Annotated in this window: 86 protein-coding genes, 1 tRNA gene and 20 pseudogenes (2 of these 107 cut by a window edge); 48 read left to right on the forward strand and 59 right to left on the reverse strand. The window is 59.9% G+C overall.

All coding sequences use genetic code 11. The features are described 5' to 3' along the window. The 3 genes and pseudogenes from LJU32_12965 to LJU32_12975 form a co-directional block, all read right to left on the reverse strand. Positions 1–790: the 5' portion of an ABC transporter permease subunit gene (locus LJU32_12965; protein ID WKV91091.1), read on the reverse strand. The gene continues 47 nt to the left of window position 1, outside the view; 790 of the gene's 837 nt are visible here — the first part of the coding sequence; its start codon is at positions 788–790; its stop codon lies beyond the left edge, outside the window. Positions 791–795: 5 nt separating this feature from the next. Then, positions 796–1,602, reverse strand: a complete 807-nt coding sequence (locus tag LJU32_12970; GenBank protein ID WKV90914.1) for an alkaline phosphatase family protein — start codon at positions 1,600–1,602, stop codon at positions 796–798. Between the two features lie 176 nt (positions 1,603–1,778). After that, positions 1,779–2,845 (reverse strand): annotated as a pseudogene (locus tag LJU32_12975) (ABC transporter substrate-binding protein). 351 nt (positions 2,846–3,196) lie between these two features. Here LJU32_12975 and phnR point away from each other — a divergent pair. Then, entirely contained in the window at positions 3,197–3,910 is a 714-nt protein-coding gene (phnR, locus tag LJU32_12980) for a phosphonate utilization transcriptional regulator PhnR (GenBank protein ID WKV90915.1), read from the forward strand. 178 nt (positions 3,911–4,088) lie between these two features. Here the strand turns inward: phnR and LJU32_12985 are convergent, their stop codons facing one another. The 8 genes and pseudogenes from LJU32_12985 to minC form a co-directional block, all read right to left on the reverse strand. Further along, complete coding sequence (locus LJU32_12985; protein ID WKV90916.1) at positions 4,089–5,423, reverse strand: amidohydrolase; 1,335 nt, start codon at positions 5,421–5,423, stop codon at positions 4,089–4,091. A gap of 63 nt (positions 5,424–5,486) precedes the next feature. Then, positions 5,487–7,638 (reverse strand): annotated as a pseudogene (locus LJU32_12990) (mechanosensitive ion channel family protein). Between the two features lie 74 nt (positions 7,639–7,712). Beyond that, positions 7,713–7,889, reverse strand: coding sequence for a hypothetical protein (locus LJU32_12995; GenBank protein ID WKV90917.1), 177 nt, complete (start codon positions 7,887–7,889; stop codon positions 7,713–7,715). A 233-nt stretch (positions 7,890–8,122) separates the two neighbouring features. Continuing rightward, on the reverse strand, positions 8,123–9,412 hold the full coding sequence (locus LJU32_13000) for a M18 family aminopeptidase (protein WKV90918.1): 1,290 nt from the start codon (positions 9,410–9,412) through the stop codon (positions 8,123–8,125). A gap of 177 nt (positions 9,413–9,589) precedes the next feature. Then, a complete protein-coding gene (locus LJU32_13005) occupies positions 9,590–10,225 on the reverse strand; it encodes an RluA family pseudouridine synthase (protein ID WKV90919.1) in 636 nt (211 codons plus the stop codon). Between the two features lie 90 nt (positions 10,226–10,315). Continuing rightward, positions 10,316–10,582, reverse strand: coding sequence for a cell division topological specificity factor MinE (minE, locus tag LJU32_13010; protein ID WKV90920.1), 267 nt, complete (start codon positions 10,580–10,582; stop codon positions 10,316–10,318). Continuing rightward, on the reverse strand, positions 10,569–11,381 hold the full coding sequence (minD, locus tag LJU32_13015; GenBank protein ID WKV90921.1) for a septum site-determining protein MinD: 813 nt from the start codon (positions 11,379–11,381) through the stop codon (positions 10,569–10,571). The genes minE and minD overlap by 14 nt, the downstream gene beginning before the upstream one ends. Positions 11,382–11,550: 169 nt before the next feature. Further along, positions 11,551–12,287, reverse strand: a pseudogene (minC, locus tag LJU32_13020) (septum site-determining protein MinC). A gap of 117 nt (positions 12,288–12,404) precedes the next feature. On the opposite strand from minC, the gene LJU32_13025 reads away from it, so the two are divergent. Beyond that, entirely contained in the window at positions 12,405–13,337 is a 933-nt protein-coding gene (locus tag LJU32_13025) for a lipid A biosynthesis lauroyl acyltransferase (protein ID WKV90922.1), read from the forward strand. Positions 13,338–13,371: 34 nt separating this feature from the next. Next, positions 13,372–14,541 (forward strand): patatin-like phospholipase family protein, encoded by a 1,170-nt coding sequence (locus tag LJU32_13030; GenBank protein WKV90923.1) that lies wholly within the window; start codon positions 13,372–13,374, stop codon positions 14,539–14,541. Positions 14,542–14,671: 130 nt separating this feature from the next. On the opposite strand, the gene LJU32_13035 is transcribed toward LJU32_13030, so the two are convergent. The 9 genes and pseudogenes from LJU32_13035 to puuE form a co-directional block, all read right to left on the reverse strand. After that, positions 14,672–15,457: a hypothetical protein gene (locus LJU32_13035; protein ID WKV90924.1), complete on the reverse strand. Its 786-nt coding sequence runs from the start codon at positions 15,455–15,457 to the stop codon at positions 14,672–14,674. A gap of 29 nt (positions 15,458–15,486) precedes the next feature. Next, entirely contained in the window at positions 15,487–15,759 is a 273-nt protein-coding gene (locus tag LJU32_13040) for a hypothetical protein (protein WKV90925.1), read from the reverse strand. A gap of 66 nt (positions 15,760–15,825) precedes the next feature. Next, positions 15,826–16,611, reverse strand: coding sequence for a hypothetical protein (locus LJU32_13045; GenBank protein ID WKV90926.1), 786 nt, complete (start codon positions 16,609–16,611; stop codon positions 15,826–15,828). A 157-nt stretch (positions 16,612–16,768) separates the two neighbouring features. Continuing rightward, positions 16,769–18,120: pseudogene (locus LJU32_13050) on the reverse strand (purine permease). Positions 18,121–18,288: 168 nt separating this feature from the next. After that, positions 18,289–19,602 (reverse strand): urate hydroxylase PuuD, encoded by a 1,314-nt coding sequence (locus LJU32_13055; protein WKV90927.1) that lies wholly within the window; start codon positions 19,600–19,602, stop codon positions 18,289–18,291. Between the two features lie 5 nt (positions 19,603–19,607). Beyond that, entirely contained in the window at positions 19,608–20,156 is a 549-nt protein-coding gene (locus tag LJU32_13060) for an ureidoglycolate lyase (GenBank protein WKV90928.1), read from the reverse strand. A gap of 120 nt (positions 20,157–20,276) precedes the next feature. Further along, complete coding sequence (gene alc, locus LJU32_13065) at positions 20,277–21,278, reverse strand: allantoicase (protein WKV90929.1); 1,002 nt, start codon at positions 21,276–21,278, stop codon at positions 20,277–20,279. 87 nt (positions 21,279–21,365) lie between these two features. After that, the gene (gene uraD, locus LJU32_13070; protein ID WKV90930.1) at positions 21,366–21,881 is read right to left on the reverse strand and encodes a 2-oxo-4-hydroxy-4-carboxy-5-ureidoimidazoline decarboxylase; all 516 of its coding nucleotides are present in this window, start codon (positions 21,879–21,881) and stop codon (positions 21,366–21,368) included. After that, a complete protein-coding gene (gene puuE, locus LJU32_13075) occupies positions 21,878–22,804 on the reverse strand; it encodes an allantoinase PuuE (GenBank protein WKV90931.1) in 927 nt (308 codons plus the stop codon). The genes uraD and puuE overlap by 4 nt, the downstream gene beginning before the upstream one ends. Before the next feature lie 420 nt (positions 22,805–23,224). Between puuE and uraH the strand changes: the two genes are divergently transcribed. Further along, positions 23,225–23,578 (forward strand): hydroxyisourate hydrolase, encoded by a 354-nt coding sequence (gene uraH / locus LJU32_13080; GenBank protein WKV90932.1) that lies wholly within the window; start codon positions 23,225–23,227, stop codon positions 23,576–23,578. Between the two features lie 159 nt (positions 23,579–23,737). Here uraH and LJU32_13085 read toward each other — a convergent pair whose 3' ends face one another. From LJU32_13085 to LJU32_13120, 8 genes are all read right to left on the reverse strand, one after another. Beyond that, positions 23,738–24,613, reverse strand: a complete 876-nt coding sequence (locus LJU32_13085; GenBank protein ID WKV90933.1) for a hypothetical protein — start codon at positions 24,611–24,613, stop codon at positions 23,738–23,740. Then, positions 24,610–25,257 carry a hypothetical protein gene (locus LJU32_13090; GenBank protein ID WKV90934.1) on the reverse strand — a complete coding sequence of 216 codons (648 nt, stop codon included), beginning with the start codon at positions 25,255–25,257 and terminating at the stop codon, positions 24,610–24,612. The genes LJU32_13085 and LJU32_13090 overlap by 4 nt, the downstream gene beginning before the upstream one ends. A 376-nt stretch (positions 25,258–25,633) precedes the next feature. Beyond that, positions 25,634–26,971, reverse strand: coding sequence for a hypothetical protein (locus LJU32_13095; GenBank protein WKV90935.1), 1,338 nt, complete (start codon positions 26,969–26,971; stop codon positions 25,634–25,636). Continuing rightward, positions 26,968–27,453: a hypothetical protein gene (locus tag LJU32_13100; protein WKV90936.1), complete on the reverse strand. Its 486-nt coding sequence runs from the start codon at positions 27,451–27,453 to the stop codon at positions 26,968–26,970. The genes LJU32_13095 and LJU32_13100 overlap by 4 nt, the downstream gene beginning before the upstream one ends. Then, the gene (locus LJU32_13105; GenBank protein WKV90937.1) at positions 27,416–29,155 is read right to left on the reverse strand and encodes a hypothetical protein; all 1,740 of its coding nucleotides are present in this window, start codon (positions 29,153–29,155) and stop codon (positions 27,416–27,418) included. The genes LJU32_13100 and LJU32_13105 overlap by 38 nt, the downstream gene beginning before the upstream one ends. Before the next feature lie 188 nt (positions 29,156–29,343). Beyond that, positions 29,344–29,973, reverse strand: coding sequence for a LysE family translocator (locus LJU32_13110; protein WKV90938.1), 630 nt, complete (start codon positions 29,971–29,973; stop codon positions 29,344–29,346). An 85-nt stretch (positions 29,974–30,058) separates the two neighbouring features. Beyond that, complete coding sequence (locus LJU32_13115; GenBank protein WKV90939.1) at positions 30,059–31,408, reverse strand: NCS2 family permease; 1,350 nt, start codon at positions 31,406–31,408, stop codon at positions 30,059–30,061. A 287-nt stretch (positions 31,409–31,695) separates the two neighbouring features. Next, a complete protein-coding gene (locus LJU32_13120; GenBank protein WKV90940.1) occupies positions 31,696–32,142 on the reverse strand; it encodes a MarR family transcriptional regulator in 447 nt (148 codons plus the stop codon). 81 nt (positions 32,143–32,223) lie between these two features. On the opposite strand from LJU32_13120, the gene LJU32_13125 reads away from it, so the two are divergent. After that, positions 32,224–33,390, forward strand: coding sequence for a PLP-dependent aminotransferase family protein (locus tag LJU32_13125; protein WKV90941.1), 1,167 nt, complete (start codon positions 32,224–32,226; stop codon positions 33,388–33,390). 89 nt (positions 33,391–33,479) lie between these two features. On the opposite strand, the pseudogene LJU32_13130 reads toward LJU32_13125, so the two are convergent. The 5 genes and pseudogenes from LJU32_13130 to LJU32_13150 form a co-directional block, all read right to left on the reverse strand. Continuing rightward, positions 33,480–33,852, reverse strand: a pseudogene (locus tag LJU32_13130) (glutathione S-transferase N-terminal domain-containing protein). Positions 33,853–33,953: 101 nt separating this feature from the next. Then, a complete protein-coding gene (gene folE, locus LJU32_13135; GenBank protein ID WKV90942.1) occupies positions 33,954–34,499 on the reverse strand; it encodes a GTP cyclohydrolase I FolE in 546 nt (181 codons plus the stop codon). 77 nt (positions 34,500–34,576) lie between these two features. Continuing rightward, complete coding sequence (locus tag LJU32_13140) at positions 34,577–35,134, reverse strand: Smr/MutS family protein (protein ID WKV90943.1); 558 nt, start codon at positions 35,132–35,134, stop codon at positions 34,577–34,579. A 74-nt stretch (positions 35,135–35,208) separates the two neighbouring features. Then, the gene (locus tag LJU32_13145) at positions 35,209–35,529 is read right to left on the reverse strand and encodes a hypothetical protein (GenBank protein ID WKV90944.1); all 321 of its coding nucleotides are present in this window, start codon (positions 35,527–35,529) and stop codon (positions 35,209–35,211) included. 131 nt (positions 35,530–35,660) lie between these two features. Further along, complete coding sequence (locus LJU32_13150; GenBank protein WKV90945.1) at positions 35,661–36,251, reverse strand: cysteine hydrolase; 591 nt, start codon at positions 36,249–36,251, stop codon at positions 35,661–35,663. A gap of 236 nt (positions 36,252–36,487) precedes the next feature. Here LJU32_13150 and prmB point away from each other — a divergent pair, with 236 nt between their 5' ends. Then, the gene (prmB, locus tag LJU32_13155) at positions 36,488–37,396 is read left to right on the forward strand and encodes a 50S ribosomal protein L3 N(5)-glutamine methyltransferase (GenBank protein WKV90946.1); all 909 of its coding nucleotides are present in this window, start codon (positions 36,488–36,490) and stop codon (positions 37,394–37,396) included. Between the two features lie 134 nt (positions 37,397–37,530). On the opposite strand, the gene LJU32_13160 is transcribed toward prmB, so the two are convergent. After that, positions 37,531–38,322, reverse strand: a complete 792-nt coding sequence (locus tag LJU32_13160; protein WKV90947.1) for a hypothetical protein — start codon at positions 38,320–38,322, stop codon at positions 37,531–37,533. 99 nt (positions 38,323–38,421) lie between these two features. Further along, positions 38,422–39,375, reverse strand: a complete 954-nt coding sequence (locus tag LJU32_13165; protein ID WKV91092.1) for an alpha/beta hydrolase — start codon at positions 39,373–39,375, stop codon at positions 38,422–38,424. A gap of 130 nt (positions 39,376–39,505) precedes the next feature. On the opposite strand from LJU32_13165, the gene aroC reads away from it, so the two are divergent. From aroC to mtnC, 5 genes and pseudogenes are all read left to right on the forward strand, one after another. Continuing rightward, on the forward strand, positions 39,506–40,597 hold the full coding sequence (aroC, locus tag LJU32_13170) for a chorismate synthase (GenBank protein ID WKV90948.1): 1,092 nt from the start codon (positions 39,506–39,508) through the stop codon (positions 40,595–40,597). Between the two features lie 34 nt (positions 40,598–40,631). Next, a complete protein-coding gene (locus LJU32_13175) occupies positions 40,632–41,777 on the forward strand; it encodes an MFS transporter (GenBank protein ID WKV90949.1) in 1,146 nt (381 codons plus the stop codon). Beyond that, a pseudogene (locus LJU32_13180) lies at positions 41,774–42,399 on the forward strand (methylthioribulose 1-phosphate dehydratase). Before LJU32_13175 ends, LJU32_13180 begins: the two are co-directional and overlap by 4 nt. A 92-nt stretch (positions 42,400–42,491) precedes the next feature. Continuing rightward, positions 42,492–43,037 (forward strand): acireductone dioxygenase, encoded by a 546-nt coding sequence (locus LJU32_13185; protein WKV91093.1) that lies wholly within the window; start codon positions 42,492–42,494, stop codon positions 43,035–43,037. A gap of 4 nt (positions 43,038–43,041) precedes the next feature. Continuing rightward, entirely contained in the window at positions 43,042–43,725 is a 684-nt protein-coding gene (mtnC, locus tag LJU32_13190; GenBank protein ID WKV90950.1) for an acireductone synthase, read from the forward strand. A 175-nt stretch (positions 43,726–43,900) separates the two neighbouring features. On the opposite strand, the gene LJU32_13195 is transcribed toward mtnC, so the two are convergent. Continuing rightward, positions 43,901–44,179: a DUF3509 domain-containing protein gene (locus LJU32_13195; GenBank protein WKV90951.1), complete on the reverse strand. Its 279-nt coding sequence runs from the start codon at positions 44,177–44,179 to the stop codon at positions 43,901–43,903. A 385-nt stretch (positions 44,180–44,564) separates the two neighbouring features. On the opposite strand from LJU32_13195, the gene LJU32_13200 reads away from it, so the two are divergent. From LJU32_13200 to LJU32_13245, 10 genes and pseudogenes are all read left to right on the forward strand, one after another. Beyond that, a complete protein-coding gene (locus LJU32_13200; GenBank protein ID WKV90952.1) occupies positions 44,565–46,403 on the forward strand; it encodes a long-chain-acyl-CoA synthetase in 1,839 nt (612 codons plus the stop codon). 95 nt (positions 46,404–46,498) lie between these two features. Then, the gene (locus LJU32_13205; GenBank protein ID WKV90953.1) at positions 46,499–47,017 is read left to right on the forward strand and encodes an ankyrin repeat domain-containing protein; all 519 of its coding nucleotides are present in this window, start codon (positions 46,499–46,501) and stop codon (positions 47,015–47,017) included. An 80-nt stretch (positions 47,018–47,097) separates the two neighbouring features. Continuing rightward, on the forward strand, positions 47,098–47,628 hold the full coding sequence (locus LJU32_13210; protein ID WKV90954.1) for a hypothetical protein: 531 nt from the start codon (positions 47,098–47,100) through the stop codon (positions 47,626–47,628). 71 nt (positions 47,629–47,699) lie between these two features. Then, on the forward strand, positions 47,700–47,891 hold the full coding sequence (locus tag LJU32_13215) for a PLDc N-terminal domain-containing protein (protein WKV90955.1): 192 nt from the start codon (positions 47,700–47,702) through the stop codon (positions 47,889–47,891). 241 nt (positions 47,892–48,132) lie between these two features. Continuing rightward, on the forward strand, positions 48,133–49,008 hold the full coding sequence (gene speE / locus LJU32_13220) for a polyamine aminopropyltransferase (protein WKV90956.1): 876 nt from the start codon (positions 48,133–48,135) through the stop codon (positions 49,006–49,008). A gap of 285 nt (positions 49,009–49,293) precedes the next feature. Then, positions 49,294–49,527: a hypothetical protein gene (locus LJU32_13225; protein WKV90957.1), complete on the forward strand. Its 234-nt coding sequence runs from the start codon at positions 49,294–49,296 to the stop codon at positions 49,525–49,527. 209 nt (positions 49,528–49,736) lie between these two features. After that, positions 49,737–50,084, forward strand: a complete 348-nt coding sequence (locus LJU32_13230; GenBank protein WKV90958.1) for a ribonuclease E inhibitor RraB — start codon at positions 49,737–49,739, stop codon at positions 50,082–50,084. A 476-nt stretch (positions 50,085–50,560) separates the two neighbouring features. Next, a complete protein-coding gene (locus LJU32_13235) occupies positions 50,561–51,970 on the forward strand; it encodes a circularly permuted type 2 ATP-grasp protein (protein WKV90959.1) in 1,410 nt (469 codons plus the stop codon). A gap of 12 nt (positions 51,971–51,982) precedes the next feature. Then, positions 51,983–52,933: an alpha-E domain-containing protein gene (locus tag LJU32_13240; protein ID WKV90960.1), complete on the forward strand. Its 951-nt coding sequence runs from the start codon at positions 51,983–51,985 to the stop codon at positions 52,931–52,933. Beyond that, positions 52,930–53,732 (forward strand): annotated as a pseudogene (locus LJU32_13245) (transglutaminase family protein). The gene LJU32_13240 and the pseudogene LJU32_13245 overlap by 4 nt, the downstream one beginning before the upstream one ends. Before the next feature lie 121 nt (positions 53,733–53,853). On the opposite strand, the gene LJU32_13250 reads toward LJU32_13245, so the two are convergent. Next, on the reverse strand, positions 53,854–54,675 hold the full coding sequence (locus LJU32_13250) for a cytochrome c (protein ID WKV91094.1): 822 nt from the start codon (positions 54,673–54,675) through the stop codon (positions 53,854–53,856). Positions 54,676–55,251: 576 nt separating this feature from the next. On the opposite strand from LJU32_13250, the gene LJU32_13255 reads away from it, so the two are divergent. The 3 genes and pseudogenes from LJU32_13255 (at position 55,252) to LJU32_13265 (ending at position 59,439) form a co-directional block, all read left to right on the forward strand. Then, entirely contained in the window at positions 55,252–56,457 is a 1,206-nt protein-coding gene (locus LJU32_13255; GenBank protein WKV90961.1) for an acetyl-CoA C-acetyltransferase, read from the forward strand. A gap of 24 nt (positions 56,458–56,481) precedes the next feature. Continuing rightward, a pseudogene (locus LJU32_13260) lies at positions 56,482–58,624 on the forward strand (3-hydroxyacyl-CoA dehydrogenase NAD-binding domain-containing protein). Between the two features lie 92 nt (positions 58,625–58,716). Further along, a complete protein-coding gene (locus tag LJU32_13265; GenBank protein ID WKV90962.1) occupies positions 58,717–59,439 on the forward strand; it encodes an amidotransferase in 723 nt (240 codons plus the stop codon). A gap of 86 nt (positions 59,440–59,525) precedes the next feature. On the opposite strand, the gene LJU32_13270 is transcribed toward LJU32_13265, so the two are convergent. From LJU32_13270 to LJU32_13280, 3 genes are all read right to left on the reverse strand, one after another. After that, a complete protein-coding gene (locus LJU32_13270) occupies positions 59,526–60,497 on the reverse strand; it encodes a magnesium and cobalt transport protein CorA (GenBank protein ID WKV90963.1) in 972 nt (323 codons plus the stop codon). A gap of 133 nt (positions 60,498–60,630) precedes the next feature. After that, positions 60,631–61,353, reverse strand: coding sequence for a 1-acylglycerol-3-phosphate O-acyltransferase (locus LJU32_13275; GenBank protein WKV90964.1), 723 nt, complete (start codon positions 61,351–61,353; stop codon positions 60,631–60,633). Between the two features lie 221 nt (positions 61,354–61,574). After that, entirely contained in the window at positions 61,575–62,264 is a 690-nt protein-coding gene (locus tag LJU32_13280; protein WKV90965.1) for a crotonase/enoyl-CoA hydratase family protein, read from the reverse strand. Between the two features lie 295 nt (positions 62,265–62,559). Between LJU32_13280 and LJU32_13285 the strand changes: the two genes are divergently transcribed. The 6 genes and pseudogenes from LJU32_13285 to LJU32_13310 all read left to right on the forward strand — a co-directional run bounded on the left by LJU32_13285 (position 62,560) and on the right by LJU32_13310 (position 66,646). After that, a tRNA-Ser gene (locus LJU32_13285) sits at positions 62,560–62,649 on the forward strand. A gap of 347 nt (positions 62,650–62,996) precedes the next feature. Further along, a complete protein-coding gene (locus LJU32_13290; GenBank protein ID WKV90966.1) occupies positions 62,997–64,346 on the forward strand; it encodes a hypothetical protein in 1,350 nt (449 codons plus the stop codon). A gap of 103 nt (positions 64,347–64,449) precedes the next feature. After that, positions 64,450–65,059, forward strand: a pseudogene (gene cysC / locus LJU32_13295) (adenylyl-sulfate kinase). A gap of 163 nt (positions 65,060–65,222) precedes the next feature. Further along, complete coding sequence (locus tag LJU32_13300) at positions 65,223–65,411, forward strand: hypothetical protein (protein ID WKV90967.1); 189 nt, start codon at positions 65,223–65,225, stop codon at positions 65,409–65,411. Positions 65,412–65,720: 309 nt separating this feature from the next. Continuing rightward, complete coding sequence (locus LJU32_13305; GenBank protein ID WKV90968.1) at positions 65,721–66,092, forward strand: bacteriocin; 372 nt, start codon at positions 65,721–65,723, stop codon at positions 66,090–66,092. A gap of 134 nt (positions 66,093–66,226) precedes the next feature. Then, positions 66,227–66,646: a hypothetical protein gene (locus LJU32_13310; GenBank protein ID WKV90969.1), complete on the forward strand. Its 420-nt coding sequence runs from the start codon at positions 66,227–66,229 to the stop codon at positions 66,644–66,646. 401 nt (positions 66,647–67,047) lie between these two features. On the opposite strand, the gene LJU32_13315 is transcribed toward LJU32_13310, so the two are convergent. Together LJU32_13315 and LJU32_13320 are read right to left on the reverse strand one after the other, a co-directional pair. Beyond that, positions 67,048–67,434, reverse strand: a complete 387-nt coding sequence (locus LJU32_13315) for a hypothetical protein (protein ID WKV90970.1) — start codon at positions 67,432–67,434, stop codon at positions 67,048–67,050. Then, positions 67,431–72,206, reverse strand: a pseudogene (locus LJU32_13320) (DUF6531 domain-containing protein). The gene LJU32_13315 and the pseudogene LJU32_13320 overlap by 4 nt, the downstream one beginning before the upstream one ends. 239 nt (positions 72,207–72,445) lie before the next feature. Between LJU32_13320 and LJU32_13325 the strand changes: the two are divergent. Next, positions 72,446–73,140, forward strand: a pseudogene (locus tag LJU32_13325) (HAD-IA family hydrolase). 58 nt (positions 73,141–73,198) lie between these two features. Here the strand turns inward: LJU32_13325 and LJU32_13330 are convergent. Then, positions 73,199–73,945, reverse strand: a complete 747-nt coding sequence (locus LJU32_13330) for a 3-oxoacyl-ACP reductase FabG (protein ID WKV90971.1) — start codon at positions 73,943–73,945, stop codon at positions 73,199–73,201. Between the two features lie 125 nt (positions 73,946–74,070). Here LJU32_13330 and LJU32_13335 point away from each other — a divergent pair, with 125 nt between their 5' ends. Further along, on the forward strand, positions 74,071–74,994 hold the full coding sequence (locus LJU32_13335) for a LysR family transcriptional regulator (GenBank protein WKV90972.1): 924 nt from the start codon (positions 74,071–74,073) through the stop codon (positions 74,992–74,994). Positions 74,995–75,100: 106 nt separating this feature from the next. Here the strand turns inward: LJU32_13335 and LJU32_13340 are convergent, their stop codons facing one another. The 3 genes from LJU32_13340 to LJU32_13350 all read right to left on the reverse strand — a co-directional run bounded on the left by LJU32_13340 (position 75,101) and on the right by LJU32_13350 (position 78,731). After that, positions 75,101–75,829, reverse strand: a complete 729-nt coding sequence (locus LJU32_13340) for an aspartate/glutamate racemase family protein (protein WKV90973.1) — start codon at positions 75,827–75,829, stop codon at positions 75,101–75,103. A gap of 54 nt (positions 75,830–75,883) precedes the next feature. Next, complete coding sequence (locus tag LJU32_13345; protein ID WKV90974.1) at positions 75,884–77,422, reverse strand: NCS1 family nucleobase:cation symporter-1; 1,539 nt, start codon at positions 77,420–77,422, stop codon at positions 75,884–75,886. Positions 77,423–77,990: 568 nt separating this feature from the next. Beyond that, positions 77,991–78,731, reverse strand: coding sequence for a phosphoadenylyl-sulfate reductase (locus LJU32_13350; GenBank protein WKV90975.1), 741 nt, complete (start codon positions 78,729–78,731; stop codon positions 77,991–77,993). Positions 78,732–78,895: 164 nt separating this feature from the next. Between LJU32_13350 and thrH the strand changes: the two are divergent. Beyond that, positions 78,896–79,512: pseudogene (thrH, locus tag LJU32_13355) on the forward strand (bifunctional phosphoserine phosphatase/homoserine phosphotransferase ThrH). 92 nt (positions 79,513–79,604) lie between these two features. Here thrH and pabB read toward each other — a convergent pair. The 4 genes and pseudogenes from pabB to LJU32_13375 all read right to left on the reverse strand — a co-directional run bounded on the left by pabB (position 79,605) and on the right by LJU32_13375 (position 84,224). Beyond that, positions 79,605–80,948, reverse strand: a complete 1,344-nt coding sequence (gene pabB, locus LJU32_13360) for an aminodeoxychorismate synthase component I (GenBank protein WKV90976.1) — start codon at positions 80,946–80,948, stop codon at positions 79,605–79,607. Positions 80,949–81,161: 213 nt separating this feature from the next. After that, positions 81,162–82,148 carry an alpha-L-glutamate ligase-like protein gene (locus LJU32_13365; protein ID WKV90977.1) on the reverse strand — a complete coding sequence of 329 codons (987 nt, stop codon included), beginning with the start codon at positions 82,146–82,148 and terminating at the stop codon, positions 81,162–81,164. Continuing rightward, positions 82,148–83,683 (reverse strand): inactive transglutaminase family protein, encoded by a 1,536-nt coding sequence (locus LJU32_13370; protein ID WKV90978.1) that lies wholly within the window; start codon positions 83,681–83,683, stop codon positions 82,148–82,150. The genes LJU32_13365 and LJU32_13370 overlap by 1 nt, the downstream gene beginning before the upstream one ends. Before the next feature lie 5 nt (positions 83,684–83,688). Next, positions 83,689–84,224: pseudogene (locus LJU32_13375) on the reverse strand (ATP-dependent zinc protease). A 436-nt stretch (positions 84,225–84,660) separates the two neighbouring features. On the opposite strand from LJU32_13375, the gene LJU32_13380 reads away from it, so the two are divergent. The 6 genes and pseudogenes from LJU32_13380 (at position 84,661) to prpD (ending at position 93,164) form a co-directional block, all read left to right on the forward strand. After that, positions 84,661–85,359 (forward strand): GntR family transcriptional regulator, encoded by a 699-nt coding sequence (locus LJU32_13380; GenBank protein WKV91095.1) that lies wholly within the window; start codon positions 84,661–84,663, stop codon positions 85,357–85,359. Then, positions 85,356–86,291, forward strand: coding sequence for a methylisocitrate lyase (gene prpB, locus LJU32_13385; protein WKV90979.1), 936 nt, complete (start codon positions 85,356–85,358; stop codon positions 86,289–86,291). The genes LJU32_13380 and prpB overlap by 4 nt, the downstream gene beginning before the upstream one ends. Positions 86,292–86,385: 94 nt before the next feature. After that, positions 86,386–87,513 carry a 2-methylcitrate synthase gene (prpC, locus tag LJU32_13390; protein ID WKV90980.1) on the forward strand — a complete coding sequence of 376 codons (1,128 nt, stop codon included), beginning with the start codon at positions 86,386–86,388 and terminating at the stop codon, positions 87,511–87,513. A 143-nt stretch (positions 87,514–87,656) separates the two neighbouring features. After that, positions 87,657–90,251 carry a Fe/S-dependent 2-methylisocitrate dehydratase AcnD gene (gene acnD / locus LJU32_13395; GenBank protein WKV90981.1) on the forward strand — a complete coding sequence of 865 codons (2,595 nt, stop codon included), beginning with the start codon at positions 87,657–87,659 and terminating at the stop codon, positions 90,249–90,251. Positions 90,252–90,305: 54 nt separating this feature from the next. Continuing rightward, positions 90,306–91,494, forward strand: a pseudogene (gene prpF, locus LJU32_13400) (2-methylaconitate cis-trans isomerase PrpF). 186 nt (positions 91,495–91,680) lie between these two features. After that, positions 91,681–93,164: pseudogene (prpD, locus tag LJU32_13405) on the forward strand (2-methylcitrate dehydratase). Positions 93,165–93,430: 266 nt separating this feature from the next. Here prpD and LJU32_13410 read toward each other — a convergent pair. Further along, entirely contained in the window at positions 93,431–94,249 is an 819-nt protein-coding gene (locus LJU32_13410; GenBank protein ID WKV90982.1) for a kinase/pyrophosphorylase, read from the reverse strand. Between the two features lie 173 nt (positions 94,250–94,422). Here LJU32_13410 and ppsA point away from each other — a divergent pair. The 8 genes and pseudogenes from ppsA to LJU32_13450 all read left to right on the forward strand — a co-directional run bounded on the left by ppsA (position 94,423) and on the right by LJU32_13450 (position 102,646). Next, positions 94,423–96,789, forward strand: a pseudogene (gene ppsA / locus LJU32_13415) (phosphoenolpyruvate synthase). A gap of 186 nt (positions 96,790–96,975) precedes the next feature. Next, complete coding sequence (locus LJU32_13420) at positions 96,976–97,965, forward strand: alpha/beta hydrolase (GenBank protein ID WKV90983.1); 990 nt, start codon at positions 96,976–96,978, stop codon at positions 97,963–97,965. Between the two features lie 211 nt (positions 97,966–98,176). Continuing rightward, positions 98,177–98,668 carry a ribonuclease E activity regulator RraA gene (rraA, locus tag LJU32_13425; GenBank protein WKV90984.1) on the forward strand — a complete coding sequence of 164 codons (492 nt, stop codon included), beginning with the start codon at positions 98,177–98,179 and terminating at the stop codon, positions 98,666–98,668. A 21-nt stretch (positions 98,669–98,689) separates the two neighbouring features. Beyond that, positions 98,690–99,685, forward strand: a complete 996-nt coding sequence (locus LJU32_13430; GenBank protein ID WKV90985.1) for a zinc transporter ZntB — start codon at positions 98,690–98,692, stop codon at positions 99,683–99,685. Positions 99,686–99,748: 63 nt separating this feature from the next. Next, the gene (locus LJU32_13435; protein WKV90986.1) at positions 99,749–99,997 is read left to right on the forward strand and encodes a CrfX protein; all 249 of its coding nucleotides are present in this window, start codon (positions 99,749–99,751) and stop codon (positions 99,995–99,997) included. 2 nt (positions 99,998–99,999) lie between these two features. Continuing rightward, positions 100,000–100,823: pseudogene (locus LJU32_13440) on the forward strand (mechanosensitive ion channel family protein). A 90-nt stretch (positions 100,824–100,913) separates the two neighbouring features. Next, positions 100,914–101,504 carry an RNA polymerase sigma factor SigX gene (gene sigX, locus LJU32_13445; GenBank protein ID WKV90987.1) on the forward strand — a complete coding sequence of 197 codons (591 nt, stop codon included), beginning with the start codon at positions 100,914–100,916 and terminating at the stop codon, positions 101,502–101,504. Positions 101,505–101,611: 107 nt separating this feature from the next. Then, positions 101,612–102,646 (forward strand): OmpA family protein, encoded by a 1,035-nt coding sequence (locus tag LJU32_13450; GenBank protein ID WKV90988.1) that lies wholly within the window; start codon positions 101,612–101,614, stop codon positions 102,644–102,646. 74 nt (positions 102,647–102,720) lie between these two features. Here LJU32_13450 and cobA read toward each other — a convergent pair whose 3' ends face one another. The 8 genes and pseudogenes from cobA to LJU32_13490 all read right to left on the reverse strand — a co-directional run bounded on the left by cobA (position 102,721) and on the right by LJU32_13490 (position 114,396). Next, complete coding sequence (gene cobA / locus LJU32_13455; protein WKV90989.1) at positions 102,721–103,470, reverse strand: uroporphyrinogen-III C-methyltransferase; 750 nt, start codon at positions 103,468–103,470, stop codon at positions 102,721–102,723. A 13-nt stretch (positions 103,471–103,483) separates the two neighbouring features. After that, complete coding sequence (locus LJU32_13460; protein ID WKV90990.1) at positions 103,484–106,198, reverse strand: molybdopterin-dependent oxidoreductase; 2,715 nt, start codon at positions 106,196–106,198, stop codon at positions 103,484–103,486. Continuing rightward, a complete protein-coding gene (gene nirD, locus LJU32_13465) occupies positions 106,198–106,515 on the reverse strand; it encodes a nitrite reductase small subunit NirD (protein ID WKV90991.1) in 318 nt (105 codons plus the stop codon). Before nirD ends, LJU32_13460 begins: the two co-directional genes overlap by 1 nt. Further along, positions 106,512–108,965: a nitrite reductase large subunit NirB gene (nirB, locus tag LJU32_13470; protein WKV90992.1), complete on the reverse strand. Its 2,454-nt coding sequence runs from the start codon at positions 108,963–108,965 to the stop codon at positions 106,512–106,514. Before nirB ends, nirD begins: the two co-directional genes overlap by 4 nt. Before the next feature lie 414 nt (positions 108,966–109,379). Further along, complete coding sequence (locus LJU32_13475; protein WKV90993.1) at positions 109,380–111,050, reverse strand: bifunctional protein-serine/threonine kinase/phosphatase; 1,671 nt, start codon at positions 111,048–111,050, stop codon at positions 109,380–109,382. A 7-nt stretch (positions 111,051–111,057) separates the two neighbouring features. Then, a pseudogene (locus tag LJU32_13480) lies at positions 111,058–112,268 on the reverse strand (NarK/NasA family nitrate transporter). A gap of 328 nt (positions 112,269–112,596) precedes the next feature. Next, positions 112,597–113,171, reverse strand: a pseudogene (locus tag LJU32_13485) (ANTAR domain-containing protein). A 15-nt stretch (positions 113,172–113,186) separates the two neighbouring features. After that, positions 113,187–114,396 (reverse strand): annotated as a pseudogene (locus LJU32_13490) (ABC transporter substrate-binding protein). Positions 114,397–114,611: 215 nt separating this feature from the next. Between LJU32_13490 and LJU32_13495 the strand changes: the two are divergent. Then, on the forward strand, positions 114,612–115,343 hold the 5' portion of the coding sequence (locus LJU32_13495; protein WKV90994.1) for a quinone-dependent dihydroorotate dehydrogenase. It continues 288 nt past the right edge of the window; only the first 732 of its 1,020 coding nucleotides appear in the window; it begins with the start codon at positions 114,612–114,614; the stop codon falls past the right edge of the window.

Raw genomic sequence — 115,343 nt, forward strand, 5'->3', positions numbered from 1 at the left:
CGGTGACAATGGTCATCAGCGCCACGAGCACCACGGCCAGGGCGCTGGCCAGGTTCGGATCAAGGGAGATGTCGCCGGAGACCATCGCCGCAATACGGATCGGCAGAACATTGAAATTCCCGGTGGTCAGGGCGTAAACCGTGGCGTAGGCACCGAGGGCGTTGGCCAGCAGGATCACGAACGTGCCGAGCAACGCCGGTGTTAATACCGGCAGGCCAATGTGCCGCCAGAACTGCCAGCCGTTGGCGCCGAGCAGTGCGGCGGACTCGCGCCAGTCTTCACGCAGAGCGTCGAAAGCCGGGTAGAGCAGCAACACGCCGAGCGGGATCTGGAAGTAGGTGTAGAGGATGATCAGGCCGGTTTTCGAATACAGGTTGAAGTCCTGAATGATCCCCGACTGCTTGAGCATGATGGTGATGCTGCCGTTGAAACCGAGCAGGATGATGAAGGCGAATGCCAGCGGCACGCCGGCGAAGTTGCTGGTCATGTTGGCGAAGGCATTCACGAAGTTGCGTAGCTTCGAATCAACTCGACGCAACGAGTAAGCGCCAAGCACGGCGATGATGATGCCGAATACGCTCGACCAGAAACTGATCTCCAGGCTGTACTGGATTGCCTGCCGATAGAACTTGGAACCGAAGATCTTGCTGAAGTTGGCCAGGCCCCAGCCGGATTCTTCCGATTGCAGGCTGTTGATCATCACCCACACCAGCGGGGCGATTTCGAAGACGATAAAGAACAGCGTGAACGGCACCAGACACAGCGCCGCGAGCCATTTGCCGCGGGTCATGGAATTCACTTGAGCAGCTCCCGGCACACAGGTTTATCGTGGGGCACGCCGAGCAGTTCGCAGATTGTGCCGCAGAGTTCGGTCTGCTTCGGTGTGGCGTCAGGATTAAGGCTGAACGCATTGCCGAGAACGAACAGCGGCACCTGACGTTCTCCCGCCAGCAGGCCGTTGTGCGAGCGATCGTTGTTCATGCCGTGGTCGGCGGTCACCAATACCTGATAACCGGCGTCGAGCCAGCTCTGCAAATAGTCGGCGAGGATGACGTCCGCCGAGCGCGCGCTGTTGCGGTACTGCGAGCTGTCAAGGCCGTGCTTGTGCCCGGCATCATCGATGTTCATCGGGTGGATCAGGAGGAAATCCGGCGCGTGGCGCAGGCGCAGGCTTTCAGCGTCGGCGAACAGGTGCGAGTCCGGGTAATGATCGTTCCAATAGAAGTGGCCGTGCTGGATCGGCAATGACGGATCGTCGGTGTGGCGGTCGCGCGCCGCCACGAACGGTGAGCGGTTGTACAACTCGCTGACCCAGTGATACGCCGCAGCGGCGGTTTTCAGTCCGGCATCGCGGGCGTAATGATAGATGCTGCGCTGGCTGGACAAGCGCGAGACATTGTTGTGGACGATGCCGCTGTCGATCGGCGGCACGCCGGTGAGAATGCATTCGTAAAGCGGTCGGGACAGGGCCGGCAATTCGCACTCCAGCTGATAGAGCGCCGCGCGTCCTGCGCCAACATAAGCCTGCAGATGCCCCATGGCGTGACACGCAACCTCGTAGTTGAGGCCGTCGAGTACGACAAGGATGACGTTGTGCTTCATAGGGGCAAGAACTCCGCGAAATTCAGATATTCCGAAATCAACTCAATCCCTTGTGGGAGCGAGCTTGCTCGCGAAGGCGTCAGATCAGCCAACATCAATGTTGAATGAATAACCGCATTCGCGAGCAAGCTCGCTCCCACAGGGATCTTTGTCGGATCAAGCAGTGGGTCAAGCCATCACTTCATTTCTACGATGACTTCTTCGTTCCACTGCTGTGGCAGGGCTTTGGAGGTCTTTTCCCATGCGTCGGCGTCCTTGACCGGCGTGACGCCCTTGTACTGCTCGTTGGGCAGCAGCTTGGCTTTTACGTCTTCCGGCAGTTGCAGGTGTTCGGCGCGGATCGGCCGGGCGTTGCCTCGGGCGAGGTTGGTCTGGCCGGCGTCGCTGAAGATGTATTCGCGGGTCAGCTTGGCGGCGTTGGGGTTTTTGCGTACTTGTTGATGATCGTGGTGTAGCCGGAAATCACCGAGCCGTCGGATGGAATCAGCACTACGTAATCATCCGGGTTGGCCATCTTGGCTTTGTAGCTCAGGCCATTGAAGTCCCAGACCACGCCGACTTCGATCTCGCCTTTTTCCATGGTGGCGATCGTTGGGTTGGCCATCGACAGACGACCCTGTTTGGCGAGGTCGGCGAACAACAGCAGGGCAGGCTTGATGTTTTTCTCGTCACCACCGTTGGCCAGTGCGGCAGCGAGGACACCGTTGGCGGCCTGGGCAGCAGTGCTCACGTCGCCGATGGAGACTTTGTATTTGCCGGTTTTCAGGTCAGCCCATTTGGTCGGCACGTCGGAGCCGTTCAGCAGCTTCTTGTTGACGATGAAGGCGATGGTGCCGGTGTAGGCCAGTGCCCAGTTGCCGTCCTTGTCCTTGGCCCAGTCCGGAATCTGATCCCAAGTGCTTGGCTTGTAGGGTTGCACCACGCCTTGCTTGACCGCGATCGGGCCGAAGGCAGCACCGACGTCGCCGATGTCAGCGGTGGCATTGTCTTTTTCAGCGGCGAACTTGGCGATTTCCTGGGCCGAGCTCATGTCGGTGTCGATGTGCTTCAAGCCATAATTCGCAGCCAGGTCATCCCAGGTGCCTTTCCAGTTGGCCCAGTTGTCCGGCATGCCGACGCTGTTGACGGCGCCTTCCGCCTTCGCAGCGGCTTCGAGGGTTTTCAGATCGGTGTCGGCCGCCATGGCGGCGCTGCACATAGCAATGGTCGAGCCTAACAGTGTTGCCAGGAAAAGCTGTTTCATTCCGAAGCTCCTTGGTCGTGTTCAACGCTGCGATTGCGGTTGGTGTTGGTCTAGGTCAGCAATACCTGAGCCAATTTAGGTCGGCTGGATGACATTTTGATGTCGATGGCCTCTTGGCTGATCTTTTATCAACCATTGTCAGGAAGGTGCCAGATCAGCGTAGACCAAACCCAAAGGCCCGTAGGGCAGGGGACTTGGCCGATGTATTGCAAGCCGTGAAAGCGACCGTTCGGTAGTTTTGTCATCTGTCGGTCATCTGCACTGCCTAGGCTTGCAACATACGAAGGCGCTTTGATCGGCGTTCGGATTTGCCCCGAAACAGTGCTGGTCTAGTCCAGATAGGTAACGTTGATGCGCGATGAGGCAACGAAAGCGGTGACAGCGATTGGCCAGGTGCTGCAGGAGCAAATCGATCATGGCTTGCTGGCGGCCGGGAGCAAGTTGCCCGCTGAACGCAAGCTCAGCGAGTTATTCGGGACGACGCGGATCACTGTGCGTGAAGCGCTGTTGCAGCTTGAGGCGCAGGGGCAGATTTATCGCGAGGAGCGGCGGGGCTGGTTCGTGTCGCCGCCGCGTTTGGCTTATAACCTGATGCAGCGCAGTCACTTTCACGCGATGGTCAGTGCGCAGGGGCGTGAGCCGTCGACGGAGGTTATTTCGGCGCGGTTGCAGCCGGCTTCGGCGGCAGTGTGTGCGTGGTTGCAGTTGCCGGCGTTGTCGAGCGTGATTCAGATCTGTCGCTCGCGGCGCATTGATGGGCGGCTGGTGTTGTACGTGGAGCACTATCTGAATCCGCAGTTTTTTCCGGGGATCCTCGAGTTCGATTTGAATCAGTCGATCACCGAGCTGTATGCGCGGCATTACGATTTGCACTATGGGCGGGTGCGGTTCGAGATGGTGCCGACGGCGTTGTCGGTGGATGCAGCGGCGGCGTTACGGGTGTCGGTGGGGAGCCCGGGGTTGCGGATTGCGCGGGTCAATTATGATCAGCATGGGCGGTTGATTGATTGTGATCTGGAGTTTTGGCGGCATGATGCGATTCACGTTGGGGTTGATGTGGTTTGACCTTGGCGGCCTTCGCTGCACCTGCACTCGCTGTGTACGACTGCGTCGTACGGTACTCGAGCTTGCGCTCATTGTGTGTAGGAGCTGCCGAAGGCTCGGGCCGCGATCGGACGATGTTTTGATTTTGCTGTTCTGTGGGAGCGAGCCTGCTCGCGAAAGCGCCCCACAGTCACCCTCTCTACTTGCCCACCGCCGCATTCCCATACAAATAATCCGTCGCCAACGACGCTAATGTCCTCACTCCAACCACCAACGCCGATTCATCCACAAAGAACCCCGGATTGTGATTCGGCGCAGCCTTGCTCATGTCCTGATCCCGCGGGGTCACCCCGAGAAACACAAACAATCCCGGCGCCTCTTTGGCAAAGAACGAGAAATCTTCCGCCCCACCCACCAGCGGTCCCTGCACCACGTCATCCTTGGCCGCCCACTTCAACGTCGGCAGCATTTTCTCAGTCAATGCCGGGTTGTTAATCGTCGGGTCGTATTTTTCGATGATGGTGACATCAGCTTTGGCGCCGCCGCTTTCGGCGATTTTCTCGATGGTCTGGCGTACATCGCTGTGCAGTTTCTGGCGGATGCCGTAGTCGTAGGAACGGATGGTGCCGGTCATGTCGACGGATTCGGGGATGATGTTGTAGCGGGTTCCGCCGTTGATGGTGCCGATGCTGACCACTGACGGGTAAGAGGAAATGTCGGTGCGGCGGCTGACCACGGTTTGCAGGCCGACGATGGTTTGTGCGCCGACGGTGATCGGATCGATGCCGTCCCAAGGGCGGCCGGCATGGGTTTGTTTGCCGTGGATCTTGATGCGCAGGTCGTCGGAGCTGGCCAGGGTCGGGCCGGGGCGGTAGGCGATCTGGCCGGCGGGGACGCCGGCCCAGACGTGCAGGCCGAACACCGCGTCGGGTTTCGGCGCTTTCATCACGCCTTCTTCGACCATCATCTTCGCGCCCCAGGTATTTTTGCCATCGGGAATGAAATCGCTCGGGCCTTCTTCGGCGGGCTGGAAGTAGAACACTACAGTGCCGGGCAAGGTGTCGCGCATCCCTGTCAGAATTTTCGCAGCGCTGAGCAGGATCGCGGTGTGGGCGTCGTGGCCGCAGGCGTGCATGACGTCGACTTCCTTGTCGAGATACGTGCCTTTGGCTTTCGAGGCGAATGGCAGGTCGGAGACTTCCTTGACCGGCAGCGCGTCCATGTCGGCGCGCAGGGCCACGGTCGGGCCGGGCAGGGCGCCTTTGAGAATGGCGACAACGCCGGTGCGTGCGACGCCGGTTTTCACTTCCAGGCCCATGGCTTGCAGCTGTTTGGCGACCAGTTCAGCGGTGCGTTTTTCAGTGTTGCCAAGTTCTGGATGAGCGTGCAGGTCGCGGCGGGTTTCCAGCAGCTCCGGCTCGAGCTTCTGCGCCTGCTCGGCGATCTGCGTGCGGGCGCTGTCCATCGTCGCGGCGCTGGCGTGGCTGGCGACCAGGGTGAGCAAAAGGGTCTGGGCAATGCGCGTCAGTTGCATGGGCTTCTCCTTGATTATTGTTGTTGGCTTCCTTGCCTGTGACTGCAACCGTGCGCCTGAGTGCTATTCCTTCGGCTGACCGCCACCGGCAGTAATCACCTGCACACTCATCCGCGGCGTCGCCAGATCCAGCCCCGCCTCATCCAGTTGCCGCTTCAACGCCAAGTTGAACGCCCGGGAAACCTCCCACTGCTTGATCGGCGCAGTCTTGAACCGTGCGCGCAAAATCGCGCTGCCGGACTCGAAACTTTCCACACCCTGAATCTCCAGCGGCGACCAGATGTTGCGGCGTTGCAGCGGATCGCTGCGCATCTTCTGGCCGACGTCGCGCATCAGTTTGATCGCATCGTCGATTTCCATGTTGTACGGCACGGCGACGCGGAAGATGGCGTAGCCGAATTCCCGCGAGTAGTTCTTGATGCTTTTGATTTCGCTGAACGGGATGGTGTGGACGATGCCGTCGATGTCACGCAGGCGCACGGTGCGGATGGTCAGGCCTTCGACGGTGCCGAGGTGGCCGCCGACGTCGACGTAATCGTCAATGGCCAGCGAGTCTTCGATGATGATGAAGAGGCCGGTGATCAGGTCAGCGACCAGCGATTGCGCGCCGAAGCCGATGGCCAGACCGATCACACCGGCACCGGCCAGCAGTGGCGTGACGTTCATGCCCATGTTCGCCAGCGCGACGATCAGCGCGATGATGAAAATCGCCACGAACAGCACGTTGCGGATCAGCGGCATCATCGTCTGCGCGCGGGCGTTGGCCAAACCCTTGCGCGAGCGGGTGAGGGCGTGGTGCACGGCGGTATCGGCGAGAATCCAGATCAGCCAGGAGAAAATCAGCGTGCCGATCAGGCTGAACAGTTTGACGCTGATGTCATGGCCATCACCTTCGGCAAATGCGATCAGCGAATGGCCCCACACGCGCAGGCCCAGTTCGATGAAGATCAGCCACACCAGCAAATGCGTCAGGGTGTAGAAGAAGTTTTTCAGGCGCTCCGAGTACAGCGCATGGCGTTTCGGCCCGCGTTGCGGTTTCAGCGAATGGCGGCGCACCAGGCCGTTGATGACCATGCACAACACCAGCAGCACCGTGCAGATCAGCGACTGCCGCAGCGCGGTACTAGTATCGCCGGCAGAGACAAATGTGGCGAACAGCGAGATGCCGACCAGCACCAGTGCCGGCACGTACCAGAACGTGCCGAGGATCTCGATGGTGTCGCTGAGGGCGCGGCGGGTCAGGCGGCGTGACAGCGGTTGGTTGCGGATCAGGTGCGCGATCGGTCGGCGGAATCGCAGAATGAACAGGCCGGTCGACAATGCCGCGAGGACATTGGCGGTGGTTGCGGCGGTGTGCGCCAGATGCACGCCGAGGCTTTCGACCAGGCGTGGATCGCTCAACGCTTCACCAAACGCGGCAAAGCTGCCGATCAGCCACAGCGGCCGAAACGCCTGGTGACGCAGGATGTACAACGCGCGATGGCGGTGCGGGCCGTCGAGCAGGAGAAGGCGATCACGCAGATCGCCGAAAAACAGGTGCCGACCACCAAGGCATAGGCCAGCACCATCGCCAGGCTTTTGCCCAGCGACGACGGCAGCGCGTAGCTCATGTACACCGTCATCACCAATGCGATCAGCCACGGCCCGAGCTTGCGCAGGGCAAAGCGCAGCATGTCGAGGGCCTTGGGGTGTTGCGGCAGTTCTTCGGTGAGGCCAAAGCGCATGCGCACGCGGTGGCCAAGCCAGATCAGCGCGGCGGCGAGCAGGCTCCAGACCATCAGAATCACGGCGAAGCCGAAGATGATCGGCAGCCATTCGTTGGCCGGGAGCAGCTTGCTGGTGAGTTCGTCCTTGGCCAGATCGAATTCGTTGGACCAGCGAGTGATCGGGCTGTCGGCGCCGGAAAACTGTTTTTCGAAGTTGGCGAGGGTGCCGCCGATCAGGCCCAGCACGCCTTCTTCCGGGGTGGCCTGCGCTTTTTCGTGGCGTCGCGCAGCTTCTTCAGATCACTGAGCAGCTGCGCGCGTTGCTTGTCGTTTTCCAGCGACTTGATCACTTCGTCCAGCGACTGGCCGAGGGGTTCCACGGCTTCAGGCTGCGGTTTGGAAGTGTTGAGCAGGCCGGGCAGACCGACTGCCTGGGCGGGCGCCAGCGGCAGCAGCGTCATCAGGCAGACTAGCAGCAGACCGGGCAAAGCAAAAAGACGAGCAAACACCAGGGGACGACCTCGGGATAGGCGGATGCGCTGGAGTGTACGAGGCCCTCTGGCGCAATGCGAGCCGGGGGCGGTCATTCGTTGAGTTTGGCGAGGATCTTGTAGACCACCGTGGCGAGGATCATCAGCATGCCGATCCACATGGCCAACACCCCGGCGTTCTTGTCACGGAAGTTGAAGCCGATGGCGAGCAGGATCATCCCGCTGAGGATGGGAATGAGCATGGCATGGAAGGACGACATCGAGATCATGAAGACTGCCTTGTCTGTGGGGATGCTTGCAGTCTAGGCGGGTTTTCGAGGCAGGGTGTGATGTGGCTCAGGAATGCATCTGGCCAGAGAGGATTCTGCTTGCTGCACAGGCGCTTTCGTGAGCAGGCTCGCTCCCACAGGTTGATTGGCATTCCAAGGGCAGATGGCTCGCTCCCACATTTGAAATGCAGTTCAACTGCGGGAGCGAGCCTGCTCGCGAAGCTTTTCAGCCTTTATGGCAATTCACGACTGGCATAAAACGCGCTGAGCACTTTGACCAGATGCGCCAGGTCATGGCTGCCGCACAGTTCGCGAATCGAGTGCATGGCAAAGGTCGGCAGGCCAATGTCGACGGTGCGCACACCCAGATGGCTGGCGGTGATCGGGCCAATGGTCGAACCGCAGCCCATGTCGCTGCGCACCACGAAGCTTTGCACCGGGACTTCTTCGGCCATGCACAGATGGCGGAAGAAGCCGGCGGTTTCGCTGTTGGTGGCGTAGCGCTGGTTGCTGTTGACCTTGATTACCGGGCCAGCGTTGAGTTTTGGACCGTGGTTGGCATCGTGCTTGTCCGCGTAGTTGGGATGCACGCCGTGGGCGTTATCGGCCGACACGAGCAGGGATTTCTGAATGGTGCGGACGAACTCGTCACCTTCCGGCAGTAGGCGCCGCAGGGTCTGTTCTAGCATCGGTCCGTCGGCACCGCATGCCGAGCAGGAGCCGACTTCTTCGTGGTCATTACAGACCAGCACGCAGGTTTCGTCGGTCTCGGCGGTGAGCAACGCTTGCAGGCCGGCGTAGCACGACAGCAGGTTATCCAGCCGCGCACCGGCAATGAAATCACCGTTCAAACCGATCACCGCAGCGCTTTGCGTATCGTAGAAGCTCAGCTCGTAATCCAGCACCACGTCGGCATTCAAGCCGTGCTCGCGGGCCAGTTGATCGGTGAGCACGGCGCGGAAATCGACGCGCTCGTCGCCGGCGAACTGGGCGAGGATCGGCGGCAGTTCGGTCTGCGCATTGATCGCCCAGCCCTGATTGGCTTCACGGTTGAGGTGAATGGCCAGGTTGGGAATGATCGCGATCGGTGCCTTGAAGTCGATCAACTGGCTCTCGACCTTGCCGTCACGGCGGAAGGTCACGCGGCCGGCCAGCGACAGATCGCGGTCGAACCACGGCGCCAGCAGCGCGCCGCCGTAGACTTCGACGCCCAGTTGCCAGAAGCCCTGACGCTGCAGTTCCGGTTGTGGCTTGACCCGCAGGCATGGGCTGTCGGTATGGGCGCCGACCAGGCGGATACCGTCGTGCAGGGGAGAGTTGCGGCCCATTTTGATCGCGACGATCGAGGAGTCGTTGCGGGTGACGTAATAGCGGCCGTTGGCCTCGGTGGACCATGGCTCACGCTCGTCGAGGCGCACATAACCGGCGGCCTCCAGACGCTGAACGAGGCTGGCGGTGGCGTGGAACGGGGTAGGGGAGGCCTTGAGGAAATCGATCAGGCCCTGGTTCAACTCTGCGCGCATAAGAAACTCCAGACAGCAATGGACGGGAGTTTAACGTATTGGCCGAACAATTGAATCCGAACGGATCCCCTGTGGGAGCGAGCCTGCTCGCGAAGGCGATTGATCAGTCAACATCGATGCTGAATGTGAAACCGCTTTCGCGAGCAGGCTCGCTCCACATGGGGCCGGTGCTGGCTGTCAGAACGGGGCCGGGCACTCGAAGCGCAGGCGTTCGCCGGTTTGCGGATGAGTGAAGCTGAGCATGCTCGCGTGCAGGCACAGACGTGGCCAGGCTGCCAGCGCCTGTTCATGGGCATAGAGCCCGTCGCCGAGCAGCGGGTGGCCGATCGACAACATGTGCACGCGCAGTTGATGCGAGCGGCCGGTGATGGGCGTCAACTCAACCCGGCACCAATCGTCGCAACGTTCCAGCACCTTCCAGAAGGTCAGCGCATGCTTGCCGAATTCGTGATCGACCACATGCCGTGGTTTGGTCGGCGGATCGTAGCGAAGGGGCAGATCGATGCTGCCGCTGTCCAGTTCCGGCTGACCCCAGGCCAAAGCGGTGTAGGCCTTTTCGGTTTCGCGGTCATGAAACTGCCGCGACAGCTCACGATGGGTGTCGGCATCCCGGGCCAGCAGGATGATGCCGGAGGTTTCCCAGTCCAGACGATGGACGATGCGCGCTTCCGGGTAGCCGTTTTCCTGCAGGCGGGTGATCAGGCAGTCCTTGTTGTCGTCAGCGCGACCGGGCACCGAGAGCAGCAGGGTCGGTTTGTCGACCACCAGCACGGCGGCGTCCTGATGGATGATGCGGATGTTGGACAGCGGCATTAAAACAGCCTCGTAACAAATGCCAACGGCGGTTCAGGACCATTCCACCGGGGAATGGCCCTGAACCGCCGTCATACCTGCCGGATCGACTCAGCGATCGGGCAGGGTGATGTTGAGTTCCAGAATCGAGCAACTGCCCTGGCTTTCCAGTGCAACATGTACGTCATCGTTGCCGATGTTGACGTACTTGCGGATCACGTCGACCAGCTCCTTCTGCAAGGCTGGCAGGTAATCCGGCGTGCTGCGCTGGCCGCGCTCATGCGCCACGATGATCTGTAGACGCTCTTTCGCTACCGAGGCGGTACTTGGCTTTTTGTTGGCACGAAAGAAGTCAAAAGGTTCATTACCTACCTCCAAACAGGCGCTCGAAGAATCCCTTCTTCTCGACATCGAGGAATCGGTGGGCTTTTTCTTTGCCCAGCAGGCGGTCGACGGTATCGCTGTAAGCCTGACCGGCATCGCTCTGGTCGTCGAGAATCACCGGCACGCCCTGGTTGGAAGCCTTGAGCACCGCCTGGGATTCCGGGATGACGCCGAGCAGGGTGACCGAGAGGATTTCCTTGACGTCTTCAACGCCGAGCATCTCGCCCTTTTCAACACGCTCCGGGTGGTAGCGGGTGATCAGCAGGTGTTCCTTGATCGGGTCTTCGCCACGTTCGGCACGACGCGATTTGCTCGCCAGCAGGCCGAGCATGCGGTCCGAGTCACGTACCGAGGAGACTTCCGGGTTGGTCACGACGATCGCTTCGTCAGCGAAGTACATGGCCAGGTGCGCACCTTTCTCGATGCCCGCCGGGGAATCGCAGACGACGAACTCGAATTGTTCCTTGAGCTCCATCAGGACTTTTTCCACGCCTTCGACGGTCAGCGCGTCTTTGTCGCGGGTCTGGCTGGCCGCCAGTACGTAGAGGTTTTCCAGGCGCTTGTCTTTGATCAGTGCCTGTTGCAGGTTGGCTTCGCCGTTGACCACATTGACGAAGTCATACACCACGCGGCGCTCGCAACCCATGATCAGGTCAAGGTTACGCAAGCCCACGTCGAAGTCGACGATCACTGTTTTGTGGCCGCGCAGAGCGAGGCCGGTACCGATAGCGGCGCTGGTGGTGGTCTTACCCACACCACCCTTGCCGGATGTAACCACGAGAATCTTGGCCAAGGTGTTTCACCCCTAAGGAAGAAGGACTGTTCAGCCCCTGAAAAACATCTCTTGAAAACTACTGCAGTCGGACAGCCTTGGCTGGAATTTGGCTTTGGGCCTTTTTCCTACTTCGTTTGAGCCGTTTTCGCTACGTTTTAGAGATGCTTGGAAAATGCGGCAGTATCCGTTAAAGCCGAATGATGTTCAACACGTCGCCTGACAGGCTGACCTGAACGCCCGAGCCCCACATCGGATCACGACGCAAATCCTCGGAGACCTTGTAATGACCGGCGATGGAGATCAGTTCAGCGCTCAATTGCTGACAGAAAATCCGTGCCTTGGTGTCACCTTTGACGCCGGCCAGTGCTCGGCCGCGCATCGGGCCGTATACATGGATGTTGCCATCGGCGAGAAGTTCCGCCCCGGACTGACCGATGAGACCACTACCAGATCGCCACCCTGGGCATATATCTGTTGGCCACCACGTACTGGCGTGGTGATTACGCGGGTCGGTTTGACGGTCGGCTCAGGTGGCTTTTCCGGCTTCTTTTTGACTTCGGCTTCCGGTGTTTCCAGTGGACGCTCGCGGGCACCGGAGGGCGGTAGCACGGGGATGTCGATGGCGATGGCAGCGGCGATGTCTTCGATGCGGCTGGCGCGGATGGCCAGGGTACGCAGGCCATGCTGGCGGCAGACGCGCATCAGCCCCGGCAGGTCAACCGCGCCCTGGTTCGGCGGCAGTTTGTCGAGTGCCAGAACCAGCGGTGCATTGCTGAAAAAATTCGGCGCCTGGGCGACTTTGGCGGCCAATTGCCGATCGAGGCTTTCGAGGTCGTTACGGGCCAGTTCCAGCACAGTGATGGCCAGCATGCTGCCCTTGAGCTGGAATACGGGATCTTGGTCTAACGGGTCGGTTTGGCTCATGTCGGCATACAACGGCTTGTCACTAAAAGTGCCGAGACTTATAACGAGAACGCCCGCGAGCCGCAAGCCGGGTCGAACGATGTAGAATGCGCGGCCACTGTATTTACGGAAGCTTTAATGGATCGCCCGCGTTTTCGAAAAGCATATCTTGCTCCGCGCTTCTGGCCGCTCTGGTGCGGCCTGGGGCTTTTGTGGCTGATCGTGCAGCTGCCGTATCCGGCGCTGTTGACCATCGGTCGAGTTTTGGGCGCGTTGATGTATCGCGTCGCCAGCGACCGGCGAACCATCGCCCGGCGCAATCTGGAATTGTGCTTCCCGGAAAAATCCGCCGCCGAGCGCAAACGCCTGCTCAAGGAAAACTTCGCCTCCACCGGCATCGCCTTCTTCGAAATGGCGATGAGCTGGTGGTGGTCGCGCGAACGTCTGGCGAAACTGGCCCACGTCGAAGGCCTGGAGCATTTGCAAAAAGCCCAGCGCGAAGGCAAGGGCGTGATCCTCATGGCCGCGCATTTCACCACGCTGGAAATCGGCGCGGCGCTGCTCGGCCAGCAGCACACCATCGACGGCATGTACCGCGAACACAAAAATCCGTTGTTCGACTTCGTCCAGCGCCGTGGCCGCGAGCGGCACAATCTCGATTCGCTGGCGGTGGAGCGCGACGATGTGCGCGGCATGCTCAAGCTGCTGCGCTCGGGTCGGGCGATCTGGTACGCGCCGGATCAGGACTACGGCGCCAAGCAGAGCATCTTTGTGCCGCTGTTCGGCATTCAGGCCGCCACCGTCACCGCGACGACCAAGTTTGCACGGCTGGGCAAAGCGCTGGTGGTGCCATTCACGCAGGAACGTCTGGCCGACGGCAGTGGTTATCGCCTGGTGATTCATCCGCCGCTGGAGGATTTTCCCGGCGAGAGCGAGGAGGCCGATTGCATCCGCATCAACCAGTGGGTCGAGAGCGCCTTGCGCGCGTGCCCCGAGCAATATCTTTGGGCGCACCGACGCTTCAAGAGCCGCCCGCCGGGTGAGCCGAAACTTTATCCCAAGCGTCGTTGATTAGCCGATCTGACAAGCACCGTGGAGTGTTGCGATGAGTCCTGCTGAACCGGTCACAGGTTTGATTCTTTCCGGCGGCGGGGCTCGGGCGGCGTATCAGGTCGGGGTGCTGGCGGCAATTGCCGAATTGCTGCCGGTCGGCGCGGACAATCCGTTTCCGGTGATCGTCGGCACGTCGGCCGGGGCGATCAATGCGGTCAGCCTGGCCAGTGGCGCCACGGACTTTCGCGCCGCCATCGAACGCCTGACCCAGTTCTGGCAGGGCTTTCGCAGCCACCGCGTGTTGCGCAGCGACTGGCCCGGAGTCATCCATCAAGCCAGCCGCTTCGTCAGCCACAGCCTGCTCGGCCTCGGTCGGCAGATGCCGGTGGCGCTGCTCAACAATTCGCCGCTGCGCGAACTGCTTGAGGAAAAACTGCACTTGCCCGGCATCGCCGAATCCATCGCGCGCAAGCAATTGCATGCGGTGGCGGTGACTGCGTTCGGCTACGAATCGGGGCAAGCGGTGACGTTCTATCAGGGCGGCGGCACCATCGACGCCTGGCTGCGGCATCGACGCATTGGCGTGCCGACGCAGCTGTCGGTTGATCATCTGTTGGCGAGTTCGGCGATTCCGCTGTTGTTCGCGCCGGTGAAAATCGGCGAGGAGTATTTCGGTGACGGCGCAGTGCGCCAGTCGGCGCCGATCAGCCCGGCGCTGCATCTGGGCGCCAGTCGCGTGCTGGTGGTGGGCGTCAGCGGCAACCCACGCGGCCTCGATCCGCAGCAACCGCAGGAGCGCGCCTACAGCGGCCAGCAACCGACGCTGGCGCAGATCGGCGGGCACATGCTCAACAGCACGTTTATCGACAGTCTGGAGAGCGATATCGAGTTGCTGCAGCGTCTGAATCAGTTCAGCCATTTGCTCCCGGCCGGCACGCCGACCCGCGCGCTGGGCGTGGCGCCGGTGGAAGTGCTGGTAATTGCGCCGAGTCAGCCGATCGACGAAATCGCAGCACGGCATCGCCAGGAACTGCCGGCGGCGTTGCGCCTGTTTCTGCGGGGGCCGGGCGCGACGAAGACGAGCGGGGCGGGGGTGCTCAGTTACCTGCTGTTCGAGGCGGGGTATTGCAGCGAGTTGATCGAGTTGGGGCGGCGGGATGCGCTGGCCAAGCGCGAGGAACTGTGCCGGTTTTTGCGGATATCCGAGGCGGTTTCAGCCTGACATTTGCGGCGCGGCTATCGCTGGCAAGCCAGCTCCCACAAGGGCATGTGTCGTTCACAATTTTTGAATACACATGGAAACCTGTGGGAGCTGGCTTGCCAGCGAAGGCGTCGGAGAGGACGCCGCCGGGTCAGAAGTGGAACTTGACCAGGAAGCTTGTGGTGCTCTGATCGGTCTTGAAGTACTGGCTGTCCTTGATCCCGTACTTGTCCGACCAATAGTCGTACTCGACACCGACATACAACTGCTTCTCGCCGAAATTCAGCGCCTTGCCCAGGTCGTATTTGACCTGCGGATTGAAGTGCAGGTTGGCGTGGTAGTCGCCCTTGGAATTGGAGTCGTTGTCGACCACCCAATCCATGAAGCCGTCGATGAGGATGTTCGATTTGCCCACCGGGATGGTGTAGGACCACACCGGGGTGATCTGCCAGACGTTGTCACCGGCGCGCGCGCCCTGGGTGTGACGCTGATAGAAGTTCAGCTGGAAGTAGTCGAAGCCTGGAATCGCCAGGTCGAAGCCCGGACCGATCAGGTACGCCTCGGTATCGCCTTCACCGAACTCGTAGGTCATCGCCAGCAACACGTCAGTCACCGGGCCGAAAGCCAGTTTCTGATCGAAGATCTTGCCGAACGACAGGCGCGGGCTGAGCTCGCCGTAGTAGGTGTTGGAGCCGACGCCGCCATCATCCTTGCCGTTGTAGAAGATCTTGTCGATGAACAGGAAGTTGTCCCCATACTTCCAGGCATCGGCGTGCTCGAAGGTCACGGTCTGCTGAATGCGCGGGTTGACCTGGAAGTCCTTGCCATACAGGTAGGTCAGGCTGTTGTTCTGCCACTGCAGCAGGCCTTCGGCCATCGCCTGGCCGCCGGCGAACATCGATCCGGCCAGCATCAGGCTGGTGCACATACGTTTCATTCGGTTGCTCCCAAAGTAGGTGTTCCACGTTATTTTTTAAGATCGGCGCTCTGATGTGGCGCCTTTTTCGTACCGCAAATTTCATCCGATCGGTCAGCTTTCAATGCTGGTAGCAAAAGCTGCGCCAAGGCTTTCGAAAAACCAAAAAACGCCCGTTCGGCTGCTGAAAAACAGTCGACGAGCGTGTTTTCGGGAGGCCTCAGGACTGACCGCAGCCGGGATAAGTTGGCTTTTCGGTCAGAAATTGAATTCAGGCTTTTTTTAGAGCGAATTCGGAAGGCGGCGGAGAATACTGACTCCACGGCCAAGGCTCAAGTGCCCCGCAACAGAGCACCGACGGCAGGTATGGCGCACGGTTGCGGGCCATCTCAGAAGTGCACCTTCAGCAGCAGGCTGGCGGTGTTCTGGTTGGTATCGAAGGAGTGGCTGTTTTCAATGCCGTATTTGTTCTTCCAGTAGCTGTACTCGGTGCCGACGTACACCTGCTTCTGGCTCCAGCCCATGGCTTTGCCGAGGTCATATTTGATCTGCGGATTGATGTGCAGGTTGGCGTGGTAGGTGCCGCGCGAGTTCTCGTCGTTGTCGACGACCCAGTCGAGGTAGCCGTCGATCAGCACATCGGAATTGCCCAGCGGGAAGCTGTAGGACCACGCGGGGGTGATTTGCCAGACGCCATCACCGGGGCGCGGGCCTTCGGTCTGGCGACGGAAAATGTTCAGGGTGACGTAATTGAAACCGGGCACTTTCAGATCGAAACCGGGACCGATCAGGTAAGCCTCGCTTTCGCCTTCGCCGTACTCGTAGGTCATTGCCAGCAGCACATCCTTGATCGGGCCGAACTCGATCTTGCGGTCGAGGATCTTGCCGAAGGACAGACGCGGGGTGAATTCGCCGTAGAAGGTGTGCGGGCCTTTGTTCGGATCTTCCTTGCCGTTGTAGAAGATCTTGTCGACGAACAGAAAGTTGTCGCCGTACTTCCATTTGTCGGCGTGCTCGAAGGTCACCGTCTGCTGATACGACGGGTTGATCGCGAAGTTCTTGCCGTACAGATAGCTGAGGCTGTTGCTCTGCCACAGCAGCAGATCGCCGGCCATGGCCTGACTCGCGGCCAGCAGGCCGCCACTCAACAGAACGTTGCTTTGCGTGCGGATCATCGGTTGCTCACTCTTGTTTTTATTTTCAAGGCACAGAGTTGCGATCCCTTGTAGGAGTGAGCCTGCTCGCGATAGCTCGATTACATTCAACAAATCAGTTGACTGAAGAGACGCAATCGCGAGCAGGCTCACTTCTACAGGGGAATTGGTGTGGCTGTCAGTGCGCATGGCAATCATTGATCGCCGCACGCTCCTTGCCGCCGAGGATGTTGAACAGCAGGTTCAGGGTCAGCGCGCTGAGGGTGGCCATGGCGATTCCGCTGTGGGTGATCGGGCTCATCCACAGCGGCAGGTGGGCGAAGAATTCCGGACGCACCACCGGGATCAGGCCCATGCCGATGCTCACCGCGACCAGCAACTGGTTGCGGCGGTCACCGATGTCAGCTTCCTGGAGGATCTTGATCCCAGTCGCGGCGACCATGCCGAACATCGCAATCGCCGCACCGCCCAGCACCGCCGGGGAATCGACGCCACCAGAAACGCCGCTTTCGGCAGCAGGCTGAGGACGATCAGAAGACCACCGGCAACGATGGTCACCGAGCGGCAACGCACGCCGGTCATCTGCACCAGGCCGATGTTCTGCGCGAACGAGGAGTGAGTGAAGGTGTTGAAGAAACCGGCAAAGAACGACGCGCCGGCATCGCACAGCAAGCCGCGACGGAGCATGCGCGGGCAGACTTCCTGGCCGGTGATCTTGCCCAGCGCGAGGAACATCCCGGTGGACTCGACGAAGATGATCACCACCACCAGACACATCGACAGAATCGGCGCGAGCTCGAACTTGGGCATGCCGAAATGCAGCGGGGTGACGAACTGAATCCACGGTGCGCTGGCCATGCCGCTGAGGTCGACCATGCCGATCACGCCGCACAATACATAGCCCAGGCACATGCCGATCAGCACGGAAATGTTGACCCAGAATCCGCGCATGAAGCGGTGAACCAAGAGGATGGTGGCCAGCACCAGCGCGGCGATGGCCAGATAAATCGGCGATCCGAATTGCGCGGCGTCGACCCCGCCACCGGCCCAGTTCACGGCCACGGGGAATAGCGATAAACCAATCGAGGTGATGACCGTGCCGGTGACCAGCGGCGGGAAGAAACGCACGACCTTGGACATGAACGGTGCGATCAGCATGCCGAAGAAACCGGCGGCGATCGTCGCGCCGAAGATGCCTTGCAGGCCGATGCCGGGCATGCCCGCCATGGCGACCATGCTGCCGACCGCAGCGAAACTGGCGCCCATCATCACCGGCATGCGGATGCCCATCGGGCCAATGCCGAGCGACTGCACGATAGTGGCGATGCCGGCGACGAGCAGGTCGGCGTTGATCAGGAAGGCGATTTCTTCACGACTCAGGCCAGCGGCCTGTCCGATGATCAGCGGCACCGCGATGGCACCGCCGTACATCAGCAGAACATGTTGCAGACCGACCAGGATCAGTTGCAAAAGGGGCAAACGCTGAATGGCGGGTGCGTCGGGGATGCGCGCTTTGGACAGCTCGGACATGCAACACCTCGGATCTTTTTTATTCTTGTGATTAACAGCTGCCGGGTTGCTTGCAGCTGTTTCTTTGCATCAGGCAGACCGCGGAGCGGCCATTCGCGGGCAAGCCCGCTCCCACACAGGCTATGCAAAACCCTGTGGGAGCTGGCTTGCCAGCGATGCTTTTAACGATTAATTGGTCTGCGCTCCCTGGGCAATCCAGGCACCGATCAGGTCACGTTCCTGCTGGGTCATCTGGGTGATGTTGCCCAGTGGCATGATCTGTGTGGTGATGGCTTGCGCCTGAATGCGCGCGGCGTTCTGGCGGATCTGCTCGGGGGTATCGAACATCACACCGGCCGGGGCTGCGCTGAACAACGGGCTGGTCGGCTTGGACGAATGGCACACCGTGCAACGCTCTTGAATCACGTTGTGCACTTTGTCGAAACCGGGGCCGGCATTCGAGGCTTGCGCAGGTGCCGCCGCAGGGGCTGCGGGTGCCGCAGGTTGCGCCGCTTCGGCCGGTTTCGCGCCACCGCCCAATGCCGTCTCCGGCAGCGGTTGGTACTCGATTTTCGCCGGTGCCTTGGCCACTTCAGGTGCGTTCGACATCGGCATCGGACCGGTGACGTAGGCCAGGCAGATCATGCCCACCGCTGCCACTGGCAGGGTCCAGGCAAACTTGTGGCTGTCGTGACGGGTGTTGAAGTAGTGACGCACCAATACCGCCAACACCGCGATCCCGGCCAGGATCAACCAGTTGTACTGGCTGCCGTAAGTGCTCGGGAAGTGGTTGCTGATCATGATGAACAGCACTGGCAGGGTGAAATAGTTGTTGTGTCGCGAACGCAGCAGACCCTTGGCCGGCAGCGCCGGATCCGGCGTGCGGTTCTCGGCGATCGCCGCCACCAGTGCGCGTTGCGCCGGCATGATGATGCGGAACACGTTGCCGACCATGATGGTGCCGATGATCGCGCCGACGTGCAGGTACGCACCCCGACCGCTGAACACTTTGCTGAAGCCATAGGCCGCGGCAATGATCAGGACGAACAGAATGAAGCCGAGCAGGGCAGGTTTCTTGCCCAGGGCCGAATCGCAGAGGAAGTCGTAGACGAACCAGCCGACGATCAGCGAGCCGATACCGATGGCCACACCTTCAGGACCGCTGAGGCCGCTGCCGGGTGCCACGAGGTAGAGCACGGGGTTGGAGTAGAACACCACGCACAGCAGCGCGATCCCCGACATCCAGGTGAAGTAGGCTTCCCACTTGAACCAGTGCAGGTTGTCCGGCATGGACGGTGGGGCCAGTTTGTATTTTTCCAGGTGGTAGATGCCGCCGCCGTGGATCGCCCACAGATCACCGGCCAGACCGGTTTTCGGGTTGACGCGGTTGAGGTTGTTCTCCAGCCAGACGAAGTAGAACGACGCGCCGATCCAGGCCACGCCAGTGATCATGTGAACCCAGCGCACGCTCAGGTTCAGCCATTCCAACAGATGTGCTTCCACAGTCTTTACCTCTCGCCCGTCACTCTTGTTGTCGAGTGATCGGACCTTCTCTTATTGGTGGGGGCGAGGATCAACCGCTCATCCTCTTTGAAAAAATGCTCATCGCAGTTATTGCCTGTGCCACTGCGATCAACCACCAGGAAGTCATCCCGCTTTTCGATCGTCAGCACCGGGTGGTGCCAGACGCCGCGATGGTAATTGATGCCCTGCCTGCCGTTGGTGACGAAGGCGCGGACCAAGCCTGATACAGGTGCATCGCCAACTGGCGCGACCACGATCAGAAAGGGGTTGCCGAGCAGCGGAATGAAAGCCTGGCTGCCCAGCGGATGGCGTTCCAGCATGCAAACGGTCAGCGGCATGTCCTGCGCGTCGGCGCGGAAAATGCTGATGATTGCGTTGTCCTCAGGCGTAGCGGTTTCGACCGTCGCCAGTTTGTGGAAGCGCATGGTCGAACCGTTGTTGATCATGAAGTGATCGCTGCCGTCGGTTTCGATCACGTCACCGAAAGGGGCGAAGGCTTCTTTGGTCAGCGGTTCAATCGTCAATGTGCGCATGCTGTTCTTCTTATCCGGATTCTGTGTTGTTAGATCTATCGCCATCGCGGGCAAGCCCGCTCCCACAGTGGACTGTGGCGTTCACAAAACCTGTGGGAGCTGGCTTGCCAGCGATTGGGTTCAACCTTGTTTAGCGACCTTGCCCAATACACGCAGGCGACTCACGCCACCATCCGGGAACACGTTCAGGCGGATGTGGGTGATCGGGCCGAGTGCCTTGATCTGCTCGACGAAGGTGTGTTCGGCGTGCATTTCCAGCTTCTGGCTTGGCAGCAGTTCGCGCCAGAACAGCGACTGGGTTTCGATCTGGCTGTCGGTGCCGCCCTTGACGAACGCGCCCTGGATCGAGCAGGTGTCCGGGTAGTTGCCTTTGAAGTGCAGGGTGTCGACGACGATTTTCTCGATCTCGCCCGGATGACCCAGCGCGACGATCACCCAGTCATTGCCCGGCGTACGACGACGTGCGGTTTCCCAGCCGTCGCCCATGTTGATGCCACGGCCCGGGTTGAGGATGTTGCTCATGCGGCCGAAGTGTTCGTCGGAGCAGGCGAGGGCGCGGCCACCGTTAAGGGCTGCGGCCAGATCGACTTGCTCGTTGTCGCCAACAGCGGACCAGTCGCGGAACGGAATGCCGTACACGCGCAGACGGGCAACACCGCCGTCCGGGTAGATGTTGAAGCGCAGGTGGCTGAACGCCTGGTCGTTGCTGATTTCGTGGTAGTGGTGGCTGTTGCCCTGCAGCTCGACGGCCGACAGCACTTCAGTCCACTGGGTGTTTTCATCCGGCTCGCCCGAGGCCAGGAAGCACGCTTCCAGCGAGGCCGACGGCGGATAGTTGCCGGTGAAGAATGAAGTGTCGATGTCCACGCCTTTGATCGAGCCCGGTACGCCCAGACGGATCACCGCGCTGTCGTAACCTTCGAAGCGCTTGCGGCGCGACTCCCAGCCGTCCATCCACTTGCCGTTGTCATCGAACACGCCCTCCTTCCATACGGCCGGGTTCGGTTGGAACAGACGATTGGCGTCTGCGAACCAGTCATCGGTGACCGAAATGATCTTGGTGCCCAGGCGGGCGTCGGCCAGGTTGACGTATTTTTCGAAAGGTACGGCGTAAGCTTTCATTCTTCTTGTCTGCCTTTGATAAGTTGGCTGGGGATGCTCGCAGGGCCCTGGGTGCTCTCCGCGTTTGATGCACTCGGGCCAGGCTTGCTAAAGAGTCAGTAAACGGAACAGGGCAATCTTGTTGATCTCCGCCAGCGCGCATTTGAACTCGGCTTCCACCGAATTGTTGATGCGCGTTTCGAACGCCGCGAGGATCTGATGCCGGTTGCTGCCTTTTACCGCCATGATGAAGGGAAACTTGAACTTGGCTTTGTAGGCGTCGTTCAGCTCGGTGAAGCGCTGGAACTCTTCGGCCGTGCATTGGTGAATACCGGCGCCAGCCTGTTCATTGGTGCTGGCTTCGGTCAGTTGGCCCTGGACGGCGGCTTTGCCGGCCAGGTCCGGGTGAGCGTTGATCAGGGCCAGCTGGCTGGCATGATCGGCGCTCAACAGGATATCGCTCATGCGCTGGTGCAGGGTTTCGATCTCGTCGATCGAAGCGTCCGCACCGAGGTCGTAGGCCTTTTCGGCCACCCATGGCGAATGTTCGTAGATGTCGGCGAAGGCTTTGACGAAAGCGTCGCGGCTCAGGGTCGACGGTTGCAGGGTTTGAAAGCGGCTCATTTTGCAGTCCCTTGGTACGGGTGGGTTTCTTGCCAGTGGCGCGCGATGTCGACGCGACGGCTGAACCACACCTGTTCATGACTTTTGGCGTATTCGATAAAGCGCTTGAGCGAAGCGAGGCGACCGGGACGGCCGATCAACCGGCAGTGCAGACCGATCGAGAGCATTTTCGGCGCTTCGGCACCCTCGGCGTAAAGCACATCGAAGGCGTCTTTGAGATATTCAAAGAAATCGTCACCCTTGTTGAAACCCTGCACTTGCGTGAAGCGCATGTCGTTGGTGTCGAGGGTGTAGGGGATCACCAGATGCGGCTTGCCGGTCGGGTTGTTCGGTTCCCAGTAGGGCAGGTCGTCGTCGTAGGTGTCGCAGTCGTAGAGGAAACCGCCTTCTTCCATGACCAGCCGACGGGTGTTCGGCCCGGTGCGGCCGGTGTACCAGCCCAGCGGACGTTCGCCGGTCAGTTCGGTGAGGATGCGGATCGCTTCGAGCATGTGCTCGCGTTCCTGCGCTTCATCCATGTACTGATAGTCGATCCAGCGGTAGCCGTGGCTGCAGATTTCGTGACCGGCATCGACCATCGCGCGGATCACGTCCGGGTGACGCTGGGCGGCCATGGCCACGGCGAAGATGGTCAGCGGAATGTCGAATTCCTTGAACAGTTTCAGAATCCGCCAGACGCCGGCACGGCTGCCATACTCGTAAAGCGATTCCATGCTCATGTTGCGCGCGCCTTGCAGCGGCTGAGCAGCAACCATTTCAGAAAGGAAGGCTTCAGACTCCTTGTCGCCGTGCAGAATGTTGCGCTCGCCACCTTCTTCGTAATTGAGCACGAAGGACAAAGCGATCCGGGCATTGCCCGGCCAGTGTGGGTGAGGAGGGTTACTGCCGTAACCGATCAGGTCGCGTGGGTAGTCAGCGCTCACTGCAGTCTTCCTTCTTGTACGTTGACAGATTGGTGTGGCGGCCTGGCAGGCTGGCGTCACAGCGATGGGCTGATTGTATACAACTTTATTTACATTTTGTAAGCCTGAATTTTCGCATTTTTCACCGGCTGTCATCTTTTGCTGCTAGCGGTTCGAGCCTGCAAGAAACCTGCCTGACCAGTCAGCTAATGAATAGAAGGTTCAATGATCAGGCGCATTGTCTGTAGATTGGCGATAAAGGCCCGGATGGCGGGGGTGAGGCGAAAAATGTCGTTTTTATTGTGTACAATTTTTTTGAAAAGTGTCTTAATCAGTCGCTCGCCGCAGCGTTTCGTGCTCCGAATCGGTGCGGTCTCCTTTTCAACTGACTTCGGGAGGCGCGAGGTCTGACCGCTTGTTGCGGCCAGGCGCGCAGAATCAATGGGACGTTTGACAACACACGTTTTGGACGCTGCACACGGTTGCCCGGGCAGCTCGATCAAGGTCGAGCTGTACCGCGTTGAAGGATCGCAGCTGGAATTGGTCGCCAGTGCGACAACCAACAGCGATGGCCGGGTCGACGCACCGTTGCTGCAAGGCGACGATTATCGCACTGGCGTTTATCAGGTGCAGTTCCACGCCGGCGATTACTACCGCGCCCGCGGTGTGCAACTGCCCGAGCCGGCATTTCTCGACGTAGTGGTGTTGCGTTTCGGCATCTCCGCCGAGCAGGAGCACTATCACGTGCCCCTGCTGATTTCGCCTTACAGCTATTCCACGTATCGGGGCAGCTGACCCCCAAGCAGCTGCCCCCACCGGGAAGCGACTGCGCATATAGCTTCTTTGGTCTTTCGCCCGCCCACACTGCGGGCTTTTTTCCCTCCAAACCGGCGACCGAGCGCCATGCTCAGCGTTCGCGAATGATGAATACCGAGTCAGGCTTGCCGGCAACCTTCAACACTCCCCGATCAGCCAGACCACTTTGTTTTGCGCGGCGGCCTCGGTCAGCGCCTTGAAGGCGTCCTGGCCGATTCGCGCGGGTGTGCTCGGTTCGGTCAGTTCATTGCCGGGCACATGAGTGAGGCCTGCCTGGTCGATCGCTCCCAGTTTGAGGAAGAAAATCTGATCGTGGTGGGCCCGTTTGAATACCAGCGTCGGCATGCGATGTTCATACGTCAGCGGGAATAATTCGTAGCCGCTGTTAACCAGCAAGGAACCGATCAGCCGCCTCAGGTTCAGGTCCGAGGGATAGGTTGAGTAGTGATTCCAGGCCGCTGGAAAACGCTGCGGATCGAAGGTCAGGCGTTGCAGCTCACTGTCGACTTGGGAAGGCATCGGAATCAGTCGTTTCCCGCCAAGGTCAATATCCGGCGCCACGGTCAGCATGCTCATCGGGTCGGCGCGGGTCTGGGCCGGCGTCGTAGACAGCGGCCGGTGCTGCCATTGCTGCAACGCAGCATCAATGTTGACCAGCCCGGTGCCGGTGATCGTCGGCGAGTGGTCGGCCAGTTCGAATAGTCGTCGGGCCACGGCGCGCGCGGTGGCGTCAGAAAAATCGGGGAATGCACGAGCAACGGATTGGGTGATTGGCGCTTCGAAAAAGTGTTTGCCCGGATGTATTTCACCTGGATCGTTGCCGATTCGAAACGTGGCCACCGGCTGCAAGGCGGGGGCGGTGGCCAGCATGTGTTCGAACGCCTCGAAGTGCGTTGGCGCGAACTCGGGATGAAGCACGAAAAACACCCGGGGCGCGGGGTTTGAGCCAACGGGCACGATGGGATAATGCAACCAGCCAAGCTGCACCGATTCGATCCCGGCAGGCTTGTTCAAATGGCCCCAGGGCAACCAGAAATACGCCGGATGCTGATCCTGGGCGCTGGGTGCTTGCCGTGTTGCCGGTTCGTCAGTCTCCTCCAGCCGTGGCCGCTTGCTCGGGCCGGCGATGGGCTCTTCGGCCTGGGCGATCGGCTGTCGGCTGGATGATGGGGGCTCTGCGGGCTGGATGCCGGGTGCTTTCTGCCGCCAGAACACGGTTCCCGCGATCTGTTCAAAAATATCTCCGGTGCCGCATGGCTTGCCGCTGACGCCTGCTGATAGTCGCCGTCCTTGTTTTTGCGCACCATGACTGTTCCGTCAACCGTGGTGACAAAGGTCTGCTTGAGCTTGTTGTAGCGAATGCCATCAGTGGCCAGTTGCGGCTTGGTCAGCGTGTTGACGTCCGAGGGAGCCAGATAGTCGGGGCTGGCCAAGGTAGTCGGGGCGCGCCGGATCGATGGCCTGTCAGGGCGCTGGATGCTCCAGCTCGCCTGGCCTTCGTTGGGAACCAGGGCGAGGCCGGTGACGCCGGGGGCGAAAGTCAGGGGTAAATGGTAGTTGCCGTGCAGATCCTGTTCGACCACGAACCGTCCTTCACTATCGATTTGTGCGTACGTTCGCTGATCCGGACCGGTGAACAGACCGCTCTTGTCTGGCACGGCAATCAGCTCGTGAGCGCGCTCCTGCGGCCAGGGATCGCGTTCCGAGTGGTGCCAATACGATTCGCTGTAGGCGGCAACTCATGAATGACCACCGCAGGCTGGCGATCAACCGCTGCGGAGGTGTCGGCGCCCCGGCTGAGGGGTGGCGGTTGAATGCCCAGCAGCAAGGCATCCGGCATGTGCAGACCGATGGTGTTGCTGCGTGTCGGCGAACCTGAGCCGGAGGCGTCGGGGAGGTCGGTTTTTGTCGTGACAGAAACTTTTTGGGTGGTTTGGCCATACTGAACTACTCATGAAGTGGATGCGCAGGCGCGCGCAGGCGCCTGGCAAAGCGCAGGGTTGCAAAGGGTGCTGTCGATTAATTGTTTTGCCGTTACGCTACAGGGACATTGAGGTTTGGCGTCGGCAGGAAGATCCCGGACTGATGGCTGCAACGATTGGCCACTTGCAACTCGGATGCTTCAACTCGCGAGTTATCGGCACGCAATACCCAGCCGTGTGCGGCAAAGCTGTAACTCACTGCCGCTGACTCATCGAAGATCCAGCCCGCGTTTCTGACCTTCACCACCTCGCTGGCCAGCGAGGCCAGTGCTGAGGGCAGCGGTCTGGTAGCGTTGGGGGCTTCAAAGAATCGTGCATCAAGGCCATCGCGGTAGACCCGGTCAAACACCAGATCGACTGTATGCACCACTCCGTTCTCAGTGATGACTCGAATCTGATCAATCAAGTCCTCGCTTTCGTACACCGGTAGGTAAACAGTACAGGTGCCGATGGATAGCTGATTGTTCGAGAGTCTGATATCGACGGGCCCGAGTTTTGTGGCATCGAGCTCCCACGTAGAGGAGTGCATCAGGCGCACGGTCGAGCTGGCGAGGGCGCCCGGTGTAGAAAGTCGCAGTGTCATGTTGGCAACGAGGTGTATCAGATACGTGGAGCCTTCTCCCACCAGGCTTTCCATCGCGGTTTGCACGGTCTGCGCGGTTAGCGTGGCACAGCAGTTGCGATTGCCCATTTCGTACGCCCTGTTTTCCGGCAGGGCATAACTGTAGCGTCGCGAGCGGACTGGCAAGGGCAGCTTCATTTGCCTGATCCAGTCCCTTGGTATGCTGTAATCGGTGAAGGCCGGCAGGACATCGGTTTCATCCGAGAGGCCGGCATTGATGGCGACACCGTCATTGAAAATCAGTACATAACGGTAAAACGGCCTGACAGCCATGGTGCGCAACATTTTTGTCAGGTTGTCTTGTTCGCCTTCATTACGAGCGGCGGCGAAATAATTCAGTTTGATCCGCTTTTCGCCAACGTGATAAACGAGATGACACCCTGCTGTCAGGTGATAGGACTTGGGTTTGTATGCGAATAAATGCGCCTCGGCCTTTGTCAATTCATCGCTGCTGTAATCAAGATAGATTCTGGTGACGGTCTCAGCGCGCAGCACCGAGTAAAAAGTTGTCATGTTGCTGGAGCGGGGCAAGTAATAGCTCGCTTCCTGCTGATGCCTGATCCAGCACTCTTCGGCGTAAACGATAATGGGTTGTTGTGACTGACCAAGTTTGATCAGTATTTCAGCAAAGTCTGCCGTTTCGTCCTTTGAGAGTTTCTCCGGCAGCTCAAATCTGAAATGGAAACCGTCGCTGGTGATGAAAGTCAGATCCCTATTGATCAGTAGGCGGACGTTGGCTTTTGTTTCGTAGACATCATGAATGGTCAAGATGTTTTTTGATTGTTCATGAAACTCGAACCCCGAAGTGATAACCAGGTCGTTACCCTCGATGTGCCATGAGTCAATAAGCTCTTTTTCCAGTTCAGTACGATATGGCTTGGCTGTTTGCCATCTTCGAAGATCGAGAAGCGTCCGGCCACATGTGCAATCAAATATTGATCGGCGCCCGTTTCACCGGATGCCTTGGCATTCTTGTGCAGCAGGTAGATCTGATCATCGCCGGCACCCGCTTCGATCACGTCACTACCGCGGGCCTTGATAAGGTTGCTTTGCGCCGTACCGGTCACGACGCTTGCGGCGCCGTTGACGGTTTCAACGTTTTCAATGCTGTCCAGCAAACTGTGCAAGGCATACTTTTTGCCCTGTTCGCTTGATTTGTCGGTCGAAATGATCTGCAGCGTGCCGGCCAGCAGGTCCACGTCATAACCGGTTTTATCGGTGCTGTAATCGGAGTAACGGCCACCGAGCACCAGCGTGTCCTGGCCTGCGCCACCTCGCAGTATCGAATGTTCTGTGGCATCCACATCTTGCTTGAGGAATTCGGCCGCATTGTCGAACACGAACTGGTCGTTTTTCTCGCCACCGGTGAGGTCTTTTTCCCGGATTTGTAATGAAAGACGTTCGGTTTTTTTCGACCCCCTTGATTGAATCTCGACCTTCGGCCAGCAGCCACATAACGCTCTTGTTGTCTGCCGGGGTGCCTAGTTCGGCGCCAGGCGTGTTCTGTGTGACGCCTTCACGGGCATCGATGGTGTCATCCAGACCGACTATTTCAGGAACATGTACCGATTCCCAGGCGTCGCGTTTCGTCCACCAGTTTCGCTTCCAGACTCTGGTGGGCCGCAGGCGGACTTCGAATTGGCCATTGACGATGGCTTCGGTACTGTCCTTGAGAGGGCCATCGAGCAATTTTCTCGCCGTCGTCTTCAACTTGATGGAATGCTGCAACAGCGTCTTGGCCTTGATATAACGGTCTTGAACGTGCTGATCGATATCCGCCATGCAGAACGAAAACCAGCCAGTGCGCCAACGCTCATCCAGAGTGAGTTCTATGTAGTCGTCGATATCGTCGACAATGCGCACCGCACCATAGACCTGCGAGCCGATGGCTAGCATTGCACCGGCAGCCAGTCCAACCGGGCCGGCGAAGGAAAAGCCGGCCATCGCCGCGGCGCCGAGAATCACCGTCATGGCGGCGCTGGTAATACTCAGGCTGGCGCTGACGTAATGATCCAGTGCTTCCTTGCCCGTGGCGTTCTCGGCAGCATTCATGGATCGCACGGCGGTGTAGATATCGAAAGGCAGCGTCAGCGCGCCCCCGAGCAGACCGCCTGAACGGCCCAGCCTGAGCGCCATTCGGGTTCTGGCGAAGTCACGGTAGGCATGTTGCCCGACAGTGAGCATTTGGGTGGCAGCTTTGCTGACGCCAATGTCGACGGCGATCGAGCCAAGTTCCGAGGCGATGCCTGCGCTGTTGATCGCGATCTCTGCGGTGTTCTTTGTCTTGATTGCATCGAAGACTCCGCGCAGTCCCATGAATATCCCGAAGCCTTGAATACCTACGCTGGAGCCGAGTGTTGCGTAGCTTTTGGTCAATGTTTTCCAGCGTGGATGGTGTTGAGGCAGATGCACATGCTGCAGGTCGAGTGCCTGTGCCGCATTGGCGAGTTTCACCAGCTTGCGCCGGTAGTTGCCCGGTTCGTGCTCATCAGTAACGCGACCGCTGAAGAGCGCGGGGGCGGTCAAGGGGCGATGACTGGCCATTTCAAACAGCAGGGTTGGCAATAAATAACTGTCACTGCCGGTGGCAGCCTTCATGGCATGTTCGACCTTGTTCAGGTCCAATTGCACGGCATCGATAAAAGAACGCTTCAGCACTCGACTGAAGGTGTTGCGACCATTCAATGGTTTGCCGTCGACGGTCGCTCCCAGACTGTCAAGCGCAACCCGCGTTATCGAGATGTCGCCAATTTGCAGAGGGCCGAATATTTCGTCCGCGAACTTCAATTGGTTACGCTTGGAAGGGTGTTCGGGAAAGTCGATCGTTGCAGACGTGCGCTCGTTGCTCTCGAAAAGCATATCCGTGATAACGACCGTGTCGGTAACTTTCTGATTGTTTGGTTCTATTGCAGGATCGGTTTGAATCGAGGCGTTTTGTATCAAGGTGGCCATGAGAACTTCCTTGTTCAGGCTGTCGTTTCGAATTGAAGCGGATATTAAGGCGCCCCTTTGAGCGCTGTATATAAAGGGGTTGTTGCGGTGTATTGCTCGTCAATGATTACAGGGTTGGCGCGCCCTGGTTAATTGTAAACAGCAGCATCCCGACTCGAATCCGTTCAGTCGGGATGAACAGCCATTATTTAATGACTGCTGAGCAATGATGCCGCGCCGGCGCCGCCAAACAATCCGGCACTGATCCGGTTGAACCAGTTCTGGCCTTTACCGCTGCGCAGATACCGCGCTGCGCCATGGGCGCCCAGGCCGTAGGCCAGCTTGCAGCACAGGTCGAGTACCATCCAGGTCGCGATCATGATCAGCAATTGCGGCAGAAAAGGTTGGTTGGCGCTGAGGAACTGCGGCAGAAATGCGGCGAAGAACAGGATGTCCTTCGGATTGCTCGCGCCCAATACGAAGGCACGCCCGAACAGTGTGCGAAAGCGCGGCACCGGTGCGGCGTCAGGGACTTCGGCGCCCGTGGATGGCTGCCGCGATTGTTGCCAGCTTTGCCAGGCGAGATAGAACAGGTACAGCGCGCCGACGATTTTCAGTGCGCTGAACAGCTGCTCAGATGCCAGCAAAAGAGCACCGAGGCCAAGCGCCGAAGCGCTGAGCAGGCAGACCGAGGCAATCACCCCGCCGAGAAACGCCGGGTAAGACCGGCGCAAACCATAATTCAGACTGTTGCTGATCATCAGCAACGACAGCGGTCCCGGGATCAGGATCACCACCAGTGCAGCGCCACTGAACAGCAGCCAGGTTTCCAGACTCATCGTTTTGCTCCTTTGTTGTTATCGAGATGCGCAAAAGCCCCACCCGTGAGGGTGAGGCTGGTTTGAAGCCTGAACCGCGCAGCGCTTACAGGAAGATGAACTTGGCGATGAAGATCGCGCAGAGCACCCACAGGCTGACGGAAATTTCCTTGTACTTGCCGGTGCCGGCCTTCAGCGCCACATACGTGATGAAGCCCAATGCGATGCCGTCGGCAACGGAGAAGGTCAGCGGCATCATGATCGCCGTGACAATCGCCGGAATCGCGTCGGTTGCTTCATCCCATTCGATGTGGGCCATGCCGCCCATCATCAGCATCGCCACGTAGATCAGTGCGCCAGCCGTGGCATAAGCGGGAATCATGCCAGCCAACGGGGCGAAGAACATGGCCGCTATAAATAGCACACCCACGGTGACGGCGGTAAGACCAGTCCGACCACCAGCGGCGACGCCGGCGGCACTTTCCACGTAACTTGTCACGGGAGGCACGCCAACCACGGCGCCGAATACGCTGGATGCGCTGTCGGCCTTCATCGCCCGCGAGAGGTTTTCGATGCGACCGTCAGCCGCGACGAGATTGGCGCGCTGGGCCACGCCCATCAAGGTGCCCGCGGTGTCAAACATGTGCACAAAGAGGAAGGCCAGCACCACGCTGATCATGCTGACGTTGAACACACCGGCGACGTTCATTGCCATCCAGGTCGGCGCCAGGCTCGGCGGCGCGGACATGATGCCCTCGTAGTGCACCAGGTCCAGACCCCAGCCGGCGAGGGTGACGGTGATGATGCTGATGAGGATTGCCCCGAACACGCGGTGGTAACTCAGGATCGCGATCATCAGGAAGCAGATCGCGGCCAGCAGTGGGCCGGGTTCGCGCAGCGAGCCGAGTTTGATCAGCGTCGCCGGGCTGTCGACGACGATCCCGGCAGTCTTCAGACCGATCAGGCCGAGGAACAGACCGACACCGGCGCCCATCGCAAAACGCAGGCTGACCGGAATGCTGTTGAGCAGCCACTCGCGAATCCGCGAAAAGGTCAGGAACATGAACAGCACACCCGAAACAAACACCGCGCCGAGCGCGGTTTCCCAGTTGTAGCCCATGGTGCCGACCACGGTGTAGGTGAAGAAGGCGTTGAGGCCCATGCCCGGTGCCAGGCCGACCGGCCAGTTGGCGTACAGGCCCATCAACAGGCAGCCCAATGCCGCGGCAATACACGTGGCGACAAAGGCCGCACCGTGATCGATACCGGCGTCGGCCATGATGTTCGGGTTGACGAAGATGATGTAAGCCATGGTGATGAAGGTTGTCAGACCGGCAATCAGCTCGGTCTTCACCGTGGTGCCATGCAAGCTGAGTTTGAACAGACGCTCCAGCAGGCCATTGCGTAATGGCGGCGTGAGCTCGAGCGGCGGTGCTTCGGATTTGCGGCTTTCCACAGCGAGTACTCCTCAAGAGTTTTATTGTTATTTCCAGGGCCGGACCCATGAGGGTGGCGGCGGCCCTTTGAGGCATACGCGAATTTGTTGACCGTGTAGTCAGGAACTCGCACGCAGTGGATTATGCTTTTGTGTACAAATAAAGCAAATATTGTTTTTGGTTTTGTCGCCGATTTTTTTGTTGATAGGGATATATGGCTATCAAGCCATTCGCGAGCAGGCTCGCTCCTACCTTTGTAATGCGTTCCCATGTGGGAGCGAGGCTGCTCGCGAAAGCGCCTGTTGATTCACTCAAGAATTGTCAGACTGCCACCCAAGGCCAGATTCACCGCCAACCAGCCATTCACCGCCGCTTCCCCAGCCTCGGCAAACACCCGCTCGAGCAATTTCACCTGCTCCCGGCGCAACGCCTGCTCGAACTTCGCGCCTTCCGCCGTCAGCTCGAGCAGGCGCTTACGTTTGTCCGTCTGTGAAGCGACGCTGTCGACCAGATGCATCTCCTGCAACTGGCGCAGCGGCATGTTCAGCGCCTGTTTGCTCACGCCGAGCAGGGCCAGCAGCTCCTTCACGCTGAGGTTCGGGTAGCGTGCGATGAAAAACACGATGCGCTGATGCACCCGCGAGAGTCCGCGGCGCTCGAGCATTTCATCTGCCTTGGCAGTGAACGCCTGGTAGCCGAAGAAAAACGCTTCCATCGCCTTTTGTTGGCTAGTGGGGTTCTTAAGGTCAAGCATGTTGACGTACTCGCTCAAGCTGTCGTAATTTCAGTCAACCAGTTTGACTCATTTTTTGCATCCCTCGCTACGGTGACCTCCATGGCTTTTTCCGAACGTGTCTCGCGCCTGAAAAGTTCTTTGATCCGAGAAATCCTTGCTGCCGCTCAGCGTCCAGAAGTGATGTCATTCGCCGGCGGCTTGCCTGCCGAAGCGATGTTGCCGAAAGTGGGGTGGGCGGAGTTGCCGTTATCGCTTGGTCAGTACGGCATGAGCGAAGGCGAGCCGGCCTTGCGTGAAGCCTTGGCGGCAGAGGCGAGGGCGCTTGGTCTGGAATGCGAGGCGAGTCAGGTGCTGGTAGTCAGCGGCTCGCAGCAAACCCTGGATCTGGCGGCCAAGCTGTACATCGACAAGGGCACGGAAATTCTGCTGGAGGCGCCAACCTATCTGGCCGCGCTGCAAATCTTCCAGCTGTTCGGCGCCGACTGCCTGACCGTGCCGCAGGAAGCCGACGGTCCCAACCTGGCGCAACTGCGCAACCGTCTGCAACAGCACCGCCCGGCATTTATCTACCTGATCCCGACGTTCCAGAATCCATCCGCCGTACGCTACAGCGAGGCCAAACGCGCAGCCGTCGCCGCGTTGCTCGATGAGTTCGGCGTCACCCTGATTGAAGACGAGCCGTACCGCGAGCTGACCTTCGATGGCGGCAGTGCCAAGCCGATTGCCGCACGCTTGAATAAAGCCAGTTGGATCTATACCGGCACCGTCTCGAAAACCTTGCTCCCGGGATTGCGTGTCGGGTACCTCATCGCTAGCCCGGATCTGTTCCCGCACCTGCTCAAGCTCAAGCAATCGGCAGATCTTCACACCAATCGCATCGGCCAGTGGCAGGCGCTGCAATGGATCGGCTCGCAGAAGTATCAACAGCATTTAAGCGAACTGCGTGATTTCTACCGGCAGCGGCGCGATGCGTTTCAGTTGGCGCTGGAAAGCCATTTTGCCGATCTGGCGGAGTGGAACATGCCGCAGGGCGGGCTGTTTTTCTGGCTGACGTTGAAGCAGCCTCTGGATACGCGGTCATTGCTCAACGAGGCGTTGGCCAATGATGTGGCGTTCATGCCGGGTGAGCCGTTCTTTCCCGAGCCGGACAAACATCACGGGCATTTGCGCTTGAACTTCAGCCACATTGATCCGGCGCGCCTGGATGAGGGATTGAAGCGGCTGGCGGCAGTGGTGCGGCGGGCGCAGCTGGAGAGAGCGGCCTAGCAAAACGCCGGCTCAAGGGCCGGCGTTGTCAGTGCGGGCCTCTTCGCGAGCCTGCTCGCGAAGGCGGCTAGCGCTCCAACCCATTAACATCAGACTGCAGCAAACCGCTTGTCCAGATAATCAATGATCACCTTGGATTCATACATCCAGGTAGTCTGCCCGTTCTCTTCGATACGCAGGCAAGGCACTTTGATCCGGCCGCCCTGTTCCAGCAACGTCTGGCGATCCTGCTCGTTGTTCTTCGCGTCTTTCAGTGCCACCGGCACTATTCAGGCGATGCAGGGCGCGACGGGTCTTAACGCAGAACGGGCAGGCGTGAAACTGATACAGCGTCAGATCTTTTGCGGCAGCGTCGACTTGCGCCTGAGCAGCGGCGGGGCGTTTCTTCTTGCCCGGGCGGGTGATGAAGTCGATGAAGATAACCAGTTGGCCGAGGCCGACACGAAGCGCTTTGACGAACACGTTGAAAGCCTCACGGTGCAAATGAAGAAAGGCGCGCAGCTTACCCGATTTTTCATGGGCGAAAAAACCGGCGATCAACGCCGGCTGTTTTCTGTTGCGAATTACTTGATGAGGCTGAGGAATTCGCTACGGGTTGCTGCGTTTTCACGGAACTCACCGAGCATCACCGACGTGATCATCGACGAATTCTGCTTTTCCACGCCGCGCATCATCATGCACATGTGCTTGGCTTCGATCACCACGGCCACGCCCAGCGCGCCGGTAACTTGCATTACCGCATCGGCGATCTGGCGACTGAGGTTTTCCTGAATCTGCAGGCGACGGGCGTACATATCGACGATCCGCGCCACTTTCGACAGGCCCAGCACTTTGCCGCTCGGGATATAGGCGACATGCGCCTTGCCAATGAACGGCAGCAGGTGGTGTTCGCACAACGAATACAGCTCGATGTCCTTGACCAGCACCATTTCGCTGTTGTCGGAGCTGAACAGGGCACCGTTTGTGACCTCTTCGAGCGTCTGTGCATAACCGCGGCAGAGGTACTGCATGGCTTTGGCGGCACGCTTTGGCGTGTCGAGCAGGCCCTCGCGGGACACGTCCTCGCCCAATTGGCCGAGAATCGCGGTGTAATTCTGTTCCAGGGACATGAAACTACCTGTGGGGATTTTCGCAAAGGGCAAGGGTACGGTGGCGGACACAACCCTGCAAGTTCGGTGTGACGGCTTTATTCGTCGCGACCTTCCATCATCGTCCGTTTCAGCATCACATAAACCGCGCCAGCGCCGCCGTGGCGGGCCTGACAGGAGCAGAAACCGAGTACTTGCGCGTGCTGGCGCAGCCAAGTGTTGACGTGGCTTTTGATCATCGGGCGCTTGCCATCCAGGCGCACAGCCTTGCCGTGAGTCACGCGCACGCAGCGGATTTCGAATTTGGTCGCTTCGGCGAGAAAGGCCCAAAGTGTTTCCCGGGCCTTTTCCACGCTCATGCCGTGCAGGTCGAGGCTGCCTTCGAACGGGATCTGCCCGACCTTGAGCTTGCGCATCTGGCTTTCCTGCACACCGTCGCGGGACCACATCAGCTCGTCTTCCGGGCCGACGTCGATCACGAACTGGTCGGAAAGACCGTCAATGATGGTGGTGTCGCTGCGCACGGTGGCGGACTGACGCAGCTTGGCGATCTGCGCGCGGTCAGCCTTGGGTTTGCCGGTGTCGGCGCGGTCGTGCTTGATCGGCTTGACGCCCTGGATCGCACTTTTAAACAGAGAAAAATCGTCGTCTTGCATGTCAGCCTCCGCGAAGGGCGGCCAGTTTACCCAAGTCGACACAAAACGGCCCGGCAAAAAGCCAGGCCGTTGGGTCAGTCGTGTTTTTTCATCAGATGCGGGGACATGTTCAGTTCCCGCGATTGCCGTGCGCGACGGCGGCATCGGCGCCACAGGGCAACGCCGAAATACAGAAACAGCAAACCGACGGCGAGCATGATGGCCGAGCCCAGCGGTGATGCGTTCAGGTCGCCCAGCGCCGGCGGGCGGCCGAGCAGGCTGGCGGCACCGGCCATTGCCAGCAGCACGCCGAACGTCGCCAGAATGGCCGAGATCGCCGCGCCAAATCGAAAACGCCAGTTGCTTTGGCCTTTGGGCCGCAAACGGCGTGCGTCAAATCCATCGGATAACTTCATTCCGACCTTCCTCAATGGTATCGGCCCTTCGACCGGGAGTTGACCGGGTTGTTCCTGAGGCTATGGCATTTGCGGCAAATCAGCGGATATAGCGGATGAGCGGTGCCAATGCACCGCTCACAAGGGCAGGGTCAGATCAGGTCCTGAGTCTTGGCCAGCGTGGCGAAGTTGTCGGCCATGATCGCCATTTCCGCTTCCTGCACGCGTTCGGCGCTGAGCACGCCGCCCTTGAAGGGCAGATCGCGAGTCGCGCAGGCGTCTTCGACCAGGGTGCAGCGGAAACCGAGGTTCTTCGCCGCGCGCACGGTGGTGCTGACGCTGGAGTGGCTCATGAAACCGCAGACGATCAGGTCCAGTGAGCCGAGGTTTTGCAGGCGTTCGAGCAGCTCGGTGCCATGGAATGCGCTGGGTAGCAGTTTGCCGATAATGGTTTCATCGCCTTGCGGTTCCAGACCGGGGATGAATTCGCCACGTTCGCCCTGCGGGTCGAACAGGCCACCAACGGTGCCGAGATGACGCACGTGCACGATCGGCCGACCGGCGGCACGGGCTGCGGCAACCACTTGTTTGATGTTCGCGACGGCCGCGTCCATGCCGCTCAGGGCGAGCGGGCCACTGAGGTATTCCTTCTGGGCATCGATGATGACCACGGTGGCATGGCTCAGTGTGGCCGCTGCGTAACCGCGACCGCTGAGTTGAAACATCGTTTTTGGAACGGACATTCTGGGGCTCCTCGGGGTGGGGCTTTTGCGACATTGTCCTCTGGCTGAGCGGTTCTGTGAATCGCTACCATCGTAGGCGCCGTCGTTCTTGGCCTGCAGCCTTGTCAAGTTACACGTTCCGTTCAATGCCTGATGCAAAAAAGAAATCTCCTACCGTCGCCGCGCGGTTTTTCCTGCGTCGTCGGCGGGCGTTTTGGCTGCTAGAATCGCCAGTCGTTTTTTTGGAGTTCTATGCCGTGATCACTTCCCGACTTCGTACCCTGCGCGACCATATCCGTTGGGCCGTCAGCCGCTTCCATGGGGAGGATCTGTTTTTCGGCCATGGCACCGACAACGCCTGGGACGAGGCGCGCCAATTGGTACTGGGCGCTTTGCACCTGCCTTGGGAAATCGCCGACAGCTATCTCGATTGCGCGCTGGAGGACGATGAACTGGTCAACCTGCAGCGCCTGCTCAAGCGCCGCATCGAAGATCGCGTTCCCACCGCCTATCTGCTCGGCGAGGCGTGGTTCTGTGGCATGTCGTTCATTGTCGACCCGCGCGTACTGATCCCGCGTTCACCGATCGGTGAGCTGATCGAAAACCGCTTCGCACCGTGGATCGGTGATGAGCCGGCGCGGATTCTTGACCTGTGCACCGGCTCCGGTTGCATCGGCATCGCCTGCGCCTACGAATTTCAGAACGCCGAAGTGGTGCTCGCGGATCTGTCGTTCGAGGCGTTGGAAGTGGCCAATCAGAACATCGAGCGCCATGGCGTCGATGAGCGTGTCTACACGGTGCAGGGTGATGGCTTCGAGGGCCTGCCGGGGCAGCGTTTCGATCTGATCGTATCGAACCCGCCCTACGTCGACGCGGAAGATTTCGCCGACATGCCGGACGAATATCAGCACGAGCCGGAACTCGGCCTGGCCTGCGGTGATGATGGTCTGAATCTGGTCCGGCGCATGCTCGCCGAAGCCGCAGATCACCTGACCGAGAAAGGTTTGCTGATTGTCGAGGTGGGCAACAGCCAGGTGCACGTCGAGGCGTTGTACCCGGAAGTCGATTTCGCCTGGCTGGATTTCCAGCGCGGCGGGCATGGCGTGTTCATGCTGACCGCCGAGCAGTGCCGCGCGCATCAGGCCCTGTTCGCGTCCCGCGTCTAAGGTTGTGACAGATCGTTCCCACGCTCCGCGTGGGAATGCATCAATGGACGCTCTGCGTCCGCTTTTGGGACGCGGAGCGTCCCGGGCTGCATTCCCACGCAGAGCATGGGAACGATCAGTACGCGCTCAAGCCCTCAGCGGTGCGTAGCAATCCAGATCAACAACCCCGCCTGAAACACCGCAAACGCCACCAGACACGTAATGGTGAAGCGCAACCCGGCGTCTTCACGCTTGAATTTGCTGACCTTCTCTTCCTGCTTCTTCAGCTTCACTTCCTGCTCCGCCAGATTCTGTTCGGCCTGCTGCAGCATCTGTGCGGCTTCAAGAATTTCAACGATCTGCAGCTTTTCGCTGTTCCAGTCACCCAGCAGATCACCGACCTGCACCGCCTTGATGCTGCCTTTCAAATGCTGGGCGTCGGCGTAAGCCACATCGAAACCGTGCACGCGTAGAAAGTGATCACGACGCAAGCGAGTGTCTTCGTTGAGTGCGTCCTTGTTGTTCAGGTCCATGCCGTCAACGGTGTATCCCGGCCAGCGCTTCTTAGCCCAATTGATGCCTTGCGCGGCCATGAAGCGGCCGATACCGCGATTCAGTGGTTCGATCTGCAAGCCACTGTCGGGACCGAAGCTCACACGTTTGCTCGCGTGGTCGACCCACACATCAAGATGATTCTGCTCTTTGCGCACGCGCTGGTTGGGCAGCTTGATCGCCATGCGCATCAGGCTGCGCTCTTTGCTGTTGCGCTCGGCGTAACCGAATTCGACAAAACGCAACGGCCGGCCGCCGGTGTTGCGGTCGGTCTGCAGTGGCGCCAGGCGAAGCATCTTGTGGTGCTCGGCCTGAACGTCCGCCCACGGCAGTTCGACCGCTGGCGGTGCGTCTTTTTCAGCGCTGGTGTCGGGTGAAGTCTGGGTGTCAGTCATAACGGCGAGATCCTGTCCAAGCCCTGCTTGCCGCCAGACGTTGCGCTGGCGACAAAGGCTTATCGGCCGTTTTCTGTGAGGCTGGAGGGTAAAACGCAGTTAACTTGCACGAATTCCGTCAATAAATTCGATGACAGCAGCGCCGAGTTCGGCGGCCAAGGGCAAATTCGGGTCCTTGTAGGAGGCCAGTTGCCGTTTCATGTCGTTATGGACGATGCGCAGCACATGGTTCATGCCATCGATCACCGTCAGTTGCGCGTCCGGTTTCGCCGCCTTGAGCAGCTTCGCGTCCTCGGTGCCGACCTGAATGTCGTTGCTGCCTTGAACGATCAGTGCCGGCATTTTCAGCTGGGCAAAGGCTTGCGCCGGGTCCTGACGGAACAGCGAAATCAGGTAGGGCTGCACGCTTGGGCGGAAGATCACCTGCAACGGTTGCGGCACGTTGTCATCGGTATGGCCGGCCTTGAGGCTGTCGAGCAGTTCGTTGCTGCGCAGCATCAATGGCGGCGGCAGGCTGCGCGCCAGCTGTTCGCGGATTACCTGATCGACGGGGCGCGCGCTGCCGGACAGCGAGATCACCGCCGCTGCGTCCAGCTTTGGCGCAGCCAGACTGGCAATCAGCGCGCCTTCGCTGTGGCCGAGCAGAATCAGTTTGCCGAAACGCGGATCGGCCTTGAGCTTCTGCCCCCACGCCACCGCGTCTGCTGCATAGCCTTCTACCGACAGATCACGTTCATCGGGAGCGGCCGCCAGACTCGCTGCGACCCCGCGTTTGTCGTAGCGCACGCTGGCAATGTTGTGTTTGGCCAGCACCCACGCCAAGCGCTTGAGGCTGTCATTGCGTCCGCCGTCCGGGTTATTTCCGTCGCGATCGGTAGGACCTGAGCCAGAAATCATCAGAACAATCGGCACCGGGCTGTCGGACTTGGGCAGCAACAACGAACCGAAAAGTTCGCCTTTGCCAGTGTCCAGAGTGATCGGGCGTTGTAGGACTGTCGCCTGGGCAAAGCCGGTAAAGAGGGTAAGACTCAAGATCAGAACTCGCAGCATCATCACGCCATCATTGGTCAAGGTGCCGGTTGGACTCGCCAGCACCACTAAGGTTCGAGGATGAACTACTCGGTTAGCCTGCGTATACTGGCGCGCATCAAGAATTCGGGTTTGATTTCACGGAGCGTCCTGCATGTCCGGCAATACCTATGGCAAGTTGTTCACTGTCACCACCGCTGGCGAAAGCCATGGTCCGGCGTTGGTCGCCATTGTCGACGGCTGCCCGCCGGGTCTGGAGATTTCCCTGCAAGATCTGCAGCGCGACCTCGATCGCCGCAAGCCTGGCACCAGCCGCCACACCACTCAGCGCCAGGAAGCCGATGAAGTCGAAATCCTCTCCGGCGTGTTCGAGGGGCGCACGACCGGTTGCGCGATCGGCCTGCTGATTCGCAACACCGACCAGAAGTCCAAGGACTACTCGGCGATCAAGGACCTGTTCCGCCCGGCTCACGCCGACTACACCTATCACCACAAATACGGCGAGCGCGATTATCGCGGCGGTGGCCGTAGTTCAGCGCGGGAAACCGCCATGCGCGTAGCGGCCGGTGCGATCGCCAAGAAGTACCTTGCGAGTCAGGGCATCGTCATTCGCGGCTACATGAGCCAGCTCGGCCCGATCGAAATTCCGTTCAAGACCTGGGATTCGGTCGAAGAGAACGCCTTCTTCAGCCCTGACCCGGACAAGGTCCCGGAACTCGAAGCCTATATGGACCAGTTGCGCCGCGATCAGGACTCGGTCGGGGCGAAGATCACCGTGGTCGCCGAAGGGGTGATGCCGGGTCTTGGCGAGCCGATTTTCGATCGCCTCGACGCCGAACTCGCCCACGCGCTGATGAGCATCAACGCGGTCAAGGGTGTCGAGATCGGCGCCGGTTTCGCCTGTGTCGCCCAGCGCGGCACCGAACATCGCGATGAGCTGACGCCGGAGGGTTTTCTCAGCAACAACGCCGGCGGCATCCTCGGCGGTATCTCGTCCGGCCAGCCAATCGTTGCGCATCTGGCCTTGAAACCGACCTCGAGCATCACCACCCCGGGCCGCTCGATCGACGTGAATGGCAACCCGGTCGATGTGATCACCAAGGGTCGTCACGACCCATGCGTCGGCATCCGCGCGACGCCGATCGCCGAAGCGATGATGGCCATCGTGCTGATAGATCACCTGCTGCGCCACCGTGGGCAGAACGCCGATGTGCGCGTGAGCACGCCGGTGCTGGGCCAGCTCTGATGGCTGCGCTCAAAGCCGTCGCGGCATAACCGGCGTGGCGGCGCTTCCTTACTGGCGGCTGTCCAGTTTCTATCTGTTCTATTTCGCCTTGCTCGGTTCGACAGCGCCGTTTCTCGCGCTGTACTTCGATCACCTCGGCTTCAGCGCCGCACGCATTGGCGAACTGGTGGCGATTCCGATGCTGATGCGCTGCGTGGCGCCGAACATCTGGGGCTGGCTCGGCGATTACACCGGCAGGCGTTTGGCCATCGTGCGCTTTGGCGCGGTGTGCACGTTGCTGACCTTTTCGCTGATTTTCGTCAGCCAGACCTACGCCTGGCTGGCGATGGTCATGGCCCTGCATGCGTTCTTCTGGCACGCGGTACTGCCGCAGTTCGAAGTCATCACTCTCGCGCATCTGCAGGGGCAGACGTCGCGCTACAGCCAGATTCGCCTGTGGGGTTCGATCGGCTTCATCATTACCGTGGTGGTGCTGGGGCGGCTGTTCGAATGGCTGAGCCTGGACATTTATCCGGCGGCCCTGGTGCTGATCATGGCCGGCATCGTTCTCAGCAGTCTGTGGGTGCCGAATGCGCAACCGGCACAAGGCAATCGGCCGGCGGGCGAGGGTTTTCTCAAGCAATTGCGCCATCCCGGCGTGTTGGCGTTTTATGCCTGCGTCGCGCTGATGCAGGTGAGCCACGGGCCGTATTACACCTTTCTGACTTTGCACCTTGAACGCCTCGGTTACAGCCGTGGCGTCATCGGCATGCTCTGGGCCGTGGGGGTGGTGGCGGAAGTGCTGATGTTCATGGCCATGAGTCGCATCCTGGCGCGCTTTTCCTTGCGTCGGGTGCTGCTGGCAAGTTTCCTGCTGGCGGCGTTGCGCTGGGTGCTGCTCGGTTCGTTTGCGGAATTTCTCTGGGTGCTGCTGTTCGCCCAGGTGCTGCATGCAGCGACGTTCGGCAGCTTTCACGCGGCTGCCATCGCATTCGTGCAACGTAGTTTCGGCGCCCGCCAGCAAGGTCAGGGCCAGGCGCTGTATGCGGCACTGGCCGGCACCGGCGGGGCGCTCGGCGCGCTGTATTCCGGTTATAGCTGGAATGCCCTCGGCCCGACATTGACCTTTAGTATTGCCAGTCTCGCAGCGCTTGCCGCTGCCGTTATCATTGCCACACGTATGCAAGAGGACAGGCCATGAGCCTTAGCCGTGAACAGCTCGCCCAGCAGATCGTTGACGCCGGGCGTTTTTTATATGGCCGGGGCTGGTCGCCAGCCACCAGCAGCAATTATTCGACACGCCTGTCGCCAAGCGAAGCGTTGTTGACGGTGTCGGGCAAGCACAAGGGCCAGTTGAGTCTGGATGACGTACTCGCCACCGATCTGTCTGGCAATAGCCTGGAACCGGGCAAGAAACCTTCCGCCGAAACCTTATTGCACACCCAGCTCTACAGCTGGCGCGCGGAAATCGGCGCGGTGCTGCACACTCATTCGGTGAATGCCACGGTGTTGTCGCGCCTGACTCCGCAAGACTTCATCGAGTTCGAAGACTACGAACTGCAAAAGCCTTCAGCGGCATTTCCACCCACGAATCGCGGGTGCGCGTGCCGATTTTTGACAATGATCAGGACATTGCGCGCCTCGCCGCCAAGGTGCAGCCTTGGCTCGACGCCCATCCCGATTGCGTCGGTTACCTGATTCGCGGCCATGGCCTGTATACCTGGGGCGCGCAGATGAGCGACGCGCTGCGACAGATCGAGGCCTTTGAATTCCTGTTTGAATGCGAGTTGAAAACCCGCAGCGTCATGAACCGCCAAGGCTGAGTTCACCAGAAACAGCCCGTTTGCCTGATGACACGCTGCGCCCGACCGGTCTTGAAGAGCCGGACGGCGCCGCCGCTACCGAGGAATTGCCCATGAGCAGCCTGTCCGTTTATCACGTTTCCAGCCCTGAGATTCCCAACAAGGTGCTGACCCATTTCGAAGACATCGCCTCGACGCTGGCCGAGCAGGGCGTGCGTTTCGACCGCTGGCAAGCCGCCGCGAAGATCCAGCCTGGTGCCACTCAGGAAGAAGTCATCAGTGCTTATAAAGAGCAGATCGACAAGCTGATGACCGAACGCGGCTACATCACCGTCGATGTGATCAGCCTCAACAGTGATCATCCGCAAAAAGCCGAGCTGCGCGCCAAGTTTCTTGAAGAACACCGCCATGGCGAAGACGAAGTGCGATTTTTCGTCGCCGGTCGTGGCTTGTTTACCCTGCACATCGACGATTACGTCTATGCCGTGCTCTGTGAAAAGAACGACCTGATCTCGGTTCCGGCCGGTACCAAACACTGGTTCGACATGGGCGAGCATCCGCATTTCGTGGCGATCCGCCTGTTCAATAACCCGGAAGGCTGGGTTGCCAATTTCACCGGCGAAGACATCGCCGGCCGCTTCCCGCGTCTGGAGGACTGAAACCGTGTCGATCAAAGCCATCCTCACCGACATCGAAGGCACCACCAGCGCGGTGAGCTTCGTCTTCGACGTGTTGTTTCCATACGCCGCCAAACACTTGCCTGATTTCGTGCGCGAGAATGCATTCCGGGCTGACGTAGCGGAACAACTCGACGCCGTGCGCCGCGACAGCTTCGAGCCGCAGGCCGATGTCGAGCGGGTTGTTGAAATCCTCTTGAGCTGGATCGCCGAAGACCGCAAGGCCACGCCGCTGAAGGCGTTGCAAGGCATGGTCTGGGCGCAGGGCTATCAGGCAGGGCAGTTGAAAGGACATGTTTATCCGGATGCCGTTGAAGCGCTACAACGTTGGCATGCGGCCGGTTATCAACTGTTTGTTTACTCGTCCGGCTCGATCCAGGCGCAGAAACTGATTTTCGGTTGCTCGGAAGCCGGGGATCTGACGCCGCTGTTCAGCGGCTATTTCGACACCACATCAGGGCCGAAGCGCGAGGCACAGTCCTACCGCAACATTCAGCAGGCGGTCGGTGTTGAAGCAGATGAAATCCTGTTCCTGTCGGATATCGTGGAAGAGCTCGATGCTGCCGAGTCAGCCAGGATGAAAACCTGCGGCCTGGCGCGTGAAGGCGGGGAGTTGGCGGGGCACGTGACGGTAGACAGCTTTACCGCAATCGAACCGGAAGCGTTCTGACCCTACAGTGGACATGTAGGAGGGAGCCTGCTCGCGAAAGCGGTGTGTCAGTGAAGTAATTTGTATCTGACAACACCGCATTCGCGAGCAGGCTCGCTCCCACAGTGATACGTGGCAGACATAAACAAACAGGCCGTGGAACGCATGCTCCACGGCCTGTTTTTGTTTGAGCAAATTACAGCGAGTGATAGGTCGGCAGAGCAAAACGCTGCTGGCTCTGCAGCATTGCAATTTGCGGCAGCTCGCTGGCTTGTTCGGCCAGGTCACGGCGGATCGCGCTGATCGCCCAGGACAGTTGGTCACCGGCGTGCAATTGCTGATACGAGAGTGCGCGTTTGAACACTTTGCCGTCGCTGCTACGCAGAGTGAGCAGGATGCCACCGTCAGGACGTGGGGCAGTGCTGACTTCGTAGTTGGAGAACAGCGATGTAAATTTTTCTTGAATCAGGCTCATGTCATCAGCTCCGTATGTACTTGAATGGCAAGCATGCGGAGGTAGTTGCAGCGTTTGTGCCAGTATTGATGCGAATTAAATCCCTTTAAAATCAGGCAGTTGCAATCGTTGCATTTTGCAGGCGTCGTGCAAACTGCATGAATGGCCATCGTGCATCCTGCATTTTGCGTGATTTTTTCCTGACAACGGAACCAAACGCCCGTACCAGAATCAGCGCTCGGCACGGCGGCGCGACGGGATACAAATCATTGCAAAAACCGCGTGTACAGCCCCGCGAGCGCTGACGTACTTTCCCTCTCGACCTCCGACATCAACCCGGCGGTCGCAGCCATTACCCGATAACAAGAATAGCGATCCACGCGTCAGGGTCGAACGGGGAGCTTTCATGCGTCATGCACCAAGCGACACGATTACCTGGGGCATGATGCTCCGCAAACTGCCGATGATTGCCAAAGCCATCCCGCGGGTGGTGAAAGGCATGAAGGTAGCCAATGTCACGGATCCGACCCAGACGTGTGGCCTCGGCTGGACCTTCGAGCAAGCGACGCTGCGCAATCCGGACGGTGTGGCGTTGCTGCAGGGCGACGTGGCGTTGACTTACACGCAGGTCAACCAATGGGCCAATCGCATCGCGCATTATTTGAGCGAGCAAGGCATCGGCAAGGGCGATGTGGTCGCGGTGTTCATCGAGAACCGTGCGGAATTGCTCGTAACAATCCTGGCGCTGGCCAAGCTCGGCGCGGTCAGTGCGCTGCTCAACACCTCGCTGATGCGCGACACGCTTATCCACAGCATCAATCTGGTTGCGCCTGTGGCCATCGTGGTCGGCGAAGAGTTGACCGCCGCTTATGCCGGCGTGCGTGATCAGGTTTCCATCGCTGCACCGCGGACATGGTTCGTCGCTGATCAGGACACTTACAGCCATCCGGGCATCGCGCCCGAGGGTTACGTGAATCTGATCAGCGCCAGTGCTGACGCCAGCAGCGATAACCCGCCGAGCAGCGCGCAAATCTTCTTCGACGATCCGTGTTTCTACATCTACACCTCGGGCACCACTGGCCTGCCCAAGGCCGGGGTCTTCAAGCATGGGCGCTGGATGCGCAGCTCGGCGAGCTTCGGCATGATCGCCCTCGATATGTGTCCGGATGATGTTGTTTACTGCACCTTGCCGCTGTATCACGCCACAGGTCTGTGCGTGTGCTGGGGATCGGCAATCAATGGCGCCTCGGGTTTCGCCATCCGCCGCAAGTTCAGCGCCAGCCAGTTCTGGAGTGATGTGCGCCGATATCGCGCGACCACCATCGGCTATGTCGGTGAATTATGCCGCTATCTGGTCGAGCAACCAGCGAGCGCCGATGACAGTCGCCACAATGTCAGCAAGATGATCGGCAATGGTTTGCGACCCGGCGCCTGGGCCGAGTTCAAGACGCGTTTTGCCGTCGAGCACATTTGTGAGCTGTACGCGGCGAGCGACGGCAACATCGGTTTCACCAACATCCTCAATTTCGATAACACCGTCGGCTTTTCGCTGATGGCCTGGGAGTTGGTTGCCTACGATCACGACAGTGGCGAGCCGCTGCGTGGCGAGGATGGTTTCATGCGCAAGGTCGGCAAGGGCGAACAGGGTCTGCTGCTGGCGCGGATCGACGACAAGGCGCCGCTTGACGGTTACACCGATCCGCAGAAAACCGCCCGCGTCGTACTGCACGATGTGTTCAACAAGGGCGATCGCTTTTTCAACACCGGCGACCTGCTGCGCAACATCGGTTTCGGCCATGCGCAATTTGTCGATCGCCTCGGCGACACTTACCGCTGGAAGGGCGAAAACGTGTCGACCACCGAAGTCGAGAACCTGTTGCTGCAGCACCCGCTGATTTCTGAAGCCGTGGCCTACGGCGTTGAAATCCCCAACACCAACGGTCGTGCAGGCATGGCCGCGATCACTCCCGCCGAATCCTTGGCCACGCTGGATTTCGCCGAACTGCTGAGTTTCGCCCGGCAACGCATGCCGGCCTATGCCGTGCCGTTGTTCCTGCGGGTGAAAGTGAAAATGGAAACCACCGGGACCTTCAAATACCAGAAGACCCGCTTGAAAACGGAAGGCTTTGACCCCGGGCTCACGGGCGATGACCCGATCTTCGCCTGGCTGCCGGGCAGCGAAACCTATGTGCATGTCAGTGAGCAAATCCTCGCTGAAATTCAACAGGGCAAACATCGATATTGAGTGTGGCTATCGGGGCGCTCGGAAAAAACCGAGTGACAGCTACCGTCGCGCTCGGGAAACTGTCGGCTTTCCGATAGACCGAAATGGAGTGCCCCATGTCCGACCAAAGCCGCCAGATGACCCCTGAAGAAGCTGCCGAATTCACCGAGCAGGTTTTCAACAAGGCGCGCGACGGTGATGCCGAGATGCTCGATCGCCTGGTCACCGCCGGGCTGCCGGTGAACCTGAAAAACAGCAAGGGCGACACCTTGTTGATGCTCGCCAGCTACTACGGCCATGTTGATGCGGTGAAGGTTCTGCTTAAACACAAAGCCGATCCGGAAATGCGCAACGGTAACGGCCAGAGCCCGATTGCCGGCGCTGCGTTCAAGGGCGATCTGGCGGTGGTCAAAGCGCTGGTCGAGGCGGGCGCCGAAATTGAAGGTTCTTCCTTCGACGGCCGTACCGCGTTGATGATGGCGGCAATGTTCAACCGCGTTGAAATCGTCGATTACCTGATCGGCCAGGGCGCAGATCCGAAGGCCAAGGACGCCAATGGTGTGACCGCGCTGGATGCGGCGCGGACCATGGGCGCAGTCGATACCACCGCTCAGCTGGAAAAATTGCTGGCGTAAAGTCCACGGACTGTGGCGAAGGGCAGAATGCGCTATCCTTTGCGCCCTGAAAATTCACCTCCGCCACAGGATCCGCCCTCATGAAAGCCGCACTCGTCGAACTCATCAGCAAAATCAGCTCCGGCTGCATGGGTGAGGATGAGATTCTGAAAGTGGCTGACGAAGCCGCTCAGGCCTACGCCGATGCCGATGCTTTTCTGGCAGCCAATCCGGACATCAACTACGACGACACTTTCCCGATTCCGCTGGGTGAGTGGGTAGTGGTCGGCAGCCTGCCGGAAACTGTGCTGTTCCAGGCCGATACCTACGTCGATCTGTTCGCACAAATCGTTGCCTCGTTTGGCCCGGGGGTGGATTTCAATCTCAAGCCCAAGCAACTGGCCAAGACTGAAGCGCTGACCGCACTCAACCGCATTCAGGTGCAGATGAGCAGCCTGAACAAGGAAAACGGCGGTTACACGTTGATGAACTTCAGCCAGTTGCTCGACGATGAACTGCAAATGGTCCTGGTCTACGGCAACGACGTGCCGCGGGTGCTGGAGTTGTGCGCCGAGATCGGCATCGCCGCGGCGCCGGCACTGGAAGCCTTGAAGGTCGCCGTTCACGTCTGAACGCAATAAAAGGGAACCCTGCGCGCGACCGTCTATCCTAAAAGTGCATGCCACTATTCTGGAGCGACACCATGGGTTCCACGTTCAACGGTCTGATTGGCCTGATCATCCTTGCCCTCGACATCTGGGCCATCATCAACGTACTGAAAAGCGGTACCTCAACCGGGATGAAAATCGTCTGGGTGCTGCTGATCATCCTCCTGCCAGTGCTGGGCCTGATCATCTGGGCGATTGCCGGGCCACGGGGCAACGTCCGGATCTGAGCTGATTTTCGATCACACTGTTATCCCTGTGGGAGCGAGCCTGCTCGCGAAGACGTTGTGTCAGTCGCCATCACGGGCAACTGATGCTGCGCTTTCGCGAGCAGGCTTGCTCCCACATTGGTTTGCGCTGGTAAAAAATATGTTGAGGTTCGACCTGTCATCTTCGGCAACGTAGAATGCGCGCCTTTCCCGGGCTATCGTCCCCACGATGGCGCCCGCGCATTTATCGGAGCACTTGACCATGACCGTCACCAAGACCAGTGAGTACCTGGAAACCCTCTACGAAGGCTACGGCCAGCGCTTTCGCATGGAAAAACTGCTGCACGAAGTGCGCACCGAACACCAGCATCTGGTGATCTTCCAGAACCCGCGCATGGGCCGGGTCATGGCGTTGGACGGCGTGATCCAGACCACCGAAGCCGACGAATTCATCTACCACGAAATGCTCACCCACGTGCCGATCCTCGCCCACGGCACCGCCAAGCGCGTGCTGATCATTGGTGGCGGTGACGGCGGCATGCTGCGCGAAGTGACCAAGCACGCTGGCGTCGAGCACATCACCATGGTCGAGATCGATGGCACTGTGGTCGACATGTGTAAGGAGTTCCTGCCGAACCATTCCGCCGGTGCCTACGACGATCCGCGCCTGAACCTGGTGATCGACGACGGCATGCGTTTCGTCGCCACCACCACTGAAAAATTCGACGTGATCATCTCCGACTCCACCGACCCGATCGGCCCGGGTGAAGTGCTGTTCTCGGAGAACTTCTACCAGGCTTGCCACCGTTGCCTGAACGACGGCGGCATTCTCGTTACCCAGAACGGCACGCCGTTCATGCAGATCGACGAAGTCAAAACCACCGCCGGTCGTCTGCGCAGCCTGTTCCCGGACTGGCACTTCTACCAGGCCGCTGTGCCGACCTACATCGGCGGTTCGATGACCTTCGCCTGGGGCTCGACCAACCCGGCCTACCGCAAGCTCAGCCGTGAAACCCTGCAACAGCGCTTCATCGGTAGCGGCATCGTCACCCGTTACTACAACCCGGAAATCCACATTGGCGCATTCGCTTTGCCGCAATACGTGCTGCAAGCGGTCAATAAGCCGAGCAACGACTGATCACCCTGACGTCGCTCTGCAAGGAGCTTTTGTGGCGAGGGATTTATCCCCGTTGGGATGCGCAGCATCCCTGAACCGGCCTGCGCGGTGTCTCCGTCAAACCGCAATGGACGGTATTACGACTGCTGCGCAGCCGGACGGGGATAAATCCCTCGCCACAGAAGTCCGCCCTATCGATCGGATCGTTATTTTCACCGTTGGCGGTTGTAATCCTTTTGAACCAACTATCGCGGAAAAAGTCGAGATAGAGGTAAGCCCATTTACGGGTTGATCGAGGAGGCACTGATGCAAAAGTGGAAAGTCACTTTCGTGGATGATCACGGCGAAATTGTTGATGAAGTCTTCGAACGTGAGGAATGCCCGTCCGATGATGAAGCCGCACGGCTGATCAAGGAGCGGCTTCTTCCGGTCGCTGCCCAGCTGGATCTGAACGATCTGGAAGGGCGCACCGCCGATGCCGGGGTGAAAAACCTCAAGACCCAGAACGGCATCGAAATCCGCAGCATCACACCCATCTGAACACTTCCTGTCATCTCGAAAACCAGGCCTTGGCAGCGGCGCTCTCTTGGGGCTACTCTGCAAGCGAGATCAGCGAATGGATCGCTAAGGTCTGGTCTTGTCAGCTACATGCTTGTTTCCCGCGCGCAACCACGTTGCCGTAGTACTTAGGCCAAAAGGCCCGGGGCGGGAATACGGAAAGTCTATCCATCAATCGAGGGGGACGATTCATGAGCACAGCCTATCAAGAAGACATCAGCAGCAACGTTCTGCGCCGCATGAAAGAAGGCGGTTTCGATTTTTCCCGGTTCCATCCCATCGAGTTCTACGCGATTTTCCCGGACGAGGAGCGGGCGCGCAGGGCAGCAGGCAAATTTCGCGGTGAATCCATCAATGCCCAGGTCAGTGCGCGCGACGACGGCGCCTGGTCGCTGGAATTGAGCAAAGTGATGTACGCAACCTATGACGACATCGGCGATTTCGAGCAAGGCTTTTCTGCCGTGGTCGAACCGCTGGGCGGCATTATCGAGGGTTGGGGCGTGAAGCAGGAGGTGCGCAATCGTTACCGCCTGAATTGATATTGAGCATTTTGTATCAGGCAACGGCTGACCTTCGGGTCGGCCGTTGTCGTTTCTGGCTTCTGCACATCGCAGTGGCAAAACCCTGAAACAAGAATCCCGGGCAAAAAAAGCCACCGGAGAGGGTGGCTAAAAGGGAAGACGGGTACGCGATAAAGTCCTGTCGGGACGGGGCCGCCAAGGCAGTGCAGATCAGTTGAGCTGGCTACTTCGCGGCGGCGTGCCGGGCAAGTTTTGCAGCGAATGCGCGGATTATCCGCAGTCGCGGCCGGGCAGTGAAATCAACTCTGACTATGCTGGTGATAGGCGATGCAGTGCGTCGCAATGAAGCGGGGGCAATCGGGCCGGGGCATTTGCCGCACAGGAATGGTGCGCGGTCTGCGGCATAGATCTACAACCGATTGAATTAAAAGCGTTTATGCCGATGGCACGGGCCTTGCGAAGGCCTGTATGTCCGGAGTGACAAGGAGTACGGCATGATCCGCACCTATTTTGATGAGATGTACGATGCCGGCGGCCTGGTCCGCCCGCATTACCGGGAATTTGCCCGCTGGCTGGCCGAGACGCCCGACGAGTTGCTCGCGCAGCGCCGCCGCGAGGCCGATCTGCTGTTCCACCGGGCCGGGATCACCTTCACGCTCTATGGCGACGAGCAAGGCACCGAGCGGCTGATTCCGTTCGATACCATTCCCCGCAGCATCCCCGCCAGTGAATGGCGGATTGTCGAGCGCGGCTGTATTCAGCGGGTCAAGGCGTTGAACATGTTTCTCGCCGACCTCTATCACGAGCAGCGCATCATCAAGGCCGGGATCATTCCCGCCGAACAGGTGCTGGCCAACGAGCAATACCAGTTGGCGATGCAGGGCCTGGATCTGCACCGCGACATCTACTCGCACATCTCCGGCGTCGATCTGGTGCGCGACGGCGATGGCACTTATTACGTCCTCGAGGACAACCTGCGCACACCCAGCGGCGTCAGCTACATGCTCGAAGACCGCAAGATGATGATGCGCCTGTTCCCCGAACTGTTCGCCGCCCAGCGTATTGCCCCGATCGATCACTACCCAAACCTGCTGCTCGACACCCTGAAAAGCTCCAGCCCGATCGACAATCCCAGCGTAGTGGTGCTGACGCCGGGACGCTTCAACAGCGCGTTCTTCGAACATGCGTTTCTGGCGCGGGAGATGGGCGTTGAGCTGGTGGAAGGCGCGGATCTGTTCGTGCGCGACGACAAGGTGTTCATGCGCACCACCGACGGCCCGAAAGCGGTCGACGTGATCTACCGTCGCCTCGATGACGCATTCCTCGATCCGCTGGCATTCAACCCGGATTCGATGCTCGGTGTGCCGGGGCTGCTGTCGTCCTATCGTTCCGGCAACGTGGTGCTGGCCAACGCCATCGGCACCGGGGTGGCGGACGATAAATCGGTGTACCCGTTTGTCACCGACATGATCCGGTTCTACCTCGACGAAGAGCCGATTCTGAAAAACGTGCCGACCTGGCAATGCCGCAACCCCTCCGAGCTGTCCCACGTATTGGCCAATCTTCCCGATCTGGTGGTCAAGGAAACACAGGGCTCCGGCGGTTACGGGATGCTGGTCGGGCCGGCCGCGACGACGGCGGAAATCGATGCCTTTCGTGAGCGCATCAAAGCCAAACCCCATGCCTACATCGCGCAACCGACGCTATCGCTGTCAACTTGTCCGACCTTTGTCGAAAACGGCATCGCGCCACGCCATATCGACCTGCGTCCGTTCGTGCTTTCCGGGCGCGAAACCCGGGTGGTGCCTGGCGGTTTGACCCGGGTCGCGTTGCGTGAAGGCTCCCTGGTGGTGAATTCCTCCCAGGGCGGCGGCACCAAGGACACCTGGGTAGTCGAGGATTGAAGGAAGCTTGCCATGTTAAGTAGAACTGCCTCGGATCTGTACTGGATGTCGCGTTACCTGGAGCGTGCGGAGAATCTCGCGCGCATGCTCGACATCAGTTATTCGCTGTCGCTGATGCCGCAGGACGGGCGCGGCGACGGGCTGCACGAACTCGCCATGCCGTTGCTCATTACCGGCACCCTTGATGATTACCTTGAACGCCACGGTGATCTGCACGCCGAGCGTCTGCTGCATTTCTTTGCGCTGGACGCGGCCAACCCGGCGAGCATTTACAGCTGCCTCGGCTCGGCGCGAGCCAGTGCCCATGCCGTGCGCGGGCGAATCACCGCCGACATGTGGGAAAACATCAACGCCACCTGGCTGGAAATTCGCGGCATCGCCGAACAGGGTCTGAGCCGCTACGGCATGAGCCGTTTCTGCGAATGGATCAAGGAGCGCTCGCACCTGTTCCGTGGCGCGTCCTACGGCACGATCATGCGCAACGACGCGTTTCGTTTTATCCGTCTGGGCACGTTCATCGAACGCGCGGACAACACGCTGCGCCTGCTTGATGCCCGCTACGAAATGGCCGGCGATCAGGCCGAAGCGGTGAGCGATGGCACCGCGCATGCCTATTACCAGTGGAGTGCGCTGCTGCGCGCCTTGTCTTCGTTCGAGGCCTACACGGAAATCTATCGCGACGCGCCCGGCGCCCGGCATGTGGCCGAACTGCTGCTGTTGCGCGCCGATGTGCCGCGTTCGCTGCGTGCCTGTACCGAAGAGATCGACCAGATCCTCGCGCAACTGCCCGGCGCCAACGGCCGACCGGCACAACGCCTGGCGGCGGAAATGGACGCGCGCCTGCGCTACACCGGCATCAACGAAATCCTCGAAGAAGGCCTGCACGCCTGGCTGACCGAATTCATCCCGCTGGTGCGCCAGTTGGGCAACGCCATTCACAGTTCCTACCTGGAGGCTGCATGAGACTTTCCATAAGCCACGAGACCACCTATCACTATGAAGATCAGGTGCGCGCGAGCATCCAGTACCTGCGCCTGACGCCCCACGACAGCGAGCGCCAGCATGTGCTCAGTTGGCAACTCGACCTACCGCGTCCTGTGCGTGCGCAGCTCGATCCGTTCGGCAACATCCTGCATGTGCTGACCATGGACGAGCCGCACGAAGCGATCATCATTGGCGCCCGTGGTCAGGTCGATATCGATGAACTGCGCGAAGCTGAACATGAAAGTCAGTCGGCGCTGCCGTTCCTGCGCTTCACGCGCCTGACCGAAGCCGATGAGGCCTTGCGCGAGTTTGCCGGGAAGAACTGCAAGCAACGGCGTGATCGCACCGCGCTGATCGACTTGATGCACGGTCTGAATCAGCACATGACCTACACGCCCGGCTCGACCGAGGTAGACACCAGCGCCGCCGAAGCTTTCGCCGGGCGCTCCGGCGTCTGTCAGGACCATACGCATGCTTTTCTTGCCTGCGCGCGCAGCCTGGCGTGCCGTCGCGTTACGTGTCGGGTTATCTGTACAGCGAAGATTGCGAGCATCTGGCCAGTCATGCCTGGGCAGAAGCGTGGCTGGACGACGCGTGGTACAGCTTCGACGTGACCAACCAACTGGCGCGCCCGGAGCGACATCTGAAGCTGGCGGTGGGTCTGGATTATCTCGATGCCTGCCCGGTACGCGGCATGCGCCGGGGCGGCGGCTGCGAGCAGATGCATGCGAAGGTGTTCGTCTCGCCGACGCCCGTTATTTCCGTGCAGCAACAATAGATTCGGGATACCGCTATCGCTGGCAAGCCAGCTCCCACAGGATGACCGCTGATTCGAACTTTGCGCACACCCTGTGGGAGCTGGCTTGCCAGCGAAGAGGCCAGTAATAACACCTTAAGGCTTACGGCTTAACTTTGCGGCCGGCCATGTGCGTGAGATAGCCCACCAGCATTTCAAGGTCTCCATCCGGCAACACCTGCGCCGAAAAACCGGGCATCTTCGCCTGCGGCCATTGGCGCAAACTCTGCGGATCGCGGATGTAACGCTTCAAGAAATCCGCCCCAAAATACTCGGTCGGGCTATACGGAATATTCAGATCCGGCCCGAACTGCGCATCGCCAGCACCATTCAATCGATGACAGGCCAGGCAGTTTTTCTGAAACAGGGCAAAACCCTTGTTCACCGGATCATCGGCCTTCAAGGCAGGATCGGGCAGCAGGGCAGGGAAGCGTTGGGCCACCGGCGCCATCAGCTTGATGCTGGCGACCTCGAACGGCCACTGTTCGGGGCTGATATTGCCGGCCTGCGGATCGGTCCAGACCAGATAGAACGGCCCGGCGCTGTGCTTGCCGGCAGACAGCGGTGGCCACGGCTGCGCCGGGTCCTCGATTGCCAGCCATGCGCGTGCGCCGTCCTTGTTCAGCAAGGGCGCGGCGGCCAACTCTGCGGCAAAGCCATCCAGCGCCACCGCCTGCAAGTGATCCTCCCGCTTGACCCCCGTCAGCAATGCGGCCAGCGGCACGGCTTGATAGGTCATGTCCTTCTTGTAGGAAACATCATTGTTGATCGTGAGAATTTGCAGCTGAGGATGCTGGAGCAGCTCTTCGGTCTGCCAGGTGCGGCTGTTTGCGCCCAACTGCAGATCCAGTTGTGCGGCGGACAAGGGCAAGCTCAGTAGCAAGGCACCGAGCGCAATGAGCGTTTTCAAATGATCGCCGTCCATGTCGTGGTAGTGCGCAAAGGTTGGCACAACCACGCTGGCCCGGGTAGCGGGCCAGTCACATTTTCAGTGGCGATATACAGCACGCGACGTTTGAATCAGCCGATGACCTTGGTCAGATTCGGCAAGATCAACAACAGCGTCGTGGCGAAAAGAATGAGTCCTGCTTGACGTACTTTCGGTTGTTTGAACATGGCTTGACCGCCTTTATTGTTATTTCCTGATGCATGCCTGACTGCATATCCCTGACGGCACGCGGTGCACTTCCTGTTAATGGACGCCCGTCTCGGCAAAACCCGACGACTATGGCGTACATCTTCACCTTAGAGCCCACGTCAGCCTTCGCTTAGATCCATTTCATATGGTGATCTTGAAAAAGCTTTTAAAAAAGCATGAGGCGTATTGCCAGCTTCTTTGCCGCCCGCTGGCTAGACAACTCGACGACCTGAACCGGTTCACCTCATGCCGCATGACCGTCCGTCTGAGCGTGTGCGTCAAGTGCTTTGAGCAATGTGGTCATTGCTTGCCACTCTGCGCAGGGCGAAAGTGAAGTGACAATAAATCAGGTTCGAGGACGTCATGACTGAAGCTTTGATTTTCGATGCGTTGCGCACCCCGCGTGGCAAAGGCAAGGCCGATGGCGCGCTGCACAGCGTGAAGCCGGTCAACCTGGTGGCGGGTCTGCTGAGCGCCTTGCAGGCGCGCACTGCGCTGGATACCAGTCAGGTCGATGATGTCGTCCTCGGCTGCGTCACGCCGATCGGCGATCAAGGTTCGGACATCGCCAAGACGGCGGTGCAAGTGGCCGACTGGGACGTCAGCGTCGCCGGTGTGCAGATCAATCGTTTCTGCGCTTCGGGTCTGGAAGCGGTGAATCTTGGCGCGATGAAAGTGCGCTCGGGCTTCGAGGATCTGGTGGTGGTTGGCGGCGTCGAGTCGATGTCGCGGGTGCCAATGGGCAGCGATGGCGGCGCCTGGGCGCTGGACCCGCAGACCAACCTGCACAGCCATTTCACCCCGCAAGGGGTCGGCGCCGATCTGATCGCCACCCTCGAAGGCTTCAGCCGGCAGGACGTCGATGCCTACGCGCTGCACTCGCAGCAAAAAGCCGCACGAGCACGGGCCGACGGCTCCTTCAACAAGTCGTTGGTGCCGGTGCAGGATCAGAACGGCATCATCCTGCTTGATCACGATGAGTTTATCCGCGCCGAATCGACCCTCGAAGGCCTGGGCAAGCTCAAGCCGAGTTTCGAAATGATCGGGCAGATGGGCTTTGACGCCACGGCGTTGCGGGTCTACAGCCATGTCGAGCGGATCAACCATGTGCACACGCCGGGCAACAGTTCCGGAATTGTCGACGGTGCGGCGCTGATGCTCATCGGCTCCGAAGCCAAGGGCCGCGCCCTGGGGCTGCAGCCACGCGCGCGTATCGTCGCCACGGCCGTCACCAGCACAGACCCGACCATCATGCTCACCGGCCCGGCGCCGGCGACTCGCAAAGCGCTGGCCAAGGCCGGACTGCGCGTGGAGGACATCGATCTGTTCGAGGTCAACGAAGCGTTTGCTTCGGTGGTGCTGAAATTCATCAAGGACATGGCCGTCGATCCCGGCAAGGTCAACGTCAACGGCGGCTCGATCGCCATGGGCCACCCGCTGGGCGCCACCGGTTGCGCGATCCTCGGCACCCTGCTTGATGAACTGGAGGCGCGGAACCTGCGCTACGGCCTGGCGACGCTGTGTGTCGGCGGCGGCATGGGCATTGCCACCATCATCGAACGCCTCTGAGCCCCGACTTCAAGGAACCTTGTTATGAGCGAAGCCATTCGTTACGAAAAAGGCCAGGACGGTATCGTCGTGCTGACCATGGACATGCCGGGCCAGAGCGCCAACACCATGAACGCCGTGTACCGCGAGGCCATGGCCGCTTGCGTTGCCCGCTTGCTGGCCGAGAAAGACAGCATTGCCGGAGTGATCATTACCTCGGCGAAGAAAACCTTTTTGCCGGCGGCGACCTCAATGAATTGATCAAGGTCGGCAAGCCCGAAGCCAAAGCCTTCTACGACATGGTGCTGACCCTCAAGGCGCAATTGCGCAACCTGGAAACCCTCGGCAAACCGGTGGTCGCGGCGATCAACGGCGCTGCGCTGGGCGGCGGCTGGGAAATCTGTCTGGCCTGTCACCACCGCATTGCTGTTAATGACGCCTCGGTGCAACTCGGTCTTCCGGAAGTGACCCTGGGCCTTTTGCCGGGCGGCGGCGGGGTGGTGCGCATGGTGCGCATGCTCGGCATCGAAAAAGCCCTGCCGTACTTGCTTGAAGGCAAGAAGGTGCGCCCGCAACAGGCGTTGCAGGCCGGGCTGATCGATGAGTTGGCAGCGGATCCAGACGAATTGTTGGCCAAGGCGCGCGCTTGGATTATGGCCAATCCGGCGGCAGTGCAACGCTGGGACGTCAAGGGGTACCAGATTCCTGGCGGCACGCCATCCAACCCGAAAGTGGCGCAGATGCTGGCGATCGCGCCATCGATCCTGCGCACGAAAACCCAAGGCACGTTGCCAGCGCCAGAGAAGATTCTATGCGCGGCGGTGGAGGGCGCTCAGGTCGATTTCGACACCGCGCACCTGATCGAAACCCGCTACTTCACCGAGCTGACGACCGGGCAAATCTCGAAAAACCTGATCGGTACGTTCTGGTTCCAGTTGAACGAGATCAACGCCGGCGGTTCAAGACCGCAAGGTTTTGCGCCCTATAAAACCCGCAAAGTCGGTGTGCTCGGCGCCGGAATGATGGGCGCAGGCATCGCGTTCGTCAGCGCCTCGGCCGGTATCGACGTCGTCCTCAAGGACATCAACCTTGCCGCTGCCGAGAAGGGCAAAGCGCATTCCGCAGCGCTGCTGGACAAGAAAGTTGCCCGTGGCCAAATGACTCCCGAACAGCGCGAAGCGGTGCTGGCGCGAATCGTTGCGAGCGAAAGTGATGCCGATCTGGCCGGTTGCGATCTGATCATCGAAGCGGTGTTCGAGGATCGCCAGCTCAAAGCCAGGGTGTCCGCCGCCGCGCAACAGGTCGTGGGCGACGAAGCGGTCATTGCTTCCAATACGTCGACGCTGCCGATCACCGGTCTGGCGACGGCGGTGGCCGATCAAAGCAAATTCATCGGCCTGCATTTCTTCAGTCCGGTAGAAAAAATGCCGCTGGTGGAAATCATCAAAGGTGCGCAGACCAGCGCCGAAACTCTCGCTCGCGGTTTCGATTTCGTTCTGCAAATCAAGAAAACTCCGATCGTGGTTAACGACAGTCGCGGCTTCTTTACCTCGCGGGTGTTCGGCACGTTTACCAACGAAGGCATTGCCATGCTTGGCGAAGGCGTCAGTGCGCCGATGATCGAAACCGAAGCGCGCAAGGCCGGAATGCCGGTCGGGCCTCTGGCAATCTCCGACGAAGTTTCCTCAGTCTGATGAGCCATATCCGTCAGCAGACGGCCAAGGACTTACAAGCAGAGGGGAAACCGCTGATTGAGCACCCGGCCTCTGCTGTGATTGACTTGATGCTCAATGAATTCAAGCGACCGGGTAAAGCTGCCGGAGGCGGTTTCTATGAGTATCCAGCCGGTGCCCAGAAGCATTTATGGCCGGAGCTGAAAACGCGCTTCGAGAAGGCCGACGGACAGATCTCTGCGAAGGATGTGCGTGATCGGCTGTTGTTTGTGCAGGCCATCGAAACCGTGCGCTGTGTGGAGGAGGGCGTGCTGACCTCGACGGCGGACGCCAACGTCGGCTCGATCTTCGGCATCGGTTTCGCCGCGTGGACCGGCGGTGCGCTGCAGTTCATCAACCAGTATGGCCTGAAGGACTTCATCGCCCGCGCGCAGTATCTGGCGGAACAATACGGCGAGCGCTTTACCCCGCCAGCGCTGCTGCTGGACAAAGCGGCGAAAGGTGAAATGTTCTAGGGCGAGCGAGCATTTCGGGGCTTGCCTTGGCCACGTGTTTCAAGGCAGGCTCTGGGGTGTTCATTATTCCCATCATGTGTCAGGTATTTTTTATGTCGTTGCGCATCTGCATTCTCGAAACCGACATCCTGCGGCCCGAATTGATTGACCAATATCAGGGCTATGGGCAGATGTTCCAGCGCCTGTTCTCGCAACAACCCATCGCCGCTGAGTTCACCGTCTATAACGTGGTGAATGGCGAATACCCAAGCGACGACCAAACCTTCGATGCGTATCTGGTCACCGGTAGCAAGGCTGATTCGTTCGGCACGGATCCATGGATCCAGACCCTCAAAACCTATCTTTTGAATCGCTACGAACGCGGCGACAAATTGCTCGGCGTGTGCTTCGGCCATCAATTGCTGGCGTTGCTGCTTGGTGGCAAGAGCGAGCGCGCATCCCAGGGTTGGGGCGTCGGCACCCACAACTACAAGCTGGCGGCCAAAGCACCGTGGATGAGCCCGGTGCGCGAAGAGCTGACACTGCTGATCAGCCACCAGGATCAGGTAACCGAACTACCAGAGAACGCGACGGTGATCGCCTCCAGTGATTTTTGCCCGTTCGCGGCTTATCACATCAACGACCAGGTGCTTTGCTTCCAGGGCCACCCGGAATTCATTCACGATTACTCGCGCGCGCTGCTTGATCTGCGCCAGGAAGCGCTGGGTTCGCAGATCTACAGCAAGGGTGTGGCAAGCCTTGAGCAGGAGCACCACGGCGCTACAGTAGCGGAGTGGATGATGCGATTTGTGGCGCACAAACCAGAAGCTGCCTGACAATTGCAAGATCAAAGATCGCAGCCTTCGGCAGCTCCTACACTGACATTCTGTAGGCGCTGCCGAAGGCTGCGATCATTTGCTTTCTACAACCAGCCCGACTTCTTGAAACTCGCCCACAAACTCACACACCCCACCGCAATAAACCCCAGCACCGCAAAATAACCGTAATGCCAGGTCAATTCCGGCATGTTCTGGAAGTTCATCCCGTAAATCCCCGCCACCGCTGTCGGGAACGCGAGAATTGCCGCCCACGCTGCAAACTTGCGCTGCACCACGCTCTGCCGTGATGCCTCGAGCAACACGCCAATCTCGATGGTCTGGCTGGCAATGTCCGCCAGCGTGGTCAGGTCTTCCATCTGCCGCGTCACGTGGATCTGCACATCGCGAAAGTACGGGCGCATGTTCTTGTCGATGAACGGGAAGCTGAGCTTTTGCAGCTCTTCGCCGATTTCCACCATCGGTGCCGCGTAGCGACGCAAGCGCACCACATCACGGCGCAAACCGTGCAGCTTCTGGATGTCTCGCTCGTTTAGGGCACTGCACAGCACGTTGCGCTCCAGCTCATCGATCTCGGCGTGGATCGCTTCGCCCACCGGCTGATAGTTCTCGATGACGAAATCGAGCAGCGCATACAGGACGAAATCCTCCCCGTGCTCGAGCAACAAAGGGCGCGCTTCACAGCGTTGGCGCACATAGGCGTACGACGCGGAATGGCCGTTTCGTGCGGTGATGATGTAACCCCTGCCGGCGAAGATATGCGTTTCGATGAATTGCAAAACGCCGTTTTCGCGAACCGGTGAGTAGGTGACGATAAACAGAGCGTCACCAAAGGTTTCCAGTTTCGGTCGGCTGTGTTTTTCCAACGCGTCTTCGATGGCCAGTTCATGCAGATTGAACTGGCGTTGCAGGTTGGACAATTCCTGTGCGTCCGGTTCTTCCAGACCGATCCAGACGAAGTGGCCGGGCTTGGCCGCCCACGCAGCACCTTCGTCCAGCGAAATATTGGTGACTTTCTTACCCTCGCTGTACACCGCAGCAGCAACAACTCGACCCATGGTGGTGGTTCACTTCTTCTTGGCAGATGGCAGGAGAACAAGGCTTCAGCTTAGCCGTGTCGCTGCTTGAGAGTCAGTGAAACTTCTACAGTTCATCTGGCAAAAGAAAACCCGCACAGGGCGGGTTTGTTTTTCACGCGGCTTGCAGTTGCCGATCCATCGACTCGATGCACTCGCGCATCTGCTCGCGGCATCGCTCAATGAGCATGGGCATGTCGTCCATGGTCAATCCGACTGTAGGAATCGCCGGCAAGGAACGTATGAGAACGTTGCCACTGCGCCAGCGATTCAGGCGCATGTGCTTGACGTAGCTGCTCACGCACACCGGAACGATCGGCACGCCGGCGGCAATCGCCATCTGGAACGCGCCTTTCTTGAACGGCAACAGATCTTCACCGAGGTTGCGGGTGCCTTCCGGAAACACCCAGATCGAGGTGTCTTCGTTCTGCAAGGTGTGGGTCGTGGTCAGCATCGACTGCCGCGCCTTGTGCGCATTGCCACGGTCGATCAACACATTGCCGGCCAGCCAGAACAACTGGCCGAACAACGGCACCCACTTCAGGCTTTTCTTGCCGATACACACGGTGCGACGAGGGACGACATTGCCGAACACGAACAGATCGTAGTTGGACTGATGGTTGGCGATGATCACGCAACTGTCGGGCTTTTTCATCAAGCCGTTGACCTCCGACTTGACCCGCAAACGCAAGATACACATCGCCGGCAAAGCATAGAGACGGGCGCAGAGTCGGCTGTTGTCCGGGTTGAACGGGCGGCACAATCCGAGGATCACGCCGAGCACGCCCGCCAAAATAAAGTGCAGGCCCATCAACAACATACGAAGCACGAACAGCATTTTTACAGGCCCACCGGGACAAAAGGTGGCGCAGTGTACGGATGTGCACTGTTTTCGGCAATTGCCGCTATAGAGTCCGGAGATGGCCGATGTTTAAGCGCATGTTTCAGTATTGCCTGTCAGGCGCGTCCTAGAGCTTCCAGTGAATATTCAACGCGGCATGTAAGAAAAAGCCCGACACGCGGATCGGGCTTTTCGCTAGCGCGCAGATCTCGGACGAATCAGCCTAAATGCTGTTGATCCTGGACAATGGCGTCATCGAGGGTTTCCAGCAGCTGCTTGCGCACTTTGAGTTTGGTGTTCTTGTGCGCCAGCATGTTGATCTTCTTCAACTGACGCGCGGCAGCCAGCGCGGCGCCTTGCAATTCTTCGGCAGTGACGACCTTGTCGAGGAAACCTGCGTCAACTGCGCTTTGCGGGTCGAACATCTCGCCGTTGATCACCGAGCGATGGAAAGCCGAACGCCGCAAGCGATCGCGCGCCAACTCGATACCAGCATGGTGCATGGTCATGCCGATCTGCACTTCGTTAAGACCAATACTGAACGGGCCGTCGACGCCAATGCGGTAATCGGCAGACAACAGCAGGAAAGCGCCCTTGGCCACGGCGTGTCCCGGGCAAGCAACGATCACTGGGAACGGGTGAGAGAGCAGGCGGCGCGCCAATGTCGAACCGGCCGTCACCAGCGCAACGGCCTCTTTCGGGCCGGCGGTCATCACCTTCAGATCATAACCACCCGACAGAATCCCCGGCTGCCCGGTAATGATCACCACGGCGCGATCCGCCACCGCCTGATCCAGCGCCGCGTTAAACGCCGCAATCACATCCGGAGAAATCGCGTTGACCTTGCCATTGTTCAGGGTCAGGGTCGCGATACCGTCTTCGAGGTGGTAGGCAATCAACTCGCTCATGACGCTATTCCTTATTAGAAAGATGGGCAGACGTTACCCACCGTCGCAGGCCAGGTAAAGCGCCGTGACTGACCTGCCGGTCACCATTTCGGCGTTCAGCCTGCGCCGCACACCTCTTGCCTTCTATAAAGGAAGCGCGCGCCTCACCCGAGATTGGCGGGTTTGCCATCGTCTTCATGGGCCGAACGCAGCGTGCACTCTTAAGCGCATGAAAATTCTGAAAAAAGTTTGCCATCAGGAAAGCTTTCGACTACATTAGCGCGCCTCGACAGACAGAACATGTCTGCAGAGATACGGTGAAGTGTCCGAGTGGCTTAAGGAGCACGCCTGGAAAGTGTGTATACAGGAAACTGTATCGAGAGTTCGAATCTCTCCTTCACCGCCACATTGAATATCAAAAAACCCGATTTCGAAAGAGGTCGGGTTTTTTGCTTTCTGCGTGTTCGAAAATTGCTCGGTCATCATTTGCTGCTCATTGATCGGCTGCGCGCAGGGGTCGAAATCCGGTTTTGTTGGCGTTGAACTATTGTACTGACCAGTTAGAATGGCCGCATTCATGGCTCTGCGTCACTCGCTGCATCAACAAGGGTCGAGATTTACATTACTGAGGTAGAGAGTAGTGGAACCGCTATTTGCAGTCGTTGCGACCACAGGATATTTGCTCCTCGTCGAGGTGCATTCCAGAAAAGTTATCCCGCTCGAGAACGAACGCACTGAATATTACGGCGTTTCATGGTTTCCGGGGGCAAGGATTTTGTGCTCAGCCACTCTGGGCTGGATAACGTAAAGCTGAAGGATATCCAGACCTACGCGACCTCAGAAGTGGGATTTCTTTCGCACGGTAGTTTCCATTCCGAAACCTTTCTCTCGGAACCACACCAGCTGCTCTGCGCATCTGACGGTCGCGTGGTGTGTACCAACACCGGACGTAACGCGATCACTGTGGTCGACCTGGAAAAGCCCGGGCATTTTCAGGAAAAGCGGCTGAGCAACGTTCGCTGGGATCGTCTTTCACTGGAAGAAATCACCGGCGATCATCTCAATTCCGTATTCGAAAAAGATGGTCATCTTTATGTCATCGCTCACGGCCACCATAACGGTTCGTTAATGGCAGTACTGACTTATCCGGCGTTGGAGCTGGTCAGTGTCAAGCCCATTGAGCGACGTACGGGCCTGCACAATGTGTGGATATCGGACGAAGGGCAGAAAATTGCCTGCCACAGCAATATCGGTGCGCTGATCGATCTGGAAAGCAACGAAGTTCTCTGGGAGGCGGGGAGTCCAATCTATACGCGAGGCCTGGCCGTTTCGTCCGACATCATGCTGGTGGGAGAAAGCCAGATGACCGGACGTGATTTGCGCCGCAGCTCCATGAGCGGTTTGTGGGTTCTGGAACGGGGAACCTATAAAGCACTGGACTACATCTGCCTTGGTCCTTACGGCGCCGTCAACGAAGTCCGCTTGTTGAACGTAAAAGACTATGCTCACCACGGCCATACTTTTCCGTTTGTATCGGAGTTGTTCGAGCGAAGTCTGTTCAACCGTAAGTCTGAAGAGCGTCTGGCTGCTTGCCAGCGTTCGAAAAACATTCAGCAGGAGTGGGCGGGCGTCGAACTCGTCTACGGCGTGCCGAAGACACTCGAAGACGGCGGCAAAGAGGCCATCCTTGGTAACCTGTGTCTGATCAAGAAGATTGAAGACGTTTCGCAAGCACAACGCAGCCTGGCGTTCAGTTATTCGTTGGACACGCCATCTACCGATTCTCACGTTGCGGTGGTGACTTATCAGGGCAGTGGCGGTGACACGGATATGAACGCACTGCTGATACAGCCTATCAATGATGTCGAGGCCGGACTGGTACTTTGGACAAATGATGGCGCGCACTGGAATCCCGAGCCCGATGTGCAGGTGACGGGACTTCCTCATAGCGGTGACGTTCGCGTGGTAGCGAGTGAAGCAGGGCTGGAATTTTATCTGAATGACGAATGGCGTCTTACCGTAGACGCAGCCAGGCTGCCTTTTCTCGAGGGCTCATTGGGTATTCGCTGGATCGGATCGACTATCAGCCGGTTTATCGAATAACGGTCAATCATGATGTCTGGCCCGATCTACGGCTTTTGAGCGGCGAGTTGCCGCTCAAGACTAACGTGTTTGAACTCAGACTCTACGCGAGATGAGGAAACGTATGACAAGCGAAAAAAACAGCGTGCCTGAGAATGTCGTTCTGCACCCTACGCAAGTTGCTCCCAGTGATCGGGAGCGTGCCGTGGCGCAGAAGCCTTTTACCATTTGGTTTACCGGATTGAGCGGTTCAGGCAAATCGACGCTGGCGTTCGCGATTGAAAAAAGCTAATTGAAAGTGGCAAGCCTGCCTTCGTGCTGGATGGCGATAATGTTCGTCACGGACTTTGCAGCGACTTGGGTTTCAGTGCTGAGGATCGCTCCGAAAATATTCGCCGTATCGCTGAAGTAGCGCGTTTGATGAATGACGCGGGTATCACCGTGATGGTGGCATGTATCTCTCCGACCAGAGTGAGCCGTGAAAAAGCCCGATCCGTCATTGGCGACGAGCGTTTCTTGAGGTCTATCTGAACACGCCACTCGATGTATGTGAGCGGCTGGATCCTAAGGGACTTTATCGCAAGGCCCGCGCTGGTCTGATCCCGGAGTTTACGGGGATCAGCGCACCTTACGAAGTGCCTGAATCTCCCGCCTTGGTTTTCGATGCAAGTCAAATGTCAGTCTCGGCCTGCGTAGAGGAAATCGTCTCCAAGGCCAACGGTCTTGGGCGATAGGGCTCCAATTGTCCAATTGGGGCGGATCCTCCGCTCGTCGGAGACCAGGCTTCGTGTACGGCTAGTCCCGGAATGACCGGCTAGTCTCAAAATCCTCGGAGGTCGATATTTTTCAGGCAAAACATTTTTGCCAGTATCGGCCCGGTTCCGCAGGGGAGAGGCTATGACAGGTCCATATATCGAAGACGATGGCGCTGAGTTTTCCTTCAACAACTGTGTGCGCTGCGGTCAAACGGAGTATCAGTCGGGTTTTGGCGAAGATCCGGTGAGCACCGGCAAAATCAAATCCACGGCCCCGAAAGGGCCGAAAGCGAAATTCCTGCCCAGGGTCACGGCAAGGGCCAGAAAGTGATTTCATCCCGTACCCCGTCACTGAACGGGGTTTTTACGTGCGCGGGAGTGCGGATCGGAAATGCCTGGCGGGCGTTGACATTAATGTCGGTTTTTTTCACAAACTTTTCACGTTGGTCAACGTAGGGTGAAGCCATCCGTTAGAAAGCAAGTCTCCAGCCCGTCTCCCCAGCGGGCTTTTTTTGCCCGGCATTAAACCTTTTTCCTGAGCGCGGTCCAATCGACGCTGCCGCCTGCGTCTGGACTTTCCTGCGCCGAGCACATTAAATCCCGCTCCTTCTCGTCATCCTGTTTATTTGAGGTTTTCGTCATGCGTTTAACATTGCCTGCGTTGGTTCTTGGCCTTCTGGTTGCTCAAGGTGCGATGGCTGCCGGTGATGGCACCGCGGCGCTGGGCGGTGGCCTCGGTGGCGCGCTGGGTAACGTGGTCGGTCAGAAAATGGGCGGCAGCACCGGCGCCGCCATTGGCGCCGGCGTCGCGGGCGCAGCGGGCAGCGCAGTCGCCGCGCGCAAGGGCAGCCGCACCAAAGCGGCGATCGGCGGCGGTGTCGGTGCAGCCGGTGGCTCGGTGATCGGCAACAGCCTGGGCGGCCGCAACGGCGCCACCATCGGCGCGGGTCTGGGCGGTGCGGCCGGCGGCGCAGTCGGCAGCAATCTGGGCAAAGGCCATAAGCGCCACTAATCCCGAACGCTGTCAGAAGAGGCCCGACTCGATGTCGGGCTTTTTCATGGCTGAACGTTTCGTGCGAAATCATCTCCAATCTGCATACGCCCCGCTTGGGCGGACTGTCCCGATTCGGGAACTGCGAGGTTCATATGCGATTGTCATTATCTGCACTGTTTTTTGGCTTGGTCGTGGCGCAGGGCGCGATGGCGGCCGGAGATGGCACCGCTGCCGTAGGCGGTGGTCTCGGCGGTGCGCTGGGTAATGTGGTTGGCGGACAACTTGGCGGCAGCACGGGCGCGGCGGTCGGCGCAGGTGTCGGCGGCGCAGCGGGCAGTGCCGTCGGCGCGAACAAACGCAACCGCACCGAAGCCGCGATCGGCGGCGGTCTGGGCGCAGCAGGCGGTTCGGTCGTCGGCAACAGCCTCGGCGGCTCCACCGGCTCCGCCATCGGCGCGGGCCTGGGCGGCGCAGCAGGCGGCGCGGTAGGTAACAATCTTGGCGACGACGACGGCGGATCTCATTCCGGCGGCCACAAGCACAAGAACAAACACAAAAATAAACATCGCTGATTGATCAACGGAAACCCGGCCTGGCGCCGGGTTTTCGTGTCTGGCCGTCAGGCAGAGGAACGATTGGCGGCAGGGCTTTTCGAACGTCATACATCCCACACGCTCAAGAGGTGCGCCATGACTCCCGAAACCGAAGGCAAAGAAGAGAAGGGCCCGAGTGGATTGCCGTTTATCAATGACCCGGGAACGAAGATCCGGGCTCGCTGATGGATGATGCGACGGTGCCGTTGAACGATGCGGATGAGGCGGATATGGAGTATGAGGAGGATGGGGATGAGCAGTGAGAGTGTTCGTGGTGAATGGAGATTTTGAATATGGGTTTAAAGGGCCTGAGTCAACAGGCCCTCCTTGTGGTCGTGTTTAGGTCGTTTCTTTCGAGTCGGCCCAGATATATAGATTACTTATGGCTGAAATTTTTTTGATTTTTTTAGATTGATGTATTCGGCGAATTCTTTTTCTATAATTTCTTCGTCGCAATACTTTCTATGTTTAGATGGTCGTTCACGAGCAAAGTTGTATAAGCGCCAAGTGTCGAATCCATTGATTTCACCATTAGGTCCATAGTCAAAATCTACGGTTCCTGTCGATAGATTGATGCGGCAGCCAATGCCGTGCAATTCATATTTAACGCCTCGAGTGACTCTCCCGCATCGCTTGATCGCCTTGGTATACCAGAGCTTTCGAATATCTCGAGTGCCAAATTGTCTTTCAAGTATCGACGTGCTGGAATCTACCATGGAGATAAAATCATTTATCAGGGTTTCCAGAGTTTCACTTTGATCGCTCATCTTCTTCTCCGGTGCTCCAACCTGTCGAAGCCTACATTATTTGCTGACTCTAATATATCTTCAATGCTTCTTAGAGATCTTTCGTACGCTTTCAGATTTGTTATGAGTTTAATCGTCACATTGGTCGAAGTTTGTCGTGCAGCTGCTGCGCGGTGGTGTCCATCCAGAATATATAAACTGCCGTTATGTTCTAGAACGTCAATGGGGCGTACTGAATTGAATCCGTCACGCATTTTGTCCTTATACTCATCTACTGTCCTAGTTGAGGTCTTACCCGCGATTGCATGTACTCGTTTCAGAGTGTTTGGATCTATATTGTGAGCAATGGCCGGTAGGTCAGGCTCCCCCTCATCAACCTTAACCCCATCACTCGCCCCCGGAACATCACACCCAGGTTTATTCGGCGGCGGGCAATTGGACGTCAACCCCAACGGATCCACCCACCCCGTCGGATTCGGCACGTACTGGTACTGGTTCAACCCACCCGCGAGCTTCACCGGATCCGGCGTCAGGTACCGTCCCAATCTCGGGTCGTAATACCGATGGCGGTTGTAATGCAGCCCACTTTCAACATCGAAATACTGCCCCTGAAAGCGCAGTGGTTGGTCGAGGTAATCCTCGCCAGCGAGGGTGACGGCAGCGACTTTGCCGTAGGCGTCGTATTGCGCGGACCAGACGATTTCGCCGCTGTAGTCGGTGAGTTCCTGCGGGGTGCCGAGGTGGTCGAGTTGGTAGTAGAACGGGCAGGCTTTTTCGGGCCTTTGCCGTCGAGCATCGCGAGTGGGCGGAAGGTGCCGGGTTCGTAGAGGAAGCTGCGGTATTGCGTGGCGCTGCTTTCGGCGACGAGGTGTTCGCCTTGCCAGAAAAATTCGGTGACGGCGCCGTCGACGGTTTTGCGGATGCGCCGGCCGAAGGCGTCGTACTGGTAGGTGGCGGTCTGGCCGTCGGGGCGGGTCAGGCCGATCAGGCGGTGCTGGCAGTCGTAGCGGTATTCGGTGATGAGGGTCTGGCCGTGGCCTCGGCGTTCGCGGATCAGGTTGCCGAAGGCGTCGTAGTCGTAATGACGGTCGCCCTGCATCAGCAGGCGATTGCCCTTGATCTGCGCAGGACCGGGGCGGTCCTGCATCAGCAGGTTGCCGGCCGGGTCGTGGGCGAAGGATTCGGGCAGTTCGTCGCGTGAGTGACGTACGCGGATCAACCGGTCGAGGGCGTCGTAGCCGTAAGTGCGCTGGCCGTGGCGGCTGTCGGCGATGTGCTCGAGATTGCCGTTGGCGCTGTAGGCATAATCGCGGCGGTACAGCGAGGAATGGCGATGGCCTACGGCGTGGGCGAGCAAGCGGCCCTGGTCGTCGTAGGCATATTCGCTGAGCAGCAGACCTTGCTGACGCTGCTGCTCGCGACCGGATTGATAGACGTGGCGGGTCAGCGGCGTGCCGTTGAGGTCGATGGCGCTCAGCGCACCGCCCTTGGCGTAGTGATAGTCGAGCTTGCTGTTGTCCGGCAGGCGCAGACGCTTGAGCTGACCGCAAGCGTCGTAGGCATAACGCAAGGTGCCCCAGCCCTGATGCTCGGTGATCAAGCGGTCCTGACGGTCGTACTCGAAGGCCAGCGGATGGTTCTGGCCGTCATCGACAGCGATCAACCGACCGAGGCGATCGTAGTCGTAGCGAACTTTGCTCCCATCGGGCAGGGTTTTGACGAGTAAACGGCCGGCCCTGTCTCGCTCGTAGCGGGTGACCAGACTGGGACCGAAATCACCAAACTCGGTCTTCTCCAGCAGGTGCCCGTTGAGATCGTAGGCGTAGGCCGTGCGCCGCCCATCAAACCCGGTTTCCTGTCGGATCAATCCGGTCGGCGTGTAATCCAGTCGGTATTTTTCGCCCGATTCGTTTTCAATCTCGGTCAGCAACAGCCGCGCATGGTCATAGCGATACTGCACGCGGGTGCCGTCGGGGTTGATCCGTCGCGAGACCAGGTGCAGGTCGTCGTCATATTCGTAACGGGTGATACGACCGAGCTCGTCGCGCTCAGCAGTGACTTGCCCGTAGGCGCCGTAGCTGTAGGCACGGGTGCTGCCCGTAGGAGAAGTCGTCAGGATCAGTCGGCCGGCCGCGTCCCACTGCTGCCGGCTGACAACACCAAATTCGTCCTGGGTGGTAATCCGCCGACCCAGCGCGTCGTAGGAAAAACGCCGCACGCCACCATCAGGCAGGGTTTCTTCGATGAGCTGGCCGAGCTCGTTCCACACCCAGCGATGGCGGCTGCTGTCCGGATAACGCAGCGACAGCAATTGCCCGCGCAGGTTGTAGTAGTAATGGGTGACCTGGCCGTCGGGATCGACCGCTTCGGTGACGGCGCCTTCGGCATTGCGCCGGTAGATCCACACCGCATCACCACGGCAACGTTTGTAGAGAAACCCGTTGCGGTACTCGTAGGACGTTGGCGCATCGTCCGGCGGAATCAGTGCGATCAGCCGTCCGACTTCGTCGTAGCGGTATTCGGTGACCGCGCCCAGAGCATCCTGCTCGGCGATCAACCGGCCTTGCCCGTCATAGGCCTTGAGCTGCTCGCCGCCATCGGCCGCGACCTGGCGCACCAGACGCGCACGTTCGTCGTGGACGTAGACCTCTTCGGTGCCGTCGACGTAATGCACGGTCACGCTGGCGTCGTCATCGTTCCAGACGTAACGGGTGTTCATCTGCGAGAACGACGCCCAGTGCCGCACGCAGCGGGCGGCTTTGCCCTCGCGCTGCCATTCCCAGAAGAAGCTCGCGCCGCCGGTCAGCTGGCGCTGGAGGATGACGTGGTGGTCGTCATAGTCGTAGCGCTCGCTGTCGCCGACCGCGTTGGTCGCGACCAGCAGGCGTTGGCGGGCATCGAAGCTGTAGGTGGCGAGGTTTTGCTCGGTGATCCAATCGCCCTGAACGAACACCTGATAGTCGACTGCCACCAGTTGCGTGCGGTCATAACGCAACAGCAGGGCGCGGCCGGCGCCGTTGTCCAGGCGCTGAATGCGGTCGAAGCGATCACGTTGCAGGGTCAGACGATTGCCGTAGACATCGCTGATTGCCGTGAGCCGGCCGGCGCGAAAGTGATAAAGCGCGCGCTGTCGCCGGCCAGAGCAAGGATCAGTTCTTCCGGTTCATCACCGAGAAAGATCGCCGCCCGCGACAGACTGTTGTGGATTGCCGGGCGCTCGACATTGGGCAGGGAAAGCGGGTGCGGCGGTTCTCGTGGTCGATCCAGGTCACGCCATCGCCATCGAAGGCCAGCCGATGCGCGAGCGTATGGCTCCAGCCAAAACCCAGGCCGATGTCGATCTCGACCGCGCTGCTGCGGTACAAACGGGTGAACTCGAACGGCAGCACGCCGTCGAGCACGGCGTCGGTCAGGGTCAGCAGTTCTTCGCCGGTGACCATTGACACCGGGCAGCCGTTGGTACAGGTGTTGGGCACGCAGTCGGCGGCGTCGCCGTTGGGGTTTTTCGCTTGGTCGGGAGCGTCGTCGTGGGGCTCGTGGCGCTCAAGACGGGCCATACCTTGGGATTTTTCCCGCGCGAGTGGCGCCGGATTCGGCACGCTCAACACCACTGTGTCGGCCTGGCGAATGTTCAGCGGAATCGACGGTGTCGGCTTCAGCTTCACCTCGCGCGCATGAAACATCAGCGGCTTTAGCGTACTCGCGTGCTGCTTGAGCTCCGGCGTCGAAGTGAGCTCAGCCAGACGCAGGGCTGAGGCGGCAAGCCACTCCCGCGCCCGTGGCGACTTGATCTTCGCCAGGACCTTGCTGCTCAAACGCAGCGATACGCCGGCCCCGCCTGCCACGCGCATCAACAGGAAACTGATCAGCAACTCGGTGCGAACTTCGGCCACCACCTCGGCAAGGTATTGCGGCGGCAGCATCTTCAGCCAACTGGTGAACGCGGCCAGATGAATGAACAGCCACGGCTCGTCGCTGAGCATCAACAAGGCGTTGGCAATCGCCTCGCTGGACGCCGCCAGCAGCGCCTCAAGTTCGACTTCGCTGAGGTATTCCAGAAGCTTTGCGCTGTGCTCCTGCAGATCGGCAAGGAGGGCAAACAGCTGTTGAATGTCATCCCAGACGCCATTCAGGGCTTTTTCCAGGCCACGCCAATCGGCCCGCTGCAACTGCCCGTAACGATCGAGAAAACCGGCGCTGGAAAACTCCGTCCATTGCGGCTCGAAACCTGTCCATTCGCCGCGCAGCCAGTTTTCCAGACCGGCGATGACGCCTTGATAAGAGGCGTACAAAGCGCGCACGTGGGCAGTGGAAACATCGGGAAAGAAGGTGACGCGGTAGCGCTGGCCGCGCATGCAATCGGTCACTTCGAGGATCCCGCTCGGGCCGATGGTGTGGCGCAGTGGTTCGCCGAAGGTCTGTACGCCGTCGACTTCGCTGAGCAGCGGTTCGAGGGTCACCGGGGTGTCGCCGATCGGCACAAAGCGCGCCGCTTCGAACATGTGCACCAAGGTCAACGGACCGCTGGCCGAACATATGACCACCGATGAGCTGACAGGTGCGCGCGAGGTGATCGGCGCGCTCAGTTGTACGTCATTGCCAACCTTGAACACCTGCTCGATGTCCAGCGCGGTCCCGGTCCAGAACTGCTCGGCCCAGGCGTCGTAGTTGTTCAGGCACAGGCGGAACTCATCGATCAGCGCTTCGAAATCGGGCTGCTGGGGATTCAGGGCGGCCACCACCAGCAGTCCGATGCTGTTGTTCAGGGCCAAGAGCCGATCGGGTTGAAACATTCGCAGTCGCTCGCGCATATGAAGAAACGGGAGCGCGGACTTTGCAGGGGATCAAAAAGGAAAGAAGTCGGGTAAGTAGGCAGTATCTGTAGGAGGTTTCGCTAAATGCGAAAGGGCGTCGATGGTGTTGCCCGTTGCTCAATGTCCATCCGCCTCGCTATGCTGCCGAACCCATTAATCAGATCCGCGTTGCGGCACATTGCCTGTCGCCCGGGATGTCTTTGTTAACGGATCCGATGATGAATGCACCGCTGAAGACGTTCGGCCCGATCAAGGCCGTGATTTTCGATATGGACGGTTTGCTGCTCGACACTGAGGGCATTTACACCGAGGTCACCTCGCTGATTGCCGGGCGCTACGGGAAAACCTTCGACTGGAGCGTCAAGCAGAACATCATTGGTCGCGGGGCCAATGACCTGGCCAATTACGTGGTGCAGGCGCTGGAGTTACCGATCAGCCCGGAAGAATTCCTGGAGATTCGCGAGCCGCTGATGCGCGAGCGTTTCCCAAGGCCCAGGCGATGCCGGGGGCCGAAGCACTGGTGCGTCACCTCAAGGCGCACAACATTCCGATCGCGGTCGGCACCAGTTCGTCGCGCCAGTCGTTCGGGCAGAAAACCACTTTGCACCGCGACTGGTTCGCGTTGTTCGATTTCATCGTCACAGCGGACGATCCGGAAGTCGGCGCGGCCAAACCGGCGCCGGATATTTTCCTCACCGCCGCTCGGCGTCTGGGCGTCGCGCCCAAGGATTGTCTGGTGTTCGAGGATTCGCCGTTTGGGGTCACCGCGGCGAAAGCAGCAGGCATGACCGCAATCGCCATCCCCGACGCGGCGATGGCCGATGAGAAATATGCTCACGCTGACGGCATTATCCGCTCGCTGAAAGACTTCAGGCCAAGCGCATTTGGCCTGCCGACGCTGGAACTGGCCTGACCGCTCAAACAAACAAGCCGCCCTTCCTATAAAGAAGGGCGGCTTTTTTGCCGTTCTGTCAGGCGCCGAAGCCACCGTCGATGGTCAGGCTGGCACCGGTGATGTAACCGGCTTCCGGCCCTGCCAGGTAGGCGACGAAGCTGGCGATTTCATCGGCGGTGCCGTAACGACCGACGGCCATCAGCGGGATCAGGCTGTCGGCAAAGTCGCCGTGGGCCGGGTTCATGTCGGTGTCGACCGGGCCAGGTTGCACGTTGTTGATGGTGATGCCCCGAGGGCCGAGATCGCGGGCCAGGCCTTTGGTCAGGCCGACCAGTGCCGATTTGCTCATCGCGTACACGCCGCCACCGCCGAAGGGCATGCGATCGGCGTTGGTGCTGCCGATGTTGATGATCCGCGAGCCTTCGCCCATGTGTTTCGCCGCTTCCTGCGAAGCAATGAACACGCTACGCACGTTGATGGCCAAAGTCTGATCGAAGTCTTCCAGTTTGAAATCTTCCAGCGGCGCGATGGCCAATACGCCGGCGTTATTCACCAGAATGTCCAGCCGGCCAAACGCTTCGACGGTGGCGCTGACGGCGTGGCGAATCGCGCTGGCATCGGCGCTGTCAGCCTTGATCGCCAAGGCTTTGCCGCCGTTGCCGGTGATGCTGTTCTGCAATTCTTCGGCTTTCGCGGTGGAGCTGACGTAGGTGAAAGCGACGGCGGCGCCTTCAGCGGCCAGACGTTTGACGATGGCCGCGCCGATGCCGCGCGAACCGCCTTGAATCAGAGCGACTTTGCCGCTGAGGTGTTGAGTGGTCATGTTCGATCTCCAAGTCTTCAAGGCGGAATGCCTTGGTGTTGGTGCCGAGTATCGGCGTGGCATCGACAACCGGGTAGACCATGATTGCTATAGTCTGTGTAAACCAGAAGTTTATAGTGGCGATCATGGAAACGTTCAGCAGTATCGAATGCTTTGTGCGCAGCGCCGAGGTCGGCAGCTTTGCCGAGGCCGCACGACGCTTGAGCCTGACCCCGGCGGCAGTGGGTAAAAGCGTGGCGAAACTGGAGGCGCGGCTTGGCGTGCGGCTGTTCCAGCGTAGTACACGCAGCCTGACCCTGACCGAAGCGGGGCAGCTGTTTTTGAGTGAAGTCAGCGCCAGCCTGACCACCATCCAGAATGCCGTGGCCAACCTGGCCAGCGCCGGAGGGCAACCGGCCGGTACGCTGAAAGTCAGCATGGGCACGGTGTTCGGCCGTCTGTATATCGTGCCGCTGCTCGGTGAGTTCCTGCGGCGCTATCCGGCGATCAACCCGGACTGGCATTTCGATAACCGCCAGGTCGATCTGATCGGGCAGGGCTTCGATGCGGCAATTGGCGGCGGCTTTGAACTGCCACAAGGCGTGGTTGCGCGCAGGCTCACGCCGGCGCATCGGGTACTTGTGGCATCGGAGGATTATCTGCACAACCATGCGCCGATCAGTCATCCCGATGACCTCAAGCAACATGACGGCATCCTGATCCGCTCACCGCAGACCGGGCGTGTGCGTTCGTGGCAACTTACCCATCGCGATCAACAACACAGTCCGCTGACGTTGCGGGCGCGGATGACTATGAGTGATTCCGAGGCTGCCTGTGCAACGGCGATGCAAGGTCTGGGGATCGCGCTGGTGAGCATGCCGTTTGCGGTTGCGTATCTTCAGGCCGGGACGTTACGGCGGGTGCTGCCGGACTGGTTTGTCGATGATGGCAATATTTCGATCTATTACGCCGAGCACAAATTATTGCCGGGCAAGACCCGGGCGTTTGTGGATTTCGTGATTGAACAGTTTGCTGAGCAGGGGTTGGTGCGGCGGTTCAGTGCTATTTGAATAGGGCTTGGGAGCGAGTCGTTTTCATTCGCGAGCAGGCTCGCCCCACAGGGGAACACATTCCAAATGTAGGAGTGAGCCTGCTCGCGATGAACGATAACTCGGTCTATCGAGCAAAGCGCTGCGGCCAGCCAACAATATTCTTCGGCCGTGGCGTGGCATACGTGCGCACCTTGGAGGTCGACAACTTCAAGCGCACCAGCGATTCGGCAATCGTCACCGCCGCTGTCACGCCATCCACCACCGGCACGCCGGTGCGGCGGCGAATCTGTTCATCCAGCCCGGCCATGCCGCCGCAGCCCAGGCAAATCACCTCGGCCTTGTCCTGAGTCACCGCCAGTTCGGCCTGTTGCACGATCGCTTCCAGTGCACGCTGCGGTTCATGTTCCAGCTCCAGAACCGCCAGCCCGCTGGCGCGCACCGAGGCACAGCGATCCCACAGGCCGGACAATTTCAGCCGATCCTCGATCAGCGGCACGGTGCGATCCAGCGTGGTCACCACCGAGTAGGCATGGCCGAGGAACATCGCGGTGCTGGCCGCCGCGTCAGTGATATCCACCACCGGCACGTTGAGCAATTCCTGCAAGCCTTCGCGGCCATGTTCGCCGTAGCCGGCCTGGATCACCGCATCGAACGGTTGATCGTAGGCCATCACCCGGTCCATCACGGCGATGGCGGCGAGGTAGCTTTCGAAATTGCCTTCAATCGATTCGGCGCCGAAGTACGGGGTCAGGCCGACGATTTCGGTACCGGGCGAAGCGACGGACTGCGCCGAGCGGGCGATGGCGTCGGTGATGGATTCGGTGGTGTTGACGTTGACCACGAGAATACGCATGGAAAATCCTTATTGCGGGCAGTGGTGCGGCCCGAAAACCGGGCCGCGAAGGGATCAGTGGCTGACGTTATCCACAGCGATGCACTCGCCGCTGACGTCGGCGTAATGGGTGTGGCGTTTGGCGACGATCAGGTAAAGCATGCCGGCGATACCGGCACCCATCAGCCAGGAGAACGGCGAAACGCTGTGGAAACCGGGCACCAGCGCCAGGACGATGGCGATCAGCGCTGCAGGAATAAACGCCGCCACCGCGCGGAAATTGATGCCTCCGCTGTAGTAATAAGCGCCGTTGGGGTCTTCGCTGTAGAGTTGCGGCACATTGATCCGGCCTTTGCGGATCAGCCAGTAGTCGACCATGATCACCCCGTACAGCGGGCCGAGCAGGGCGCCGAGGCCCGACAGGAAATACACGATCACCAGCGGGCTGTTGTAGAGGTTCCACGGCAGGATCAGCACGGCGATGGTCGCGCTGATCAGCCCGGCGCGGCGGAAGGTCAGGTACTTCGGCGCCAGGTTGCTGAGGACGAACGCCGGGGCGACGAAGTTGGCCATGATGTTCACCGCGACGGTGACGATCAGAAAAGCCAGGCAGCCGAGCACCAGAAAGAATGTGTTGGGGATCGAGGCGATGATCTCGGTCGGGCTTTCGATGATCCGCCCGTTGATCTGGAACTGCGCGCCGCACAGCAGCACAGTAATCGCTGCGAACACCAGAATGTTCACCGGCAAGCCCCAGAAATTTCCTACCTTGATGGTTTTGCGGCACGGCGAAGAACGGGCGAAGTCGCAGAAGTTGAGGATCAGCGTGCCGTAGATCGCCAGCCACAACGCGCCGCCGGCGAAGATGTTGCGCCACATTTCGCCACCGGTCAGCGGCTCGCGGATCGACCAGGCAATGGTCGCGTTGGCCTGGAAGTACATCCACCCGGCGAGCGCGGCTACGGTGAGCAGAATCACCGGCCCGGCAAACGCCTCGTAGCGGCGTACCATTTCCATGCCGTAGGCAAGAATCGCCAGTTGCACCAGCCAGATCGCCACGAAGCACACCCAGCCCAGGCTCGACAAGCCGAGTATAGAGTTGTGATCGTATTCGGCGAAGCCAGGATGCACGGCAGTCAGCAAGACGCGGAATACCACCGAGGCGAGGTACGTCTGAATACCGAACCAGGCGATGGCGATAACCGCCCTGATCAGTGCAGGAATTTGCGCACCGTGGATGCCGAAGCTGATCCGGCTGATCACCGGAAACGGTACACCGGTTTTCTGCCCCATGTACCCGGACAGGTTCATGAAGAAATACACCAGCGCCGCGCCGATCCCCAGCGACAACAGAATCTGCCAGCCGCCCAGACCCAGCGCATACAGGCCGATGGCGAACGAGTAGTTGGCGATGTTGTGCACGTCGTTCGTCCACAGGGCGAAGATGCTGTACCGACCCCAGCGCCGGCCTTCGGCTTTGGTCGGCGCCAGATCGCTGTTGTGCAGACGCGGGCTCAGTTGCAGCGGCTCGCTCAGCCCGTCATCGGGCAACGGTTGATCGAGCGTGGAGGAGGGCAGATTCAGCGCGATGTTATTCGAAAGACTTGTACGCATTCCGGCAGGCTCCTGATGTTCCCCCGCGATGACTGTGCATGAGCGCTCAGGCTCGACAAATCTTCGGCGCGGCGGAAAGACATCACTGGTTACGGGGCATCTGCAGCCTGTACGGGATAGGGCGCTTCAGGCTTGCGGATCGAAAGTGTGCATGTTTTGCGGTTTTGTATACAAAACATGTATGCGATAAAGCCAGATTTGTGCCAGTTGCCAATCTATAAGCGGCAGGGCTCATTTCGAATAGTTATCAATGCGGCATAAGTGGCTGAAAAACAGGCGATATAAATTGATCGATTGGACAGGAATTTTTTCAGGGAGGGAAGTTGCAGAGGGCAAGCGGATGGGGATTCTGCTGGGAAGTGTAACTTTTCAGGGCGTCAGAACTGAAAGTGCACACATAAATGGCACCGATGGTGACAACCTTGTGTACACCTTTTATGTGCCTGGCACATATCAATGTGGAGCGAGCCTGCTCGCGAATGCGGTGGATCGGGCAACTGAAACGTTGACTGGAACCGCGCTTTCGCGAGCAGGCTCGCTCTCACAGATCTTTCCTATAAATGGGGGATCAAACCTTGCTCTTGCTGATGATATTCCCCGCATGCAACCCGCACTCTTTCTGCGTGGCTTCTTCCCACCACCAGCGGCCTTCGCGCTCGTGCTGGTTCGGCAGTACCGGGCGAGTGCAGGGTTCGCAGCCGATGCTGATGAAACCACGCTCGTGCAGGCTGTTGTAGGGCAGTTCGAGCATGCGGATGTAGCCCCAGATCTCCTCGCTGGTCATCTGCGCCAACGGGTTGAACTTGTACAGGGTGCGTTCCGGCGTCGAGAAGGCCGTGTCGATTTCCAGCACTGCCACAGCGCTGCGGGTGCCCGGGCTCTGGTCGCGGCGCTGGCCGGTAGCCCAGGCTTTGACCTCGGACAACTTGCGCCGCAGCGGTTCGATCTTGCGGATGCCGCAGCATTCGCCATGGCCATCTCTATAGAAGCTGAACAGGCCCTTTTCCTTCACGAACGGTTCGAGTTTCGTATAGTCCGGCGAGACGATTTCAATATCGATCTTGTAGTGATCGCGCACTTGCTCGATGAAGCGATAGGTCTCCGGATGCAGGCGGCCGGTGTCGAGGCTGAACACTTTGACGTTTTTGTTCAGCTTCCACGCCATGTCCACCAGCACCACGTCCTCGGCGCCGCTGAAAGATATCCACAAGTCATCGCCGAACTCGGCGAACGCGAGCTTGAGGATGTCCTGGGCGGATTTGTTGGCATAGGTCGTGGCGAGTTCCACGACGTCGAACGTTGGGCTCATCAGGGCGGCTTCCTACAGGTCAATGGCGCTCGGGCGCTCTATAGGGGGCCGATGGTAACAAAAAGCTGCCGCGCTCGGGGCGTCCTCTGCGTTGCGCGCGTCTGGTGCAGACGCTAGAGTTCGGCCTCGCTCGACTCAATAATCACTACAAACGGGAGTGTCTTGTGGAAATTGCTTGCCTGGATCTTGAAGGGGTACTGGTACCGGAAATCTGGATCGCCTTCGCCGAAAAACCGGAATCGACGCCCTCAAGGCTACCACCCGGGACATTCCCGACTACGACGTATTGATGAAGCAGCGTCTGCGCATCCTCGATGAGCACGGTCTCAAGCTCTCGGACATTCAGGAAGTCATCGCCACGCTGAAACCGCTGGACGGCGCGGTGGAGTTCGTCGACCGGCTGCGCGAGCGTTTCCAGGTGGTGATTCTCTCGGACACTTTTTATGAATTCTCGCAGCCGCTGATGCGCCAACTGGGTTTCCCGACCTTGCTCTGCCATCGCTTGATCACTGACGAAAGCGGTCGGGTGACGGGCTATCAACTGCGTCAAAAAGATCCCAAGCGCCAGTCGGTGCTGGCGTTCAAGAGCCTGTACTACCGGGTGATCGCGGCGGGTGATTCGTACAACGACACGACCATGCTCGGCGAGGCGGATGCGGGGATTCTGTTTCATGCGCCGGACAACGTGATTCGCGAGTTTCCGCAGTTCCCGGCGGTGCATTCGTTTGAAGAGCTGAAGCAGGAGTTCCTCAAAGCCTCTAATAGAGAGTTGAGTTTGTAGTCGTCTGGAAGGACGTCTTCGCGAGCAGGCTCGCTCCCACATTGGAATGCATTTCCTGTGGGAGCGAGCCTGCTCGCGAAGCTTCTAAACTTTCAGAGGTTCTGCAGGGTATCGAGCAGGATCCGCACTTTAGTCATCGACTCCTGATACTCCGCCTGCCAGTCCGAATCGGCGACGATCCCGCCGCCGCCCCAGCAGCACACCTGGCCATCCTTAACCAACAGACTGCGAATGGCGATGGAGCTGTCCATCTCGCCGCGCACGTCCAGGTACAGCAACGATCCGCAATACAAACCGCGCCGGGTCGGCTCCAGTTCGTCGATGATCTGCATCGCCCGAATCTTCGGTGCGCCGGTGATCGAGCCACCGGGGAAGCTGCCCGCGATCAGGTCCAGCGCATCACGATCCGCCGCCAGTTCACCGGTCACGCTGCTGACCAAGTGATGCACATTCGGATAACTCTCCAGACTGAACAACTCCGGCACCCGCACCGAGCCGATGCGGCAGGTGCGCCCGAGATCGTTGCGCAGCAGGTCGACGATCATCAGGTTTTCCGCGCGGTCCTTGGGGCTGGCCAGCAGTTCGGCGGCGTTGGCCGCGTCCTCGGCTGGGGTGACGCCACGGGGGCGGGTGCCCTTGATCGGACGGGTTTCAACCTGACGCTGGCTGACTCTGACGAAGCGTTCCGGTGACAGGCTCAGCACTGCGCCGCCGTCGGGCAGGCTCTGGAACCCGGAAAACGGCGTTGGGCAGGCCTGGCGCAATGCGCAATAAGCCAGCCACGGATCGCCCTGGCATTCAGCACGAAAGCGTTGCGCGAAGTTGACCTGATAGCAGTCGCCAGCCTGGATGTAATCCTGAATACGCTCGAACGCCTGACGGTAATCCTCGGCCGAGAGATCAGCGGCCATCGGGGCGTTCAGTTTGAAGGGAGCGAGGGCGTCAACTTGAGGCTGAGTGAACAGCGCGATCAGTCGTTGCCGTTCACTGTCGACAAGCGATGGATGAAAGACCAATTGGCTGGTTTGCCCGTGGTGATCACTGATCAGCGCCCAGTTGTACAGGCCGAAACGCGCATCGGGCAGTTCCAGGTCATCCAGCGCCTGACTCGGCAGGTTTTCCAGATGCCGGCCGAAGTCGTAGCTCAAATAACCGATCAATCCGCCGGCGAACGGCAATTCGTACCCGGCAGGCACCTGCGCGTCGCCCAAGCGGCTGAGGTTGTCACGCAGGCGCTGGAGGAAGTGTGCACCGCTTTCGTCCGGCAACACCGCCAGTTGTTCCAGCGGCCAGGCGCTGAGCACGTCATAACGGCCGCGCTCGGCGCTCGGCCGGCCGCTGTCGAGCAGCACAGCGCCGGGGGCATTGCGGATGGCCGCGAAATAGTCGGCGGGATTGGCACGGTAGGGCAGTGGGTGTACGGAACAGGTCAGCATGGGCGGGGCAGATCGGCCGTAGAGGCGGGGTGGGGATTGTAGTCCTCTGCGGGAATTGCTCCTAGAGGGGATGTCGGCGATTGGCAGATGGGCGGCACGCTTGCGGCTCGTGGTGGCAGGAAGTCCGCCTTCGCGAGCAGGCTCGCTCCCACAGGGGATTGCATTCCAATGTGGGAGCGAGCCTGCTCGCGAAAGCCGCGACTCGATTCTGGATCAGCCCTCGACCGCAGGAATATGCCCAAACATCTCCTGGGTAAACGCCACCCGCTCTTCAACCGATTCCTTTACGCCCCGCGCCTTCAGCTCTTCCAGCCGCGCTTCAACCGCGTGGGTACGCAAGGTCAGCCCGCAATCGTTGGCGATCTGGATGTTCAGCCCCGGCCGCGCATTCAGCTCAAGAATCAGCGGGCCTTTCTCCTGATCGAGCACCATGTCCACGCCGATATAACCCAGCCCGCACAGCTCATAGCAGCCGGCGGCGAGTTTCATGAAACCGTCCCAATAGGGCAGTTGCACGCCGTCCACCGCGTTGGTGGTGTCGGGGTGTTTGGTGATGATGTTGTTCAGCCAGGTGCCGCGCAGAGTCAAACCGGTGGCCAGATCGACGCCGACGCCAATGGCGCCCTGGTGCAGGTTGGCCTTGCCGCCGGACTGACGCGTCGGCAGGCGCAACATCGCCATTACCGGATAACCCATCAGCACGATGATGCGGATGTCCGGCACGCCTTCGTAGCTGATGCTCTTGAAGATCTGGTCCGGGGTCACGCGGTATTCGATCAGCGCGCGGTCGCGGTGGCCGCCCAGCGAATACAGGCCGGTGAGGATGCTCGAGATGTGATGCTCGAGCTCTTCGTGGGCGAGAATCTTGCCCGACACCGTGCGATAGCGGCCTTCGAAGCGGTCGGCGATGACGATGATGCCGTCGCCGCCCGCGCCCTGCGCCGGTTTGATCACGAAGTCGTTGCGCCCGCCGATGATCTCGTCGAGCTTGTCGATTTCCTTCTCGGTGGAGATCACCCCGTACAGCTCCGGCACGTGGATGCCGGCGGCGATGGCGCGTTCCTTGGTGAGGATCTTGTCATCGACAATGGGGTACAGGCTGCGCTTGTTGTACTTGAGCACGTAGTCCGCGTTTCGGCGGTTGATGCCCATGATGCCGCGCGCCTCGAGGGCCTTCCAGGTCTTCCAGAAACCGAACATCAGGCGTCAGCCTTCTTCAGGAAGGCCTTGAAACGTACCAGTTCGGTCAGGCGGTAGCCGCGATAGCGACCCATCGCCAGCATGAAGCCGACCAGAATAAGCAGGATCGCCGGGAAGGTGAAGACGAAGTACACCAGCTCCGGCACGGTCATGATCAGGTGCGCCAGGGAGGCGGCGAACAGCGTACCGATGGCGACTTTCAGCGCATGGTTGGCGCCGCGTTCTTCCCAGGTGATCGACAGGCGTTCGATGGTCATGGTCAGAATCACCATCGGGAACAGCGCCACCGACAAGCCACGCTCAAGGCCAAGCTTGTGGCTGAACAGGCTGATCGCCGCGATCAACACCACGACAAAGGTCAGTACCACCGACAGGCGTGGCAGCATCTGCAGTTTCAGATGTTCGAGGTACGAGCGCAGTGACAGGCCCAGCGCGGTGATCACCGTGAACAGCAGAATGCCGAAGCCCAGCTGCGTTTCACGGAAGGCGAGGGCGATCAGCACCGGGGTGAACGTGCCAAGCGTCTGCAGGCCGATCAGGTTGCGCAGGATCAGGATTACCAGCACGCCGATCGGGATCATCACCATGATCATGAAGGTTTGCTGGGTCTGCAGCGGCAGGCCGTACAGCGAGTAATCGAGGAAGTTGGCGTCGGTGTTTTCGTCGGTCAGCTTGGCCAGACGAATCGCGTTCATCTCGCTGTTGTTCAGGCTGAAAGTCACGTTGGCTTTCTTGCCGCCGTCGACGGTGATCAGGTTTTCGTCACCGGTCCACCACAGCAGGCGGTCGGTTGGCAGGCCTTGTTCACCGGTTTCCGGGTTGAAGTACAGCCAGTCGTTGCCGTTGAAGCTGCGCAGCCACAGTTCGGGAGTCTGGGGCTGATCGGCGACGAGGCGGATGGTGTGGACTTTTTCTACCGGAACGTGGGCAATCGACAGCAGCAGTTCGACGATCTTGGCTTTGTGCGAGGTCGACGGATCGCCGGCCAGCAGCAACTTGACGTTGTCGTCATTCACGTTGTTGACGCGCTTGATCGCCTCGCCAATAAAGGTTTCGACGTCGGCCGAATGTTGGCGGATCGGCGCGAGCAGGGCTTCGGCGGCGATCTTTTCCGGGCCTTCGATGACCATGCTGTCACGGAAGGTCGGGCCTTTGACCTTGGATTTTTCCGCGGTGTAGCGCTTGGTCAGCACCAGACGGTAATACAGCGTCTGGTTGCCCTTGGCGCGACGGGCCGACCAGGTCACCTTGCGGTTGCCGTCGACGCGGTTGACCGCGACGCCGTAATTATTGGAGATGAAGCTTTCGTTGAGGCTGACGTAATCGCGGCTCAATGGCGGCACGAACATCTGGATCTTCACCGGATCCTTGGTGCTGGCGACGAACTCGACCTTGGCGTCGATGTTCCACAGGTCGTCGGTGGCGTCTTCGGTCACCGGGATGCCGAGCACGAAAATCTGATAGGCCGTAACCGAAACGCCCAGCAGCACCAGTACGGCGATCAGGATTTTCAGGTGGAAGGTTAGAGAACGCATGGAAATTACTCGGCGGTATGAGCGGCGATGGTGCAGGCAGGTTTGCCGGCAGCGTATTTAAGACTGGGGTCGACCAGCGCGTCGAAGCGTTTCAGCGCCTCGGAGCCGATCAAGAGCGGATATTGGAACGCACTTCGGTCGGTGAGGTTCACTTCGATGCTGCGCAATGCCGAACCCATGCAGATATCCAGCTCGATCACCGGGCGTGCGGTGTACTGCTTGCCTTCTTCCGGATCGTAGTCGCCGGCGCGGCGCTTGATCTTGCTGACCCGCGCCAGCGGCCGTTCGATGGGGTGCGAATGCGCGGCGTCGATCGCCAGGTAGAAACGTACCCAGGATTCACCGTTGCGTTTGAAGCGTTTGATGTCGCGAGCGCTCAGCGAGGCGGTTTTCGCGCCGGTGTCGAGCTTGGCCGCGACTTCGAGATTGATGCCGTCAAGCGAAGCGTATTCGTTGAGGCCGTACACGGTTTTTTCCCCGCGGCGGCGAGGCCGGGCAGGCAAAACAGAGCAAAAAAGGTGGGGAAAGGCTTGAGTCTCATAAATCCTGGTGCGCAGCGTTCCGTTATCGGTTCAGGTGCCCCGCACAACCGTGCGCAAACCCCCGCGTGTGCCTATCAGCTTTTTATGGCAAGCCGTACAAAGACCCGCAAATGCGGGCGGCATTCTAGCACGGTGGTTTTATGGCGCCAGCGCTTGGGCCGCTCCATGGGCGTTGAGCAATTATCCTTGTGGCAGCCCTGTGGGAGCGAGCTTGCTCGCGAAGGCGGCGTGCCATTCGAAGCCACGTTGACTGACATTCCGCTTTCGCGAGCAAGCTCGCTCCCACATTGGCTGAGTGCCCAGTTGATTGTGGTTATTAGACGATTGTCGACAATACCTATTTATCCTTTGACTCATTGGGCCTTATTAGCTAGTTTTTGCCGCATTGGATTTAAAGGTGTCGACAATCATGCTGGATCAGCTCGATCCCCGGTCATCAGTGGCGACGATTCCGAGACGCTGTCGGAAAACGTCTTCCGGCGCATCCAGGCCGCTATCGTCAAAGGCGAGATCGCCCCGGGCAGCAAGATCTCCGAGCCGGAACTGGCGCGCACCTATGGCATCAGTCGGGGGCCGTTGCGCGAGGCGATCCATCGTCTGGAAGGCCAGCGCCTGCTGGTGCGCGTGCCGCATGTTGGGGCGCGGGTGGTTTCGCTTAGCCATGCCGAATTGATCGAGCTCTATGAAATCCGCGAATCCCTCGAAGGCATGGCCTGCCGCCTCGCCGCCGAGCGCATGAGCGTCGAGGAGATCGACGAACTGCGCCGGGTCCTGGAAACCCACGAGCGCGATGCTGCGTTTCAGGCCGGTGTCGGTTATTACCAGCAGGAAGGCGATTTCGACTTTCATTACCGGATCATCCAGGGCAGCGGCAATCGCACGCTGACGCAGATGCTCTGCGGCGAGCTGTATCAACTGGTGCGCATGTACCGCATCCAGTTTTCCACCACGCCGAACCGCCCGCACCAGGCCTTCGCCGAACACCACCGCATTCTCGATGCGATCGCCGACCGCGACGGCGAGCTCGCGGAATTGTTGATGCGCCGCCACATCGGCGCCTCGAAACGCAACATCGCCCGTCACTACGAGGACGGCGCCCACAACCAGACAGCCACTGAACGAGGTGATGCATGACTTCCAACCTGAACACGCCGGGCCAGCGCTTCCGCGATGCGGTCGCCAGCGAGCATCCTTTGCAAGTGGTCGGCGCGATCAACGCCAACCACGCGCTGCTGGCCAAGCGCGCCGGTTTCAAGGCGATCTACCTGTCCGGCGGCGGCGTGGCCGCAGGCTCGCTCGGCGTGCCGGACCTGGGCATCACCGGGCTGGATGATGTGCTCACCGACGTGCGGCGGATTACCGATGTCTGCGACCTGCCGCTGCTGGTGGATGTCGACACCGGTTTTGGCTCGTCGGCCTTCAACGTGGCGCGCACGGTCAAGTCGATGATCAAGTTCGGCGCGGCGGCGATTCACATCGAGGACCAGGTCGGCGCCAAGCGCTGCGGCCATCGCCCCAATAAAGAAATCGTCAGCCAGCAGGAAATGGTCGATCGCATCAAAGCCGCCGTCGATGCGCGCACCGACGACAGCTTTGTGATCATGGCGCGTACCGATGCGCTCGCAGTGGAAGGGCTGGAATCGGCACTCGATCGCGCGGCAGCGTGCATCGAGGCCGGCGCCGACATGATCTTCCCCGAAGCGATTACTGAACTGGACATGTACAAGCTGTTCGCCAGTCGCGTAAAAGCGCCGATCCTGGCCAACATCACCGAATTCGGCGCAACGCCGCTGTACACCACCGAACAACTGGCCGGCGCCGACGTCTCGCTGGTCCTGTACCCGCTGTCGGCGTTCCGCGCGATGAACAAGGCGGCGGAAAACGTCTACACCGCGATCCGCCGCGATGGCACGCAACAGAATGTCATCGACACCATGCAGACTCGCATGGAGCTCTACGATCGTATCGATTACCACACGTTCGAGCAGAAGCTCGATGCGTTGTTTGCACAGAAAAAGGCTGAACAAAACCCTGTGGGAGCGAGCCGGCTCGCGAAGACGGACTGACATCCAAGATTGATGTCGACTGATCCAGCGCTTTCGCGAGCAGGCTCGCTCCCACAAGTTTCCCCATACAAATTCAAGAAGATTGGAGAACACAATGGCCGAAGCAAAAGTACTCAGTGGCGCCGGGCTCCGGGGTCAGGTCGCCGGGCAAACCGCATTGTCCACCGTGGGCCAGGCCGGGGCCGGGCTGACCTATCGCGGCTACGACGTGCGTGAACTGGCCGCCGACGCGCAATTTGAAGAAGTCGCCTATCTGCTGCTGTACGGCGAACTGCCGACCAAAGCGCAATTGGCCGACTATCAGACCAAACTGAGCAAGCTGCGCGACCTGCCGCAAGCTTTGAAGGAAGTACTCGAACGCATTCCCGCCGACGCACATCCGATGGACGTCATGCGCACCGGTTGCTCGTTCCTCGGCAACATCGAACCGGAGAACGATTTCTCCGAACAGCGCGACAAGACCGACCGTCTGCTCGCCGCGTTCCCGGCGATCATGTGCTACTGGTATCGCTTCAGCCATGACGGCAAACGCATCGATTGCGTCAGCGACGAGCCGACCATCGGTGGCCACTTCCTGCACTTGCTGCACGGCAAGAAACCGAGCGAATTGCACGTCAAAGTCATGAACGTGTCGCTGATCCTCTACGCCGAACATGAATTCAACGCCTCGACCTTTACCGCGCGTGTTTGCGCTTCGACCTTGTCGGATCTGTATTCGTGCGTGACCGCGGCCATCGGTTCGCTGCGCGGTCCGTTGCATGGCGGCGCCAACGAAGCGGCGATGGAAATGATCGAGCGCTTCGCCTCGCCCCAAGAGGCGATCAAAGGCACCCTCGGCATGCTCGAGCGCAAGGACAAGATCATGGGCTTCGGCCACGCGATCTATAAGGACAGCGACCCGCGCAACGAGGTGATCAAGGGCTGGGCGAAAAAACTTGCGGACGAGGTTGGTGACAAGGTGCTGTTCCCGGTTTCCGAGGCCATCGACAAGACCATGTGGGAGCAGAAGAAACTGTTCCCGAATGCCGACTTCTACCATGCCTCGGCGTACCACTTCATGGGCATCCCGACCAAGCTGTTCACGCCGATCTTCGTCTGCTCGCGCCTGACCGGCTGGGCCGCGCACGTGTTCGAACAACGCGCCAACAACCGCATCATCCGTCCAAGCGCCGAATACACCGGCGTCGAACAGCGCAAGTTCGTGCCAATCGAACGTCGCTAGTGGGTGAGTGTGAAACACGGGTAGCTGGATAAACCGGTAACCAATGTGGGAGCGGGCAAGCCCCTCCCACAGTTGACCGAGTCCACTTCAGTGCCGGTGTAACGCCCATCACTTGTAATCACCGTGACCCGAGTCCTGACCCGATGAACACAGAATTCCGCAAGAACCTGCCCGGCACGCCGCTGGATTACTTCGACAGCCGCGCGGCGGTCGAGGCGATTGCGCCTGGCAGCTACGACACCCTGCCGTACACCTCCCGCGTGCTGGCGGAAAACCTCGTGCGTCGCTGCGACCCGGCCACGCTCACCGATTCGCTGAAGCAACTGATCGAGCGCAAACGCGATCTGGATTTCCCGTGGTTCCCGGCGCGGGTGGTCTGCCATGACATCCTCGGCCAGACCGCGCTGGTCGACCTCGCTGGCCTGCGTGACGCCATCGCTTTGCAGGGCGGCGACCCGGCGCAGGTCAACCCGGTGGTGCCGACGCAGTTGATCGTCGACCACTCGCTGGCCGTTGAGGCGGGCGGTTTCGATGCCCAAGCCTTCGAGAAGAACCGCGCCATAGAAGACCGCCGCAACGAAGACCGTTTCCACTTCATCAACTGGACCAAAAAGGCTTTCAAGAACGTCGATGTGATCCCGCCGGGCAACGGCATCATGCACCAGATCAACCTGGAGAAAATGTCGCCGGTGATTCAGGTGCGCGAAGGCGTGGCGTTCCCCGACACCTGCGTCGGCACCGACAGCCACACGCCGCACGTCGATGCGCTGGGCGTGATCGCCATCGGTGTCGGCGGCCTCGAAGCCGAAAGTGTGATGCTCGGCCGCGCGTCGTGGATGCGCCTGCCGGAAAGCGTCGGCGTCGAACTGACCGGCAAGCTGCAACCGGGCATCACCGCCACCGACATGGTCCTGGCCCTGACCGAATACCTGCGCAAACAGAAAGTCGTCGGTGCCTGGCTGGAGTTCTTCGGCGAAGGTGCAGCAGCGCTGACCCTCGGCGATCGCGCGACCATCTCCAACATGGCCCCGGAATACGGCGCCACGGCGGCGATGTTCTACATCGACCAGCAGACCATCGATTACCTGAAACTGACCGGTCGTGAAGACCAGCAGGTTCAACTGGTCGAGCAGTACGCCAAGCTCACCGGCCTGTGGGCTGACAGCCTGATAGGCGCGCAATACGAGCGCGGGCTGACCTTCGATTTGTCTTCGGTGGTGCGCAACATGGCCGGGCCGAGCAACCCGCACGCCCGCGTCGCGGTGTCCGATCTGGCGGCCAAAGGCATCTCCGGCCAATGGGATGACGTGCCGGGGCAAATGCCCGATGGCGCAGTGATCATCGCCGCTATCACCAGTTGCACCAACACCAGCAACCCACGCAACGTCATCGCCGCCGGCCTCTTGGCGCGCAATGCCAACCAGCTCGGCCTGACCCGCAAGCCGTGGGTGAAATCTTCGCTGGCGCCGGGTTCGAAAACCGTGGCGCTGTACCTCGACGAAGCGGGGCTGACCACTGAGCTGGAACAGCTCGGTTTCGGCGTTGTGGCATTTGCCTGCACCACTTGCAACGGCATGTCCGGCGCCCTCGATCCGGTGATCCAGCAAGAGATCATTAACCGCGATCTGTATGCCACCGCCGTGCTTTCCGGCAACCGCAACTTCGACGGGCGCATTCACCCGTACGCCAAACAGGCATTCCTCGCCTCGCCGCCGCTGGTGGTTGCCTACGCGATCGCCGGGACCATCCGTTTCGATATCGAGAAGGATGTGCTGGGCGTGGTCGATGGTCGGGAAATTCGCCTGAAAGACATTTGGCCGAGCGATGAAGAAATCGATGCGGTGGTGAAATCTTCGGTCAAGCCCGAGCAGTTCCGTCAGGTCTACATTCCGATGTTCGCCGTGCATGAAGACACCGGGCCGAAAGTCGCGCCGCTGTATGACTGGCGCGAGATGAGCACCTACATCCGCCGTCCGCCGTACTGGGAAGGCGCACTGGCCGGCGCCCGTCCATTGAAGGGCATGCGCCCGCTGGCGGTGCTGCCGGACAACATCACCACTGATCACCTGTCGCCATCGAACGCGATCATGCTCGACAGCGCCGCCGGCGAATACCTGGCGAAAATGGGCCTGCCGGAAGAGGACTTCAACTCCTACGCCACCCACCGTGGCGATCACCTGACCGCCCAGCGCGCAACGTTCGCCAATCCGAAGCTGTTCAACGAAATGGTCGTGGAAAACGGCAAGGTCAAGCAGGGTTCGCTGGCGCGCGTCGAGCCGGAAGGCCAGGTCATGCGCATGTGGGAAGCGATCGAAACCTACATGCAGCGCAAGCAGCCGCTGATCATCATTGCCGGCGCCGATTACGGTCAGGGTTCCTCCCGTGACTGGGCGGCGAAAGGCGTACGCCTGGCCGGTGTCGAGGCGATTGCCGCTGAAGGGTTCGAGCGTATTCACCGCACCAACCTGGTGGGCATGGGCGTGTTGCCGCTGGAATTCAAACCCGGCACCAATCGCCACACCCTGGCCATCGATGGTAGCGAAACCTACGACGTGATCGGCGAGCGCAAGCCGCGCGCGGATCTGACGCTGGTGATCAACCGCAAGAATGGCGAGCGCGTCGAAGTGCCGGTGACCTGCCGCCTCGATACCGCTGAAGAAGTGTCGATCTACGAGGCCGGCGGCGTGTTGCAGCGCTTCGCACAGGACTTCCTCGAAGAGTCGGCGGTTGCCGTTTAAATCAACTGATGTGGGCATGGGATTTCAAGTCCTATGCTTTCGGTAAGGAGCAATATGGCTCACGCACCACAAATCAAGATCCCCGCCACCTACATGCGCGGCGGCACCAGCAAAGGCGTGTTCTTCAGCCTCACGGATCTGCCCGAAGCCGCGCAGGTTCCAGGCCCGGCCCGCGATGCTTTATTGCTGCGGGTGATCGGCAGCCCCGACCCGTACGACAAGCAGATCGACGGCATGGGCGGCGCGACGTCGAGCACCAGCAAAACCGTGATCCTGTCGAAAAGCACCCGTGCCGATCACGACGTCGACTACCTGTTCGGTCAGGTCTCGATCGACAAGCCGTTCGTCGACTGGAGCGGCAATTGCGGCAACCTCTCGGCGGCGGTCGGTTCGTTCGCCATCAGCAACGGTCTGGTCGACGCCAGCCGCATCCCGGACAACGGTGTTGCGGTGGTGCGCGTGTGGCAGGCCAACATCGGCAAAACGATTATTGCCCACGTGCCGATCACCGATGGCGAAGTGCAGGAAACCGGTGATTTCGAGCTCGACGGCGTGACCTTTCCGGCGGCCGAAGTGCAAGTGGAATTCATGGAGCCGGCGGCGGAAGAAGAGGGCGGTGGTGGCTCGATGTTCCCTACCGGCAATCTGGTCGATGAGCTGGAAGTGCCGGGTGTCGGCACGTTCAAGGCGACCATGATCAACGCCGGGATCCCGACGATCTTCGTCAACGCCGAAGACATCGGCTACACCGGCACCGAACTCCAGGGCGCGATCAACGGCGATCCGCAAGCACTGCTGATGTTCGAGACGATTCGTGCCTACGGTGCGTTGCGCATGGGCCTGATCGCCAATCTGGAAGAAGCCGCCAAGCGGCAGCACACGCCGAAAGTCGCATTCGTTGCCAAACCTGCGGATTACGTGGCGTCGAGTGGCAAAGCGATCGCTGCTGGTGACGTGGATCTGCTGGTGCGCGCGTTGTCGATGGGCAAGCTGCACCACGCAATGATGGGCACGGCGGCAGTGGCGATCGGCACGGCGGCAGCTATTTCCGGGACGTTGGTCAATCTTGCGGCGGGGGCGTTGAACGCAATGCGGTGCGTTTCGGGCATCCGTCCGGGACGTTGCGCGTGGGCGCTGAGGCGACGCTGGAGAATGGCGAGTGGATGGTGAAAAAGCCATCATGAGCCGCAGTGCGCGGGTGCTCATGGAAGGTTACGTCCGCGTGCCCGGTGATTGCTTTTAAGCAACAGCAATATCCCTGTGGGAGCGAGCCTGCTCGCGAAAGCGATGCATCAGACATGCAAATGTTGACTGACACTCAGCCTTCGCGAGCAGGCTCGCTCCCACTGTGGATTGCATTTCAATCATAAGAAATCGTTAGCCCTGAACCGAGGTCCCATCAACGAACCACTTCACGAGTGAATCGAACATGAGCGCCAACGTCGACCTGAACAATCGCCCCGATTACGACGCAGTCCTGCAGGACATCGCCGACTACGTCCTCACCTTCAAGCCCGACTCCGCCGAGGCGCTGGACACCGCGCGCAATTGCCTGATCGATACGCTGGGCTGCGGCTTGCTGGCCCTGCGTTTCCCCGAATGCACGAAACACCTTGGCCCGCTCGTCGAGGGCACGGTTGTACCGTTCGGTGCACGAGTGCCGGGCACCAGTTATCGTCTCGACCCGGTCAAAGCCGCGTGGGATATCGGCTGCATCGTCCGCTGGCTCGACTATAACGACACCTGGCTCGCCGCCGAGTGGGGCCATCCGTCGGACAACCTCGGCGCCATCCTCGCCGTTGCCGATCACCTGTCGCAAAAACGCGTCGCCAATGGTGAGGCGCCGCTGACGGTCCGCGATGTGCTGGAAGCGATGATCATTGCCCACGAGATTCAAGGCGTGATCGCCTTGGAAAACTCCTTCAACCGGGTAGGACTCGATCACGTCATTCTGGTGAAAGTCGCATCAACTGCCGTCAGCGCCCGACTGATGGGCGCCAATCGCGAGCAGCTGTTGTCGGCACTGTCCCACGCCTTCGCCGATGGTCAGGCATTGCGCACTTATCGGCATGCGCCGAACGCCGGCTCGCGCAAATCCTGGGCGGCGGGGATGCGGCGAGTCGTGGCGTAAGGCTGGCCGACATCGCCATGCGCGGCGAGATGGGTATTCCCGGTGTGTTGAGCGCGAAGCAGTGGGGCTTCTATGAGGTATCGTTCAGCCATACCAACAATGATCTGGCGCTGAAACCCGAGGACAAGCGCGCTTTCAGCTTTTCCCGGCCGTTCGGCAGTTACGTGATGGAAAACGTGCTATTCAAGATCAGCTTCCCCGCCGAATTCCATGCGCAGACCGCCTGCGAGGCGGCGGTGACCTTGCATCCGCTGGTGCGCAATCGCCTGCATGAGATCGACCGCATCGTCATTACCACCCATGAATCGGCGATCCGCATCATTTCCAAGGTCGGCCCGCTGGCGAACGCCGCCGACCGCGATCATTGCCTGCAATACATGACCGCCGTGCCGCTGGCTTTCGGCAATCTGATAGCCGAGCACTACGAAGACGACTTCCACAACGCGCACCCGATCATCGATGTGCTGCGCGAAAAAATGCTCATCGTCGAAGAACCGCGCTTCACCCGCGAATACCTTGAGCCCGACAAACGCTCGATTGCCAACGCCGTGCAGGTGTTTTTCAAGGACGGCAGCAGCACCGATAACGTCGTGGTGGAATACCCGATCGGCCATCGCCGCCGCCGCGCCGAGGGCATTCCGTTGCTGGAGGACAAGTTCAAGGCCAACCTGGCCACACGGTTTGCCGGCCAGCGTTGCGCGCAGATTTTTGCGCTGTGCGGGGATCAGGCGCGGCTGGAAGCCACAGCGGTGAATCGATTCATTGATCTGTTTGTGATCTGACAGAGCGCGTTATCGTTCTTCGCCAGCAGGCTGGCTCCCACAGGGTTTCGTGATGAACACAGGAATTGTGAACGCCTTCAGCACCTGTAGGAGTGAGTCTGCTCGCGATAGCGGTGGGTCAGACACCATTGATGCTGAATGTGCCACCGCCTTCGCGGGCAAGCCCGCTCCCACAGGTTTTTCAGGCTGGTTGCAATGTTGTATCCACCACGAAACCCTGTGGGAGCGGGCTTGCCCGCGAAGGCGTCAGATCTGGCACCGCAAACCTACTTGAAACGCCGCTCAACGCCTTTTTCCACCAGAATCTTCGCCGAAATCTCTTCCACCGAGAAATGCGTGGAATTGATATGGGGAATGTTCTCGCGGCGGAACAGGTTTTCCACTTCGCGCACTTCGAACTCGCACTGGGCGTAGCTCGAATAACGGCTGTTGGGCTTGCGCTCATTGCGGATCGCGGTCAGGCGGTCGGGGTCGATGGTCAGGCCGAACAGCTTGTGCTGATGAGCGCGCAGGGCGGTGGGCAGGGTCAGGCGTTCCATGTCGTCTTCGGTCAGCGGATAGTTGGCCGCGCGGATGCCAAACTGCATGGCCATGTACAGACACGTCGGCGTTTTGCCGCATCGCGACACGCCCACTAGTATCAGATCGGCTTTGTCGTAATAGTGGGTGCGCGCGCCGTCATCGTTGTCGAGGGCGAAGTTCACCGCCTCGATGCGCTCCATGTAATTGGAGTTGTGCCCGATGGAGTGGGATTTGCCCACGGTGTAGGAAGAATGCTCGGTGAGCTCCTGTTCGAGCGGCGCGAGGAAGGTCGAGAAAATGTCGATCATGAAACCATTGGACGTTGCGAGAATCTCACGAATGTCCTGATTGACGATGGTGTCGAAGATGATCGGGCGAAAGCCGTCGGTTTCAGCGGCTTTGTTGATTTGTTGTACCATGGCCCGCGCTTTTTCCACGCTGTCGATGTAAGGCCGCGTGAATTTGCTGAAGGTGATGTTTTCGAACTGCGCCAACAGGCTTTGACCCAGGGTTTCGGCGGTAATGCCGGTGCCATCGGAGATGAAGAAAGCAGATCGTTTCATTTGCACCTTGGGCCTTAAGCTAGTAACGAATCTTGGATATGATAGGCGCGATTTGCCGGCCGCCATTGGCCCGCATTCTCACTTATTTTCCAGGTCCAGGCCATACAACCGGCCAAGGCTCCCCGGGCCGCCGGTTTCTGAGCTTTTCCAACACAGTTAGTGGAGAGATCACCTTGGTAGAGTACGTAGTTTCCTCGATAAGCTCGGCAAACACGATGTTGAGCATGTGGGGGCAAGAACGCATCCCTGGGCGAGATGATCAGTAACCTGGCAGGCGCCGGTGTTTCGGTCCCCGGCGGCTTCGCCACGACGGCTCAGGCCTATCGTGACTTCCTCGAACTGAGCGGCCTGAACGAGCAGATCCACAAGGCCCTCGACGCGCTCGACGTCGACGACGTCAATGCTCTGGCCAAGACCGGCGCGCAGATCCGTCAATGGATCATGGACGCCGAATTCCCTGAAAAGCTCAATACCGAGATCCGCACCGCGTTCGCTGCGCTGTCGGCCGGTAATCCTGATGTGGCCGTGGCCGTGCGGTCTTCCGCCACCGCCGAAGACTTGCCGGACGCCTCCTTCGCCGGTCAGCAGGAAACCTTCCTGAACATCCGTGGTGTGGAAAACGTTATCCGCGCCGCCAAAGAGGTGTTCGCTTCGCTGTTCAACGACCGTGCGATTTCCTACCGCGTGCACCAGGGCTTCGACCACAAACTGGTCGCCCTGTCGGCTGGCGTGCAACGCATGGTGCGTTCGGAAACCGGCACCGCCGGCGTGATGTTCACCCTCGATACCGAATCGGGTTTCCGTGACGTGGTGTTCATCACCGGCGCTTACGGCCTGGGCGAAACCGTCGTACAAGGCGCGGTCAACCCGGATGAGTTTTACGTACACAAAGGCACGCTGGAGGCTGGTCGGCCGGCGATCCTGCGGCGCAACCTGGGCAGCAAAGCCATCAAGATGATCTACGGCGACGAAGCCAAGGCCGGTCGTTCGGTCAAGACCGTCGATGTCGACAAGGCCGAGCGCGCGCGTTTCTGCTTGACCGACGCCGAAGTCAGCGAGCTGGCCAAGCAGGCGATGATCATCGAAAAACACTACGGCTGCCCGATGGACATCGAGTGGGCCAAGGACGGTGACGACGGCAAGCTGTACATCGTGCAAGCGCGTCCGGAAACCGTGAAAAGCCGCACCCAGGCCAACGTCATGGAACGTTACCTGCTGAAAGAAACCGGCACCGTGCTGGTGGAAGGTCGGGCGATCGGCCAGCGCATCGGCGCCGGTAAAGTACGCATCATCAAAGACGTCTCGGAAATGGACAAAGTCCAGCCGGGCGATGTGCTGGTTTCCGACATGACCGACCCGGACTGGGAACCGGTCATGAAGCGCGCCAGCGCCATTGTCACCAACCGTGGCGGGCGTACCTGCCACGCGGCGATCATCGCCCGCGAGCTGGGCATTCCGGCCGTTGTGGGTTGCGGCAACGCCACCCAGCTGCTGAAGGATGGCCAGGGCGTGACCGTGTCCTGCGCCGAAGGCGACACCGGTTACATCTTCGAAGGCGAACTGGGCTTCGACATCAAGAAGAACTCCGTCGACGCCATGCCGGAGCTGCCGTTCAAGATCATGATGAACGTCGGCAACCCGGATCGCGCCTTCGACTTCGCCCAATTGCCGAACGCCGGCGTCGGTCTGGCGCGTCTGGAATTCATCATCAACCGCATGATCGGCGTGCACCCGAAAGCGCTGTTGAACTACGACGGCCTGCCGCAGGAAATCAAAGACAGCGTCGACAAGCGTATTGCCGGTTACAGCGACCCGGTCGACTTCTATGTCGACAAACTGGTCGAAGGCATCAGCACCCTGGCTGCCGCGTTCACGCCGAAAAAGTCATCGTGCGTCTGTCGGACTTCAAGTCCAACGAATACGCCAACCTGATCGGCGGCAAGCTCTACGAGCCGGAAGAAGAAAACCCGATGCTGGGCTTCCGTGGCGCTTCGCGTTACATCAGCGAATCGTTCCGCGACTGCTTCGAACTCGAATGCCGCGCGCTGAAACGCGTGCGCAACGAGATGGGCCTGACCAACGTGGAAATCATGGTGCCGTTCGTCCGTACTCTCGGCGAAGCCAGCCAAGTGGTCGATCTGCTCGCCGAAAACGGCTTGAAGCGCGGCGAGAACGGTCTGCGCGTGATCATGATGTGCGAGCTGCCATCCAACGCGATTCTGGCTGAGGAATTCCTCGAATTCTTCGACGGCTTCTCGATCGGCTCCAACGACCTGACCCAACTGACTTTGGGTCTGGACCGCGATTCGGGGATCATCGCGCACCTGTTCGACGAGCGGAATCCGGCGGTGAAGAAGCTGTTGGCCAACGCCATTCAGGCGTGCAACAAGGCTGGCAAGTACATCGGTATCTGCGGTCAGGGTCCTTCCGACCACCCGGATCTGGCCAAGTGGCTGATGGAACAGGGCATCGAAAGCGTGTCGCTGAACCCGGACACCGTGCTGGAAACCTGGTTCTTCCTCGCCGAAGGTCAGGCTTGATCAGTATGTAATTGGCCCGCGCCCCATGTGGGAGCGAGCCTGCTCGCGAAGACGCAGCAACATTCACCCATGGATGTTGGCTGATACACCGCTTTCGCGAGCAGGCTCGCTCCCACATGGGCCGGGCCTTGAGATTGAAGTAGGGCGGGCTCCATCGGATGCCGCCCTTTTTTGTGCAAGAGCATTATGCAAAGCAGCAGCAACCTGTTTCCTGTCGCGCTGATCAGCGCCGAGCGGCGCGGCGATCTGAGCGAAGACGTCTATCGATTGAAACCCGGCAACAGCCCGGACTGGTCCGTGGAAATCGCCGTCACCCGCCTGGGCATGGCCGATGACACGGCGCCACGCGGCGTGCCGGTGATTCTGTTGCACGGCAGCTTTTCCAATCGGCGCTTCTGGTTTTCCCCCAAAGGCCTCGGGCTCGGCGCGTATCTGACGCGGCTGGGCTTCGACGTGTGGATTCCGGAAATGCGCGGTCACGGCCTGTCCCAGCGCAACGAAGACTATCGGCGCAACCGTGTCGCCGACTACGCCCGTTACGACCTGCCGGCGATTGCCGCGTTCGTGCGTGAGCAGAGCGGGCAGATCCCGCATTGGATCGGCCATTCGCTGGGCGGCATCACCTTGGCAGCAGCGCTCGGTGGCGAATACCTTGGCGAACCGGCCGTGGCCTCGGCGGCGTTTTTCGGCACGCAGGTCAGCCGCACCTATTGGCCGTTGAAAATCCCACCGGTGGAGTGGGGCGGGCGCTTTATTCTCAAGCGTTTCGCGCAGTTGTCCGGCTCACGCCTCAAACGCGGTCCGGAAGACGAGCCGATCGGCCTGGCCATCGAAAGCATGCGCTGGTACGGCTTGTTTGGCCGCTTCGGCGACAAGGACAAGGACTGGTGGGCGGGGCTCGCCGAGGTTCAGGTGCCGGTGCTGGCCGTGACGGCAGCGGGCGATCATCAGGATCCGGCGTGGGCCTGCCGCAAGCTGTTCGAGCAGATCGGCTCCGAGCACAAGCAGTTCATCAATCTCGGCCGCGAGCAGGGCTTCTCGGATAATTTCGGTCATGTCGAAATGCTGGTGAGCAAAGCGGCGCAGGCTGAGGTCTGGCCGCTGGTGACGCGCTGGTTGAACGATCAGCAGACGCCATTGCTGGCGCAGACGGCGGATCTGGCCGCTGCAGGGTGAGGGGCGTTCCGTTCAGCCTGGCTTGCGGCTAAGATATGACGCATTGTGCGGTTCCGGTCATATTTGGTGACTGTTTAGCGATAACGTTTCAGCCGCGGTTCAGGTTCGCTCAGCGACCATGGCATGGACTAAGGTAAACAGCGACCGCCGGAACTCGTCTCATCAGAATGCGGCATCCCTTGATCGTCTTCCTTGTTACAGGAGTTTTTCGATGGAACATTACCTTACGCCTGATCTGTGCGACGCCTATCCGGAGCTGGTACAGGTGCTGGAACCGATGTTCAGCAATTTCGGCGGCCGCGATTCCTTCGGCGGCGAAATCGTGACCATCAAGTGCTTCGAAGACAATTCGCTGGTCAAGGAGCAAGCCGAGCTCAACGGCAAGGGCAAAGTGCTGGTGGTCGACGGTGGCGGCTCGCTGCGCCGCGCCCTGCTGGGCGACATGATTGCCGCCAAGGCCGCGCAGAACGGTTGGGAAGGGCTGGTGATCTACGGTTGCATCCGTGACGTCGACGTCATTGCGCAGACCGATCTCGGCGTGCAGGCGCTGGCCAGTCACCCGATGAAAACCGACAAGCGCGGCATCGGCGACCTCAATGTTCCGGTGACCTTCGCCGGCGTGACGTTTCACCCCGGTCAGTACATTTATGCGGACAACAACGGCGTGATTGTTTCGCCGACTCCGCTGAAAATGCCTGAATAAGCTTTTCGACAAGGGATGCGGATGTTCGAGGAAGAAAACGCGCAATGGGGGCTGGTGCATGCCCTGGTGCTGGATGGCAAGGGCGGTGCGCGTTCGATAGCCCGGACTGAGCTCGACGATTTGCAGTTGCAGGCCCATGAAAGCCTGTGGCTGCACTGGGACCGCAGCCATCCGCAGACCCAGACCTGGCTGCGCAAGTCCAGCGGGCTCAATGAATTCACCTGCGATCTGCTGCTGGAAGAAAATACCCGGCCGCGTCTGTTGCCGTTGCCCGACTCCGAGCTGCTGTTGTTTTTGCGCGGGGTCAATCTCAACCCCGGCGCCGAGCCGGAAGACATGGTCTCGGTGCGGATCTTCGCTTCCGCTCAGCGGGTGATTTCCCTGCGTTTGCGTCCGTTGCGCGCCACGGATGAGCTGATGACGCTGCTTGGCGAGGGCAAAGGCCCGAAAACCTCCTCTGAATTGATGCTGTATCTGGCGCAGTTCCTCACCAATAAAGTGCAGGATCTGGTCACGTGCCTGTCGGAAGTGGTCGATGAAGAGGAAGAAAAACTCGATGCCGACGAACGGTATACCCTCGAGCATGGCGCCATTTTGCACATCCGCCGTCGGGCAGCCGGGCTGAAGCGCTTTCTTGCGCCGCAGCGGGACATTTTCGGACAACTGACGCGGATAAAACTGCCTTGGTTCGTTGAAGACGACGCCGACTACTGGAACGAATTGAACAACAGCCTGACCCGTTATCTGGAAGAGCTCGAATTGACCCGAGAGCGCGTGGGGCTTGTGCTGGAGGCCGAAGACCGGCGTTTGAGCGTGCACATGAATCGCACCATGTACCGCTTCGGCATCATTACCTGCATCTTTTTGCCGATGAGTTTCATCACCGGTCTGCTGGGTATCAATGTCGGCGGGATTCCGTTCGCCGAGAGCCCGTATGGTTTCCTGATTGCCTGCCTGACGGTACTCGCCCTGGCATTCGGCCAGTGGTGGTTGTTCCGTCGATTGCGCTGGGTGTGAACATGGCGCATGTGACCCGAGCAAATCTGCCCGCGTCTTTCACAGACATCACGAGAGGTGCGTATGCACGATCCGTTTGAACAGTCTTTGCGCGACATGCTCAACGCTTCGCCGTCCAGCCGCGACGACGATGCGTGCCTGGGCCGCGTACTCAAAACCGCCAACCGCCAGGTCGGCGCCGGCGATCTGTTCAGCCTGCTGGGCCGCTGGCTGCCCGCGCTGATGATCGCCCTGAACAATGGCTCGGCGCATGTCTCGCCGGTTTCCCGTCTCCGTAAAACCACTGCTCGCACTGCTGATAAGGCTGATTGAATATGGAACTTGATCTCTGGACTCAGAGCCTCGTCACTGCAATGACTGCGTTGTGGACCAAAGTCGCTAATTTCATTCCGAACCTGTTCGGCGCACTGGTTGTGCTGCTGTTGGGTTTCGTCGTGGCCAAACTGCTCGACACCTTGCTTTCCAAATTGCTCGCCAAACTGGGCCTCGATCGCCTGATGGGCGGCACCGGGTTGACCAAGTTGATGTCGCGCGCCGGTCTGCAGGTGCCGATCTCGACGCTGATCGGTAAAATCGTTTATTGGTTCGTTCTGCTGATCTTTCTGGTTTCTGCGGCAGAATCCCTTGGCCTTGAGCGAGTTTCAGCTACGCTGGATATGCTGGCGTTGTATCTGCCGAAAGTATTCGGCGCCGCGCTGGTGTTGCTGGTCGGAGTCCTGCTGGCGCAACTGGCCAACGGGCTGGTGCGCGGCGCAGCAGAAGGCGTAGGCCTGGACTACGCTTCCGGGTTGGGGCGGATCGCGCAAGGGCTGGTGATCATCATCAGCATCTCGGTTGCGATCAGCCAGCTCGAGGTCAAGACTGACCTGCTGAACCATGTGATTGTCATCGTATTGATTACCGTTGGTCTGGCAGTTGCGCTGGCCATGGGTTTGGGAAGCCGGAAATTGCCGGTCAGATTCTTGCGGGAATCTATGTGCGTGAGCTGTATGAGGTTGGGCAACAAGTGCGTGTTGGCGAGGTCGAAGGCCAGATCGAAGAGATCGGCACGGTTAAAACCACATTGCTGACCGATGAGGGTGAGCTAGTCTCTCTTTCCAATCGGATCCTGCTGGAACAGCATGTGAGTAGCCGCTAAACCGGCAAACCCTGCTAATGTATGCCGCCGCAAAATGCCAGCCGAGGCTGGTTGTGGCGGACATTGACCTGACTGTCGGCACGACTTGTTTTGAATAAAGCCCAACCGCTATCCACGCGCTACGACCCCCGCGAGCTCTCTGATGAGGAGTTGGTCGCGCGCTCGCATACCGAGCTGTTTCACGTAACGCGCGCCTACGAAGAGTTGATGCGGCGTTACCAGCGAACATTATTTAACGTCTGCGCGAGATATCTTGGGAACGATCGCGACGCAGACGATGTCTGTCAGGAAGTGATGCTGAAGGTGCTGTACGGCCTGAAGAACTTCGAGGGGAAATCGAAGTTCAAAACCTGGCTTTACAGCATCACTTACAACGAATGCATCACGCAGTATCGGAAGGAACGGCGTAAGCGTCGCTTGATGGACGCTCTCAGTCTGGACCCTCTTGAAGAAGCGTCTGAAGAAAAGGCGCCGAAGCCGGAGGAGAAGGGTGGGCTTGATCGCTGGCTGGTGTATGTGAATCCGATTGACCGCGAAATTCTGGTGCTACGATTTGTCGCAGAGCTGGAGTTTCAGGAGATCGCAGACATCATGCACATGGGTTTGAGTGCGACAAAAATGCGTTACAAACGCGCTCTAGATAAATTGCGTGAGAAATTTGCAGGCATTGCTGAAACTTAGTTCAGCGCAAATATCTCTTACGTGTAGGCAAGTTCTGATAGACTTGCCGCCGAGTTGTCCCCCGGTTTGCGGGACTGCTTCACAATCACCAGATGGGGATTTAACGGATGAAACTGAAAAACACCTTGGGCTTGGCCATTGGTTCTCTGATTGCCGCCACTTCGTTCGGCGCTCTGGCACAAGGCCAAGGCGCAGTTGAAATCGAAGGCTTCGCTAAGAAAGAACAATTCGACAGCGCTCGTAACTTCAAGAACAACGGCAACCTGTTCGGCGGTTCGATCGGTTACTTCCTGACCGACGACGTTGAACTGCGTCTGGGCTACGACGAAGTGCACAACGTACGTGCCGACGATGGCAAGAACGTCAAAGGCGCTAACACCGCTCTGGACGCTCTGTACCACTTCAACAACCCAGGCGACATGATTCGTCCATACGTTTCGGCCGGTTTCTCTGACCAGAGCATCGACCAGAACGGTTCGAACGGTCGTAACCGTTCCACCTTCGCCAACGTTGGCGGCGGTGCCAAGCTGTACTTCACCGAGAACTTCTACGCCCGTGCCGGCGTTGAAGCTCAGTACAACATCGACCAGGGCGACACCGAGTGGGCTCCTAGCGTCGGTATCGGTGTGAACTTCGGTGGCGGCTCCAAGCCAGCTGCTGCTCCAGTTCCAGCACCTGCTGAAGTCTGCTCCGACAGCGACAACGATGGCGTTTGCGACAACGTTGACAAGTGCCCGGACACCCCAGCCAACGTAACCGTTGACGCTGATGGCTGCCCAGCAGTTGCTGAAGTTGTTCGTGTTGAGCTGGACGTGAAATTCGACTTCGACAAGTCGGTAGTCAAGCCAAACAGCTACGGCGACATCAAAAACCTGGCTGACTTCATGAAGCAGTACCCATCCACCACCACTACTGTTGAAGGTCACACTGACTCCGTCGGTCCTGACGCTTACAACCAGAAACTGTCCGAGCGTCGTGCAAACGCCGTTAAGCAAGTTCTGACCAACCAGTACGGTGTTGAATCGTCCCGCGTTCAGTCTGTTGGCTACGGCGAATCCCGCCCAGTTGCTGACAACAAAACTGACGCTGGCCGCGCTGTAAACCGTCGCGTAGAAGCGCAGGTTGAAGCGCAAGCTAAGTAATTAGCTGCCGCTGATGGAAAAGCCCGGCTCAGGCCGGGCTTTTCTTTGTCTGCGATTTGGTGAGCCTGCGTTTGTCAGGCCGTTGCTATCGAATGCAGATCGTATTGCGCGGACTGAGTCGCGGCTGCGACTGCACCGATCACCAGAATCGCAGGGCTTTTGAGATCGAATAGCCGGGCATCCTCAGTCATCGCGCTCAGATCACTGCGGCATTCACGCTGCTGCGGCAGTGAAGCATTTTCGATCATCGCCACCGGCGTTTCCGCCGCCATGCCCCCGGCCAGCAGTTGCTGGCGAATCTCGCCGAGTTTGGCCACACCCATGTAAATCACCAGCGTCGTGCCGCTCTGGGCCAGTGCCTGCCAGTTCAGTTGGCTGTCGTCCTGAGTGTGCGCGGTCACCAGCGTCACGCCGCGGGCCACGCCGCGCAAGGTCAGCGAAATATCGCATTGCGTCGCTCCGGCCAGACCCGCGGTGATGCCATTGACCAGTTCCACGTCGACGCCGCGCTCGCGCAGCCACTGCGCCTCTTCACCGCCACGGCCGAAAATGCACGGATCGCCACCCTTGAGCCGCAACACGCATTTGCCGTGGCGCGCGTAACGCAGCATCAGCCGATGGATGAACGCCTGTGGAGTCGAGCGACAGCCGCCACGTTTGCCCACGCTAATGATCCGCGCGTCAGGGCAGTGTTCCAGCACTGCTTCGTTGACCAGGTCATCGATCAGCACCACATCGGCCGCGCGCAACGCGCGTACCGCTTTGAGGGTCAGCAATTCCGGATCACCAGGACCTGCGCCCACCAGCCAGACTTTTGCATTCATGGTGTTTTCCTCGTCAGATGACGGCGGCCGGCTGCACATCGGCGGCCAGCAAGCGTTTGATTTCCGGGACGCACGAGCCGCATTGCGTGCCGCAGCCCAATTGATTTTTCAGACCCTGCAGATCCAGACCCTGGCGAATGCCAGCGCAGACGGCGATGAGGCTGACGTTTTTGCAGTTGCACAGCGTTTTATTGGCCGCCACCTGCACGCCGGCATTCCCCGGCGGCGCACTCATCGGCGCCAGCAGCCAACGGCGCAATTGCTCGTCGGCACGGCCCTCCAGCCACAAGCCTTGCAACCAGTGCTGCGCGAGGGTTTCGCCGGCCAGACGAATCGCCGTAATCCGGCCGTTCTCGATGCGCACGCGTTTGCCAATCGCGCGGCGTGGGTCGTCGTAGGCGAGGATCGGGCCGTCAATCAGTGACAGGCACTGGTCAATTTGCGCGAGCAATGGCGCATCCGGCGCCTCGCGGCTGGCAGCGCGTATCAGCAGCGCCGGACGTTCGCGTCCGACAAGGCTGAGGCTGACGTAGGAAAATGCCTCGCACAGCGGTCGTAGCGTCTCCAAATGCCGTTGAACATCACCCTCGATCAGGGCGAACAATTGCCACGGCAGGTTGACCGCCTCCAGACGCACGCCGCTGTGTTTGAGTTCTGGTTGTTTCGATAGCGGATCAAACGCCGGCAGGGTCAGGCTGTTAACGCCGCCCTTGAGATAGCGATCGCCCCAGTGCATCGGCAGGAACGCCTGGCCCGGACGCACGCTGTCGTCGCTGCCGACCGCAACAATCACCGCGCCACGGCGGCTTTTCAGATTGACCAGATCGCCGGGCTGCAAGCGGTGCCGGCGCATTTCGTCAGGGTGCAGGCTCAGCACGGCTTCGCTGACGTGGCCGAACAATTGCGCGGCGGTGCCGGTGCGGCTCATGCCGTGCCACTGATCACGCAGGCGACCGGTGATCAAGGTCAGCGGGAAGCGCGCGTCGCGTTGTTCCTTCGCGGCGCGATACGGATCGGCAATGAACTGCCCGCGGCCATTGGCTGTAGGAAAAATGCCGTCGCCGTACAAGCGTGGCGTGCCTTGGCGGGCGCCGGCAGGGAAGGGCCATTGCTGCGGACCGATCTCGTCGATCAAGGCATGACTGATCCCGGACAGATCCAGGTCTCGCCCACGGGTCAGCGCTTTGAATTCATCAAACAATTGCGACGGGTGATCAAAAGCGAACAGGCTCGGCAACTTGGGGCGCAGACGTTGCTCCAGACGCTGTGCGAAATCCACCGTGATGGCCCAGTCCGGCCGCGCTTCGCCCGGTGCGACAACCGCTTTGCGCACGTGGGAAATGCGCCGCTCGGAGTTGGTCACCGAGCCTTCCTTCTCGCCCCAACTGGCGGCCGGCAACAGCAGGTCGGCAAACGCAGCGGTTTCGGTGGTGCGAAAAGCTTCCTGCAACACCACAAAAGGGCAGGCCTCAAGCGCTGCGCGGACTGCGCTCTGATCAGGCATCGATTGCGCCGGGTTGGTACAGGCAATCCACAGCGCTTTGATTTTGCCGCTGCGCAGGTTTTCGAACAGTTCGATGGCGCTCAGGCCCGGCGCCTCGGGCAAGCTCTCCACACCCCAGTACGCCGCCACCTCGGCGCGATGCTCCGGGTTGGCGGCATCGCGGTGACCGGGCAGCAGATTGGAAAGACTGCCGGTTTCCCGCCCGCCCATGGCGTTCGGCTGACCGGTAAGTGAGAAAGGTCCTGCACCGGGACGGCCGATTTGCCCGGTGGCCAGGTGCAGATTGATCAGCGCGCTGTTCTTTGCGCTGCCGGCGGTGGACTGATTCAGGCCCATGCACCACAGCGACAGGAAGCTCGGCGCAGTGCCGACCCATTCCGCGGACTGCTGCAATTGCTCGATGCTGATGCCACACAGCTGCGAAACCATCTGCGGGGTGTAATCGCGTACCAGCGTTTTAAGCTCGGCGAGGCCTTCGGTGTGCGCCTTGATGAAATCGCGATCGATCCAGTCTTCCCACAACAGCAGATGCAAAATCCCATGGAACAAGGCGACATCGGTACCCGGAAGAATCGCCAGATGCAGGTCAGCCAAATCGCAGGTGTCGGTGCGACGCGGGTCAATGACGATGACTTTCATCTGCGGGCGGCGGGATTTGGCTTCCTCCAAACGACGGAAAAGTACCGGATGGGCGTAGGCCATGTTGCTGCCGACGATCATGACGCAGTCGCTCAGCTCCAGATCTTCGTAACTGCACGGCGGTGCGTCGGCGCCGAGGCTGCGTTTGTAGCCGACCACCGCCGAGGACATGCACAGCCGCGAATTGCTGTCGATGTTGTTGGTGCCGACCAGCGCCCGCGCCAGTTTGTTGAAAGCGTAGTAGTCCTCGGTGAGCAACTGCCCTGAGATATAGAACGCTACGCTTTCCGGGCCGTGCTCGGCGATGGTTTCGGCAAACATGTTGGCGGCGTGTTCCAGTGCCGTATTCCAGTCGGTGCGGCCGCGCGCCAGGCCTTTGCCCAGGCGCAGTTCCGGGTACAAGGCGCGGGCGGCGAGGTCGCCGGTCAGGTGCAGCGTCGAGCCTTTGCTGCACAGTTTGCCGAAGTTGGCCGGGTGCGCCGGATCGCCGCTGACGCCGAGAATGCGCTCGCCGTCATGCTCGATCAGTACACCGCAGCCGACCCCGCAGTAACAGCAGGTCGAGGCGGTCGTCTGGCGGTTCATCAGATGGCGTCCCGCAGGGCCAGTTGCACACGACCATTCTCGACCCGCGCCGGATGGTGATGGGCGCAGCCGATGTCCGGCGCCTGGGCTTCGCCGGTTTCGAGGTCGATCTGCCAGTTGTGCAGCGGGCAGGCCACGCGCTTGCCGTAGATCAAGCCTTGCGACAGAGGCCCGCCCTTGTGCGGGCAGCGGTCATCGAGGGCGAAAACCTCGTCGTCGCTTGTACGAAAAATCGCGATGTCACCTTTCGGCCCGGCAATGATCCGCGAACCGAGGGCGTTGATCTCTTCCAGTGCACAGATATCGAGCCAGTTCATGCCGGCACCTCCAGGTTTTTCACGGGGATCACATCGAATTCTTTCTTCAATTGCGGCTGCGCCAGGCGCTCCTTCCACGGGTCCTGTTCGAACGACAAGGAGAATTGCAGGCGCTCGTTCAAGGCCTTGCGCCGCTCGGCGTCTTCAAGCACGTTCTTCTTGATGTGTTCCATGCCGACCCGTTGCAGGTAGTGCACGGTGCGCTCGAGGTAGAAGGCTTCTTCGCGGTAGAGCTGCAGGAACGCGCCGTTGTATTCACGGACTTCTTCGGCAGTCTTGAGCTTGACGAAGAACTCGGCGACTTCGGTCTTGATCCCGCCGTTGCCACCGATGTACATCTCCCAGCCGGAGTCGACGCCGATAATTCCTACGTCCTTGATGCCCGCTTCCGAACAGTTGCGTGGGCAACCGGACACGGCCAGCTTCACTTTGTGCGGCGACCACATGTTGAACAGGTCGTGCTCGAGTTCGATGCCCAGTTGCGTCGAGTTCTGTGTGCCGAAGCGGCAGAACTCGCTACCGACACAGGTTTTCACCGTGCGGATGGATTTGCCGTAGGCGTGGCCGGACGGCATGTCGAGGTCTTTCCACACGCCGGGCAGATCCTGCTTCTTGATACCCAACAAGTCGATGCGCTGACCGCCGGTGACCTTGACCATCGGCACGTTGTACTTGTCGGCCACATCGGCGATCCGCCGCAGTTCCGAAGGGTTGGTCACGCCGCCCCACATGCGCGGCACCACCGAATAGGTGCCGTCCTTCTGGATATTGGCGTGGGCGCGTTCGTTGATCAGACGCGATTGCGGGTCGTCCTTGGCCTCGCCCGGCCAGGTGGAAATCAGGTAGTAGTTGAGCGCCGGGCGGCAAGTCGCGCAGCCATTCGGTGTGCGCCAGTTCAGGTAACTCATGGTCTCGGCGATGGTCAGCAGGTGTTCCTGACGGATCGCCCGACGAATCTGCCCGTGGTTGAGGTCGCTGCAACCACAGATGGCTTTTTCGCTTTTCGGTTTGACGTCGGCCGCGCCACCCACGGTATTGATCAGGATCTGCTCGACCAGACCGGCGCAGGAACCGCAGGAACTGGCCGCTTTGGTGTGTTTCTTCACTTCGTCGACGCTGAACAGGCCGTGTTCCTGAATCGCCTTGACGATAGTGCCCTTGCACACACCGTTGCAGCCGCAGACTTCGGCGCTGTCGGCCATGACCATGGCTTTGTCCTGGCCCTGATGTCCTACGTCGCCTAAAGCGTTTTCGCCGAACATAAGGTGATCGCGGATCTCGCCTATGGCGTGATTCTCACGAATCTGCCGGAAATACCAACCGCCATCTGCCGTATCGCCGTACAGACAGGCGCCGACCAGCACGTCATCCTTGATCACCAGTTTTTTGTACACGCCGCCGATCGGGTCGGAGAGGGTGATGGTTTCGGTGCCTTCGCCGCCCATGAAGTCGCCGGCGGAGAACAGGTCGATACCGGTGACTTTCAATTTGGTCGAAGTCACGGAGCCTTGATAGCGAGCGAAACCCAGTTGCGCGAGGTGATTGGCGCAGACCTTGGCTTGTTCGAACAGCGGCGCCACCAGACCGTAGGCGATGCCGCGATGGCTGGCGCATTCGCCGATCGCGTAGATGCGCGGGTCGTAGGTTTGCAGGGTGTCGTTGACCAGAATCCCGCGATTGCACGGGATGCCGGCCTTTTCCGCCAGTTCGGTGTTGGGACGGATGCCGGCGGCCATCACCACCAGGTCGGCAGGGATGATGTCGCCGTTCTTGAACTGCACCGAGCCGACCCGGCCATTGCCGGCGTCGTGCAGGGCTTGGGTCTGTTCGCACAGGCGAAAATGCAGGCCACGGGATTCCAGCGCCGATTGCAGAAGCTGGCCGCTGGTCTTGTCCAGTTGCCGCTCCAGCAACCATTCGCCGAGGTGCACCACGGTGACGTGCATGCCGCGCAGCATCAGGCCATTGGCCGCTTCGAGGCCGAGCAGGCCGCCGCCGATGACCACGGCGTGCTTGTGGGTCCTGGCGGTGTCGATCATGGCCTGGGTGTCGGCGATGTCGCGGTAACCGATCACACCCTGCAAGGTGTTGCCGGGAATCGGCAGGATGAACGGGGTCGAGCCGGTGGCGATCAGCAGGCGGTCGTACTCGGCTTCGGTGCCGTCCTCGGCAATCACTCGGCGTTTGACCCGGTCGATCTCCACCACTTTGCGGTTGAGCAGCAACTTGATGTTGTTTTCCAGATACCAGTCGAGGTCGTTGAGGACGATCTCTTCAAAAGTCTGCTCACCGGCCAGCACCGGCGACAGCAGGATGCGGTTGTAGTTGGTGTGCGGTTCGGCGCCGAAGACGGTGATGTCGTAGAGCTCGTCGCTCAGCTTGAGCAGTTCTTCCAGGGTACGCACCCCGGCCATGCCATTGCCGATCATCACCAGTTTGAGTTTTTTCATCAGGTTCTCCGGGAGCTGCGGCTGGCCTCTGGTGGGCCGTCGGGCCTTGCTCGACAAATTTTGCGCAAACAAAAAAGGCGTCCCGCTAGTTGCCTAGCGAGGACGCCTTTGTCCTGGTCCCGTTCTCTCGGGAAGCGCAGCCTTCGTCGTTGAAGGTTGGGCTTTATGTATGGTGAACAGGGTAATGCAGTGGTTGTGCCAACTACGCGAAGCGCGGTTTTATTGGTTAGGCGCGGTTATAGCGTTGATTTTTTGCACCGAATCGAAGCGGGTTGCCCGTTCGTGGAGCGTTCAGGCACATAGAGTTGTGGTGATTGGGCTGACGCCTTCGCGAGCAAGCTCGCTCCCACAGGGGCTGTGGTGTTCACAAATGCCCTGTGGGAGCGAGCTTGCTCGCGAATGGCGCGGCGCGGTTCAACTGTGAGACAACAAAACCAGCAGGATTAAATTCCCCAGCAACGCCACCAACGCCATGGTCCGCCAGACCTTCAACGGCTCCCGCTCCAGTAAAGGCCGGGGCCGCACACTCAAACTTTGCCGCTCACCCTGTTCCAGCACCAGCAGCCACTCTTCAGCGGTTTCAAAGCGGTGCTGCGGATCGGCGGCGGCGCCGCGTTCCAGACTTTGCGCCAGCCATTCCGGCAGGTCCGGGCGGTAGCGACTGGCATTCACCGGTACGCCAAATCGGGGCCGCTGGAACGCTTCGATTTCGCCATAGGGAAAATGCCCGGTGAGCAGCAAATACAGGGTGACGCCCACCGAATACAAATCCTGCTGCGCACTCGGTGGTTCGCCGCGAAACGCTTCCGGGGCGATGAAACTAGGCGTTCCCGGCAGGGTCGACGGCGCGTCCTCTGACAGTCCCGGGCAGTAAGCCAGACCGAAATCCAGCAGGCGCAGCTCGCCGTCATCACCCAGCAGCAGGTTTTCCGGTTTGATGTCGCGATGCAGAATCTGCCGCCGATGCAACAGCCCGACCGCGCGCAACAGGCGCTCGGCGATGTCCTGCCACTGCGCCAATGGCAACGGGCCGCTGTGTTGAAACACGTCGGCCAGCGTCGTCCCGGCGTATTCGCGCATGACGTAGTACAAATGCTGACGCTGAGTGCAGGCATGGATTTGCGGAAAATGCCGGCCGGCCACGCGCTTGAGGAACCATTCTTCCGACAGCAGCGCCTGCCCGGCTTGCGGATCGTCGGCCAGCCGCGCTGGCAAGGTCTTCAACAACCAAGGCTGACCCTGACTATCGAGCACGCGATATATCAATGATTGCTGGCTCTGGCCGATGATGCCTTGCACCTGCCAGCCTTCAAACGCTTGCCCGGGTTTCAGCGTTGGCGGCAGTGGCCATTGCTGCAATTGCACCAGCGCATCGCCGATGCTCGCTTCGCCCAGCGCATCGACGCGCACCAGCAGGGCACTGGCGTTGTCCCGACTGCCGGCCAGATGCGCGGCGTTGACCAAGGTTTGCGCGGCGCTGTGCAGGTCCGCTTGATCGCGCAGAATCGCCGCGATTGCGGTATCGCCCAAGGTCGACCAGACGCCGTCGCTGAGCAGCACGAAGCTTTCGCCCTCACGCAGTTCGCCGTCGAGGAAATCCAGGACCAGATGCTGATCGAGCCCGAGCGCACGTTTGAGCACGTGCTGCATGCCCGGTTGCTCCCAGACGTGATCCTCGCTGATGCGCTGCAAGCGCTCGGCGTGCCAGCGATAAACCCGGCAATCGCCGACGTGGGCGAGGGTGAAGCGTCGACCGCGCATCACCAGCGCGCTGACCGTGGTCAGCAGCGGTTGCCCACCACCGTTGGCCTGCAGCCAGCGATTTTGCGCGAGCAGCAGGCGATCCAGCGCCTGGGCCACGCTCCAGGTTTCCGACGTCGCGTAGTAGTCCAGCGCCAGCGCCTGCAAGGTCGAACGCGCGGCGAGGCCGCCATCGGCGCACTGGCTGACGCCGTCGGCGATGGCGAACAGATAACCCTTGCTCACCGCCAGTGCCGGCGCCGGTGTCACCGAACGCAGGGCGTCCTGATTCTCCGCGCGAGGGCCGGTGGCGCTGGCTTCGGCGAAGCTCAGTTGCAGAGCCATTGAGGCCTCAGACCCGCGCCGCTGTCACTGCCGCCGAACCCCAGGTGGTTCTCCAGCGACGCTTGACGCCGTGCAGGCCAAACCATGCCAGCACACCGAGGCTGGCGAACAACCACAGCGCCAGTTGATAACTGCCGGTGCTTTGCTTGATCGCGCCCATGCCGGCCGCGAGGGCGAAGCCGCCGATACCGCCGGCCATGCCGATCAGCCCGGTCATCACGCCGATCTCCAGACGAAAACGCTGCGGCACCAGTTGGAAAACCGCACCGTTGCCGGCGCCCAAGCCGAGCATGGTGCAGACGAAAAGCGCCAGCGCCGCGTAGGAACTTGGCAGATTGAAGCCCACGGCGGCGATGCAGATGGCGGCGACGGTGTACATCGCCAGCAAAGTGCGGATGCCGCCGAAGCGATCGGCCAGCGCGCCACCCAACGGCCGCATCAGGCTGCCGCCGAACACGCAGGCAGCGGTGTAGTAGCCAGCGGTCACCGGGCTCAGACCGTATTGATCGTTGAAGTAACCGGGCAGGGCGCTGGCCAGGCCGATGAAGCCGCCGAAGGTGACGCTGTAGAAAAACATGAACCACCAGCTGTCGCGATCACCGAGGGCCTTGAAGTAGTCGGCCATGGCTTTCGGTTTCGGCCGCTGCGGGGCGTTTTTGCCAACAGGGCGAACAGCACTAAGGTCAGAACCAGCGGGATCAGGGCGAAACCGAAGACATTGCTCCAGCCGAACGCGGCGGCAATCACTGGCGCCAGCAGCGCGGCGAACACGGTGCCGGAGTTGCCCGCACCGGCGATGCCCATGGCTTTGCCCTGATGCTCTGGCGGGTACCACTGCGAGGCCAGCGGCAGGGCCACGGCGAACGACGCGCCGGCCATGCCGAGGAACAGGCCGAGGATCAGCGCCTGTTCATAACTGTGGATACCCAGTTTCCAGGCGCCGAACAGCGCGCAGATGACGATGACCTGGCCGATCAGCCCGGCGGTCTTTGGCGACAAGCGATCAGCGAGCATGCCCATGGCGAAGCGCAACACCGCGCCGGCGAGAATCGGCGTGGCGACGACCAGGCCGCGTTGCTGGGTGGTCAGGTGCAGGTCGGCGGCAATCTGCACCGCCAGCGGGCCGAGCAGGTACCAGACCATGAAGCTCAGGTCGAAATACAGGAAGGCCGCGAACAGGGTCGGGGTATGGCCGGATTTCCAGAAGCTTGAATTCATCGCGCACCTCGGCTGAAAAGAGTCTCGAAAGGAGTCATGCACAGCAGGTGGAGCGCCTCACGGCCGCACCACCGGCCCCGCTCTGTGGGGCCAAAACGCAAAAACGCCGCTACCTGATTCGCCGAGGGGCGAACGGGGTGAGCGACGTCTTTGTCGTAGGTGGGGCAACCGCCGTTGGTTACCTGTACGGTTTACTTAGCGAGATTTGTGCCAACAGTTCGTGACCGAGGTGCGGCCATTCGCGAGCAGGCTCGCTCCCACATTGGAATGTATGCCACTGTGGTAGCGAGCCTGCTCGCGAAGAGGCCCGCTCCGACAACACAAAATCTCAGCCCAGCAACTCACTCATGGCAATGATCTGCTCCGCCACCTGAATCAGCTTCTGCTGGCGGCTCATGGCCTGGCGGCGCATCAGGGTGTAGGCCTCTTCTTCGTTGCAGTCCTTCATCTTCATCAGCAAACCCTTGGCCAGTTCGATGCGCTTGCGCTCGGCCAGTTGCTGGTCACGGGCCTGCAATTGCGCGCGCAAAGCCTGGTCACTCTCGAAGCGCGCCATCGCCACATCGAGAATCGGCTGCAGCCGCTGTGCGTGAATGCCTTCGACGATGTAGGCACTGACCCCGGACTTGATCGCCTGACGCATCACCCCCGGGTCATGTTCGTCGGTGAACATCACGATCGGCCGTGGCTGGTCGCGGCTGACCAGCACTACTTGCTCCATGACATCGCGGCTGGGTGACTCGGTATCGATCAGGATCACGTCCGGGCGCACCGTTTCGACGCGCGCCGGCAGGTCGATGGTCAGGCCGGACTCGTCGATTACCTCGAAGCCGGCCTCGGTCAGCGCCGCTTTCAGGCGTCCGACTTTTTCGCGGTGTCGTTGATCAGCAGAATGCGCAACATGTTCGCGGTCTCCTGTCAGCGCTGGGCGAGAAGCGGGGCGGCGTCGCTCAGGGCATGCAGCTTGAAACTGCGCGCATAGCCCGCCGGATCGCTGCCGTCCCAGACCTTGCCGTCGAGCAATTGGCTGCTGCGCAGGTCTGCGCAGGAAGACGCTACGCCAACAGCGCTCGCTGCCTCGCGATACAAATCCAGGCGCTGAACCTGGCGGGCGACGGCCAGATAATCCGGATCCTCGCGCAACAGACCCCAGCGACGGAACTGGGTCACGAACCACATGCCGTCGGAAAGGTAGGGCAGATTGACCTCGCCATCGCCATGAAAACGCAGCGCATGCGGATCCTGCCAGCGATTGCCGAGGCCGTCGGCGTAGTCGCCCATAAAGCGCGCTTCGATGCACGCGGCGGGGGTGTCGAGGTATTCCGCAGCGCTGAGCAATTGTGCGGTGCTGCGGCGGTTTTCCGGGCTTTCTTCGATGAATCGGCTGGCCTCGAGAATGGCCATGACCAGTGCGCGTGCGGTGTTGGGATACTGCTCGACGAATTCACGGGTGCAGCCGAGGACTTTTTCCGGGTGGTCGGGCCAGATGCTCTGGCTGGTCGCCAGGGTGAAGCCGAGGTCCTGCTGCACGGCGCTGGCCGCCCACGGTTCGCCGACGCAAAAGCCGTCGATGCGCCCGGCTTGCAGGTGCGCAACCATTTGTGGTGGCGGCACCACCACGCTGTCGACGTCCTGCAACGGATGAATCCCTGGCTCGCCAGCCAGTAATACAGCCACATCGCGTGTGTGCCGGTGGGGAAGGTCTGGGCGAAGGTCAGTTTTGCGCGGCTTTGGTGCACATGCCGATCGAGCGCTTCAGGACTGTTCACGCCAGCCTGTTGCAAACCATGGGACAGGTTCAGGCTCTGGCCATTCTGGTTCAGGCCCATCAGCACCGCCATGTCGGTGGGGGCGACGCCGCCGATGCCCAGGTGCACCGCATAAATCAGCCCGTACAGGCTGTGCGCGGCATCCAGTTCGCCGCTGACCAGTTTGTCGCGCAGGTTGGCCCAAGATGCCTGACGCTTGAGGTTCAGAGTCAGGCCGTAGGGCTGGGCGAAGCCCTGAGTGGCGGCGACCACCACCGAGGCGCAGTCGCTCAGCGCCATGAAGCCGAGATTGATCGCGCTTTTTCCGGCGCATCGCTGCCGTTGACCCAGGCCAGAGGCCCCAAGGACGTTTCGTTCATACGCTACCTCAAAAAACGCCGTCCCGGATTCTGCGCAGGCAAAACCGGGGACGACGCCATTGTCCTGGCCTGCGCGCCGTCATTGGTCGGCAGACTGATGAGCAGGGCGGTGCAAGGCATATGCCAGTCGCCTGATTCGCGCAGGCGCCTCGCGCCGGGCGACGATGCCCGGCTATAATCGCCGCCTCTTTTCGCCGCCCGAGTCATTGCCGCCCATGTACACCCTGGCCCGTCAGCTGTTGTTCAAACTTTCCCCGGAAACCTCCCACGATCTGTCGCTGGATCTGATCGGCGCGGGTGGACGTTTGGGCCTCAACGGCTTGTTGTGCAAGGCGCCTGCAAAGATGCCGGTGACCGTCATGGGGCTTGAATTCCCGAACCCGGTGGGTTTGGCGGCAGGTCTGGACAAGAACGGCGCGGCCATCGACGGCTTTGCGCAACTGGGTTTCGGTTTTGTCGAAATCGGCACCGTGACCCCGCGTCCGCAGCCGGGTAACCCGAAGCCACGGATCTTCCGCCTGCCGGAAGCCGAGGCGATCATCAACCGCATGGGTTTCAACAACCTTGGCGTGGATAATTTGCTGGCGCGGGTCGCTGCGGCAAAATACAAGGGCGTGCTGGGCATCAACATCGGCAAGAATTTCGACACCCCGGTCGAGCGTGCGGTCGACGATTACCTGATCTGCCTGGACAAGGTTTACGCCCACGCCAGCTACGTCACCGTCAACGTCAGCTCGCCAAACACCCCGGGCCTGCGCAGCCTGCAGTTCGGTGATTCGCTCAAGCAATTGCTCGCGGACCTGGCCACGCGCCGCGCCGAACTGGCGCTGCGCCACGGCAAGCATGTGCCGCTGGCAATCAAGATCGCCCCGGACATGACCGACGAAGAAACCGTGCAGGTGGCGCAGGCGTTGATCGAAACCGGCATGGACGCGGTCATCGCCACC

It is taken from the genome of Pseudomonas sp. B21_DOA (assembly GCA_030544685.1).
Lineage (GTDB): Bacteria > Pseudomonadota > Gammaproteobacteria > Pseudomonadales > Pseudomonadaceae > Aquipseudomonas > Aquipseudomonas fluorescens_AO.

What these genes read in the sequence shown, in the direction of transcription:
- aroC (WKV90948.1), top strand. Translation starts at nt 39,506, where the DNA reads ATGTCCGGCAATACCTATGGCAAGTTGTTCACTGTCACCACCGCTGGC.
- LJU32_13340 (WKV90973.1), bottom strand. Translation starts at nt 75,829, where the DNA reads ATGCGTATTCTCGTGGTCAACGTCAACACCACCGAATCCATCACCGAC.
- LJU32_13365 (WKV90977.1), bottom strand. Translation starts at nt 82,148, where the DNA reads ATGTTCGGTTTCTGGAAGACCTGGAAGGCCCTCGAGGCGCGCGGCATC.
- LJU32_13185 (WKV91093.1), top strand. Translation starts at nt 42,492, where the DNA reads ATGAGCAGCCTGTCCGTTTATCACGTTTCCAGCCCTGAGATTCCCAAC.
- LJU32_13210 (WKV90954.1), top strand. Translation starts at nt 47,098, where the DNA reads ATGAAAGCCGCACTCGTCGAACTCATCAGCAAAATCAGCTCCGGCTGC.
- LJU32_13140 (WKV90943.1), bottom strand. Translation starts at nt 35,134, where the DNA reads ATGCAAGACGACGATTTTTCTCTGTTTAAAAGTGCGATCCAGGGCGTC.
- LJU32_13035 (WKV90924.1), bottom strand. Translation starts at nt 15,457, where the DNA reads ATGAAACGTATGTGCACCAGCCTGATGCTGGCCGGATCGATGTTCGCC.
- LJU32_12970 (WKV90914.1), bottom strand. Translation starts at nt 1,602, where the DNA reads ATGAAGCACAACGTCATCCTTGTCGTACTCGACGGCCTCAACTACGAG.
- LJU32_13215 (WKV90955.1), top strand. Translation starts at nt 47,700, where the DNA reads ATGGGTTCCACGTTCAACGGTCTGATTGGCCTGATCATCCTTGCCCTC.
- LJU32_13475 (WKV90993.1), bottom strand. Translation starts at nt 111,050, where the DNA reads ATGGCTCTGCAACTGAGCTTCGCCGAAGCCAGCGCCACCGGCCCTCGC.
- LJU32_13275 (WKV90964.1), bottom strand. Translation starts at nt 61,353, where the DNA reads ATGCTGTTCGTGCTTCGTATGTTGTTGATGGGCCTGCACTTTATTTTG.
- LJU32_13120 (WKV90940.1), bottom strand. Translation starts at nt 32,142, where the DNA reads ATGCTTGACCTTAAGAACCCCACTAGCCAACAAAAGGCGATGGAAGCG.
- folE (WKV90942.1), bottom strand. Translation starts at nt 34,499, where the DNA reads ATGTCCCTGGAACAGAATTACACCGCGATTCTCGGCCAATTGGGCGAG.
- acnD (WKV90981.1), top strand. Translation starts at nt 87,657, where the DNA reads ATGAACACAGAATTCCGCAAGAACCTGCCCGGCACGCCGCTGGATTAC.
- LJU32_13255 (WKV90961.1), top strand. Translation starts at nt 55,252, where the DNA reads ATGACTGAAGCTTTGATTTTCGATGCGTTGCGCACCCCGCGTGGCAAA.
- LJU32_13280 (WKV90965.1), bottom strand. Translation starts at nt 62,264, where the DNA reads ATGAGCGAGTTGATTGCCTACCACCTCGAAGACGGTATCGCGACCCTG.
- LJU32_13145 (WKV90944.1), bottom strand. Translation starts at nt 35,529, where the DNA reads ATGAAGTTATCCGATGGATTTGACGCACGCCGTTTGCGGCCCAAAGGC.
- LJU32_13290 (WKV90966.1), top strand. Translation starts at nt 62,997, where the DNA reads ATGGTTTCCGGGGGCAAGGATTTTGTGCTCAGCCACTCTGGGCTGGAT.
- LJU32_13270 (WKV90963.1), bottom strand. Translation starts at nt 60,497, where the DNA reads ATGGGTCGAGTTGTTGCTGCTGCGGTGTACAGCGAGGGTAAGAAAGTC.
- phnR (WKV90915.1), top strand. Translation starts at nt 3,197, where the DNA reads ATGCGCGATGAGGCAACGAAAGCGGTGACAGCGATTGGCCAGGTGCTG.
- LJU32_13025 (WKV90922.1), top strand. Translation starts at nt 12,405, where the DNA reads ATGGATCGCCCGCGTTTTCGAAAAGCATATCTTGCTCCGCGCTTCTGG.
- uraH (WKV90932.1), top strand. Translation starts at nt 23,225, where the DNA reads ATGGGACGTTTGACAACACACGTTTTGGACGCTGCACACGGTTGCCCG.
- LJU32_13105 (WKV90937.1), bottom strand. Translation starts at nt 29,155, where the DNA reads ATGGCCACCTTGATACAAAACGCCTCGATTCAAACCGATCCTGCAATA.
- LJU32_13230 (WKV90958.1), top strand. Translation starts at nt 49,737, where the DNA reads ATGAGCACAGCCTATCAAGAAGACATCAGCAGCAACGTTCTGCGCCGC.
- LJU32_13300 (WKV90967.1), top strand. Translation starts at nt 65,223, where the DNA reads ATGACAGGTCCATATATCGAAGACGATGGCGCTGAGTTTTCCTTCAAC.
- LJU32_13110 (WKV90938.1), bottom strand. Translation starts at nt 29,973, where the DNA reads ATGAGTCTGGAAACCTGGCTGCTGTTCAGTGGCGCTGCACTGGTGGTG.
- LJU32_13310 (WKV90969.1), top strand. Translation starts at nt 66,227, where the DNA reads ATGCGATTGTCATTATCTGCACTGTTTTTTGGCTTGGTCGTGGCGCAG.
- LJU32_13370 (WKV90978.1), bottom strand. Translation starts at nt 83,683, where the DNA reads ATGCGTTCTCTAACCTTCCACCTGAAAATCCTGATCGCCGTACTGGTG.
- LJU32_13160 (WKV90947.1), bottom strand. Translation starts at nt 38,322, where the DNA reads ATGACTGACACCCAGACTTCACCCGACACCAGCGCTGAAAAAGACGCA.
- LJU32_13235 (WKV90959.1), top strand. Translation starts at nt 50,561, where the DNA reads ATGATCCGCACCTATTTTGATGAGATGTACGATGCCGGCGGCCTGGTC.
- LJU32_13225 (WKV90957.1), top strand. Translation starts at nt 49,294, where the DNA reads ATGCAAAAGTGGAAAGTCACTTTCGTGGATGATCACGGCGAAATTGTT.
- LJU32_13345 (WKV90974.1), bottom strand. Translation starts at nt 77,422, where the DNA reads ATGCGTACAAGTCTTTCGAATAACATCGCGCTGAATCTGCCCTCCTCC.
- LJU32_13150 (WKV90945.1), bottom strand. Translation starts at nt 36,251, where the DNA reads ATGTCCGTTCCAAAAACGATGTTTCAACTCAGCGGTCGCGGTTACGCA.
- cobA (WKV90989.1), bottom strand. Translation starts at nt 103,470, where the DNA reads ATGAATGCAAAAGTCTGGCTGGTGGGCGCAGGTCCTGGTGATCCGGAA.
- pabB (WKV90976.1), bottom strand. Translation starts at nt 80,948, where the DNA reads ATGCTGACCTGTTCCGTACACCCACTGCCCTACCGTGCCAATCCCGCC.
- LJU32_13460 (WKV90990.1), bottom strand. Translation starts at nt 106,198, where the DNA reads ATGAACCGCCAGACGACCGCCTCGACCTGCTGTTACTGCGGGGTCGGC.
- LJU32_13030 (WKV90923.1), top strand. Translation starts at nt 13,372, where the DNA reads ATGAGTCCTGCTGAACCGGTCACAGGTTTGATTCTTTCCGGCGGCGGG.
- LJU32_13045 (WKV90926.1), bottom strand. Translation starts at nt 16,611, where the DNA reads ATGATCCGCACGCAAAGCAACGTTCTGTTGAGTGGCGGCCTGCTGGCC.
- LJU32_13350 (WKV90975.1), bottom strand. Translation starts at nt 78,731, where the DNA reads ATGAGCCCAACGTTCGACGTCGTGGAACTCGCCACGACCTATGCCAAC.
- LJU32_13420 (WKV90983.1), top strand. Translation starts at nt 96,976, where the DNA reads ATGCAAAGCAGCAGCAACCTGTTTCCTGTCGCGCTGATCAGCGCCGAG.
- LJU32_13335 (WKV90972.1), top strand. Translation starts at nt 74,071, where the DNA reads ATGGAAACGTTCAGCAGTATCGAATGCTTTGTGCGCAGCGCCGAGGTC.
- rraA (WKV90984.1), top strand. Translation starts at nt 98,177, where the DNA reads ATGGAACATTACCTTACGCCTGATCTGTGCGACGCCTATCCGGAGCTG.
- LJU32_13205 (WKV90953.1), top strand. Translation starts at nt 46,499, where the DNA reads ATGTCCGACCAAAGCCGCCAGATGACCCCTGAAGAAGCTGCCGAATTC.
- LJU32_13240 (WKV90960.1), top strand. Translation starts at nt 51,983, where the DNA reads ATGTTAAGTAGAACTGCCTCGGATCTGTACTGGATGTCGCGTTACCTG.
- speE (WKV90956.1), top strand. Translation starts at nt 48,133, where the DNA reads ATGACCGTCACCAAGACCAGTGAGTACCTGGAAACCCTCTACGAAGGC.
- LJU32_13195 (WKV90951.1), bottom strand. Translation starts at nt 44,179, where the DNA reads ATGAGCCTGATTCAAGAAAAATTTACATCGCTGTTCTCCAACTACGAA.
- LJU32_13450 (WKV90988.1), top strand. Translation starts at nt 101,612, where the DNA reads ATGAAACTGAAAAACACCTTGGGCTTGGCCATTGGTTCTCTGATTGCC.
- LJU32_13315 (WKV90970.1), bottom strand. Translation starts at nt 67,434, where the DNA reads ATGAGCGATCAAAGTGAAACTCTGGAAACCCTGATAAATGATTTTATC.
- prpC (WKV90980.1), top strand. Translation starts at nt 86,386, where the DNA reads ATGGCCGAAGCAAAAGTACTCAGTGGCGCCGGGCTCCGGGGTCAGGTC.
- LJU32_13125 (WKV90941.1), top strand. Translation starts at nt 32,224, where the DNA reads ATGGCTTTTTCCGAACGTGTCTCGCGCCTGAAAAGTTCTTTGATCCGA.
- nirD (WKV90991.1), bottom strand. Translation starts at nt 106,515, where the DNA reads ATGAACTGGCTCGATATCTGTGCACTGGAAGAGATCAACGCCCTCGGT.
- alc (WKV90929.1), bottom strand. Translation starts at nt 21,278, where the DNA reads ATGAAAGCTTACGCCGTACCTTTCGAAAAATACGTCAACCTGGCCGAC.
- LJU32_13430 (WKV90985.1), top strand. Translation starts at nt 98,690, where the DNA reads ATGTTCGAGGAAGAAAACGCGCAATGGGGGCTGGTGCATGCCCTGGTG.
- LJU32_13410 (WKV90982.1), bottom strand. Translation starts at nt 94,249, where the DNA reads ATGAAACGATCTGCTTTCTTCATCTCCGATGGCACCGGCATTACCGCC.
- LJU32_13330 (WKV90971.1), bottom strand. Translation starts at nt 73,945, where the DNA reads ATGACCACTCAACACCTCAGCGGCAAAGTCGCTCTGATTCAAGGCGGT.
- LJU32_13060 (WKV90928.1), bottom strand. Translation starts at nt 20,156, where the DNA reads ATGCGCACATTGACGATTGAACCGCTGACCAAAGAAGCCTTCGCCCCT.
- LJU32_13250 (WKV91094.1), bottom strand. Translation starts at nt 54,675, where the DNA reads ATGGACGGCGATCATTTGAAAACGCTCATTGCGCTCGGTGCCTTGCTA.
- LJU32_13165 (WKV91092.1), bottom strand. Translation starts at nt 39,375, where the DNA reads ATGATGCTGCGAGTTCTGATCTTGAGTCTTACCCTCTTTACCGGCTTT.
- LJU32_12985 (WKV90916.1), bottom strand. Translation starts at nt 5,423, where the DNA reads ATGCAACTGACGCGCATTGCCCAGACCCTTTTGCTCACCCTGGTCGCC.
- LJU32_13200 (WKV90952.1), top strand. Translation starts at nt 44,565, where the DNA reads ATGCGTCATGCACCAAGCGACACGATTACCTGGGGCATGATGCTCCGC.
- nirB (WKV90992.1), bottom strand. Translation starts at nt 108,965, where the DNA reads ATGAAAAAACTCAAACTGGTGATGATCGGCAATGGCATGGCCGGGGTG.
- LJU32_13000 (WKV90918.1), bottom strand. Translation starts at nt 9,412, where the DNA reads ATGCGCGCAGAGTTGAACCAGGGCCTGATCGATTTCCTCAAGGCCTCC.
- LJU32_13435 (WKV90986.1), top strand. Translation starts at nt 99,749, where the DNA reads ATGCACGATCCGTTTGAACAGTCTTTGCGCGACATGCTCAACGCTTCG.
- LJU32_13265 (WKV90962.1), top strand. Translation starts at nt 58,717, where the DNA reads ATGTCGTTGCGCATCTGCATTCTCGAAACCGACATCCTGCGGCCCGAA.
- LJU32_12995 (WKV90917.1), bottom strand. Translation starts at nt 7,889, where the DNA reads ATGATCTCGATGTCGTCCTTCCATGCCATGCTCATTCCCATCCTCAGC.
- uraD (WKV90930.1), bottom strand. Translation starts at nt 21,881, where the DNA reads ATGAGCCGCTTTCAAACCCTGCAACCGTCGACCCTGAGCCGCGACGCT.
- LJU32_13305 (WKV90968.1), top strand. Translation starts at nt 65,721, where the DNA reads ATGCGTTTAACATTGCCTGCGTTGGTTCTTGGCCTTCTGGTTGCTCAA.
- LJU32_13005 (WKV90919.1), bottom strand. Translation starts at nt 10,225, where the DNA reads ATGCCGCTGTCCAACATCCGCATCATCCATCAGGACGCCGCCGTGCTG.
- prpB (WKV90979.1), top strand. Translation starts at nt 85,356, where the DNA reads ATGACTTCCAACCTGAACACGCCGGGCCAGCGCTTCCGCGATGCGGTC.